The 115,343-nt window shown below is 60.5% G+C and carries 97 protein-coding genes and 11 pseudogenes (1 of these 108 only partly in view); 65 read left to right on the top strand and 43 right to left on the bottom strand.

Annotated features, from left to right (window positions below; translation table 11 throughout):
• Window positions 1-231 precede the first annotated feature (231 nt).
• Complete coding sequence (locus EEB13_RS32535) at window positions 232-462, top strand: hypothetical protein (protein WP_052683266.1); 231 nt, start codon at window positions 232-234, stop codon at window positions 460-462.
• Here EEB13_RS32535 and EEB13_RS32530 read toward each other — a convergent pair.
• The 4 genes and pseudogenes from EEB13_RS32530 to EEB13_RS30305 form a co-directional block, all read right to left on the bottom strand.
• A pseudogene (locus EEB13_RS32530) lies at window positions 355-654 on the bottom strand (2-oxo acid dehydrogenase subunit E2). The gene EEB13_RS32535 and the pseudogene EEB13_RS32530 overlap by 108 nt on opposite strands.
• A 58-nt stretch (window positions 655-712) precedes the next feature.
• Window positions 713-808, bottom strand: a pseudogene (locus EEB13_RS32525) (2-oxo acid dehydrogenase subunit E2); the annotation flags it as partial.
• A gap of 126 nt (window positions 809-934) precedes the next feature.
• On the bottom strand, window positions 935-1,513 hold the full coding sequence (locus EEB13_RS30310; protein WP_239654578.1) for a hypothetical protein: 579 nt from the start codon (window positions 1,511-1,513) through the stop codon (window positions 935-937).
• A gap of 164 nt (window positions 1,514-1,677) precedes the next feature.
• A complete protein-coding gene (locus EEB13_RS30305; protein WP_045063380.1) occupies window positions 1,678-2,070 on the bottom strand; it encodes a hypothetical protein in 393 nt (130 codons plus the stop codon).
• A gap of 708 nt (window positions 2,071-2,778) precedes the next feature.
• Between EEB13_RS30305 and EEB13_RS32350 the strand changes: the two are divergent.
• Together EEB13_RS32350 and EEB13_RS30295 are read left to right on the top strand one after the other, a co-directional pair.
• Window positions 2,779-4,115, top strand: a pseudogene (locus EEB13_RS32350) (TIGR03118 family protein).
• Between the two features lie 273 nt (window positions 4,116-4,388).
• Window positions 4,389-4,700, top strand: a complete 312-nt coding sequence (locus EEB13_RS30295; RefSeq protein WP_141486959.1) for a hypothetical protein — start codon at window positions 4,389-4,391, stop codon at window positions 4,698-4,700.
• 163 nt (window positions 4,701-4,863) lie between these two features.
• Here EEB13_RS30295 and EEB13_RS30290 read toward each other — a convergent pair whose 3' ends face one another.
• From EEB13_RS30290 to EEB13_RS30265, 6 genes are all read right to left on the bottom strand, one after another.
• Complete coding sequence (locus EEB13_RS30290) at window positions 4,864-5,391, bottom strand: hypothetical protein (RefSeq protein ID WP_141486958.1); 528 nt, start codon at window positions 5,389-5,391, stop codon at window positions 4,864-4,866.
• Window positions 5,392-5,788: 397 nt separating this feature from the next.
• On the bottom strand, window positions 5,789-6,289 hold the full coding sequence (locus tag EEB13_RS30285; RefSeq protein WP_052683270.1) for a hypothetical protein: 501 nt from the start codon (window positions 6,287-6,289) through the stop codon (window positions 5,789-5,791).
• Entirely contained in the window at window positions 6,289-8,235 is a 1,947-nt protein-coding gene (locus tag EEB13_RS30280; RefSeq protein WP_045063383.1) for a primary-amine oxidase, read from the bottom strand. The genes EEB13_RS30285 and EEB13_RS30280 overlap by 1 nt, the downstream gene beginning before the upstream one ends.
• A 67-nt stretch (window positions 8,236-8,302) precedes the next feature.
• The gene (locus tag EEB13_RS30275) at window positions 8,303-9,736 is read right to left on the bottom strand and encodes an amidase (protein ID WP_045063703.1); all 1,434 of its coding nucleotides are present in this window, start codon (window positions 9,734-9,736) and stop codon (window positions 8,303-8,305) included.
• A gap of 44 nt (window positions 9,737-9,780) precedes the next feature.
• Window positions 9,781-11,256, bottom strand: coding sequence for a sodium:solute symporter (locus tag EEB13_RS30270; RefSeq protein ID WP_239654581.1), 1,476 nt, complete (start codon window positions 11,254-11,256; stop codon window positions 9,781-9,783).
• Window positions 11,257-11,285: 29 nt separating this feature from the next.
• Complete coding sequence (locus EEB13_RS30265; protein WP_045063387.1) at window positions 11,286-11,543, bottom strand: hypothetical protein; 258 nt, start codon at window positions 11,541-11,543, stop codon at window positions 11,286-11,288.
• A gap of 435 nt (window positions 11,544-11,978) precedes the next feature.
• Between EEB13_RS30265 and EEB13_RS30260 the strand changes: the two genes are divergently transcribed.
• On the top strand, window positions 11,979-12,980 hold the full coding sequence (locus EEB13_RS30260) for a LacI family DNA-binding transcriptional regulator (protein WP_045063389.1): 1,002 nt from the start codon (window positions 11,979-11,981) through the stop codon (window positions 12,978-12,980).
• On the opposite strand, the gene EEB13_RS32520 is transcribed toward EEB13_RS30260, so the two are convergent.
• Entirely contained in the window at window positions 12,960-13,256 is a 297-nt protein-coding gene (locus EEB13_RS32520; RefSeq protein WP_410055790.1) for a hypothetical protein, read from the bottom strand. The two genes, EEB13_RS30260 and EEB13_RS32520, sit on opposite strands and share 21 nt — an antisense overlap.
• A gap of 5 nt (window positions 13,257-13,261) precedes the next feature.
• On the opposite strand from EEB13_RS32520, the gene EEB13_RS32515 reads away from it, so the two are divergent.
• Window positions 13,262-13,465, top strand: a complete 204-nt coding sequence (locus EEB13_RS32515) for a DDE-type integrase/transposase/recombinase (protein ID WP_410055789.1) — start codon at window positions 13,262-13,264, stop codon at window positions 13,463-13,465.
• Window positions 13,466-14,124: 659 nt separating this feature from the next.
• Here EEB13_RS32515 and EEB13_RS30250 read toward each other — a convergent pair.
• Window positions 14,125-14,706 carry a TetR-like C-terminal domain-containing protein gene (locus EEB13_RS30250; RefSeq protein ID WP_141486957.1) on the bottom strand — a complete coding sequence of 194 codons (582 nt, stop codon included), beginning with the start codon at window positions 14,704-14,706 and terminating at the stop codon, window positions 14,125-14,127.
• A gap of 229 nt (window positions 14,707-14,935) precedes the next feature.
• Between EEB13_RS30250 and EEB13_RS30245 the strand changes: the two genes are divergently transcribed.
• From EEB13_RS30245 to EEB13_RS31725, 7 genes are all read left to right on the top strand, one after another.
• Entirely contained in the window at window positions 14,936-16,399 is a 1,464-nt protein-coding gene (locus tag EEB13_RS30245; protein ID WP_052683271.1) for an MFS transporter, read from the top strand.
• Window positions 16,399-17,712, top strand: coding sequence for a metal-dependent hydrolase family protein (locus EEB13_RS30240; RefSeq protein WP_045063394.1), 1,314 nt, complete (start codon window positions 16,399-16,401; stop codon window positions 17,710-17,712). The genes EEB13_RS30245 and EEB13_RS30240 overlap by 1 nt, the downstream gene beginning before the upstream one ends.
• A 301-nt stretch (window positions 17,713-18,013) precedes the next feature.
• Complete coding sequence (locus EEB13_RS30235; protein WP_141486956.1) at window positions 18,014-19,114, top strand: CaiB/BaiF CoA transferase family protein; 1,101 nt, start codon at window positions 18,014-18,016, stop codon at window positions 19,112-19,114.
• Between the two features lie 1,067 nt (window positions 19,115-20,181).
• Window positions 20,182-24,897: a DUF5979 domain-containing protein gene (locus EEB13_RS30230; RefSeq protein WP_261984686.1), complete on the top strand. Its 4,716-nt coding sequence runs from the start codon at window positions 20,182-20,184 to the stop codon at window positions 24,895-24,897.
• A gap of 122 nt (window positions 24,898-25,019) precedes the next feature.
• Window positions 25,020-25,160 carry a hypothetical protein gene (locus EEB13_RS31730; protein ID WP_187328651.1) on the top strand — a complete coding sequence of 47 codons (141 nt, stop codon included), beginning with the start codon at window positions 25,020-25,022 and terminating at the stop codon, window positions 25,158-25,160.
• Between the two features lie 31 nt (window positions 25,161-25,191).
• On the top strand, window positions 25,192-26,010 hold the full coding sequence (locus EEB13_RS30225; RefSeq protein ID WP_045063400.1) for a class E sortase: 819 nt from the start codon (window positions 25,192-25,194) through the stop codon (window positions 26,008-26,010).
• Window positions 26,011-26,163 (top strand): hypothetical protein, encoded by a 153-nt coding sequence (locus tag EEB13_RS31725; protein WP_045063402.1) that lies wholly within the window; start codon window positions 26,011-26,013, stop codon window positions 26,161-26,163. It begins immediately after the preceding gene.
• A 395-nt stretch (window positions 26,164-26,558) separates the two neighbouring features.
• Here EEB13_RS31725 and EEB13_RS32215 read toward each other — a convergent pair.
• The 4 genes and pseudogenes from EEB13_RS32215 to EEB13_RS30205 all read right to left on the bottom strand — a co-directional run.
• Window positions 26,559-26,819: pseudogene (locus tag EEB13_RS32215) on the bottom strand (Fur family transcriptional regulator); the annotation flags it as partial.
• Between the two features lie 134 nt (window positions 26,820-26,953).
• Entirely contained in the window at window positions 26,954-27,715 is a 762-nt protein-coding gene (locus EEB13_RS30215; protein ID WP_187328650.1) for a helix-turn-helix domain-containing protein, read from the bottom strand.
• Window positions 27,684-29,279, bottom strand: coding sequence for an AMP-binding protein (locus EEB13_RS30210; RefSeq protein ID WP_052683272.1), 1,596 nt, complete (start codon window positions 29,277-29,279; stop codon window positions 27,684-27,686). Before EEB13_RS30210 ends, EEB13_RS30215 begins: the two co-directional genes overlap by 32 nt.
• A 20-nt stretch (window positions 29,280-29,299) precedes the next feature.
• Window positions 29,300-31,261 (bottom strand): thiamine pyrophosphate-dependent enzyme, encoded by a 1,962-nt coding sequence (locus tag EEB13_RS30205; RefSeq protein WP_222839831.1) that lies wholly within the window; start codon window positions 31,259-31,261, stop codon window positions 29,300-29,302.
• 278 nt (window positions 31,262-31,539) lie between these two features.
• Here EEB13_RS30205 and EEB13_RS30200 point away from each other — a divergent pair, with 278 nt between their 5' ends.
• From EEB13_RS30200 to EEB13_RS30130, 15 genes are all read left to right on the top strand, one after another.
• Complete coding sequence (locus EEB13_RS30200) at window positions 31,540-32,457, top strand: alpha/beta hydrolase (protein ID WP_045063411.1); 918 nt, start codon at window positions 31,540-31,542, stop codon at window positions 32,455-32,457.
• Between the two features lie 57 nt (window positions 32,458-32,514).
• On the top strand, window positions 32,515-33,813 hold the full coding sequence (locus EEB13_RS30195; RefSeq protein WP_141486955.1) for a sugar ABC transporter substrate-binding protein: 1,299 nt from the start codon (window positions 32,515-32,517) through the stop codon (window positions 33,811-33,813).
• Window positions 33,814-33,815: 2 nt separating this feature from the next.
• Complete coding sequence (locus tag EEB13_RS30190; protein WP_045063414.1) at window positions 33,816-35,345, top strand: sugar ABC transporter ATP-binding protein; 1,530 nt, start codon at window positions 33,816-33,818, stop codon at window positions 35,343-35,345.
• Between the two features lie 8 nt (window positions 35,346-35,353).
• The gene (locus tag EEB13_RS30185) at window positions 35,354-36,367 is read left to right on the top strand and encodes an ABC transporter permease (protein ID WP_052683274.1); all 1,014 of its coding nucleotides are present in this window, start codon (window positions 35,354-35,356) and stop codon (window positions 36,365-36,367) included.
• Window positions 36,368-36,389: 22 nt separating this feature from the next.
• Window positions 36,390-37,238, top strand: coding sequence for a mycofactocin-coupled SDR family oxidoreductase (locus EEB13_RS30180; protein ID WP_045063416.1), 849 nt, complete (start codon window positions 36,390-36,392; stop codon window positions 37,236-37,238).
• 52 nt (window positions 37,239-37,290) lie between these two features.
• Window positions 37,291-38,124 carry a mycofactocin-coupled SDR family oxidoreductase gene (locus EEB13_RS30175; protein WP_141486954.1) on the top strand — a complete coding sequence of 278 codons (834 nt, stop codon included), beginning with the start codon at window positions 37,291-37,293 and terminating at the stop codon, window positions 38,122-38,124.
• Between the two features lie 182 nt (window positions 38,125-38,306).
• Entirely contained in the window at window positions 38,307-38,594 is a 288-nt protein-coding gene (locus tag EEB13_RS30170) for a DUF3263 domain-containing protein (protein ID WP_162487704.1), read from the top strand.
• Between the two features lie 353 nt (window positions 38,595-38,947).
• The gene (locus EEB13_RS30165; protein WP_162487705.1) at window positions 38,948-39,991 is read left to right on the top strand and encodes an ABC transporter permease; all 1,044 of its coding nucleotides are present in this window, start codon (window positions 38,948-38,950) and stop codon (window positions 39,989-39,991) included.
• A 90-nt stretch (window positions 39,992-40,081) separates the two neighbouring features.
• Window positions 40,082-41,359, top strand: a complete 1,278-nt coding sequence (locus tag EEB13_RS30160) for a substrate-binding domain-containing protein (RefSeq protein WP_141486952.1) — start codon at window positions 40,082-40,084, stop codon at window positions 41,357-41,359.
• Between the two features lie 32 nt (window positions 41,360-41,391).
• Complete coding sequence (locus EEB13_RS30155; protein ID WP_141486951.1) at window positions 41,392-43,965, top strand: ATP-binding cassette domain-containing protein; 2,574 nt, start codon at window positions 41,392-41,394, stop codon at window positions 43,963-43,965.
• On the top strand, window positions 43,962-44,834 hold the full coding sequence (locus EEB13_RS30150) for a mycofactocin-coupled SDR family oxidoreductase (protein ID WP_045063428.1): 873 nt from the start codon (window positions 43,962-43,964) through the stop codon (window positions 44,832-44,834). The genes EEB13_RS30155 and EEB13_RS30150 overlap by 4 nt, the downstream gene beginning before the upstream one ends.
• A 58-nt stretch (window positions 44,835-44,892) precedes the next feature.
• A complete protein-coding gene (locus tag EEB13_RS30145; RefSeq protein ID WP_045063430.1) occupies window positions 44,893-45,849 on the top strand; it encodes an alpha/beta hydrolase in 957 nt (318 codons plus the stop codon).
• 125 nt (window positions 45,850-45,974) lie between these two features.
• A complete protein-coding gene (locus EEB13_RS30140) occupies window positions 45,975-47,555 on the top strand; it encodes an AMP-binding protein (protein WP_052683275.1) in 1,581 nt (526 codons plus the stop codon).
• 53 nt (window positions 47,556-47,608) lie between these two features.
• Window positions 47,609-48,367 carry an SDR family NAD(P)-dependent oxidoreductase gene (locus tag EEB13_RS30135; protein ID WP_045063433.1) on the top strand — a complete coding sequence of 253 codons (759 nt, stop codon included), beginning with the start codon at window positions 47,609-47,611 and terminating at the stop codon, window positions 48,365-48,367.
• A 41-nt stretch (window positions 48,368-48,408) separates the two neighbouring features.
• On the top strand, window positions 48,409-49,050 hold the full coding sequence (locus tag EEB13_RS30130) for a helix-turn-helix domain-containing protein (protein WP_222839830.1): 642 nt from the start codon (window positions 48,409-48,411) through the stop codon (window positions 49,048-49,050).
• Window positions 49,051-49,148: 98 nt separating this feature from the next.
• Here the strand turns inward: EEB13_RS30130 and EEB13_RS32210 are convergent.
• The 6 genes and pseudogenes from EEB13_RS32210 to EEB13_RS30105 all read right to left on the bottom strand — a co-directional run.
• Window positions 49,149-49,620, bottom strand: a pseudogene (locus EEB13_RS32210) (hypothetical protein); the annotation flags it as partial.
• A gap of 438 nt (window positions 49,621-50,058) precedes the next feature.
• Entirely contained in the window at window positions 50,059-50,223 is a 165-nt protein-coding gene (locus EEB13_RS31840) for a hypothetical protein (RefSeq protein WP_222839829.1), read from the bottom strand.
• Between the two features lie 86 nt (window positions 50,224-50,309).
• A pseudogene (locus EEB13_RS30125) lies at window positions 50,310-50,624 on the bottom strand (transposase); the annotation flags it as partial.
• Between the two features lie 317 nt (window positions 50,625-50,941).
• Complete coding sequence (locus tag EEB13_RS30120; protein WP_141486950.1) at window positions 50,942-52,375, bottom strand: MFS transporter; 1,434 nt, start codon at window positions 52,373-52,375, stop codon at window positions 50,942-50,944.
• 661 nt (window positions 52,376-53,036) lie between these two features.
• Window positions 53,037-54,521 (bottom strand): AMP-binding protein, encoded by a 1,485-nt coding sequence (locus EEB13_RS30110; RefSeq protein ID WP_045063443.1) that lies wholly within the window; start codon window positions 54,519-54,521, stop codon window positions 53,037-53,039.
• 117 nt (window positions 54,522-54,638) lie between these two features.
• On the bottom strand, window positions 54,639-56,567 hold the full coding sequence (locus EEB13_RS30105; RefSeq protein ID WP_045063445.1) for a fumarylacetoacetate hydrolase family protein: 1,929 nt from the start codon (window positions 56,565-56,567) through the stop codon (window positions 54,639-54,641).
• Between the two features lie 152 nt (window positions 56,568-56,719).
• Between EEB13_RS30105 and EEB13_RS30100 the strand changes: the two genes are divergently transcribed.
• Window positions 56,720-57,256, top strand: coding sequence for a TetR/AcrR family transcriptional regulator (locus tag EEB13_RS30100; protein ID WP_239654555.1), 537 nt, complete (start codon window positions 56,720-56,722; stop codon window positions 57,254-57,256).
• Window positions 57,257-57,318: 62 nt separating this feature from the next.
• On the opposite strand, the gene EEB13_RS30095 is transcribed toward EEB13_RS30100, so the two are convergent.
• The 4 genes from EEB13_RS30095 to EEB13_RS32510 all read right to left on the bottom strand — a co-directional run bounded on the left by EEB13_RS30095 (window position 57,319) and on the right by EEB13_RS32510 (window position 58,801).
• Window positions 57,319-57,510, bottom strand: coding sequence for a hypothetical protein (locus tag EEB13_RS30095; RefSeq protein WP_141486949.1), 192 nt, complete (start codon window positions 57,508-57,510; stop codon window positions 57,319-57,321).
• A 348-nt stretch (window positions 57,511-57,858) separates the two neighbouring features.
• Window positions 57,859-58,155 carry a Dabb family protein gene (locus tag EEB13_RS30090; RefSeq protein ID WP_141486948.1) on the bottom strand — a complete coding sequence of 99 codons (297 nt, stop codon included), beginning with the start codon at window positions 58,153-58,155 and terminating at the stop codon, window positions 57,859-57,861.
• Window positions 58,156-58,234: 79 nt separating this feature from the next.
• On the bottom strand, window positions 58,235-58,432 hold the full coding sequence (locus EEB13_RS32200; protein WP_045063454.1) for an IS6 family transposase: 198 nt from the start codon (window positions 58,430-58,432) through the stop codon (window positions 58,235-58,237).
• Window positions 58,433-58,510: 78 nt separating this feature from the next.
• Window positions 58,511-58,801, bottom strand: a complete 291-nt coding sequence (locus tag EEB13_RS32510) for an IS3 family transposase (RefSeq protein WP_353805968.1) — start codon at window positions 58,799-58,801, stop codon at window positions 58,511-58,513.
• A gap of 218 nt (window positions 58,802-59,019) precedes the next feature.
• Between EEB13_RS32510 and EEB13_RS32505 the strand changes: the two genes are divergently transcribed.
• The 15 genes and pseudogenes from EEB13_RS32505 (at window position 59,020) to EEB13_RS31715 (ending at window position 71,581) form a co-directional block, all read left to right on the top strand.
• Window positions 59,020-59,511: a transposase gene (locus tag EEB13_RS32505; protein WP_410055788.1), complete on the top strand. Its 492-nt coding sequence runs from the start codon at window positions 59,020-59,022 to the stop codon at window positions 59,509-59,511.
• A gap of 84 nt (window positions 59,512-59,595) precedes the next feature.
• Complete coding sequence (locus EEB13_RS32500; protein WP_410055787.1) at window positions 59,596-59,922, top strand: transposase; 327 nt, start codon at window positions 59,596-59,598, stop codon at window positions 59,920-59,922.
• The gene (locus EEB13_RS32495) at window positions 59,922-60,137 is read left to right on the top strand and encodes a hypothetical protein (RefSeq protein ID WP_410055786.1); all 216 of its coding nucleotides are present in this window, start codon (window positions 59,922-59,924) and stop codon (window positions 60,135-60,137) included. Before EEB13_RS32500 ends, EEB13_RS32495 begins: the two co-directional genes overlap by 1 nt.
• Before the next feature lie 181 nt (window positions 60,138-60,318).
• Window positions 60,319-60,510: pseudogene (locus tag EEB13_RS32195) on the top strand (hypothetical protein); the annotation flags it as partial.
• A 158-nt stretch (window positions 60,511-60,668) separates the two neighbouring features.
• A complete protein-coding gene (locus tag EEB13_RS30070) occupies window positions 60,669-61,421 on the top strand; it encodes a GntR family transcriptional regulator (RefSeq protein ID WP_045063456.1) in 753 nt (250 codons plus the stop codon).
• Window positions 61,418-62,341 carry a carbohydrate kinase family protein gene (locus EEB13_RS30065; protein ID WP_045063458.1) on the top strand — a complete coding sequence of 308 codons (924 nt, stop codon included), beginning with the start codon at window positions 61,418-61,420 and terminating at the stop codon, window positions 62,339-62,341. Before EEB13_RS30070 ends, EEB13_RS30065 begins: the two co-directional genes overlap by 4 nt.
• Window positions 62,338-63,192 (top strand): BtpA/SgcQ family protein, encoded by an 855-nt coding sequence (locus EEB13_RS30060; RefSeq protein ID WP_045063460.1) that lies wholly within the window; start codon window positions 62,338-62,340, stop codon window positions 63,190-63,192. Before EEB13_RS30065 ends, EEB13_RS30060 begins: the two co-directional genes overlap by 4 nt.
• Window positions 63,189-63,902, top strand: a complete 714-nt coding sequence (locus EEB13_RS30055) for a hypothetical protein (RefSeq protein ID WP_045063462.1) — start codon at window positions 63,189-63,191, stop codon at window positions 63,900-63,902. The genes EEB13_RS30060 and EEB13_RS30055 overlap by 4 nt, the downstream gene beginning before the upstream one ends.
• Window positions 63,899-64,213 (top strand): hypothetical protein, encoded by a 315-nt coding sequence (locus EEB13_RS30050; protein WP_045063464.1) that lies wholly within the window; start codon window positions 63,899-63,901, stop codon window positions 64,211-64,213. Before EEB13_RS30055 ends, EEB13_RS30050 begins: the two co-directional genes overlap by 4 nt.
• Window positions 64,210-64,977 carry an ATP-binding cassette domain-containing protein gene (locus tag EEB13_RS30045; protein WP_045063466.1) on the top strand — a complete coding sequence of 256 codons (768 nt, stop codon included), beginning with the start codon at window positions 64,210-64,212 and terminating at the stop codon, window positions 64,975-64,977. The genes EEB13_RS30050 and EEB13_RS30045 overlap by 4 nt, the downstream gene beginning before the upstream one ends.
• A complete protein-coding gene (locus tag EEB13_RS30040; RefSeq protein ID WP_045063468.1) occupies window positions 64,974-66,029 on the top strand; it encodes an ABC transporter permease in 1,056 nt (351 codons plus the stop codon). Before EEB13_RS30045 ends, EEB13_RS30040 begins: the two co-directional genes overlap by 4 nt.
• 26 nt (window positions 66,030-66,055) lie before the next feature.
• Window positions 66,056-67,030, top strand: coding sequence for an ABC transporter substrate-binding protein (locus tag EEB13_RS30035; protein WP_045063469.1), 975 nt, complete (start codon window positions 66,056-66,058; stop codon window positions 67,028-67,030).
• A 370-nt stretch (window positions 67,031-67,400) separates the two neighbouring features.
• Window positions 67,401-67,685 carry a hypothetical protein gene (locus tag EEB13_RS30030; RefSeq protein WP_052683279.1) on the top strand — a complete coding sequence of 95 codons (285 nt, stop codon included), beginning with the start codon at window positions 67,401-67,403 and terminating at the stop codon, window positions 67,683-67,685.
• Window positions 67,686-67,842: 157 nt separating this feature from the next.
• The gene (locus EEB13_RS30025; RefSeq protein WP_141486947.1) at window positions 67,843-71,166 is read left to right on the top strand and encodes a protein kinase domain-containing protein; all 3,324 of its coding nucleotides are present in this window, start codon (window positions 67,843-67,845) and stop codon (window positions 71,164-71,166) included.
• Window positions 71,167-71,443: 277 nt separating this feature from the next.
• Window positions 71,444-71,581 (top strand): hypothetical protein, encoded by a 138-nt coding sequence (locus EEB13_RS31715; protein WP_162487707.1) that lies wholly within the window; start codon window positions 71,444-71,446, stop codon window positions 71,579-71,581.
• Between the two features lie 295 nt (window positions 71,582-71,876).
• Here EEB13_RS31715 and EEB13_RS30020 read toward each other — a convergent pair.
• From EEB13_RS30020 to EEB13_RS30000, 5 genes and pseudogenes are all read right to left on the bottom strand, one after another.
• A pseudogene (locus EEB13_RS30020) lies at window positions 71,877-73,071 on the bottom strand (IS3 family transposase).
• A gap of 489 nt (window positions 73,072-73,560) precedes the next feature.
• Window positions 73,561-74,508, bottom strand: coding sequence for a 3-hydroxyacyl-CoA dehydrogenase family protein (locus EEB13_RS30015; RefSeq protein WP_045063478.1), 948 nt, complete (start codon window positions 74,506-74,508; stop codon window positions 73,561-73,563).
• Window positions 74,505-75,473, bottom strand: a complete 969-nt coding sequence (locus tag EEB13_RS30010) for an MBL fold metallo-hydrolase (protein WP_045063479.1) — start codon at window positions 75,471-75,473, stop codon at window positions 74,505-74,507. Before EEB13_RS30010 ends, EEB13_RS30015 begins: the two co-directional genes overlap by 4 nt.
• A 22-nt stretch (window positions 75,474-75,495) precedes the next feature.
• Complete coding sequence (locus EEB13_RS30005) at window positions 75,496-76,287, bottom strand: enoyl-CoA hydratase/isomerase family protein (RefSeq protein WP_045063480.1); 792 nt, start codon at window positions 76,285-76,287, stop codon at window positions 75,496-75,498.
• Entirely contained in the window at window positions 76,274-77,452 is a 1,179-nt protein-coding gene (locus tag EEB13_RS30000) for an extracellular solute-binding protein (protein WP_141486946.1), read from the bottom strand. Before EEB13_RS30000 ends, EEB13_RS30005 begins: the two co-directional genes overlap by 14 nt.
• 102 nt (window positions 77,453-77,554) lie before the next feature.
• On the opposite strand from EEB13_RS30000, the gene EEB13_RS29995 reads away from it, so the two are divergent.
• The 5 genes from EEB13_RS29995 to EEB13_RS29975 all read left to right on the top strand — a co-directional run bounded on the left by EEB13_RS29995 (window position 77,555) and on the right by EEB13_RS29975 (window position 83,876).
• Window positions 77,555-78,571, top strand: coding sequence for a LacI family DNA-binding transcriptional regulator (locus EEB13_RS29995; RefSeq protein WP_045063482.1), 1,017 nt, complete (start codon window positions 77,555-77,557; stop codon window positions 78,569-78,571).
• A gap of 148 nt (window positions 78,572-78,719) precedes the next feature.
• Complete coding sequence (locus EEB13_RS29990; protein WP_222839828.1) at window positions 78,720-79,688, top strand: fumarylacetoacetate hydrolase family protein; 969 nt, start codon at window positions 78,720-78,722, stop codon at window positions 79,686-79,688.
• Window positions 79,685-81,229: an aldehyde dehydrogenase (NADP(+)) gene (locus EEB13_RS29985; protein WP_222839827.1), complete on the top strand. Its 1,545-nt coding sequence runs from the start codon at window positions 79,685-79,687 to the stop codon at window positions 81,227-81,229. Before EEB13_RS29990 ends, EEB13_RS29985 begins: the two co-directional genes overlap by 4 nt.
• The gene (locus EEB13_RS29980) at window positions 81,226-82,425 is read left to right on the top strand and encodes a CaiB/BaiF CoA transferase family protein (RefSeq protein WP_045063484.1); all 1,200 of its coding nucleotides are present in this window, start codon (window positions 81,226-81,228) and stop codon (window positions 82,423-82,425) included. Before EEB13_RS29985 ends, EEB13_RS29980 begins: the two co-directional genes overlap by 4 nt.
• A gap of 74 nt (window positions 82,426-82,499) precedes the next feature.
• Window positions 82,500-83,876, top strand: coding sequence for an MFS transporter (locus EEB13_RS29975; RefSeq protein ID WP_052683280.1), 1,377 nt, complete (start codon window positions 82,500-82,502; stop codon window positions 83,874-83,876).
• Window positions 83,877-84,427: 551 nt separating this feature from the next.
• On the opposite strand, the pseudogene EEB13_RS32190 reads toward EEB13_RS29975, so the two are convergent.
• The 4 genes and pseudogenes from EEB13_RS32190 to EEB13_RS29950 all read right to left on the bottom strand — a co-directional run.
• Window positions 84,428-85,308, bottom strand: a pseudogene (locus EEB13_RS32190) (transposase); the annotation flags it as partial.
• Window positions 85,309-85,592: 284 nt separating this feature from the next.
• Complete coding sequence (locus EEB13_RS29960) at window positions 85,593-86,798, bottom strand: fumarylacetoacetate hydrolase family protein (RefSeq protein ID WP_045063486.1); 1,206 nt, start codon at window positions 86,796-86,798, stop codon at window positions 85,593-85,595.
• A complete protein-coding gene (locus tag EEB13_RS29955) occupies window positions 86,795-88,264 on the bottom strand; it encodes an aldehyde dehydrogenase (NADP(+)) (RefSeq protein WP_045063488.1) in 1,470 nt (489 codons plus the stop codon). The genes EEB13_RS29960 and EEB13_RS29955 overlap by 4 nt, the downstream gene beginning before the upstream one ends.
• On the bottom strand, window positions 88,261-89,598 hold the full coding sequence (locus EEB13_RS29950; RefSeq protein WP_045063490.1) for an enolase C-terminal domain-like protein: 1,338 nt from the start codon (window positions 89,596-89,598) through the stop codon (window positions 88,261-88,263). Before EEB13_RS29950 ends, EEB13_RS29955 begins: the two co-directional genes overlap by 4 nt.
• Window positions 89,599-89,817: 219 nt before the next feature.
• Between EEB13_RS29950 and EEB13_RS29945 the strand changes: the two genes are divergently transcribed.
• From EEB13_RS29945 to EEB13_RS29925, 5 genes and pseudogenes are all read left to right on the top strand, one after another.
• On the top strand, window positions 89,818-90,558 hold the full coding sequence (locus EEB13_RS29945; protein ID WP_045063493.1) for a GntR family transcriptional regulator: 741 nt from the start codon (window positions 89,818-89,820) through the stop codon (window positions 90,556-90,558).
• A gap of 298 nt (window positions 90,559-90,856) precedes the next feature.
• Window positions 90,857-92,179 (top strand): MFS transporter, encoded by a 1,323-nt coding sequence (locus EEB13_RS29940; protein ID WP_045063729.1) that lies wholly within the window; start codon window positions 90,857-90,859, stop codon window positions 92,177-92,179.
• Window positions 92,180-92,264: 85 nt separating this feature from the next.
• The gene (locus tag EEB13_RS29935; protein ID WP_045063496.1) at window positions 92,265-92,570 is read left to right on the top strand and encodes a transposase; all 306 of its coding nucleotides are present in this window, start codon (window positions 92,265-92,267) and stop codon (window positions 92,568-92,570) included.
• Between the two features lie 51 nt (window positions 92,571-92,621).
• Entirely contained in the window at window positions 92,622-93,461 is an 840-nt protein-coding gene (locus EEB13_RS29930) for an IS3 family transposase (RefSeq protein WP_141486944.1), read from the top strand.
• Window positions 93,462-93,467: 6 nt separating this feature from the next.
• Window positions 93,468-94,331: pseudogene (locus EEB13_RS29925) on the top strand (aldehyde dehydrogenase family protein); the annotation flags it as partial.
• Here the strand turns inward: EEB13_RS29925 and EEB13_RS29920 are convergent.
• Window positions 94,332-94,469 (bottom strand): annotated as a pseudogene (locus EEB13_RS29920) (type II toxin-antitoxin system PemK/MazF family toxin); the annotation flags it as partial.
• Complete coding sequence (locus EEB13_RS29915) at window positions 94,469-94,702, bottom strand: YlcI/YnfO family protein (RefSeq protein WP_141486943.1); 234 nt, start codon at window positions 94,700-94,702, stop codon at window positions 94,469-94,471. The pseudogene EEB13_RS29920 and the gene EEB13_RS29915, both read right to left, overlap by 1 nt.
• 181 nt (window positions 94,703-94,883) lie before the next feature.
• On the opposite strand from EEB13_RS29915, the gene EEB13_RS29910 reads away from it, so the two are divergent.
• From EEB13_RS29910 to EEB13_RS32180, 6 genes are all read left to right on the top strand, one after another.
• Complete coding sequence (locus EEB13_RS29910) at window positions 94,884-95,651, top strand: TnsA-like heteromeric transposase endonuclease subunit (protein WP_239654558.1); 768 nt, start codon at window positions 94,884-94,886, stop codon at window positions 95,649-95,651.
• A complete protein-coding gene (locus EEB13_RS29905; RefSeq protein ID WP_045063503.1) occupies window positions 95,648-97,681 on the top strand; it encodes a helix-turn-helix domain-containing protein in 2,034 nt (677 codons plus the stop codon). The genes EEB13_RS29910 and EEB13_RS29905 overlap by 4 nt, the downstream gene beginning before the upstream one ends.
• Window positions 97,678-97,980 carry a hypothetical protein gene (locus EEB13_RS32185; protein WP_261984685.1) on the top strand — a complete coding sequence of 101 codons (303 nt, stop codon included), beginning with the start codon at window positions 97,678-97,680 and terminating at the stop codon, window positions 97,978-97,980. The genes EEB13_RS29905 and EEB13_RS32185 overlap by 4 nt, the downstream gene beginning before the upstream one ends.
• A gap of 47 nt (window positions 97,981-98,027) precedes the next feature.
• A complete protein-coding gene (locus EEB13_RS29900) occupies window positions 98,028-98,720 on the top strand; it encodes a TniB family NTP-binding protein (RefSeq protein WP_261984684.1) in 693 nt (230 codons plus the stop codon).
• Window positions 98,717-100,558 (top strand): TniQ family protein, encoded by a 1,842-nt coding sequence (locus tag EEB13_RS29895; protein ID WP_261984683.1) that lies wholly within the window; start codon window positions 98,717-98,719, stop codon window positions 100,556-100,558. Before EEB13_RS29900 ends, EEB13_RS29895 begins: the two co-directional genes overlap by 4 nt.
• 97 nt (window positions 100,559-100,655) lie before the next feature.
• Window positions 100,656-101,087 (top strand): PadR family transcriptional regulator, encoded by a 432-nt coding sequence (locus tag EEB13_RS32180; protein ID WP_239654560.1) that lies wholly within the window; start codon window positions 100,656-100,658, stop codon window positions 101,085-101,087.
• Between the two features lie 543 nt (window positions 101,088-101,630).
• On the opposite strand, the gene EEB13_RS29890 is transcribed toward EEB13_RS32180, so the two are convergent.
• The 5 genes from EEB13_RS29890 to EEB13_RS29870 all read right to left on the bottom strand — a co-directional run bounded on the left by EEB13_RS29890 (window position 101,631) and on the right by EEB13_RS29870 (window position 109,011).
• Window positions 101,631-102,611, bottom strand: a complete 981-nt coding sequence (locus EEB13_RS29890) for a DUF2637 domain-containing protein (RefSeq protein ID WP_045063505.1) — start codon at window positions 102,609-102,611, stop codon at window positions 101,631-101,633.
• 621 nt (window positions 102,612-103,232) lie between these two features.
• Window positions 103,233-103,550 (bottom strand): hypothetical protein, encoded by a 318-nt coding sequence (locus tag EEB13_RS29885; protein ID WP_045063506.1) that lies wholly within the window; start codon window positions 103,548-103,550, stop codon window positions 103,233-103,235.
• On the bottom strand, window positions 103,547-104,329 hold the full coding sequence (locus EEB13_RS29880) for a ParA family protein (protein ID WP_045063507.1): 783 nt from the start codon (window positions 104,327-104,329) through the stop codon (window positions 103,547-103,549). Before EEB13_RS29880 ends, EEB13_RS29885 begins: the two co-directional genes overlap by 4 nt.
• A gap of 2,451 nt (window positions 104,330-106,780) precedes the next feature.
• Window positions 106,781-107,236, bottom strand: a complete 456-nt coding sequence (locus EEB13_RS29875) for a hypothetical protein (RefSeq protein WP_141486942.1) — start codon at window positions 107,234-107,236, stop codon at window positions 106,781-106,783.
• A 1,517-nt stretch (window positions 107,237-108,753) separates the two neighbouring features.
• Window positions 108,754-109,011 carry a hypothetical protein gene (locus EEB13_RS29870; protein ID WP_032399694.1) on the bottom strand — a complete coding sequence of 86 codons (258 nt, stop codon included), beginning with the start codon at window positions 109,009-109,011 and terminating at the stop codon, window positions 108,754-108,756.
• A gap of 1,187 nt (window positions 109,012-110,198) precedes the next feature.
• Between EEB13_RS29870 and EEB13_RS31710 the strand changes: the two genes are divergently transcribed.
• On the top strand, window positions 110,199-110,339 hold the full coding sequence (locus EEB13_RS31710) for a hypothetical protein (protein WP_162487708.1): 141 nt from the start codon (window positions 110,199-110,201) through the stop codon (window positions 110,337-110,339).
• Between the two features lie 242 nt (window positions 110,340-110,581).
• Here the strand turns inward: EEB13_RS31710 and EEB13_RS29865 are convergent, their stop codons facing one another.
• A complete protein-coding gene (locus tag EEB13_RS29865; protein WP_045063515.1) occupies window positions 110,582-111,529 on the bottom strand; it encodes a hypothetical protein in 948 nt (315 codons plus the stop codon).
• A gap of 1,496 nt (window positions 111,530-113,025) precedes the next feature.
• Here EEB13_RS29865 and EEB13_RS29855 point away from each other — a divergent pair.
• From EEB13_RS29855 to EEB13_RS29830, 5 genes are all read left to right on the top strand, one after another.
• Complete coding sequence (locus tag EEB13_RS29855; protein WP_052683282.1) at window positions 113,026-113,772, top strand: hypothetical protein; 747 nt, start codon at window positions 113,026-113,028, stop codon at window positions 113,770-113,772.
• 344 nt (window positions 113,773-114,116) lie between these two features.
• Window positions 114,117-114,326, top strand: coding sequence for a plasmid partition protein ParG (locus EEB13_RS29845; protein WP_045063520.1), 210 nt, complete (start codon window positions 114,117-114,119; stop codon window positions 114,324-114,326).
• Window positions 114,327-114,410: 84 nt separating this feature from the next.
• The gene (locus tag EEB13_RS29840; RefSeq protein ID WP_045063522.1) at window positions 114,411-114,674 is read left to right on the top strand and encodes a DUF2637 domain-containing protein; all 264 of its coding nucleotides are present in this window, start codon (window positions 114,411-114,413) and stop codon (window positions 114,672-114,674) included.
• A 390-nt stretch (window positions 114,675-115,064) separates the two neighbouring features.
• Entirely contained in the window at window positions 115,065-115,319 is a 255-nt protein-coding gene (locus tag EEB13_RS29835) for a hypothetical protein (protein WP_239654562.1), read from the top strand.
• A protein-coding gene (locus EEB13_RS29830; protein ID WP_045063526.1) for a type II toxin-antitoxin system HicB family antitoxin crosses the window boundary here: on the top strand, window positions 115,316-115,343 show its 5' portion. The gene runs 356 nt beyond the window's last position; 28 of the gene's 384 nt are visible here — the first part of the coding sequence; the start codon lies at window positions 115,316-115,318; its stop codon lies beyond the right edge, outside the window. Before EEB13_RS29835 ends, EEB13_RS29830 begins: the two co-directional genes overlap by 4 nt.

The following is a 115,343-nucleotide window of genomic DNA, read 5'->3' as shown; positions in this document are numbered from 1 at the left end:
CTGCTTGTACCAACCTTGCATTCCGAACAACATGCCGCGAAGACGCGATCCGTGTGAGCTTTCGGTGCAAACAAGCAGGGCGTTTTCCGATCTTCGGCCTCCGTGTGCAGGTCAAGTTCGAGGCCTGCCAGAGCGGCGCTCCGTTCGGCAGCAAGTCGGGGCCATACTTGAGGGTGGTGCGAGTAGTGCTACCGCTTCCGCTTTAGCTGGACGCCCCAGAATCTAACCACCATGAATCTGAACCCGCGCGCCAATACCGTCGATGGAGTGCTGCGGCGCTCGGCAGCCAAATACCCCGATCGTGTGGCCGTGATCTTCGAGGACCGCACTTTGTGCGCGTGCGTTCTCCTTCATTCAGAACAAGTCGGCTTGGGTGTAGCCCTGCCCCAATCGACGTTTGACGTCGCCGAGGTAGCGAGCAGCATCTGCGCCGTCGACTATTCGATGATCGTACGAGAGTGAGAGATACACCGTGGGGGACCACCGAGATCGTCAAGTTGCCTGATGAATCGTGTACCGGCGCGAGTCGTTCGACAACGGTGTCTGTCCCCAGAATCGCCGACTGCTGCGGGTGATGATGGGGGTGTCGAACAGGGCGCCACGGCTGCCCGTGTTGGTGACCGTGAAGGTGCCGCCGGAAAGGTTCGTCGGCACCGATCTTGCTGGTACGGACGCGGTCTGCGGCGTTTGCGATGCTTTGAGCAAGACCGGAGATTGTTTGATTCTGAGCGTTTCGGATTACGGGAACCATCAGACCTTTATCACTGTCGACAGCGATACCGAGGTGGCACGCCCGGTAGTACGTCACCGTTGTGACGTCGGCATCCAGCGCGGAGTTGACCACCGGATTGTCACTCAGGCAGTGTGTGCTGCCCGAGTAGTAGCCGAGCTCGATACCGGGGGCGATGAGGCCGCCGCGAAACCTACGGTTGCTTCATCGATCAACCCACACAAGATCGAGCAGACGCATCGCCTCGGCAAGACGAGGATCACGGGCGTCGACGGGTGCGTTGTCAAGCGGTGTGACGGACGGAGAAATCGCCGGGTCGCCCGGATGTTCGTAGAGCGCCCACAACCTCAACCCGTCACCGTGGCGGGAGTCGAACTCGATACCGGCAATCGGCTTGCCGTCTGGCCCGTTGAGAGTGTTGATCCATTGCGAAATCACCTGTGTCAATTCCCGCGGCTTGCCGTCGCGGATAGCCGCACCGTCGAGATCGGCGAGGCCGAGCCGAAACGCTGTGCCGCGAAACCCCTTCCACAAGGCCGCCAAACTCTCGACATCACCCGGCACGACAAACCACCCGGCCAGCGCCGCATCCGTCGTCATCCGCGGCGCACACCAGGAGAGTGGGAGTTCGCCAGGAGCAATCGTAGGAAACTCGAACTGGTCCTCATCGTCGACTTCGATGTCGTCGAGGTCCGCGACCATGTCCGGGCTCGGACGAGCATAGGTCAACACTTCGAGATAACAAGCAAGTCGCGTCGAACCGACATACAACGTCCGCCACACCCCTCCTGGGTCGTCCCAACGGCCGGTGAAACGACCGCCGGTGGCGTACTCCTAGGGAGTCCACTCCCACGGCGCAGGACGGAAACCGATGCCATGAGCTCTCACACAGTCGACATACGAGCACGACAGCGCACCGAACGACGTGAAAGTTTGACCAGCCGAGGTCATCCGACCGCAGCGAACTGACGTGCAGCAGCAAGTACCTGAGGCCCGACATCGGCCAGATCACCATCACGCAGAAGAAGCGCGGGTGCACGATCATCCAAGATCGGGTTCAAACCCTGAAACCATGCCTGCGCGACCGTAGCAGTGTCACGGGCAGCGATCAGCTTCGCGGCACGGTACGCGATACGGAGACGTTCGACATCGGTGTCGTTGCCGATCGTTCGCGTGCCCTCCGCCCACTGACGAACCGCCCGTGTTTCCTTCACCTTCCCGAGATACGCGACAAGGCGAGCGCCGAGCATCTCGCGCAGGGCGGTCACCAGTTCCGCCTGCGTCATGCGGGCAGCGAGATTGTAGGCAGCGAGATCAGGCCTCGGATGCGCTGTAGTCATGTAAATACACCTCCTAATCACATGGTAGATCACATCCGAAAAACCCGCCATCAAACACAACGCTCGTGTGGCACCGATCATCGCTGGAACGGGCCGACAAAACTATTGGCCGACCCACTGTTGGCCCTGCCGCAAACCACGTTCCCCCTGCTCAGAAGCCACCATCCCCCAAACGCCACTATCGCGCCCTTGAACGCAACAAGCTTGAGGATCGGTGGTACGACCACGGCAACGCCGTCGTACAAGGGACACCGCTACCCGATGTCGTATGGCGCTGTTGACTTCAATGACCCGGGATCTGAGTGTTAAATGTCGCATAAGCACAGCGCTACATGAGCTCGCAACGGTCAGCAGCGCCCCACAATGGCTGAAGCGGTAACGCCTCAACGACAAACTCTGAAACCACAATGCGCGCATCACAGCCCCTGCAACACCTACCGCGATCGCCCGGACTTCACGTGAACAGTCCTCACGACCACACCCGTGAGCATTCAGAAAGAGCGACGCTAGGTGTCGGTGACCGAATCGGAGCTGACGGTTCGAGTTCTACCCGCATGCCCGCCACAGCCAGCAACGGCGCATCACGGATACTCCCGCCACCGGCCGGGTGCTGCCTTTGCTACGCATCCAAGTCGAGTCGATCCATGTCTACTCCCCTGGTTTCGAATGAAAACGCTGCAACTCCGCCCACCCAGCAGGGCCACCTGTATCCGCCGCAATGGCAACGGGAATGTCCGTCTATCTCCCCCTCGAGGTGTCGCCACGGCCTGCGCGGCGCCGCTCGCTGCTCTACTACTCGGCGCGACCGGTTGCAGCCCCGCGACCCCTGCGGCCGACACGAGTCGCTGCCCGGCAACCGATATGCCAGTACGACGCTCGCGGCGAGTAACGACTCGTACGGCGCACCGACCACATCCCCCGAGATGGTGAACGCCTGGGGTATTGCGATCAGACCGCAAGGCGAGGGTGGGCATTTCTGGATCGGCGGCGGCGGGACGTCGTTCCAGTTCGTCGGCGACGTAAGCGCATCCCCAACCTGGCGCTGCGACCGTTGCACCAGGACGCACTGCGCGAGATCACCATCCCCGGCGCCGACTCCGACACCACCGACACCGGCGGCGGAAAGACCACCGGCGTAGCATTCAACCCCGCACCGCTGAACTCCGATAGCTTCGCCGTCGACGGACACCTCGAAATGCTCAGCGGCTCATCATGATTCCTCTTCACCACCGACACAGGGCACATCGCCGGCTGGACCGAACAGGGTGCCGACGGCCGGATCGTCCGCCACGACGGACCCGCGTTGCAGATGTTCGACGGAGGCTCGGCGGGGATGACTTCTTCGGTCTCGCCCTCACCCCCGGCCGTGACGACACCTTGTGGGTAGCAGACTTCGGCATTGACCCGCAGATCCGACAGTTCAACAAGGCTTGGCAACCGGTCCCGACACAGGATTCGTCAACCCGTTCGCGACCGGCGACCCGATCGACCCCGCCAACCCGGGGTCGGGCAAGCACGCGAGGCCGGGTGACCCCGCACCGTTCAACCTCGTCACCACCGGCGACCGCGTCTTCGTCACCTACGCCGTCACCAAGGCTGCCGAGGACTCCGCCGACGGCACCGACTTCGATGCGAGCGAAGAGGACTCGTTGGATGCAGAACGAGAGGTCGCGGTCGGCGACCGCCCGGACCGCGGCAAGGTCGCCGAGTTCGACTGGGGCGGCGTGCGGGTACTCGACGACGGCGGCCGTCTCAACGCTCCCTGGGGCCTAGCGATCGCGCCAGCGAACTTCGGAGCGCTCAGTGGCAGCATCCTGGTCGGCAACTTCGGCGGTGCCGGACACATCGCCGCATTCGACGACACCACCGGAACCTTCATCGACTACGTTCGGGATGAATCCGGTGCTGTCCTCGGCATCGAATGGCTGTGGGGACTGCTGTTCGGCAACGGGGAAAGCCTCGGCGACAGCAACTCGCTCTACTTCACCGCCGGCCCCGCCGACGAAAAAGACGGCGTCTTCGGCCGCCTCCGTGCCGCGAACTGAGCAGGGTGACAACATGACCCGAGGCCTCGGACTTCACGTCGGGACGGCGCATGCGGTCGCCGCCACCGCGGCCGACGAGCACACCGCTATCGGTGCTCACGCGCCGATCGACTCTGACGTTCGGACCGGGCCCAACGGTCCGCCTGGGCGACGCACCCGAGGACTCAGCGGTGATCTCAAAGTTCGCCGAGCGGATCGGGGACGTCTTCATTGCCGGGAACTGCCACCACTACACCGGGCAGGACCTTGTCTCCGCTGCCGTGCACTGCCTGGTTGCCGAGGCGAATCCCCCATCGACACCCCGTCGTACTGACGTACCCGGCGGTCTACGGCGACGGCGTCGTGAGGACCCTACGGGCCGCGCTCGATCGGGCCGGGCTGGCCCGAGTCGGACTGATCACCGCTCCACCCGCGGCCCTCGCCTGGCTCGAGTCCGAGCACGGGTCAGTTACCGACGGTTTCGTGCTAGTCTACGACGCCAGTGCCGACGGCCTGGACGCATCCGCCCTCGACGTCGTTCTCGTCACCGGCGCCCCACCGCTTCCGGGGTGGCGAAATACATCGAGCGCCTGGATATTTCGGTGATTGTTCCCCCGCACCCGGACACCGTCATGGCCGGGGGGTGCCGCGCTGATCGGCGCCGCCTCCCGACCGACAACGCTCGTACCAGTGCGGGAGGGCCTGCGACCGCCGACACAGACCCGCCACCTGCGAGCAGTAGCCACGACAGTGGTCGCCGCCGCGGTCCTCACCGTGCCGTGGTTCCTCCCACCACCCCGGCAGCAGACGAGAACCTGGCAGCGCCGTTTCGACCACCGCCCGCACACGGGGTTCGCCTGGCCAACCGCACGAGGCCACCACACTTTCCGTCGGCGAGCGTCACCGCAGCCCCCGAGAAACCTTCCCTCGCCCCCATCGATCTGTATCCGGCTGACCACATACCCCGTGTGCTGGCTGTCACCGCCCTATCCGATCCGATCATCAAGTTCCCCACCGAACTCGACACCACCGTCGCATCCACGACACGCAAAGCTGCGCCCGCCACGGTCATTCCCGTGACCTTCACAGTGCCGACAACCGAACCGGAACCGACACAGACGACTCCTCCCAACACATCGGTACCGCCCCCGAGCCGACGCCCATCGAAATCCCCACCGACAGCACACCGATCGCCCCACCACCCCATCCCCGTCGGACACACCGGTTCCGACCACACCGTGACCCACCCGTCGTCGGCGACACCGACACAGACAGCAGTTTCGAAGAAGCTGGCCAACGGCCAACGGCGAACTGCGAACTGCGAACTGCGAAAGCCTTCAACAGGCGATGGATTTCATGTTCGAGCACCAGATCGAACGCGCGCTCACACGAATAGCCCTGGGCAGTCGTCGCATCACTATTCTGGTCCGGAGAATGCGATGCAAGCAAAATTGATCACCCGCGCTGTAATTCAACGCCTTGAACAACGACTCCGAATTTCGGGTTGTCGTTCGATACGCGCGTGAGTGCGAGCGCGCCACCTCGATATTCACCAGGAGGACAGCGACGGTCATACTGGTCATCGATGCTCAACGGTCGACGTGGACCACTTTCGGAATACCGTGCATCGCGAAGATGCTTTCCATCAATTCTCTTGCTGTCAAACCAGATTCGTGAGTGCGAACAAGGATAGATCAGCGACTGTTCCGACGGTCCGAATGTGCCATCCGATTCAGATCCTCAGCGGTCAGCTGCTCGAAATCATGACGCGTCCGATATATGAGCACCGCGAACGCAAGGACTGCCTCCGTGGCTGCAATGACGACGGCTGAATTCATCAATGGTGACGAAGCCTGATGCGCAACTGCCAGCTGCATGGTGGTGTCGTCAGCAACCTTGTGGTGACCGCCTGCCCCAGCCGTGCGGGAACTCATGGCGGCTAGATGAACTGCGATCATTCCCAGACTCACGATCGAAACGAGGCCCCAATCCTGATGTCTGCCAGACATCCACAGGTGTCGGGCACAGTGTACGCAGCCGATGATCATGAGGACCATCATCCCGGCGAGCAATGGCGAACTGCGATGCTCGATGAGTGATCCGGTATGCAGACCTGCCGAACACAGGGCAAGGACGGCCGCCGCCCGCCGCCCCCACAATGAGGCACGACGGGCGGTGAAACGGGTCAAGATCACTACTGGGATTCTGTGCAGCAGTGGTTCGACGTTGTGGCTGGCACGTTCAGTGCCGGGTTCCGGTCGAAGAATCCATGAGGCTTGAGCGTGAACTTTGCGTAGTCTACGGGCATCACCGGCCAGTCCTCTGGGCGAGGGAAGTGGGTCAGGCCAAACGTGTGCCAAAGCACGACATCACTGTTGTCCAAGTTGCGATTCGCTGACATGTACGAGGGCAGGCCGTCGCCGCCGGGATTCTGGTTCACAAGATCGCCTGCGGGATAGCGCTCTTCCGGGTCGTACGCAGAGACCCAGAGATGTTTGGTTGTGAAGGTGGCCCGCTCTGTGATTCCAGCGGAAGGATCGGCGAGCAGCGTTGGCGTCTGAGTTGGATACAGTGCATAGCCGGTGGGCTTCCCCAAGCGATTCGTCTTGTTCGGATTGACAATCTGCCACGTCCGACCCGCCGACGCATCAGCCATCCGACCGCCCTCGTCTTCGGAGGTAATCGTTGTTGCAATGTTGGTGAATGCATTCCCGTGCACATTGTCTGGACCGATCGGGGTGCGGGCCGCATCCACCTCGAGGACTGTGTTTTCTATGCCATCGATCATCATATCGAGGCGCGCACTAAACAGGTGCTGATGATAGGGCGCTCCCACACCAGGTGCCACCTCCGATGCGTGCGCGTAGCCCTCACCCGGATATGCAGACGGGAAGAGAACTCCGGTTAGCTTCGATTCACATTCGATGGTTCCGTCCAGGTAGAGATACCAGTAGAAACCGTAGTCATAATTACCCACAGTGGTGAAGAAGCTGATGACCAATCGGCGCTGACGTCGTACGTCGGTTGACCCGGTGAACATATCCGTGTGCTTCCACAGTGTGCCGAAGTCTTCTTCGTGCATGCAGATCGCATTCTGGATCGTCCTCGGATTGCCGAGTTCGTCACTGAGCGTGGCATCGAAATAGTGGATCTCACCAAGACAGTCACAGCCGAGCTGAAGCGAGTTCGTGAATCGTCCGAAAAGGTATTCTCCTGTGTCGAAATAGTTTTGCCAGTACCGCGTGGGGGCCGGGTCTGCATAGGGCACGACCATCTCGGCTATCGATCCGCGGAACATGATCGGTCGGTCCACATCGTTGTCGCGGAAGGTCAACTGCCGCAGAATAAGTCCTTCTCGGGCATCGAAACTGATGCCGAACTTCCAATTGGCCCACTCAACTCGCGATCCGTCGACAACAAAGGACGGCCCTTCTGGTTGTGTGATCTCGATTGGTTTGAGGCCCTTCAGTTCCTCACCGCGATACTCGGCGAGGTGGAAGTTGGCGGTTTCCTCAGGTACTGGAAAGTGGCGGTACTCGACTATTTCCCTTACGACTTTTCCGATCGGATCGACATAGGCACATACGCCGTCGATAGGGCGTGCCCAAACACTGTCTTCCTCGGATTCACGATAGAATCCGAAGCAGCGCAGGATCCTCTCACTAGCGCCCCCTTCATTTCCGTAGAACCCGGCGGACAGTGGGCAGACGACGACCTTCGCTGGATCCAGGCCCCGGGCCTGCATCGACTCCTTCCACTTGTCGCTATCGCGCAGGACCTCCTCCACCACGGTAAACTCTTCTTCGAGGATCGGTAGATGGCCACGCGTCCCGTCGACGCGCTCGTCCTTCAAGATCGTCCCACTTGTCAAAGAGATTCGAATGTCATGCGCTAGGCCGGTAATTACCTGCAGCAGCATCATCCGGACGACGCGGTCGGGTTTTGGCCCCGTACCGTTCTCATAGGCGATCACCTCGCCCTTCGACGGTTCGATGAGGCCTACATAAACGTACCTAGTGTGTTCGTCAATTCCACCGTGCTGCACAACAATTGCACGTGCGGCCAGGATTTCCTCGGCGGTCAGACTTGCCATGACATCTACCTGTGTCGTGGTGACAGGTTCGGGGGCTTGAACAGTCATTGTCTTGCTTCTCTCGTGAGTGTAAAGCCGGGTAGGAAGGAACGCACGGTCAGGGAGTTCCTGATCTCTACGAAGATGAAATGGCAAGCTCAGGCTTCTTGTGCGCCCAAGGCCGGACGCTCTCGAACGTGGCGGCTGCCCGCAAGACCTGCGCGTCTGCGCGATGACGACCCGCAATTTGAAGTCCGACCGGGCGTCCGTCACTGGTGAATCCAGCCGGAACAGTGATAGCCGGACTGGTCAGCATGTTGTACGGATAAGTGAGCAACCAACCAAGAAGCCTGCGCTGCAAGGACTCTCCGTCCAGCCAGTCCGGCGCGAACTGGCCGACCGGAAGAGCTGCCGAGGCAAGCGTCGGCGAGACCAGGAGATCGTAGTTGGTCATAAACGAGGTGAACGTGTCGTACATATGCCCGCGGAACACAGCAGCGCGGCCAGCATCGACTACCGACAACCCTTCAGCCGCCCGCATGAGGTCGATGAACCCTTCATCGACCTGACCGTGCATCGACTTCCAGTCACATAGGTCGTATTCGCCGGAGAAACCTGGAACCCAAATACCCTCCCACATAGCCTTTTCTGGGTTTGGCCAGGATGGGGTTGCTTCCTCAACCGTAGCCCCAAGTTCGGCGAACGCCTCAACTGCGTCGCGGCAGATCCGCGCTACCTCAGGATCGACATAGCCGAGGCCGAGGTCCGGTGAATAGGCGACCCGCCAACCCTCGATATCGCCGGCGAGTTCCTGTGTAAAGTCAATTCTCTCGTTGGGCAGACTTAGCGGATCCTCGGCATCGAATCCGGATACCACGTTCATCATCAAAGCTGCGTCCCCAACGGTTCGAGTGATCGGACCGTGGAACGCCCAGGTTTCGTGGCGCGCTTCAAGCACAGACATAGGGATCCTACCCAGGGACGGCTTGAAACCGACCACGCCACAAATCGACGAGGGAATCCGGACCGAGCCGGCCCCATCGCCGCCTTCAGCCAACGGCCCGAGTCCAGCGGCTACCGCCCCCGCAGCACCGCCACTCGATCCACCCGTACCGCAGTCTGTCTTCCAAGGGTTGTGGGCCGGGCCGTAGAGGTGCCCGTCGGTCCCGCCGTAGTAGCCAGATTCCGGAGTGTTGGTCTTGCCCAGGAACAGTCCGCCTGCCGCCCTCATCCGGCGGACAACCGCCGCATCTCGCGTCCCTACAACATCCTTGAACGGCTTCATCCCCATCGTCAGGGGTAGGCCCTCCATCGAGGTCAGCATTTTGATCGAGAACGGAACACCGTGCAGCGGACCAACTCTTTCGCCGTCCGCTTGCTTGCGGTCTAGCTCCGCTGCATCTGCAAGGACCTGTTCACGGTCATAGGTCACATAGGCATTGAGCGTCGGGTTCAGTGATTCGATCCGGTCAGCCATCACTTCCGCGACCGCCGAACTCGAGAGTTCACCGCCGGCAATGGAGCGGGCGAGCGTGGTAGCCGGTGCCCAACTGATTTCCTCGGAGTTCATCATATTCCTTTCAAATGCTTTGACAGATAGGCATTGTTGAGCCGCTACTGCGCAGAAGAGAGCGGTTTAGCAGTGCCAAGTGATGCAGTTACTGCGTCAAACATGGTGTTGACGCGTTCAGATTCAGACTTCGACTGCGGTACCAGGTAGGCGCAGCCGATATAGACGAGCGCATTGACAATCAATCCAGCCATTCCCGAGGTCATGCCGGCCAGCCACGGAATCGAGGTTGGGTAGAGCACCTGGAGTAGCGCGGCAACGGCAAACCCGCTAATCATTGACGCCAATGCCGCAGCGCTGCTTCCTCGTCGCCAGAACAATCCGAAGTACAAGGTAGGCGCGAGCTGAACAATTCCCGCATAGGAGACGATGGCTAGGGTGTTCAACCCCGCCCCGTCACCCCACAGAAGTGCTCCGACGGCCGCGAGAGCCGTGATGATCACCGCACCCCATTTCGCCAAGGACGTCTCCCCCACACCGTCGGCAGTAGCGGTCTCCCGGCCGAAGTCGTTGGTGATCTGGGCACTCGACGCCTGAATGAGCGCATCGACATTGCCCATCGTCGCCGCAATGACACATACGCCGGCGAAACCAACTAGAACCGGTCCGCCAATAGCCGTGACGGTGAACCACACACTAATCGGATCTTCTTGAACCCCAGGCATAGTGCTGGCAAGCAAGGCCATTACCAGCAGGGCTGAACAAAATGCCATCAGCATGGGAGCGGCCAGTGCTGCCGACTTCTTGATGGCAGAGACGCTACGTGCGGTAAACAGCCGGACGAAGATATCCGGCCAGCACCAGCCGCCAATGGCACCCGTTCCGACAATAGACATCAGGTACAGCGGGCCAAGCTCACTTCCCGGCCCTGGCAGCGAAAACGCTTCCGCCGGCACCTGATCCAGAGTGTATCCGTTCGGGATCAGCCAGCTGATCATGCCGAGGATCACCACAAAACCTAGGCCATAGGCGACGATTCCCTGGATCATGTCGCTGACGACCACACCGCGCATACCCATTCGAACCGTCCAGATCTGGCGGAACGCAAGGACCACAATGCTGATGACGATGGCAGCCAGGGCAGAGACCGAACCATAGCCGAGCGTCTGGAAGACCAAGCTCAGCGACTGGAAACCGAGAATCGCCCAGGGGAACATGCACGCGAGGCCGATGACGGCCGCGGTTCGCCGAACAGCCCGCGATTGGTAGCGAAATCCGAGCAGATCTGCCTGGGTGCGGAGATCGAACTTGACGCCCCAGACATGGACCGGGCCCGCCATGAAGAACATAATCATTGCTGCGAGTAGCGAATAGAGCAGCACATAAAACCCAATCGCGCCGCCAGCGACGACACCTGCCGCGAATGCAACGAAGATCGATCCTGGCAGCCATGTGTTCATGAACGACATGGCCTGGAACCACGACCCAAACGAACGGCCGCCGGTCGCATAGTCGCTAAATCCTGACGCCGGACGCTTCGACGTTTTTTCTAGAACTACTACTACCAAGATGAGGAACACTGCGACAAGGCCGTAGCCAATAACTATGTTCATCGGGTTGCCCCGTCTACTGGGCGAGATTCGTGCGTCCGATCAACGAAGTACATGTAGATCACCGAAGCGGCGATGAAGGTCGCGGTACCCATGAAGTAGATCGAGGCAGTGACGAGTGAGTCGACCGCCCAATGGAATCCAGGGAACACCACGAGGATCACGCTGAGAGAGAGCAACACGCGGCACGTGGTCTGCTTGGCCCTGGATTCTGTTGTGCGTGTGGGTCTGAGATGGGGCGAGATGTTCGTAGCCATGAATGTCTCCTTACGTCGCGAAGTGAACGGCACCAGTCGACGATTGGATCCGATGCCGAATCGTTAAGGCATATTGCTACTAAGCCACGACACCCACCGAGAGGCAACATGGGCAACCGAAACGTAACGAAGGATGCGACGTGTTAATCAGACCGAAACTGATCGAAATGAGCCGGAAACGCACCGAGGTTCTTTTGCCATTTGCACAGGTAGTTAGGAATTGTTAATACTTGGGTTCAATGACGTCCCCGAGGCCGCCGATTGCGGCATGCCTTTCCGGCCGCAACTAGCGCACCTCAATCGGGCGTTGATCGTTGACGGATCGCCTCTCCTCCGAAGAATGAACGGGACTTCAGTTGCCAAAACGATTCGGCAGTCATTCAACACAGCGAAGGTGTGAGCAAGTCACTAGAGAAACTATGGTTAGCTATCTGCATGAAGGAGAAGCCCGCAACCTTGCGCGAAGTGGCCCGGCTTGCCCAGGTGTCGGTGACAACGGTGTCAGATGCACTGAGTGGATCCGGACGAGTTGCCGAAACAACACGCACCCGCATTGCCGCGATCGCGGCCGGCGTCGGCTACGTACCAAACATCACCGCACGCAATCTGAGAAGCGCGCAGACCGGCACGATCGGCTTCTACCTGCATCCACATCTCACAGAACTGACGTTCTGGAAGAACATCGTCATGTCGAGTTTCGTTGTAGCCCACGAACTGGGTTATTCGATAACTCTATTAGGCCCTTCAGACCTTGCCCCGAGCCGGCTGCGAAGCCGGGTGGACGGAATTGTCTTTAGCGACCCCTTCTACGATCATGAACCGAGCCGCGCCGTCCTAAGTAGTGGTCTCCCCGTAGTGGCCATCGGACGTACCGGTTCGAACATGCCCGAACCGGCCGGTCTGGTTCACGCCCGCCATGATCTCGCAATCAAACAGCTGCTGGACATGATGGTGCTCGGCGGAATGACTCAACCTGCGCTACTGATGACCGGTGACGACTACCCGTCCGACTGGGCGCGATTGGTCACCACCGCCTACCGAGACTGGTGCAAGCACCGTGATCTGATGGCGAACATTTGGCCGCTACCAGTAAACGCATCCAAGGACGAAATCGACGATACAGTCCGATCTCTCGTAGAAGTCCCAGGAATCGATGGGTTGATCTGTGCGCGTGACGGACTCGCTCTTCGTGCTATTCGCGCACTGCACTCCACAGGCCGGACAGTCGGCACAGACTTCGCCTTGGCCGTAGCCACCGACGACGACGTACTCGAATACCTTCATCCTTCAATTACTGCCATAGACCTGAATCCGGCTGGCTACGTGCGTCATGCGATCGAGATGCTGGCCTCGATCCTCAGCGGTGGAGACTACCCGCGAGAAATAGTACACCAGATTCAAGTCATTGAACGTGACTCAAGCACGTTGTCGCACTGACAGATCCGACAAGAACAAGTCCATCCTCGACATTGCGGCCAGCTCGAGGAGCACTGTCAGGTTGTTGAACGCGGCATCTACAGATTCACCTTGAGCTTGCGCGACATTTCGGAACTGATGCTCTCCCGTGGCATCGTCGTCTCGCACCAGACGATCCGCAGATGGTGCGCGAAGTTCGGGCCCGAATACGCACATGGCCTGCGCCGCCGCGCTCCCCAACCCGGCGACAAATGGTTTCTGGACGAGGCGTTCATCAAGATCCGCGACATCCGGCACTACCGATGGCGGCGGTCGATCAGGACGGCAACGTCCTCGACATCCTGATCCAGTCCCGCCACAACGCGAAGGCAGCGAAACGCTTCTTCGGCAAGCTGATGCGCAAGCAGGCCCGGGCGCCGAGGGTGCTAGTCGCCGACAAGTTCGCCAGTTACGTTGTGGCGCATAAAGACCTGATGCCATCGGTCGAACATCGCCGCTCGAAGTAGCTGAACAATCGAGCCGAAAACTCCCATCAGCCGACCGGCAACGCGAACGCGCCATGAGGTTCTTCCGTTCACCAGGTGCAGCGCAACGGTTCCTGGCGGTGTTCAGCGCGATTTCGCCGCACTTCCGGCCAGGCCGGCACAAGCTCACCGCGAGCGATTACCGCTCCGAAATACCCGACCGATTCGCCATCTGGAATGACGTCACAGGCGTACCCACCGCCTGAACTGGTTTCCCACCACCAGAACCCGTCCACAGCGTAGCCGAATGCTGCTGATCCCCCGCCACGTTCAGTTAGGTTGACAGAGCCAACGCCCCCTGGGCCGTCTCGCGAATGCCGATCCGACTGAGCGGTTCATCAAAACACAGAGTCTATCATTCCGCAACGGATCGTATCATTCATGGCTGAAGCGATGTTTCGTCACTACGTGAAAATCGACCCCGCGGGAGGTCTGCGCGCAGTTCGATCGTATTCGGGTTGACGCACGATCCCATATCGGTCATCGCCGAGGTGCTCACACTTGACACGACACCACCGGTACCCGGATCGACCTTCGCGAGTTTGCTGCCGCTAACCAATCCAAACCGACAGCGCCGCTGACAGCGCCCCTCAAATCCTGATCATTCTGGGGGCTGTCTACATCTCGAGATTGAATGAGTACTAGATTCGAGGCGGCGACGATACGAGGGCGGCCGCAGCCGCGCGGTAGTGCTGTGGGAGTAAAGGTTCATCGCGAACTAAATTGCGATACATGGTCATCCCCGCCATCAAGTCCAAAATCAGGTCAAGATCTGCGTCCGGCGCAAGTTGACCTCGTGAAACTCCTCGTTCAAGAAGCTCGAGCCCTCGTTGCCGGCGAACGTGTATATAGCCGTCTTTGAGTAGCGCTCGCACCTCCGGATCGACCAGCGATCCCCAGATTCCGTGGTTGCGTATGGTGCTGCTTCCGTAGTTTCCGCTGTTCTGGAGTGCATGCTGGGCCAGGTCTTCAGCCACTTCGCCACTGTCAGGCATCGCGCCAACCGCCATTTCGCGCTCAATGGCGGCGGCGGCCAATGCTGCCCTGGTCGGCCAGCGTCGATAAATCGCCGTCTTGCCGCACTCGACGGCGCTCGCGATCCTTTCAATCTTCAAGTTCACATAGCCGCCAGAGAGAAGGCTTTCGAGGGTCTCGCGCAGGATCCGCTCTGTGAGATCGTTGTCCAGGGGTCGACCGGTTTGCCGAAGTTGGTCGGTGGGCATATCGAAATCCTATCAATAGACGGGTTGGATACGAAACGAAACGTATCTTTTTCTCAAGGTACGCCTGCCTTCACGTAGCGACGCCACATCGACTCCGCCCGTAAACGATACGGTCCGTTGCGGAATGTACTATTCTGTGTTTTGATGAAACTACTTCAGTAGCGGATGTGGTCAAACCACCAAACGCGCTGGACCCCTTCATCTCTCATGCCAACTCCGAGGAGCAATCATGTCGGCAGCCAGTCCGCCCACTGGGTCCGTAACCCCGCTTGCGATGAGGGCAAGCGCGGTCGTCGGATTTCTTGTGTTCGTCGAGTTCGCCAGTGGTTTCGTTCAGGGCTTCTACATCCCCGTACTCAGCGCCATTGCGGAACATACCGGGGTCTCCGATGCCAAAATCACCTGGTTCGGGGTTGTGCAAACGCTGGGCGCTGCCGTGAGTGTGCCCATTTTGGCCAAGCTCGGTGACATATTCGGGCACCGCCGCATCTTGCGTATTGCAGTGCTGTCAGTGCTCACCGGGACAGTGCTAGTCGCCGTGACATCGAACTACGAACTGATGCTGATCGGCCGCCTGCTCATCGGCCCATTAGCGGTATGGCTGCCACTCGAAGTCGCACTCGTACATCACAGGATCAAAGGGGAAATCGCCCGGAAATCCATTGGACTCCTGGTCTCGGCCCTGACAATTGGCGCCGTGATCGGTGGAATCACCTCAGGTATCGCCGCGACCGTCCTGCCGTCTATCACTTGGGTTCTACTTATTCCTGTCGCTGTTGTGGCAGTAGCAGTCTTCGCCGTGTATTTCGGCGTACCCGAATCGGTCGCGCGGAGCGCTCGCGGAGTCGACTACATCGGCTTCGCCGGCCTCGCACTGGTCATGATCTTAACCCTGTGGGGACTACATCAAGCGCAATCCTCAGGTTTCGGTTCGGCGGCCTCAATTCTCCCGCTCTTAGCCGGAATGATCACGCTCCCTATCTGGGCGGCCTGGGAACTACGGGTGAAAAACCCAGCTGTAGACCTCCGATTGATGAGATCCCGGCAAATGTGGCCTATCTACCTGACTACCTTCCTGGTCGGAACCGTGGTCTTTGGATCCATGACCATTCTCCCGACCTTCCTCGCCTCCAATCCAGACAAGATTGGGTACGGATTTGCACTGGCGCCAAACGTCATCGCTCTGTTCACCGCCGGCGCCGCACTCGCCGGAACGGTCGGCGCAGCATCATTCGCACTGCTAGCCAAGTGGATCGGCATGCGCCGCACACTGATTCTCGCCACAACGGGTGGCGCAGTCGGCAACTTCGCAATGGCCTTCGCGCACAATCAAATTTGGCAAATCTGGGTCTTCGTCGGTATCACCGGATACACCATCGGCATATTGATGGCTGCGCTTCCAGCCTTGATCGCCGAAACGGCACCCTCAGATCAGACCGGCATCGCTACAGGGCTGTACAACTCACTGAAAACGCTAGGCGGATCTTCCGCGGGAGCTGTCTTCGGGCTCGTCCTCGCCGCGTACATCTCGGCAGGAAACAGATCACCTGACGAGCAAGGATACGTCCTCGTGTGGCTGCTGTGCGCTGCCGCCTTCGGACTATGCCCTCTCGTACTGTCTTTCCTTCGCGGCCAACCCGATTCGCCCAGCACTGTTTCCACCAGCAAGAACCAGCGAAAGGCTGTCATCTGATGCGTAACGCACGACTCCCCCAGACTCCCTTAAATTCCAACACTCTCCTCCGATTCGTCGGAGCCACGCTCATCGACGGAACCGGAAGTGCACCGGTAGTCGATTCCGAGGTTGTCATTGATGGTCAAGCCATCGCCTATGCCGGAAAGCGTAGAGACACAACGCTTAACGATCCTGCAGCAATAACGATCGATCTGTCGGGCAAGACAATACTCCCCGGCTTCATCGACACTCACGTGCATCTGGCGATGCCCTCCGTCGAAATGCCTCGGGCCGCAGCCGACACACTATTCAGTTCCGAGCGAGTGTTGAATGCCGTCGAAATCATCCAAAACACGCTCATGGCCGGTATCACCACCGCCCGTGACCTGGGCGGCTTGGAAGCCGGATACCGCCGAGCCATCGCGCAAGGCACCATCCTCGGCCCTCGCCTCCATCTCGCTGTGGGAATCATCTCCCCCACAGGTGGACACGCAGACATGCATCTCCCCAACGGCACCTGCATCATGCCGCTCGCCCAAGATTGGTGTCACATCGTCGATTCCGATGACGAGTTACGCCGCGCAGTCCGCACTCTCATCCGCGCCGAGGCCGATGTGATCAAAGTCTGTACCACCGGAGGAGTATCAAGCCCTTCCGACACCCCCCACGACTTAGGCGTATCAGAGCATCAGGTGCAGCTAGTGGTCGAAGAGACCGCTCGCCGCTCCGGCCAACCATCCGCGGCCCATGCCCAAGGAGCCGAGGGCATCCTCGAGGCGCTCCGCGGCGGAATTACCAGCATCGAGCACGGCTACGAGATTGATGACGTCGGGGTAGCCCTTATGCTCGAAAAAGGAACGTTTCTCGTACCGACACTCAGCAGCGCCTTGCGGGTGCCCGATCCCTCCAATGTTCCGGAGTGGTTGTACGACAAGAAGGTTCGATGGTCCGAAATCGCCCGACAACACCTCTCGGTGGCGATCAAGGCAGGGGTGAAAGTAGCTATGGGTACCGACGCAGGCGTTTGCCCACATGGCGAGAACCTCAAGGAACTTGGATACCTGGTGGAGTTAGGCATGTCTCCGATGGAGGCGATCGTCGCGGGCACCAAGAACGCCGCAGAGCTCATGCGCCTCGACGACTACCTCGGAACGGTAACCGCCGGCAAGCTGGCCGACCTTGTCATCACTGAGGTCGACCCCCTCGCGGACATCGGTTCGCTAGCCGACCCGGTAAATATCAGCGTCATTATCCAGGGCGGCCACACCGTCAAAGATCTGAAGGGCTGGGTCTGCGAGATCCCCGCACGCTCACTCGTCGGCAGCCACTAACGGCAGTCAGATAGTGCGTGCAGCTGACCTACAAATGTTGCTGCACGCACCACCTACTACTCCCGATAGCCTGCGGCTCGCAGTCTTTTGGCAGTCACCACAACCGGTCCGCACCACTCTTCAAAGTCTTCCGCGCCATTTTCTTCCCGCGTTTCGAACAGCGCTGAGGGCTCGCTGTCCGAAACCGCGAGATCTAGAGCCGCCGAGGACCCAGGAGTGCTGTTCGAGAGTAAGAGTCACTTCCTGCCCGACAGGTCACTGTCGGGTCAGAATCAATACCACCATCGGAAATGGAGTTCGTGTGTCTGCAGAAACTGTGGAGAAGAAGGGCCCGCTCGCGGGCATTCGGATCGTGGAATTCGCTGGATTGGGACCGGGACCGCACGCAGCGACTCTGCTCGCCGACATGGGCGCCGACATCGTCATCGTGCAACGCGCAGGCCAGATTCCTCAGGACGCCAACGCCTCCGACCAGATCAAGCGAGGCCGTCGTGTCGTCGAAGCCAACCTCAAGGATCCCGAGGATGTCGCGAAGGTCCTGAACCTGGTCGATCGCGCCGACGTTGTCATCGAAGGCTTCCGTCCCGGCGTCATGGAACGTATGGGGCTCGGACCCGACGTGCTGTTGGAGCGCAACCCTCGTCTCGTCTTCGGGCGTATGACGGGCTGGGGCCAGGAAGGCCCCCTCGCGAGCGCCGCCGGCCACGACATCAACTACATCTCCCTCACCGGCGTCCTCAACGCCATCGGTCGCAAGGGTGAGCGTCCCGTTCCGCCGCTCAACATGGTCGGCGACTTCGGTGGCGGTTCCATGTTCCTGATCTTCGGCATCCTGTCCGCCCTGGTCGAGCGTTCGATCTCCGGTAAAGGCCAGGTGGTCGACGCGGCCATGGTCGACGGCACCCTCGCCCTCTCACACATGATGTGGGCCTTCCGTGGCCGCGGCGTCTGGTCCGACGAGCGTGGTGTCAACCTCCTCGACACCGGTGCGCCGTTCTACGACACCTACGAGACCTCCGACGGCAAGTACATGGCCGTCGGTTCCATCGAGCCGCAGTTCTACGCCCTGCTGCTCGAAGGCCTCGAACTGGATCCGTCGACGCTTCCGCATCAGATGGATTCCAGCAAGTGGGACGACATGAAGGCACTCTTCACGGAGAAGTTCCTGTCCAAGACTCGCGACGAGTGGGCCAAGATCTTCCTCGGCACCGACGCGTGCGTCTCGCCGGTACTGACCTTCGCGGAAGCACCGTCGAACGAGCACATCGCAGCGCGCGGCTCGCTCATCGAACTCGACGGCGTCACCCAGCACGCTCCGGCGCCGCGTTTCTCCCGCACCCCGGCGGGCGTTCCGTCGCCGCCGGCGCGCGAGGCGACGGATATCGACACGGTCTGGACCTAGGGCCTTCAGCCCTATGCGTGGTTTAAGGAGCCCTGAGGCAGGAAACTCCACTACGCCATCCGTGGCAGCTGCAAGTGGAACCCGACAGTATCTCGACGGTATACGAGCCGATTCATCGTTATCGGAATGCTATGTCGGACTGTGATAATTATCGACGGATTATTCATGCCGGCAACGGATCCTCCTACAAAACTAGGTTAATGTGATCCATATCTCTGGAATTTCTTTGAGGAATTCCAGATTTCAGTTGGCCGGAATGATTCACCCGCGAATTCACCCTTTCCGCACATTTGTAACCAGTGTGCATATGTACAGAAAAGGCATGGACGGTTAATTCGTTCCACGCCTGTCGGTTTCGCCAGCAAATTGATGGCGATGAGCTGCATGAATGCGCAGCATTCCCGCAGTCTGAGTTGTCCGGACGCTCACAATCTGCCGCCAAGGACCGCAAAAGGTGTGTCCCGGGCGATTGGTGTCGAGGTGTGGCGAACACGTCAGTTAATCGGCGACTAGTCGAACATTTGCAGATAAGGCCAGTTTGATGGCATTTCTTGCATCATGGACGTCCGCCCAGGCCCGGTTCAGCTATGTGATCTAGTCGTGTTAGATTCCTGGTTGGGTACCGTCCGGTTTGCGTCTTATGCCTTGTTTTGATTGCGTTTTCCTGCGTCTTTTCGCGAGCCGTCCCGGGCAGATTTTTGATGTCCTGACAAAGGAAGGAATCATATGGCAACCCTCACGGTCGCGTCGCACGCGGCACGGAGACTACTCGCTGGAGTTATCGCACTGGCGCTATTTCTATCCGGGATGGTGCTTATGCCCGGATAGCAAGGAATCCCGCAGACGGAACCCGCGGCGGATTGCGAGGCTGACCACGACTGTCGTGGCGCCATCCGGGTGCAATTGCAGGCTTTCCCGGGTCCGCAAGTGGTCAACCGTGAATTATCGGTGCTCGTCTCGAGGCCGCCAGAGTAGGACAGGGCTGCTCGGCGGTTCCCGTGTGCCAGTTCAACAGCTTCTGGCGCGCAAGACAAATCATGTGTGTATTGAACGAAAGGTGTACTTCCATGCGTAACCATCTCTTCCTGCGGCGTGCCGGAGAGGGGGTGGTGTCTCGGTGGGCGGCGTTGGGGATGATTGTTGCGGTCCTGGCATTGGTCATGACTTCGTTCGCGTTCGTACCGGTTGCCTCAGCAGATGAAATCGGGACCTCGACCACCACTTCTCCGACCACGACGAAGCCGACGACGAAGCCGACGACGAAGCCTCCTGTGACGACGGCGGATGCGCCGCCTGCGATAACAACCGCGCCGCGCACGTCCACGTCGGAGGCTGAGGCCCCCGAGCCGGAGGCTCCCATAACGGAGAAGCCCACGCTCACAACAACGGCGCCCACGACGACGGCGCCTGCTGCGGCGCAGCGGCTGGCGGCGGGCGGGGTCAATCCCGGTATCGATGTGAAGATCACCGACATTCAGCTCGAGGGAAAGAACGGCCAGCAGATCACGGTCGGGGACTCCGTCGAGGTGAAGGGCACGTGGGACGCTAGCAACGCCGCTCCGCAGCCGGGCGACCAGTTCACGATCCAATTCCCTGACGAGTTGAAGCTCGACGCCAACCCCACTATCCCTCTAGAGGGCGACGACGGGACAGTGTGGGGCACCTGCGCTCTGGTGGCCGCCACCAATCTCATGACGTGTGTGCTCTCCGACGCCGTGACGGATCGTCCCGACGAGGTGAAGGGCGATTTCTTCGTGTACACGAAGGCAGTCGGCTATACCACCTCCGAGACGGTGGACTTCACGATCAACGACACGGTCACACCGGTCGATCTGCCCGGCAGTGGTGGCATCAGCGATGGCCGCGCGATCGGCGAGGCGACGAAATCCGGCAAGCTTGCGGACAACAAGCAGGCTGTGCGGTGGACCATCGACATCCCCGGAGCTGATCTGGCTGCCCTGGATGCAGCCGGTACCGGTTCGGCGACCTTGAGTGACGCACTCTCGGCCAACATGAAGTTGTGCGAGGACGGCCGGGTCAACGCGAAGCTACTGGCCGGTCGCCCGGGCGATCTCGCAGAGGTCCCCGGCGTCGTCGCCGTCACCCAGTCTGCCGCTGGTGAGCCGGTCAGCATCGTGATCAACAACGGTGCACCATTCGCGAACGACAAGCTTTACCGCGTCGAGTACACCTCCTGCACGACCAGCGGCGTCGTGGATCTGCCCACGGAGGGCGACGAGTCCGTCGTCTACGACAACTCCGTGACAATCGGCGGCAACACGGTGGATGCAGTAGGCGTCGGGCAGACCTGGCGCCCGAAGACCGGGCCGGAAAAGTCCGGCAATCTGGATCGGGACAAGCGCTACATGGAAGCTGCCTGGACCATCCTGATCCCGGGCAACATCATCGCTGACAGCCCCGACAGCACAGTCACCATCGCGGAGACTCTCGGCGGCTTGCACTCCGTCTGCGAGAGCGGTCTGCAGCTGAAGATCGAGCGCGCCCACCGTCTACCTGCACCGGACGGCTCAGGTTACGCAAGTACGGACGTCACCGGCGAGTTCGACATCGTTCACAGCGCTACCGCCGGCGCCACAGACTTCACCGTGACAATCACGCCGAAGGATGCCGACACGATCGACCCGAAGCAGTACTACTACGTCAAGTACCGAACCTGCCTCACCGGCGACAAGGTGCCGGACTCCACGGACACGTTCACCAACACAGCGACCGTCAACAGCACGCCAGTGAACGCGACGACCAAGGGTCCCGACTTCACCGGCAAGAAGACCGGCAAGATCAACACCGAGCCGAAGGACGTCGCCGGCGAAAAGCAGCCGGCAGGCACGACTCTTGACTGGAACGTGGAAATCCCCGGACACCATCTCGAGAACCTCACGGATCGGGCGGTCATCACGGACACGTTCTCCGACACCATGACGGTGTGTGAGGTCAGCAATGATCTCAAGAAAAACCTCAATCTCAAGGTCATCTCGAGGGACTTCCTCGGCAACAACGGTGTCCACGCAGAGCACGACCTCACCGCCACCACCACCGTCACGCGTACCGCCAACGGAATCGATGTCACCCTCCCCAAGGACGCGGGCGACTACAACCGTGAAACGCGGTACTACATCAACTACACCCTCTGCACCACCAGCGGTGGGCTCGATCAGCGCGGCACGGAGTACAGCAACACGCTCGCCTACGAAGGCGGCCCGAATCTCTCGAGCAACGTCAAACAGGAATGGGGCGGTGGCGGCACCGGCCAAGGCGTGTCGCGAGGCTCGTTCTCGCTGCTCAAGCAGATCGATTCCGCCTCCGAAAAGTTCCCGGAGGGCACCGAGTTCACGGTGAAGGTCGAGGAGTTCGCGCCGGGGCAGAATCCGGCGACCGACGCCCCGTACAGCACCTACAACATCAAGGTGAAGGCCGACGGAACACCGGTCAGCGGAGTCAACGCCCGCGGCACGGGCTGGCAGGTTCGGCTCTCCGAGATCGATCTGCCCACCGTGGACGGCGTCTACTTCGAGCAGGGGACGTTCCGCGAAGCACCGGGCGTGGTCCTCAACGGGGACCGCACCCAGGCCCTGGTGACCATCACACCGAAGAGCAACGTCGAAGTCAAGCTGGTCAACACGGCGAGCCTGGGGTCGGTGAAGATCACCAAGACCGTCATCGGTGACGGGATGGGTGGGCTCACGGGCAACGAAGCCTTCGTCATCAACGCCGGGATCACCTACGGTGACGACAACGCCGGCGCCGAGTCGCGCCAGTTCACCCTCAAGGCCGGTCAGTTCTTCGAGCTCAAGGCCTTGCCCATCGGAGCGAAGGTCACCTTCACCGAGGTCAAGCCGCTGAACACCGACCGCGTAACGTGGTCGGAGCCGGTGATTAATCCGAAGACGCTCACCATCGGCACCGATGCAGCAGCGAACACGGTCTCCGTCACCAACGAGGCCACGATCACGCAGGGCACCTTCGAGTTGAGTAAGAAGCTCACCGGTCCGCAGGCGTTCAACAAGGCCGTACCGAAGACCTTCGACGTGATCGCCACCTGGCTCGACGCGGACGACAACCCGCAGAGCAAAACTCTGACGCTTCCGGCGGACGGCACCGCGGTGCCGTACGGTCAGAACCTGCCCGGCGGCACCAAGGTCACGCTGACCGAGACGGTTCCGGAAGACGGCAACGGTCTCGCCTGGGGCGTACCCGCCTACTCCGGGAACGTCACGATCGGTGTGGACGGCGCGGCAGTGGTAACCGTCGGCAAGGATCTCGGCAAGGTCGAGCTGACGAACTTCGTCGACACTAACGACGGCACCCTGCGCATCGCCAAGCAGGTCAGCGGCGAGGCCGCCGGGGGCATCGGTGACGATGTGGAGTTCACCGTCGAGGCGCGTTGGCGCGACGGTGTGGACTATAGCACCGAATCACTGATCGTCAAGCAGGGACAGACCACGCCGCTCGGCGTCGACCTGCCCGTCGGCACCGAGGTGACCTTCACCGAAACCGGTCGCCCCGATGTCGCCGGCGTCGAGTGGGGCACGATCTCCTGGGGCACCGACCCGACCGGGGAATCGTGGCTGATCACAGGCGCCGACGGCACCGCGACCGGCATCGTCTCCGACGACCCGACCGACGGTCGACTCATCACCCTCTCGAACGAGGCGCTGTGGAAGTTCGGCTCGGTCGGCTTCACGAAGTTCATCCTCGACGGCGACGACCGCATCCCCGCCACCGAGGCTGACCTACCCGACGGCGCTGAATTCGAGATCCGGATCGACGGAATCGATCCGGCACTCCCCGCCGGAACCGATTTCCCGGCAGTGGGCGAGACCATCACCCTGGGCGCGGGAAACGACTTCAGCTGGACGTCGGGCGAGGTTGTGCCGCGGGGCACCGTGATCACTTTCTCCGAGGTCGACCCCAACCCCTTGCCCGGCATCGACTGGGCGCGGCCGTACTACTACGTAGCTGCGGACGGCGGTGAACCCGGCTACCGGAACACCGTCCAGGTCGTGGCCGGCGAGGAGGCTGTGGTAGAGATCCACAACCGCCCGATCCCGACCACCGACGTGGATATCGACAAGATCGTGACCGGACCCAAGGGTAGTCAGGTCACGAAGGACGGCTCCACGACCTTCCAGGTCACAGCCACATGGACGGACGTCGATGATTCGGCGCGTTCCTGCGTCCTCGATGTCAGGCCGGGCGCTTCGGTCACTCCGACCGCCCAGTGCGATGCCGCCGTCATCGACGGCCGGGTCCAGTTCCCGCTGGGCACCGAGATCACCTTCGTCGAAACCGGCGCCCACACCGACGTGAGCAACGTCAACTGGGAAGACGTCAAGTGGAGCGTCAAGGACGGCAGCGCGGACGTCGTCACGATCGACGGCGAACCGACCGGGGTTACCGTCGTCCTCACCGGAGACGCGAACAAGCCGGTGGTGTTGGGACTCGAGAACGTCACCAGCAGCAAGGGCCTGATCATCATTCCGCTCCCGATTCCGCTGCCGCCGTGGAACGGAGGATCGTTGATCCCGCCGTTCCCGGGACCGGGACCTGATGTGCCGGTCATCAACCCGGGTCCCAACGAGCCGGGCGACTACGGCCACAACGGCGCTCCGGGCGAGCCTGCTCCGGCCAAGCCAGACCAGTCGCCGTCCCTGCCAGTGACCGGTGCGAACGTCATCTGGCTCACCGGCGGCGCACTGGCGCTGATCGCCGGCGGCGCCTGGCTCACCCTGCGTAACCGCAGGCGGGCAACCAGCGAGGAGTAAACCTCCAGCCGACACACGGTAGTGCGGGGCGGGTTCGACCTCCCCTGGCCGCCCCGCCCCGCACTACCATCACCCCATTTCGCGGCCGACCGCTCGGCCGCCCATCGAAGGAGAATCCTCTCGTGCTCATCCTCCCGCTCTCAATTGAATTCGACGTCCAAACCACCGGTTCTGCCTCGATCGACGGGCTCGGTCGACTGTCCGTACTCCTCTACGATCTTCTCGATGGCACCGCAAGCGCCACGATCAACGTGGGCAGCTAGTTCGACACGTCTGTGGAGAAGAGGCCGGCCCATGAGCGATGCCAAAGTTCCGGAGCAGGCCCGGACACGGCCGGGCGCAGGCCAGGTCATCGGCGAGCTGCTCCTAACAGCAGGAATCGTCATCCTGTTATTCGTCATCTATGAGGCGTTCTGGACCAATATCGTCTCGGGACGACTGCAGGACGAGGTCAACAACAGCCTGGAGGAATCCTGGGGCGAAACCCCCGGGGCGACCGGTGATGAGCCGGTGCCCCCGCTGACCCCAGCGCTCGGCGAAGGGTTCGCGCGCGTGCACTTCCCGACCCTCGGCGCCGCGTACGCCGTCGTCGAGGGCACACGCAACGAAGACCTACGGGCCGGACCCGGCCACTACCCCGACACACAGATGCCCGGCGAAGCGGGAAACTTCGCGCTCGCCGGGCACCGCAACGGTTCCGGCGCAGTGTTCCAGCACCTGGATCAACTCGATGCATGCGACGCCGTCGTCGTGGAGACCCAGTCCCAATGGATAACCTACCGACTGCTCCCACTCGACCAGACCTCACCCGAACGGCGCGCAGCGGCGGCGGCGGAATCCTGCCTGAACCCCGAGCAGGCCGCCCGCGTCTCCGACGGCGACTACGCCCACCTCCTGGGACGGCACATCACCGCGCCCGACGACATCGACGTCGTCAACCCGCTGCCCGGCACCCCGTGGATCGAACCTGACCCCGCGCTGGAAAGCATGCTCACGCTCACCACATGCCATCCACTGTTCTCGAACACCGAACGCATGATCGTCCATGCCGTTCTCGTCGAAACAATCTCCAAATCCACCGGCAACCTTCCCACGGCATTGCAGGAGCAATAAATGTACGGCTACCTCTGGAACACACTCCCTGGCCCCCGACCAGTAAAAGCCCTGATCGCTCTCGTTCTCATTGTCGCGGTCGTGCTACTGCTCATGGAAATCGTATTTCCCTGGCTCTCCGAGCACATGCCCTACTCCGACGTCACCGTATAGACCGCCCTTGCAGGCCCGGCAGCGGTCGGTGACTCGAAGGACAAGGCACCATCCGCGCAGGAAAAAGGGGCGCGTCATCACTACGCCGATCCCCGTTACCGTGGGGCCACGAGCGAGTCGGCCAATCCGACAGCACATCAACGGTTCCGACTCGGAAACTTTCCGAGCAGACCGTCTTCGAACGCAGATTACTGCATTCCTGTCTCGGCAATCTGCGCGATCGCAGCGTCGTCACCGACGTCCGCTCAGTTGCTCGAAAACTTCCGATTTCGACTGCGTCTGCGTCTGCATCTGCGTCCAGGACGCCTGGATGCGGTGGATTTCGTCGCGTCTGGCGACAGGCTGTTGATTCGACGAGAAGTTTGCGCCACCGACCGGGTACGGACGGTCGATCAGCAGCTACGGCAAACGATATGGTAATGGTCTGTCACCGGTTCTCGTCTCGAACCGTGCAGGTGAACCTGTACGTTCGATACGTCGTAACTCCCCTGCGCTTACGGATGCCTTCAGCACGTCGCAACCGCCCCGGTGGATACGGATCCCAACTGTTGCCACACCTGCACTCGAACAGAATCTGCGTCCGAATGCGGTTGGGCTGTAACCGCATTCAGAACTGCAAGACGAGGAGCGGCGACTCGCAACCCGGCCGCACGCAGTTGCGCCCGGAGTCGAGATCCTGCCCGTCGTCATACATTGTTCCCAGCGCCTTTCCGAAATCTTTCAAGAAAAGGATTAGCAAACCGTAACGAGACTCGCTTCACAATGCGTCAGCTCGCCGGGCGCAACGACCTCAGCCCAATACGAACCAGATCGCCTTGACCGTCTGATCCGTCTCATTCCGCAACCGATGGGGAACATTCCCGACCAGATGAATGGCCTCACCGGAGTTCAGCAAGCGACGCATACCGTCGACATCGATGGTCAATGTGCCCTCCAGCACATAGCCGTAGTCATCACCCGAGTGTGTCTGCGGTGCGTCTCCCGGCGCGGAATCAGCCCCGGGTTCGTACTCGGTGAGGAGGAACTGCACTTGGTGATTCTCCGGAGTGTTTGCCAGACGCTGCCAGCGAACACCTGAACGAAAGGTCAGACAATCGGAGAGACGGGGCCCGTAATCCTTCGATACGGACTCAGGTTCAGGCTCGACATTGTTACCGAGCAATACGTCCAACGAGAGATTCAGTTCGGTCGCGATCGAGAACAGAGTGTTCACTGCCGCCTGACTCTGGCCGAGTTCGAACTGCGACAGGAATGACGGCGAAACACCCAGCCGTCGTGCCAGCTCCCGAACCGGAATCCCTTGCCTGGTGCGCTCGGCACGCACCGTTTTTCCTACAGACGTCCCCAAACCCTTCTCCTCCTCCTTCTGTTTCCGAACCTGTTTCTTCGGCGACGCATTCTGCTGCACAGATTTTTCGGGGGAAGCCTTCTTGGCCGCCGCCTTCTTCGTGGTCACCTTTCGTGGAGCAGACGTGCGCGGTAGCGATTTCTTCGGCGCAACCGCTGTCGACTCAGCCGCCTTACGAGGTGGCTTTGCGCCAGTTTCCGTCATGTCCGAACTCGCTTCCATCAGTCTCGGGGACCGTCTGTACCGAGCCCAAGCCTAATGCCCCACGCAGCAGAAACTTCTGAACTTTCCCACTCTCGGTGCGCGGCAGTGAGCAGACTATCTCCACCCTTTCGGGGGCCTTCTGAACAGCAAACCCCTCGGACAGCAGGAAGATACGAAGGTCCCGAACGCTCGGCGGGGCCCCCTCGGGAACCACAAACGCGCAGGCGCGTTCACCGAGTACCTCGTCGGGATAACCGACCACTGCTACCTCGGCGACGGCCGGGTGCGCTTCGAGCGCCCACTCGATCTCGGCCGCGCTGAACTTTTCTCCACCTCGGTTGATGATGTCCTTGATCCGCGAGGTAATCCGTACATGTCCCTGGTTGTCCACCGTCGCGACATCCCCGGTCCGAAAGAAGCCCTTTTCGGTAAACGAATCGTCGTTCAGTGCGCCGTCGACATATCCGACGAACAATTCCGGCCCACGCACCAACAATTCGCTGTCTTCACCGATCTCGAGTTCGTTTCCACCGATCACAGTTCCTTCGTCCTCGGCTTGCAGTTCGATGTCTCCGAAGGGATCGCCCATCACCAAGGTCGGCAGTTCCGTGGATCCGTACGTTCGAACAATCGACGTCCCCATCACGCGGTGAGCTCGGCGCACCAACTCCGGGGGGATACCGGCTCCACCGCACACGAATCTGGTCAGCTGCGATCGGCGAAAAGCGCTTCCCTCGTAGGCATCGGCCAAGCCACGGAGAAACGGAGTGGCACTCACGGTGAACGTGCATTGTTCACGCTCGATCAACGCAACGGCCGCTTCGGGTTCCCATCGTTGCATCAGAACCGTCGAGCAGGCCGCAGTCACGGGTAGGACTACAGCGTAGGAAATTCCCGTGATGTGTGCCAACGGCGAGGGCATGAAAATTCGGTCCTGCGAATCCACGCCGCAATGTGCGATCATGCTCGCACTTTCCGCGATCAACGTCCGATGACTGTGCAGCACACCTTTGGGCGCAGACGTTGTGCCCGACGTATAGAGAACCAGCGCGATGTCATCCGAATCCACTTGATGTTCAACAATATCCGAGCCATGACCGAATTCGATCAAGTCCGGGAAGGTCGTACGGCGCACCCCTCCGGCACCTCGAACCTCGACGAGCAGAATCTCTCGCCCGCTTGTGCGCATCAATTTCTCGAGATGGTCCGCATGCCGGTACCCCCGGTATTCCTGCGGCGCAACGATTACAGATGGCGACGTCTGTTCGATGATGAACGACAGTTCATGTGCGCGGTAGATCGGCACCACAGGAAGGAGAATTCCTCCGGCCAGCCACGTACCCCAGGAGGCGACGATCGACTCCCACCAGTTCGGCAGCTGAACCAGGACAACCTCTCCGGGCTCGAATCCAGATTTACGCAGAGCCCCTGCGAAACTCGTCGCCGCACTCATCAAGTCGTGATAGGTCTGCCGCGTATTCTCGTCGACCAGCGCGAGGGAGTTGGGCGATTGTCGCTCCGCCTGAAAGAACAGATCGGGCAGCGTCGGCCCCCTACCTGTCATCGCTCTGGGCCTCGTTGCGGTCAGCACGACATCACCCGGCGCACGGCCGCGACGATGTCTCCGGGTCCTGCTTCCCATTCACGTTCCAGCACAGGCGCATACGGGGCAGGCGAATATCGTGCACCGACTCGCACTATGGGCGCGTCCAACGACCAGAAGCCCGAATCCACTGCCATGGCTGCAACTTCGGCGCCGACGCCGAAGTCCACGACCGCCTCTTGAGCGATGACCATCCGGTTGGTCCGCCGGAAGGATTCGAGAATCGTCTCACGATCGAGCGGAGCGATGGTCCTCAGGTCGATCACCTCCGCATCGATACCCTCCGCCGCCAATTCCTCGGCCGCAGTCAATGCGTGCATTGCCATCCGCGACCACGAAACGATGGTGACGTCCTTACCCTGCCTGGTCACCGCAGCCTTACCGATCGGGACTCGAAAGCCCTCGCCCGGGATGGCGGATTTCTTCTCGTACAACAATCGATGCTCGATGAACATCACCGGGTTGTCGTCCTCGATTGCCGCCCGGAGCAGCCCGTACGCGTCAGCGCCGGAACTCGGCATGACAACGGTCAACCCGGGGATATGCGCCAAGAGTGCCTCGAGGCTCTGCGAATGCTGCCCTCCGGAAGACCGCCCGGAGCCGAACTGTGTCCGAACGACGAGTGGCAGACTTACTGCGCCGCCTGTCATGAACCGGAGTTTTGCGGCCTGATTCATCAACTGGTCGAGACACACACCGAGAAAGTCCAGGTACATCAGTTCGACCACCGGACGACGGCCGGCCATGGCCGCTCCGATGGCGAGTCCCATAATCGCCGATTCGGAAATCGGAGTATCGAGCACACGACCCGGGTATCGAGCAGCCAGCCCCCTGGTCAGGCCGAAGACATTGCCGCCGGCAACATCGATTCCGGCGAGGAAGACGTCGGGGTCGGCCGCGAGGGCGTCGTCGAGCGCTTGTTTGATGATCTTCGACTGGGAGATGACTGCGCCGTCCGGGTCTGCAACAACACGCGAGTCGACACTTCTGCGCGGCGAATAGATGTAGTCCATGACTGTCGATCGCTCAGGCTGCGGAGACGCTCTCGCGAATTGCTCGGCATTGTCGACGACCGCCTTGACCCGCTTCTCGACCGCTTCGATGGCATCGGAGGAGATTCCGCGCTCGACCAACCGCCCGCGTGTCAATGTCAGCGGATCCGCTGCGTGTACGTCACGCGCCATCTCCTCCTTTTCCCGGTACACCTGAGGATCACCCTCGTAGTGCCCGTGGACCCGAAGAGTCTCGACCTCGACGAACACCGGACCGTTTCCCGCTCGAACCTGCTCGAAGACCGGCGCAATTCCATCGGATACAGCTTCGATATCGTTGCCCGGCAAAGTAATCGACGCCATTCCGTATCCGGCGGCTCGGGCGGAGATCGGGACCGGATGCTGATCGGCGGTCGCCGAGAACTCGGAGAAGCCGTTGTTCTCACACAGGAAGATGATCGGCAGTTTCCACAGGGCGGCCAAGTTCATCGCCTCGTGGAAAGCGCCGGTGGCAATCGCACCGTCACCGAAGAACGCGACGACAAGATCTCCGTCGTCCCGTTCCTTCGCAGCGAATGCCGCGCCCACCGCGATCGGGAGGCCCGCACCGACTATGCCGTTAGCGCCGAAGATGCCGAGTCGGGGATCAGCGACGTGCATCGAGCCACCTCGACCGTTGTTGGCTCCAGTCGCCTTGCCCATCAGTTCGGCCATCATCCGGTCCGGCTCGAGGCCTTTCGCGAGGACGTGTCCGTGTCCGCGATGCGTCGAGGTGATCACGTCGCTGACCCGCGCATGAGTCAGCGCTCCGACGGCACATGCTTCCTGACCGATCGAGGTATGTACGAATCCGGGGATGGTGTCGCCCTTGTAGAGCACCGAGATGCGCTCTTCCATCAGACGGATCAACAACATCTTTTCGTAGGCATGCAGAACTTCTTCGCCGTTCACGATCGAGGACACCTCCAATAATGCTGCGCTCGTTACGAATACATGCGCAGTAAGTGAGCTGGACTATACCGACGAGAATTCCCCACTGTCCAGTGGCACTTGACAAAGGCTGTGAGGTGACTCACGATTAGCGAGTACTTCGAATCCGCGACGATCCACTCGGACAGTCAGCGCGAGTACACCCCGCCGATGCCGTAATAGACACGGCGACAAGACCGCTCGTCCTTCTTTGTACTTTCTTCCGTTCAGCTTTCGCTCGTTACATGAGGAGTCACGCAATGCGCCGTGAAGATGTCGAATTTTCCAGCGACGGAGTCACCGTCCGCGGTTGGCTGTACCGCCCCGATACGGACGAGGACGTTCCGGCTGTCGTACTGGCCGGTGGCTGGTGCTACGTCCGTGAGCTGGTCATGCCCTACTACGCCGAGGCTTTTGTCAACGCCGGCATGGCCGCCCTGGTCTTCGACTACCGCAACCTGGGAGTTTCCGACGGCACACCCCGTCAGCACCTGGACCCGAAGCAGCAGATCCGCGACTACCAGAACGCACTGAGCTTCCTCGAGCGCACCGACGGAATCGACAACGACCGTCTCGGCGCCTGGGGTATCTCCTACTCCGGTGGCCACGTCATGATCCTGGCCGCGACCGATCCCCGGGTGAAGGCGATCGTGTCCCAGATCCCGGTGATCGACGGCTACCGCAACATGCGCCGCATCCACGGCACGATGGGCTACCGCAAGCTCTGGGACGCGATCCTCGAAGACCGCAAGCTGCGCTACGACGATCCGGAGCAGCGTCTGCACATCCCCCACGCGAGCGAGAACCCCGAAGAGGAACTGTCGTCCTGGCCGTTCCCGGAGACCAAGACGACCTTCGCGGCGCTGCAGGCGACAGAGGCTCCGCTCTACCAGAACAGCTCCACCATGGAGTCGGTCGATCTCCTGCTCGACTACGACGTGAACTACTTCGTACCGCGCATCCTCGACACTCCGTCGATGATGATCGTCGCCGAAGGCGATGACCTTACGTTGTGGGACTTGGAAATTGAGAGTTTCAACGATATCCCCACCCCGAAAAAGGAACTGGTCGTGCTGCCACACACGTCGCACATGACTCTCTACAGCGATCAGTCCAAGCTCGCCGTTGCCGCCGAGCACGCTTCCCGTTGGTTCACTCAGCATCTGCTGACGAAGTAGCGGACCTCCCGTTTCACCCACACTCGAGAACCACCTCGTGAACACAAGGATGTGATCATGCCTTCGATCGAATCGAAGATCGTCGACGTTGCTCGTAACGCGACGTTCTCTCATCCATTGACCCGACGTTCCTTCTTCGCCGCTATGGGCGCAGCAGGCATCACGCTCGGCGCAGTGGCCTGCGGCAGCGGCGGCGGTTCCACCAGTTCTGCATCAAGTAGCGGCGCCGGCGCCGGCAAGATCCAGGAAAAGACCCTCTGCCAGGTGACCACACTGTCCAACGACTACTTCGTCGCGTTCTCGGACGGCGGAAAGCAAGCGATGGACGCGCTCGGCGTGGGCATCTCCTCGGTCGAGGACCAGGGCAACGTCAACACCGCCCTCGGCCAGGTGGGCAACGTCAAGGCCACCGGTGGAAAATCCATCTTCGGCACGCCGGCCACCGAAGCACAGGCTGCCGCCGTCACCAAGGCGTGCCAGGCAGCGGGCATTCTGTATGCCAGCTCGTACACCGCCCCCGCGTGGTACACCCCCGCCGACGCCGACAAGTGGGTCCGCTTCATCACTCCGCCGTCCACGAAGATCGCCATCGCCACCGCGAAGGCCCTCTTCGACAAGGTCGGCGGCACCGGAACCATTATTCACGTTCCGGGACAGAAGGGTTCGTCTGCGGACGATCAGCGCACGGCAGGTCTGAACAAGGCACTCGAGAACTACCCGGGCATCAAGGTCGTCACCTCGTCTCCGGGCAACTGGACGTCCGAGGACTCCCGTAAGGCGTTCACGAATATCCTTCCCTCGGTGCCGGACTTCGTGGGTGTGTTCGCCCAGAACGACAGTCAGGCTGCGGGCGTCATCGCCGCACTAGACGCGGCGAAGATCACCGGCAAGATCGTGGTGGGTTTCGACGGCAACAAGCAGAACGTCGAGTACATCGCGCAGGGCAAGCAGTACCTGACCAGCTCCACGGTCGGCGGACTGACGGCAGGCATTCTCGGCGTCACCATCTTCGATCAGCTCAACGGAGTCGACCTCTCACTGCCCGAACGATTCCTGTCCCAGGGCGCACTGCTGGTCACCCCGGACATCGCCGACGACGTCCTCGAGACGGTCTACGCGTCGACGCTGCCGTTCGACTGGGCGAAGATGAGCAAGGCGCTGCACCCGGACGACTGGGATCCGCAGACCGTGCTCAACCCGATCGACCCCAGTGAGTACTACGCCGGTGTCCCGCAGGACCAGTACAAGCTCAACAGCGCCTGGAACTCGGCCGACATCGCCGGCGTCCGCACCAAGTACGCGAGCGCGTTCGCCTCCGGTCCGTTGTTGCAGTACAAAGACCAACTCGTGGCCTGACGATGAGCGAAACAGCAACAATCAGCCTGCGCGGTGTCTCGAAGAGTTACGGACCCGTCCACGCTTTGCAGAACGTCTCACTCGACGTCAGTCGCGGTGAGGTGCTCGGTTTGATCGGCGAGAACGGTGCCGGAAAGTCGACGTTGATCGGCGTTCTGACCGGCACTGTTCGGCCCGACGCGGGAGAGCTGCACGTCAACGGCGAATCGGTCGAACTCGGCCATTCGCGAACACTGCGGGAACTCGGCATCTCGGTGGTCGTACAGGAACAGGCTCTCGTCGACGCGCTACGCGTGTACGAGAACATCTATCTCGGATGTGAGGGCGAGATCGGTGGAATCGGACCTGGTCGGCGACGCAAGCTGCGCGACGCGGCGCAGAAACTGCTCGACGAGCTCGGTATCGACGGCTTGCGGGCCGATGCGGTCGTAGCCGAATTGACCTATCCACAAAGGCAATTGGTCGAGATTGCGCGAGCATTCTCGAGGATCACCGAAGAGTCGGCGGCTCCGGTGATCCTGCTGGACGAGCCGACCAGCGCTCTGACCGAGACGGAGGTGGAGATCCTCTTCGCGCTCATCGAGGGATGGCGTGATCGAGTGTGCTTCATCTTCGTCTCCCACATCCTGCAGGACGTGCTCCGGATCAGTACCCGGCTGCTTGTTCTGCGCGACGGGCGCTCCATCGAAACCCTGTCCGCAGAGGGTGTCACCGCGGAACGCCTGCACGAGTTGATGGTCGGCAGCGAACGCAGTGCCGACTACTACCGTGAAGGCGACCAGACCGGGGCGACGTCGGAGGAGGCGTTGGTCGAACTGCGCGGCGCATCGTGCGCCGGCGAGTTCGAAGGCGTCGACCTGGTGATCCGTCCGGGCGAGGTCGTCGGCCTGGCCGGTGTCATCGGTTCGGGTAAGGCGTCGGTCGCGGCCGCAGTCGCCGGTGCGGAAACGCTGTCGACGGGTTCCATTCACGTTGCCGGACACGACCGTACGCACTGGTCGGTTCCTGCAGCCGTAACCAGCGGAGTGCTCTACATTCCGCCGGAGCGCGCCCAGGACTCCCTGTTCCGCAGTGCGTCCATCCGCAACAACATCTCCATTGGTTTCCTCGATCTGCTCAGGCACCGCTGGACGCGGTTGCTCGCGCTGCGCACCGAACGCGAGCGCACCACGACGCTCGCCCGGACCCTGCAGGTCAAGGCTCCGTCACTGTCGACACCGATCGGTGAGCTCAGTGGCGGAAACCAACAGAAGGCAATCTTCGCGCGCTGGCAGGGACGCGAATGCAAAGTACTGGTTCTCAGTGATCCCACCCGCGGTATCGACGTCGGTACCCGCGAGGAGATCTACACCCTGGTTCGCACGATGGCGGCTTCCGGCGTCGGGGTGCTGCTGTGTGCCGAATCCCTCGAAGAGGTGATCGGTATGTCCGACCGCATCGTGGTCATGAAGGACGGGGTGATCAGCGCAGAGCTGGCTGCTCCTGCAGACAACAAACCCGCCGAAGTCGACGTGATCAAGCACATGATGTGAGGAATGCAGTGACCCAGACACTCTCGAAGCAATCGCCGGCCAGCGATGCCGTACCGCCGTCAGGCGCGCGCGGTCTACTGAGTCGACTCGATCAGCACCGCAACATCGTTGTTCCGACGGTTGCCGTTCTGGTCCTGATCATCTATTTCCAGTGGCGTACCGAAAGTTTCATCACCGCCTCGTCAGCCCACAACATTCTCAACCAGATGGCGTTCCTCACCGTTCTGGCGCTGGCAGGTACTTTTGTCATCCTGATCGGCGGTATCGATCTCTCGGTCGCTGCCACAGCCACTCTCGCAGGCATTCTGATCGCAACCTGGATCGACAAGTTCGGTGGGCCGTTGGCCATAGTCCTGGTGATCGGCGCGGGTGCTCTGGTGGGCCTCGTCAACGGCTTGATCACGACGATGCTCAAAGTACCGTCGTTCCTGGTGACCTTGGGCATGATGTCGGTGCTCGACGGAATCTCCAATACCGTCTCCAAAGGTGGCCCGGTCTCGTACAATTCGAACCTGTTGCAAAGTTTGGTCAACGAGTCGATGATTCCCAACGTGCCCAACGGCGCGCTGATCGCGATCCTCCTGACCATCGGCGCTACCGTGCTGGCATTCGGCACCTCGTTCGGCCGCCACATGTACGCAGTGGGCGGCAACGAGCGAGCTGCCTCCCTCGTCGGCGTCCGGGTGCAGCGCACCAAGCTGGCCGTGTTCGCGGTCGCCGGAGCAGTCGCAGCCGTCGCCGGAATCATTTTCACCGGACAGGCAAGCACCGGTGTCCCGATGGGTGCCGGACCCAGCCTGCTCAACTCGATCGCCGCAGTCGTGGTCGGCGGTACCGCGCTCTCCGGTGGCGTGGGCGGACCGCACCGCACCATCCTCGGCGCACTGGTGATCGTATTGCTCAGCGCCGGTATGGATCTGACCTCGGTCGATCCGTACACACAACTTGTCATCAAGGGCATCGTCGTCATCGCCGCAGTGGCCCTGACCATCGACCGTCGCCGATACGGAGTCATCAAGTGAGTGCAGCAGACGGAGTCGAGATATGAACACAGCAGCACGCACCGGCAGGATCGCCGGCAAGGTCGCCTTCATCACGGGCGCCGCCCGTGGACAGGGCCGAGCGCACGCCATCCGTCTGGCCGAGGAAGGCGCGGACATCATCGCGCTCGACCTCTGCGCCGACATCGACGGTGTGCCGTATTCCCTGGCAGGCGAAGACGATCTGGCCGAGACCGTGAGTACGGTCGAGGCGATCGGTGGCCGCATCCACGCCGAGGTTGCCGACGTCCGCAATTTCGACTCCCTCGCCGGTGTCCTGGCTCGCGGTGTCGAGAAGTTCGGCCACCTCGACATCGTCTGTGCGAACGTCGGAATCAACATCCCGGCACCCACCCATGAGCTCACCGAATCACAGTGGGGCACTGTGATCGACGTCGATCTGAGCGGAGTCTGGCGCACTGCCAAGGCTGCTATCCCCTATCTGATCGAGCAGGGCACCGGCGGAGCGATCATCCTCACCAGTTCCGCTGCCGGGCTGAAGGGGTACGGCAACATCGCGCATTACACGGCGGCCAAGCACGGCGTGAACGGGCTGATGAAGACGCTCGCCCAGGAACTTGCCCCGCATCGCGTCCGGGTCAACACCGTCAACCCCACCCAGGTCGACACCCCGATGATCATGAACGACGCCATGTACCGGCTGTTCTGCCCCGGCCTCGACAACCCCACCCGCGAGGATTTCGCACCACTCTCGCAGGCGATGAACGCGCTGCCCATCCCGTGGGTGGAGTCCGTCGATGTCAGCAATGCAGTGCTGTTCCTGGCGTCCGAAGAGGCCAGATACATCACCGGGGTTGCGCTACCCGTCGATGCAGGCGTACTCGTCAAGTAAGGCCTTCCCGGCTTCACATACATACCGAATTCAGCACAACAGGAGGATGGTCATGACAGGAAGATTCGAAGGCAAAGTCGCCTTTATCACCGGTGCAGCACGTGGGCAGGGCCGCAATCACGCCCTGCGTCTCGCCCAGGAGGGCGCACACATCATCGCCCTCGATTCGGTCAAGGACAACGACACCGTCCCGTATGCACTGGCCACCGAAGACGACCTCCAGGAGACCGTTCGCCTCGTCGAGGAAGCCGGCGGACAGATCGTCTTCTCGCACGCCGACGTCCGCGACTTCGACTCGGTGAAGTTGGCTCTCGAAGCCGGCATCGACCGGTTCGGACACGTCGACATCGTGATCGCCAACGCCGGTATCCTCTCCTTCGGCGACACCCACGAACTCGACGAGGAGAAGTGGGGCGAGATGATCGACGTCAACCTCAGCGGCGTCTGGCGCACCGTCAAGGCAGCCATCCCCCACATGATCAAGCAGGGTACCGGAGGCGCGATCATCCTCACCGCCTCTGTTGCCGGACTTCGCGCATACACCGGTGTCGGACATTATGTTTCGGCCAAGCACGGCGTCGTGGGCCTGATGAAGACCCTCGCGCAGGAGCTCGCTCCGCACCGCATCCGGGTCAACACCGTCAACCCCACCCAGGTGGACACCCCGATGGTCCAGAACCAGGCGATGTACAACCAGTTCGTACCCGGCAAGGACAACCCAGGCAAGAGCGACTTCGCCGCAGCGTCGAACAGCATGATTCTCTACCCGATCGACTGGGTCGAGAACGACGATGTCACCAACGCCGTCAAGTTCCTGGCATCCGACGAGGCTCGCTACATCACCGGTGTCGCATTGCCCGTCGACGGCGGCACGCTGGTCATGTAAGCACCGATTGCTGATACCGAAAGTTACAGGCAGTAAGCTGAAGTCGCCGAGAAGGGCGGTTGGTTCCAGGGTTGCGAAAGCCCGTGACCAACCGCCCTTCTCGTCGTACCGAGCACCGTATCGAGAGCCGTGCCAACAGGTCGTGCCGGGAACCCGGGACACCATTCTCCGAGGAGTTCACCGTGAACGCTCCCCCGCTCACCCGACCTGCCAGTCAGTGCCTCGATGATCACGTGTGCCTACGCGTCCGTCGGCAACTGGCCAGTGGCCGACGCCGAACGTACTCCGACGAACTGCTAGACTTCGCGATCACCTGGCGTCACTGGCACGGCCCCAGCGCGGAGGACATCTTCGTCACGTTCGGCCTCACACGGCGCGCGTACTACAGCCGTCTGAGCCAGGTACTCGACGGGCCGGCCGCGAGTGATCTGTGCTCGACCATGAAAGCCAATCTGCTCCAGTACCGGTAGTCCATTGCCGCCCCTCCTGCCACCTCCTCCGATTGCCACTCCTCCCCATCTGACGACTCGATCTCACTGCGCTACTGCATGGTTGGAGATCGTCGCCGCACGCATCATGCCTTCCGTGAGCGTCTCACACCCACCATGTGAAGTAATACTGTACGTAAAGTAATACTAGACAAAGCTTGTGATGTGAGTTACTTTTATCTTGCACCGAGAGCAGCCTCACAAGTTCGGCCGCCCGGATGCGCAGCTTCCCCACCCGGCCGTCGGTATCTCCGACTCGCCGGCACGCAAAACGTTCAGCGAGAGGCATGGCCATGACGGCTCCATCGCAGCGTGAGGACACTCAGGAATCCTCCGTGACAACACTTTCGAACTCCAGCCCCGACAGCACCCGCACGGACACCCGGTACGCCGGAAGCAGAACCGATCTACGGTGGCGCTTTTCGCCTGTGGCACTGCCGTGGCTCGTCGCACTGCTGATGCTCCTCACTTCGATCATCCTGTTTCCCAGCAGCATCGAGTTCGGCGGCCTTGCGACACTCACCCCGCTCTTGGGCGTACTTGTCATCGCCTCCCTCGGCCAGTCATTGGTGATCGGTAGCGGCGGAATCGATTTGAGCGTCTCATCCGTAATCACCCTGGTCGGAATCGTCTTCGTCAAGGTAAGCGGCGCCGAGGGTGGTTCCATCTCCCGCGGAGTGATCGCAGCCGTCGCCGTAGCCCTGATCTGCGGCACGGTGAACGGGATTCTGGTCGAGAAGCTCCGACTCAGCCCGCTGGTCGTCACCCTGGCCACTGGCCAGATCATGCTCGGCATCGGCAGCATCTGGTACGAGGGCGGCGTCAACCGGATGAGCGTCCCGACAAGCTGGAAAGAACTCAGCACCAGCACCCTCGATCTGGGAATCAGCTACGTACTGCTGATCGGCCTTGCCATCGCAGCCGTGGTCGCCGTAGGCATCGCATTCACTGCGGCAGGCCGACGCCTGACCGCCGCCAGCACCAGTGTCCGGGCCAGCGCGTATCAGGGCATCCGCTCGCTGCGATACCGGATCAGCACGTACGTCGCAGCAAGCCTGCTCTACGCTCTGGCCGGACTGCTACTGGTCGGCAACATCGGGACACCGACGCTGACTCTCGGTGAGGTGTACCAACTTTCGACCGTGGTTGCAGTCGTCCTCGGCGGCGCGGCCTTGACCGGCGGACGCATCCACCCGGCAGCCACCATTGCCGGTGCTCTGTTCCTGGCCCTGATCAATCAGAACGTGGCAGCTTCGGGCATAGCGGCCGGCACGCAGAGCGTCATTCAGGGAGCCGTACTGATCCTGGCCATGACCGCAGCAGCCGTGATCGCTTGGGTCAACATCCGTAGTCGACGAATCATCAACCGCAAAAGCTGATTTCGTACTTTTCACTCCACCTTCGCGGCATCCACCGCCCATCACCATCAGTTCCCGTCTACGGGGCACCGCCCCCGAAAGAGGTACCCGATGAAGATCACCACCCTGCGACCACGAGCTCGCACCACCACCGCTTGTATCGCCGCCGCAACGGCTCTCGCATTGCTGACCGCCTGCGGATCGTCTTCCGGTGGCGCTGCCACCGGGTCCGGACCGAGCGAGGACTACCGGATCACCCCGGCTGCAGTCTCCGCCGATCAGACCGAAGCCGTACTCGAGAAAGCCTTCCTCACTCCGGACATCAAGGCGGCGGATCTCGATCCGATCATCGTCGAGTCGCTGAACGACATGAGCCGCGATTTCAGCTCCGACCAGATCTCCACCGCGTTGAGCTGTATGGATCAACCCACGTGCAAGATCGGCGAGGGCAACCAGACGCTGGCAATCCTGGACGGTGCGGGCGGTGACCTGTGGCGCCACATCACGCGGGCCGCGATCACCCTGCACGCCACCGCGTACCCGAACATCGGCACGGTCATGTACCTCCAGGCAGACGGCAATTTGCAGACCATGCAAGCCCAGCTTCGCACCCTGGTCACCCGCAAAGTCACCGGGATCGTCTCCTATGACGACTTCGGTCCGGCAATGACGGCCGCGTTCCAGCAGGCCACCTCCGCCGGAATCCCCGTGTCCGTGTACGGCGGAACCCCGGGACCAGATGCCGTGAATGCTGTTCTCACACAGGTGCAGTCAGACTTCTGCGACGACGGCTATCAGATGGCCGAGGCGACACAGAAGATCATCGGCGACAAGGGCAATGTCGCATTCTTCACCGGCACTCCAGGCAACCCGCAAGGCGCAGGTTGGCAGAAGTGCGCCGAGGAGTGGTTCGCCAAGAACACCCCCGAGATCAAAGTGGTCAACAAGAGCGACACCAGCTGGACCGAGGGCGGCGCGACCACCGCGACGTCGGCTCTGATCTCCACCGGCCAGAAAGTCGACGCCGTCCTCTACGACTACGCCAAGCAGAGCGTCAACATCGTGCAGGCATACAAGCAGGCACGCGTCGACGTCCCCGCCCAGATCACCTGGACCTCCGACAATTCGCTGCTGAAGATGTGGGAAGAGGACCAGAAGTCCGACAAGCCGTGGGGCCTGGCGTACTCGAGCAGCATCAACTACGAAGGCAACATCGCACTGACCGCACTGATGAATCACCTTGCCGGTGAAAAGGTTCCGGCACAGCTGACCTTCCCGATGCCGTTCGTCTCGGCGAAGGTGGGCGACTACAACCCGCAGGAGCCCCCGAACGGTCCCGGCCCCACCATCATGCCTGCCGAGATGCTCTCGAAGGTTCTCGCCGGCTGATACGCTGACTCGCCACTTAAGGGGCTTTGACAATGCAGCAACACTCCGCCGCCGCTCTGGCACCCCGTACGGGGGCCGAGCGCGCCGCACAAGCCACCAGCGGTCTGGTCGTCGAGTCGATCACCAAGACATTCGGCTCGACCACCGCACTCGACGACGTCACCACCAGGTTCTCCCGCGGCACCGTCCACGGGCTGATCGGCGAGAACGGCTCGGGCAAGTCGACTCTCGTCAAAATCATCGCCGGGATTCATCACGCGGACACCGGCCAGGTCAGCCTCGACGGCGACTTGATCGCAGCACCGGGCGGCGGCGGGAACCGGAGTCGAGTTGCCTGTGTCTATCAGGACGGCTCGCTGATCGAAGAGCTGACCGTAGGCCAGAACATCGATCTGATGATCGAACCGGAGCACCGGGAAGCACTCGGACCATCTGCCACCTGGTCGCGAAACCTGTTGGACGACATCGGATTGACGACGGTCTCTCTCGACTCCCTGGTGCAGACGGTGCCGGCCAACGAACAGCGCCTCATCGAGATCGGCTGCGTCCTGGCCAAGAAACCGGACGTCATCCTGTTCGACGAGTCCACATCCACTCTCGACCAGCACGGCGTGGACCGCGTGCTGCAGAGCATGCGGGACGGCGCCGCAGCGGGGGCTTGCGTCCTGTTCGTCACGCACCGACTTCGCGAAATGCTGGCTGTGGCAGAAGACATCACCGTTCTTCGCGACGGTGCCATGGTTGCGGAGTTCGACGCCGCGAGCGCTACCGAGGAGAAACTGGTGCAGGAGATGGCCGGGCGTGAGGTGGCCGGATTCTCGCGCCGCCTCACCGCGTCGACCGACACCCTCATCGCTTTGACCGCCGCCGATCTGACCGCACCGCATTGCGGTCCGGTGGATTTGAAGGTCACTCGCGGCGAGATCATCGGCATCGGCGGAGCTTCCGGCAACGGACAAGCCGAGTTGATCCGGGCTCTCGCGGGCGAAGGGATACACGGCGGAACCGTCCACATCGGCGACAAGCAGTTGCGCCGCCCTGAGGACGGTCCGGATACCGGCGTCGTCTTCGTCAGCTCGGATCGCCGCTTCGAATCGCTCTTCAGTCTCCTCTCTATCCGCGAGAACTACACCCTCGCACTCGATGCCACGTCCGGGCGCTGGTGGTCATGGCTCTCCCGTCGCCGCGAAGTCGAGGCCGCACGTACCCTGGCCGACAAGTTCGGGCTGGTACGACGTTCCCTCGAGCAGCCGGTTTCCTCGCTTTCCGGAGGTAACCAGCAGAAAGTCGCGATCGGCCGGGCAATCGCCGGAGCGCCCTCAGTTCTGCTGATCGAGGAACCCACCGAGGGCGTCGACGTGCGCTCTCGGTACGACATCTATCGCTCGATCATCGAAGTCGCCGAAACCGGTACGGCAGTAGTGTTCACGTCCAGTGATGCCGGCGAACTGCGCACGCTCGCGGATCGCGTGATAGTCATGGCCCGCGGACGTGAGGTTGCGGAACTGCGCGGTGAGGAAGTCACCGAGGAGGCGATCGTTCACGCCTTCTCCACCGCAACGGCCGATCACGAACAGTCGAGCGAAAGCACTGATGCGCCTGCTTCGGGGTATCGTGCCGAGCGTGTGCCTCGTAGTAACGGCCGAGCCTGGAATCCGTCCACGTTCGTCCTCCTGGCACTGATCATCGTCGGCCTGGGCGCGTACGCCACCACCCGTGACGTTCGTTTCGCCTCGATCGACAACATCGGCGGCATCCTGCTTCTGAGCTTGCCTCTGATCCTGGTGGCGATCGCCCAACTTCCGGTGATGATGGTCGGCGAGATCGATGCGTCTCTCGGCTCGATGATGGGACTCATCGTGGTCGGATTATCTTTTGCCCCAGACCTTCCCGTACCGTTACTGATAGGCGGGGCCATCGTCGGTGGCGCGATACTCGGCGCCTTCAACGCTTTGCTCGTCGTCGTCTGGAAGGTTCCGGCGGTCATCGCCACCATCGCCACGCTCGGAATCTTCATCGGTGTCGCCCGCATTCTGCGCCCCACCCCCGGCGGGTTGATCAGCTTCGACCTCTCCGCGGCAACATCGACCATGCTCGGCAGCATTCCACTGTTCTTCGTCGTGGCCGTCGTATTCGCAATTACCGTCGACTACTACATCGGCCGAACCCGTCGTGGACTGCGAACCCGAGCCGTCGGGTACTCCACTCCCCGGGCACTGCAACTCGGCGTCAAAAACACCGCGTACAAGGCCGCCATGTACGTGACAGCCGGTGCAACAGCCGGTTTGGCGGGCATCACCCTTGCCGGTCAAACCGGTGTCGGCGACGCCGGAGTCGGCGCCGGATACACCCTGCTCTCCCTGGCCGTACCGGTAATCGGCGGCGCCGCACTGGCCGGCGGACGCGGTACCGCGATCGGTTGCGTACTCGCGGCGCTGTTCATCGCCCAGGTTCAGACCTTCATTCCCTTCATCGACCTGCCGAGCGGCGGTTACCTCATCACGGTCGGCGTTCTGACCGTGATGGCACTGATCGTCGCCTCCGGCTCCACATCTCCGTTGCGCGCACTCTTCACCCGCCCCTCCCGAAAGGAAGTAAAACCATGACCGATCTTCGAGGAAAGGTCGCCTTCGTCACCGGGGCGGCCAGAGGACAGGGCCGATCACACGCACTCGCCCTCGCCGGTGCCGGCGCCGATATCGTGGCAGTGGACATCTGCCAGGACATCGACACAGCCCCGTACCCGTTGGGCACCAAGGAAGACTTGGAAGAGACCGCGAATCAGGTTCGGGCACTGGGCCGCCGCATCATCACGTCGGCAACCGACACCCGATCGAGTGAACAGCTCGATTCCGTTGTCGCCCAAGCAGTCTCCGAATTCGGTACAATCGACATCACCGTCGCCAACGCCGGAATCTGGGCCCTCGGCAATCTGTGGGAACTGACCGACGATCAGTGGAACACGGTCCTCGACACCAACCTCAGCGGCGTGTGGCGTACCGTCAAATCCGTTGTGCCCACGATGATCAAAGGCGCCGGCGGTGCCATCGTCCTCACTTCCTCGGTCAACGGGTACGAAGCGGGCGGCGGAATGACCCACTACGTTGCCGCCAAGCACGGTGTCCTCGGTCTGATGCGCAACGCCGCACTCGAGCTGGGGCGCTACAACATTCGCTGCAACGCCGTCTGCCCGGGAATCGTCGACACGGCGATGAACGACTGGCAGGGCTCGTACGACATGATGGCCGGCCGCCCCGGCGGCACACCGGAAGACCGCCGCAACGGCGCATACAACTGGTCGGCCCTGTCCGATCGTGGACTGCTCCCCAGCGCATCGATCAGCAAAGCGGTGCTGTGGCTGGCATCGGACGACTCGTCCGACGTCACCGGCGTCGCCCTCCCGGTGGACGGCGGCCACTCCGTACTCCCGGGAACCAATCCCGACCCCGTGATCACCGGGCGCGTTTCTTCCTGACCTCGAGCACATTTCGTAGCTCGCAAATTCCCCACCCTGAAATCAATGGAGGCATCCCATGTCTGTTCGTGAAATCGAGTTCAACAGCGGCGGCGAGATCGTCCGCGGAGACCTGATCCTCCCCGAAGGCGAAGGCCCCTTCCCCATCGTCGTCATGGCAGGCGGCTGGTGCTACGTCAAGGAACTTCGTCAGCCGCAGTACGCCCAGGAGTTCGTCGACCGCGGCTTCGCCGCTCTGATCTTTGACTACCGGCGCATGGGCGCCAGCGACGGCACCCCCCGCCAGCACCTCGAGCCGTGGGACCAGATCGAGGACTACAAGAACGCGATCACCTTCGCTTCCGAACTCCCCGAAGTGGATTCGAGCCGTATCGGCATCTGGGGCATCTCGTACAGCGGTGGTCACGTACTCGTCCTGGGCGCCATCGATCCACGCGTGAAGTCGGTAGTATCGAACGTGCCGGTCATCAACGGCTACGAAACCATGTGGCGGATGCACGGTACCGAACGGTTCCGCATGCTCAAGGAACTCGTGGCAGAAGATCGCGCCAAGCGTTTCCACACCGGCGAGCACTCCTACATGCCGATGTCCGGAGTCCCGCAAAGTCCGGACGCCGAGCTCGTCGTGTGGCCGGACGGTGACGTCAAGACGGTCTTCCTCGAACTGCAGGCCACGCAGGCACCCCGTCACGAGCACCGCAACACAGTCGCCTCGCTCGAGCGTCTGATGGAGTACGACGCATCCACCTACGCCCGCCGCATGCTCGACGTTCCCACCATGATGATCATCGCCGACCAGGACGATATCACCATGTGGGATCAGGAGATCGCTGCCTACGATTCCATTCCCAGCTCCAAGAAGGAACTGGTAGTCCTGCCCGCCACGGATCACATGACGCTCTACAGCGACGTCAGCGCACTGGATTACGCTGCGCGAGCGGCTGGTTCATGGTTCTCTCGCACTCTCATGGCACCGCCGACCATGGAGAACCAGATCGGCCGTTACTCCAGGTAACACACTTCGGCCTGCCGGCGTGTACCTCCGCCGTCCGCCGGCGGGCCGATTCCAACCCTGATTTCTTTCCGCCAGTGCGGATTTCCCAGCCCCGCCGCAGTGCGGAATTACCAGGAGGTCACCACATGCCCATCGCTCCCACCTGGATTTCCCCGGTCGTGTATCCCGAAGCGGCCGCGCTGAGAACATCCACTCCCGAACTGCTTCGCGACGCCGTAGCAGCGGATCCCGGCCGTATTTTCGTCGTCGACGAGGACCACCGAATTTCGGGTGCGGAGCTACTCGACACCGTTACCGGAATTCAGCAGTGGTTGCAGCGCAACGGAGTACGGTCCGGTGACTGCGTGGGCATGCAACTCCCGAACTGGTGGGAGGCTGTGGCCGTGGCCCACGCGGTCTGGGGCCTGGGCGCAGTACTGTGTCCGATCCCGGTGAACTACCGGACAACCGAGATTCGCGCCGTGCTCGACGCGGTCATCCTCGCCGCCGTCGCCATCCCGGATACGTACCGGGGTGTCGACCACGTCCAATTGTTGGACGAGGTTCAGGCCACCCGCACGCTCGCCGCGCCGGTTCTGGTGATCAGACCCGAGATGGCTCCGGTCGCGTACTCCCGCACAGACGATTCCGCACCGATCCTGCGTGCCGACCTCGACGCGATCTCCCTGCTGATGTTCACGTCCGGCACCACCGGACGCGCCAAAGGTGTTCTGCACAGCCACCGCTCACTGCTGGCCGATGCCGACTCCATCGCGAAACTGTTCAACATGTCGGACATTTCCGTGTTCATGCCCTCACCGGTCGCTCACGTCACCGGTTTGGTCTACGGAGTTCTCATGCCACTGCTGATGCGCGGCAACTGCGTGCTGCAACATCGCTGGGATCCGGCAGTGGCCGTGGCGATGATCGAGACCAATCAGTGCCGGACCAGCGTCGGCGCCACTCCGTTCCTGCGCGGCCTGACCGACGAATACCGCAGCCGCGCAATGCGCTCCAGCCTGACGTCGTTCATCTGTGGCGGAGCCGACGTACCGCAAGCCTTGGTCCGCGAGGCGGAACAAGCCATGGGTACCACGGTGGTTCGCGCGTACGGCCTCACCGAGATGCCGACTGTCACCTGCGGCGGACCCACCGATTCCGATGACATCCGATCCACCACCGACGGCCGACTCACCGGGTCGTCCCGCGCCCGCATCATCGAGCCGGCCGCCGACGGCAGTGGCGAACTGGAAGTACGCGGACCGGAACTGTGTGCAGGTTATCTCGACCCGCGTGACACTACTGACGCGTTCACCGTCGACGGGTGGTTCCGCACCGGTGATCTGGCCCAGATCGCCGGGGACACCATCACCATCGTCGGCCGCTCGAAGGACCTCATCGTCCGCGGTGGCGAGAACATCAGCGCAAAGGAAGTCGAGGATCTACTTCTCGACCTGGAAGATGTCAAAGACGTAGCGCTCGTGGGCCTTCCGGACCCACTACTAGGCGAGATGGCCTGCGCGGTAATGGTTGTCGACGGCACCCAGCCGAGCTTGAGCGAGATCACCGCGTATCTGCTCACGCGAGGCGTGGCGAAGTACAAGATTCCCGAGTACCTGCTGTCCGTCGCCGAACTGCCACGAACTCCGAGCGGCAAGATCCAGAAATTCCGGGTCCGGGACGAAGCAGCACGCATTCTCGCATCGGGTAACGGCGAACGTCGCTGACCGAAGTTCGGCGAACCCAAGACACATTCAACGAAAAATCGAAGGAGACAGACATGAAACTCGACGGACGTGTGGCAGTGGTGACCGGTGCCGGTTCCGGCATGGGCCGGGCGATGATCGAAGAATTTCACGCCGAAGGGGCGACCGTCGTCGCCGTCGATATCCGCCAGGACGCTGCGCAAGCAACCATCGACGGCCTCGGTGAGAATTCGCGTGGACTCGCGCTCGCGGCCGACGTATCCAAGGAAGCGGACGCCGAACGGGTCGTCGGCGAAGTCGTCTCGCAGTTCGGCCGGCTCGACGTACTCTGCAACAACGCCGGTGTCCTCGACGACTACACCACGGCACTCGACACCACCACCGAGTTGTGGAACCGCGTGATCGGCGTCAATCTCGGCGGCGCCTTCTTCTTCTCGAGGGCGGCTCTGCCTCAGATGATCTCCCAGGGCCAGGGCGCGATTGTCAACACCGCGTCCATCTCCGCATTCGTCGCCGGCGGCGGCGGAGCCGCGTACACCGCATCCAAGCACGGCGTGCTCGGGCTGACCAAGCAACTCGCCTTCGAATACGGCAAACATGGCATCCGCGCCAACGCCATCTGCCCGGGCGCAATCCACACCGGCATGACCGGGCACCTCCTGACGCCGGAGGGTGCCAACCCGCACGTGGACGCCGCCGTCGCCGCGACCCCCGCCGGGCGTTGGGGCACTCCTCAGGAAATCGCGAATATGGCGCTGTTCCTCGCCAGCGACGACGCCGCGTTCATTCACGGAGCCGCCTTCACCGTGGACGGAGGCTGGGTCTTACCTTGAGTTTGTCAGCAGACGCCGAATTTCATGGAAGGGTTGTCGAGGTGACTACGCCACTGCACGGCATCGGCCAGCACCTACGTCAGGCTCGCCTGGAATTGGGGATATCTCTACGTGAGATGGCCCGACGCGTCGATGTGTCGCCCAGTTTCATCTCCCAGGTGGAACTGGGGCGGACACGGCCGTCCGTCGGAACCCTCTATTCGATCGCGTCCGAGCTGGGGATGTCCTTGGACGATTTAATGCCCCAAGGCTCCGAGCCGCAACCGACCTCGGACGCGGACCGTACCCTCGCGGGCATTCCCCAGAGCTGGCCCGAAAGACCGGATCCTCAAGGTTCACCGGTTCAACGTGCAGCCACCCGGCCCGAACTCCAGATCGGCGGCGCGACCTGGGGCCGACTGACCCGTGGGCACGATTTTGCCAACGACTTCCTCCACGTCACCTACGCCCCTGGCGGTCAATCCTGCCCTGAGAACAACCTCATTCATCATCCCGGGCACGAGTACGGCTACGTCCTGAGCGGCCGACTGGTGGTGCAAATCGGATTCAACAGCTACGAGCTCGGTCCGGGTGATTCCATCAACTTCGAATCCGTCGCACCACACCGACTGTCCAACCCATTCGACACCAATTCCGAATCGGTCTGGATGGTCGTCGGGCGCGGAGGCACACCCGTCCTGTGACAAATGGGGGCAAGCTCGGGAAGAAACGCGCCCGATCCGCCGTTGATCGCACCGTCGGCCCCCCGAACAAGCCCCACCCCATCGTCGCTGCGAGCGACCTACCGCCGAACGACGCTTGTGGGGCGTCGACGCCGAAGGCCGCGCAGCGTTTTGCTGTACGGCCTTATCCTTCCGTCCGTGATGACAATTCCGTGGCGCGAGCCTGCTACCAGCCAGTTCGGCAACGTCGATCACCTTGGCAAAATCAAGCTCCACGGTGGTTGTTTGACCCGGACCCACCTCGGATTCGACGTCGACGCGCGCGTAACGAAATCTGCCCGTGAGCCGCACTGAGGCAAGAGCCAAGCGACCGCCCTCGGTGGGTTGCGCAAAAGCCCAGAGCTCCCACGATGGGCAAGCGCGGCCCCTCAGCCCGCGCAGTGGTATTCACCTGCCAACCATCCCCCTTCGCAGCCACACGGCCCAGGACATCCTGTCGAACTGCGCAAGAACCTTCGGCAGTTCCCAACGGGTGCGGCCGCCGTGCACCGAAGACTCCGAATCCACCGCGATCCCACCGGTCCCGACACGCCGCACGCAATCGCGGCATCCTCTCTGGCGAGACCCTACGATCTGCGCCCAGAACGCCCGCTTGAGTTCCCTGTGGACCGCATCACCGCTCGACCAGTCAGTGCTGCCGCTCATCCTGGTGGTCGTCCCATCCTGCAACTCCTCGTCGAGGTATTACGTCCACCGGTTGAGCCTGGTAGGTGCGCAGCGGTACATGTTTGGGATCAGTCCTCCAGATACAGCATCGCCCGTCGGCAACGCTAGATCCAGCGTGACACCGAAGCCGTGCTCGCCGGACATCGAGCCCGATTTCTTCGATCCCAACGTCTGCACGTTGCACGCCGGGATGACCCGTAGTGTCGACCTCCTTGCCCCGAAGATCAAAGAAACATCAGTCGGCCAGTCCAGGGTCGCTGCTCCACGTCTCGATTAGCGAACAGACCGCAGTGACCCGAATTCTCAGGTACCGGCATGCCAGTTCGCGACAGTCTCGGCGCCTACCTCGAGTCTCACACAGTCGCCGTGCCCGCCGGGGATTCCGGTTTTCGACGACACCAAGCCGACACGGAAATCTGCCGCCCAGTCAGACACAGGACCGTTGCCCAGGGGCAGACGGGTCTGCATGAGGACCCCGAAGGTGACGCGTCTGCACAGGTCCTGCCCGTGGCGGCGCAGGTGAACACCGGGACTATCCCGGACTACCTATTGCAAATAGATGACGTCTGGACCGTGGTGGCCGGCCGCACGTTCTCGACCACCTCCGGCAATCCCTTGAGGCCATCGCAGACCAGGAAGAACACGTCCCGTGTACCCCGATTTAGAATGTCCGTCAGCAGGGACATCGAAAACTTGGTGCCCTCGCCCCCGGTGCCGGCCCACAACCCGAGCACATCCCGGCGGCCGTCGAGACTGACCTCGATCGCGGCATAGATCGGCCGGTTCGCGACCTGCCCGTCCCGAACCTTGACGACGATCGCATCGATGAAAATCGCCGCGTATACTTCGCCGAGCGGTCGGGCAGCCCAGTCCCATCAATATCGACAGTGGAGGCCTTTGGCTTGCCGTCACCGTTGCTCGCTGAGTTGACCGCCGTGAGTCGGGACCGGAAAAACAAATGGATCAGCCCGCCTGCCGGTGGTGGAGTCCGCCTCAAATCCTTCCCACACAGAACGAGTGAAGCCCCCTGACAGCCTGGAAAGGCCAACAGGAGCTTCATCATTCAAAAGTGCTTCGAGTGAGTTTCGGCTGGGGATCACCAGATTCAACCGCGCAACCAAAGCTGCTCGCGCGTCCGTCTCACACTGCCGACGAAAAGTGCGGCTGTGGAAGTGACAGACTGACTTCATAGAGAACCCTTTATCGTCGTCGATACCCCGAGGCCGGCTCTTGAACCTTCTACCTGGGCTGTCCCTGATCCTAGGTACGGCAGACGTCCAAGTGCAAGAAGCACAATTCCGCTGCAGGCAAGCAAAACGGCCGTGCCGATCAATGCGGGCGTGTAGTTTCCGACTCGGTCTCTGATTGCTCCGTATATAAGCGGCGATATCGTAGTGGAGATCAAGATTGTGCTGTAGAGCAGGCCATACACCCGGCCGTAAGACTTGAATCCGAAGTACTTAGACGCGAAGTAGCCGACCATGTCAATCTCTGCACCCACTGTCAAGCCGATCGCGATCGCCCCGAATATCGATCCCCAGGTTCCAGCGAAGGCGAAGATGAGGGTTGCGACCGCACCTATCGCCATTATCGTCGCTGACACCCGCTGGGCATTGAACGTGTCGAGCAGATATCCTGTGAGAACACGAGACACGGTTAGCGCAATTCCGATAGCACTTGCATACCAAGCCACCCACTGGGCGGATAGACCGTTGTCTCCGAGTATCGATATGAAGTGCAATTGCATTCCGGCACCGGCAATCGCGATGAGTGGGAAGGCTATTGCCAAGACCTTGAACGGTCGCGAGACGATTGCTTCTCGGACTGTCATTCCTATTGCTGTGGTCGAAGTTGACGATTTTTCTTCGCGCTTAACATCGGCCGGGCGACGCTCATTAATCCGAAGCAGCACCAAAACAGTTGGTGCAGCCACTATTGCGACTCCTGCTAGAGCTACGAAGCCTACGCGCCAACCCCGTTCCGCTACTAGAGGCACCAGAATTAGCGGCAAAAAGAAGCCGGAGAGTCCATTGCCAAGCATCGCCAGACCCAGCGCTTTGCCTCGATTGTCAACGAAATTGATAGTGACAACGCGGGCGAAGGGCACGGTCGTTACACCTGCCGAAAGCAAAGCGGTGGCCGCAAACAGGCCAAGGTACAGGGCCAGGTGATCACCCACCCTGCTGAGCAGCAGAAAACAGCCACCCATCGCGAACATCGAGAATGCGGTGATGTTCGAGGTGCGATAACGATCGGCGAACCATCCAACAACGGGGGAGGAGAGAGCCAGCACTACAACGACGATCATAGAGGCGATCGATAGGTCCGTGCGCGACCATCCTAGGTCGACCTGCTGATCACGCATGAAAATCGAGATGGCAGCGACCGGTAATGCGATCGCACCGCAGCCAATGCCAATTATCGAACCGAGAAGGACATTCCAGTGCTGAACGAGTTCATCGCGAAACAATCGCGCCATATCGGGTTTCCTTTCGACGGCGCCGGACAAGGGCGCACTAAACAGGGCACAGGTAGCACCCCCGAGTAATTCCAGCCCGTCACTTTCGACCAGAACCGAAAATTCTTCATTGCAATCTATCCGAAGGTCATCGGTCGCCACCAGAGGGATTTACGCCTGGTGGTACGACTTGACCAGGTCATTAGTCCTGCGGATATCGGCCAAAAGCGAATTCCCATGCATCACGTGGGCGCTATCGAGGCGACAATCCCCTTCCCCTGAAATCGAGTACGCGCACCGATCTAGTGCCCCAAGTTTTTGAAGTCGTTTTACAGCGGGCTTTCGCCAGGATCTGCTCGGCAGTTTTCGACCACACGAAATGCTGCGCCCGCCGATTCCAACCGTTGATGAAGTCCCGGAATTTGCTCTGCAGCTCACGGACACCGCGGTGAATCGATTGGCGTTCGATGATCCCGAACCACAGCTCGATCAGATTCATCCACGACGCAAACGTTGGGGTGAAATGAACATGGATCCGCAGATTCGCCGCCAACCAGTCACAGGTCTCAAGCTTTCTTGTGGGTCGTTTAATTGTTCATCACCAGATGCAGTTCCCGATCCGGATACGCGCGCACCACATGCTTGAGGAAAACAAAAAACTCCTGGTGACGGTGCCGCGGCCGACAGATCCCGGTCACCTTTCCGGTTGCGATCTCCAACGCCACAAACAAAGTGAGCGGTGGCACCACGGCGAATATAGTCGTAAGTTTGCTTCACCGGGATCCTGATCTGCATCGGCAATGCCGGCGCAGTTCGATCTCCCTTACTCCTGTCCCCCATCTTTTCCGTAGAGCTGGAGCCGCAATTCACGTTTGAGGATTTTTCCATAGTTATTCTTGGGGAGATTGTCGACGAATATGTAACGTTTCGGTCGCTTGAATCGGGCAAGATACTGCGTCAGATGAGCATTAAGCACCTCCTCGGAGACATCACCAACTACAAATGCCACCAGGCTTTCCCCCCACTCACGATCGGGTTCGCCGAGCACCGAAACCTCCTGCACTCCAGGATGTTGGATTAGCACTTCTTCAATTTCCCGTGGATAGATGTTCGTTCCCCCACTGATAACAACGTCCTTGGATCGATCGTGGAGTGTCAGAAAGCCACGGGCGTTGAACGACCCCATATCGCCAGTGCGAAGCCAGCCGTCGCGTATTGTCTCGGAAGTCGCCTGCGGATCGTCCCAATAACCCGCCATCACAATATCGCCACGACAGACGATCTCCCCGACCTGTCCGAACTCAGTGGGCAGCCCACTCTCGTCTACAACTGCAACCTCGACGCTCGTTCGCGGATGCCCCACCGATCCGATCACTTCGCTATCGAAGTGGTCAGACCGGCGCAGGGCAGTGATCGTCATTGGCGCTTCGCCCTGCCCGTAAATTTGGACAAACACTGATCCGAAAGCCGTCATCGCAGATCGAAGAGTTTCTACGTGCATCGGGCCTCCGCCGTATATCAGAGTACGCAGGTTCGCTGGCCTACCACGGCCAGTTTCAGTTAGGCGGTGAATCATGGTCGGCGCCAAGAAAGCGGTGGCTCCAGGATGGTATTCGCACATGTCGAGAAACTCATGTGGCTGAAAAGCGGCCGACTCGGGAATCACTTGCCTAGCACCTCTCGCCACATATGGCGCGATGTACATTCCCGAACCATGGGACATGGGGGCGGCGTGTACGAGGCTACAGTTCTCGTCTGGGTTATCGATGTCAGCGAGGTGAGCCAAGGTCATTGTCGTGAGATTACGATGGGTGAGCATCGCTCCCTTGGAACGGCCGGTGGTACCGCTGGTGTAGAACAGCCACGCCAACGTCGCCGGATCCGTAACCGGCGACTCCGCGGGTAGCGCATCAAATAGCACTTGATATTGGTCTCCACCGAGAACCTGGATGGGTGCGGATGTAGCCGGGCTAAGCCGCTCGGCGATGCGGGGTGAGGCAAAGATCGAACAGGCACCAGAGTCGACAGCAATCTGATCAACCTCGCCCTCATGTAATTTGAAGTTGATCGGGACGAGCACACATTCGGCCGCCCAGACACCGAAAAACAGTTCAACTAATTCAGGTCGGTTTTCACTGACAACAGCGATGCGCGCGCCAGGCCCGTGTTTTTGACGAATAGTCGATGCCAATCGCAGCGCACGGTCCCGCAATTCGCTCCACGTATACAGCTGGTCAATACCGTGAAATACCGCGCCCCGCTCATTAAAACGTTGAGCCGTTTGATCGAGAAAGCTGAATATATTCAAGACAATTCATCCACTCATGTGAGGAGAACAACGTAACGAAGAACTGGTGTGCGAGTCTGTCGTCAGCTCGGTTCCCCTCATGCCGGAACCGAGCTGACGGAGACTCATCACCATCGGTCAATGACGCATGGCGTACCAATCAGTCTGTTGCAGAGTCAATGCCATTGTCGGCATCTCTGGAGTCTCCGGATCAATTTCACGATATCTTTGGTACACGTTGACTACGATTCTCTCCGAGTCCAGCCAATGTGCATACTCGCCAAGGTCGAAGCTCTCTGCGGTTTCCTGATATGTGAGCCCCTTGGCAAACCCGGCGTCCGTTTCTGCGACGACATACTCAAAGTAGCTCTTAACCTCGCGAATGCCATCGCCATCGGTGACTGGGCCGTGACCTGGCACTACAGTGGAAGCGTCGAGCTCAAGCATCTTGTCGCACGCTGCGATCCAGTTGCTGATCGGCCCTTCCCAGACGATCGGGGTGCATCCGATGAATAGAAGGTCGCCGGCGAAGAGTACATCCGCGTCCGGTACGTGGACTACTGAATCCGCGGCCGTGTGAGCTGGCCCGAGATTGAGAATGTGGACTGTTCGCCCGCCGAGTTCTACGGTCAGGCGGTCGTCAAATGTTCGGTCGGCGTTGCGGAGCTCGATTCCCCCAAAGTTGAATGATTCGAAACGATCTCGAAAGTAGGGTGTCGCGGTCGGGCTGAGGTCAGCGGTCTGCAGCATGGCATACATAGCTGGTGGCATTTCTTTCGAAATCTCAACGGCTGTGGCACTTGCAGCGATGATCTCCACGTCCGCGCTCAGGAGTTGGTTTCCGTGAGTGTGGTCGCCGTTGGAGTGAGTCAACATCAAACGGCGGATCGGCGCTTTGTCAGTTATGGGCCGCATTCCATCAAGCATTTCGCGCGTTAGTGTCAAGTCGTACAGGGTATCGATCAGCATGGATTCGCCCTCGCCGACCACTAGGCCCGAGTTGCTCAATCCGTAACCGCCGTTCGGTTGAAGCCAGGCCCACAAACCCTTACCAACCTCATGAAGCCCCTTGGTGAAAGGCATAGAAGTCGGAGCGGTATTAATATGTTGTACGGGTTTGGCTCCAGGTTTGACGCGCGTTGGCAGCGGATGCGGCGCGGGTGCACTTCGGGTTGTCTGGCGCGTTTCGCCCAATGCCTCCACCTGCAGTGTCACGACATCACCATCGCGCAGCCATCCGCGGAAAGAGCTCGGGTTCGCGAGGCTCAATTGTTCGACCAGTGTGCACGTTGGAACTGTTCCAGAGCCGAACACATCGCCTGCCTGTAGCGGCACTCCGCGTGAGGCGTAAGAAATGACCTCCGCGAATGTCCAATCCATACCTTGAGTGGTGCCCCGCCCAATCACTTCATCATTCACCAGCGCGGTCACTTTGAGGTCAAGGCGCCCATCTGCACTGCGGGTCTCCAATTCATCGGGCGTCACAAGGAATGGACCGAGCGTGACACCACTGTCTTTCCCCTTCGACTGTCCGATGCCGAGCTGACTGTCGAACTGTTGTAGGTCCCTCGCCGACCAGTCGTTCAAGATGGTGTAACCAATGATCGCCTCCTGAGCCTCTTCAATCGTCAGGTCCGCGCCGGCTGCACCGACAACGGCAGCGATCTCAAGTTCGAAGTCCTGCCAAGCAGATCCAGGAGCCATGGGCACATCATCGTGAGGACCGAAGACTGTGGCTGTACATGCAAAATAGAATGCCGGAACTCTGTACCAAGTGTCACTCAGCTCCCGCGAGCCGAGCACCTGTTGAACGTTGCGCATGTGGTCGAGAAAGCACAAACAGTCGCGGATCGACGCGGGTTGAAGTGGGGACAATAATTTGACCGCACTGATCTCGTCCACTCGGCTCGGATCGGCCAGCGCGGCTTCACCTGTTCCGCGAAGGGCATCGGCACCCAACGCAATCAGATCATTCAGTGAATCACCGTCCGGGGCTGCATGAATCACGTTCCCCGACACAACTCCGACTCGCACAGCTCCGTCAACCTCGTACGTTGCCCACTTCATCGTGACACCTTCCAATCGCCCAAATCGCTGTGACATCCCTCTGTGTTGATCACCATAGAGTATGCTGGTCGGCATGTAAATGGTTGGTGAGCTAGGATTTTGATATGGGTGGACGCCGCACAGAGACCAGTCGGGAAAGCAAAGAGATCCTGGTGAGGTCAGCAACAAAACTCTTTGCCGAACAAGGATTCCGCAGAACGAGCTTCGAAGACATCGCGGCAGACTCGGGGATCAGCCGCGGTTCAATCCCCTGGCATTTCGGCAACAAAACAGGCCTCTTGCGAGCCGTGATCGATGCAATGACGACCAAGGTGGACGACCAGCTTCGGCGGGCGTCCGGATTCGACGAGGGAATCCGGTGCATGATTGAGGTCGCTCGACAGCCAGATGCGCGACTGCTAATCACCCTCATGGCTGAGGCAGTTGAGCCTGGTTCTCCCGTGCACGATTTCTACGCGACACTGCAAGCGAACCTGAGAAAGTGGATGGGAACGTGGACTGCCAGCATTGCTATTCCCGACGGGGTCAGTCGCGAGGACATAAATGCGATACTCGTCGGTACCTTCATCGGCCTACATCAGCAGTGGCGAATCAGTCCTGATGTCGTCGATCTTGAACGCGGGCTTCTCGCACTAGGGAGCATCGCGTCAGCCATCGCATCATCGGTGGATCTGAAGAGCTCTGGGTAACTCCTTCAGAACAAGTTCCGCATGCCTCATTCACCAGTACCACCAGGGGAACTTGCGCCCTGTCAGAGAGTATTGACGGTGCCGTAAATCTGCTCGGCGTCGGCGATCTGCTGTCGGAAAGCGTCATCCGACGTCGTGTCAGTCAAGGCAATGACGGCCCACCCCTGGCCGTCGACGCGAAGTACCACCGCGAGCGTCAACTTCCCGCGGATCGCGATGTCGTCGAAGACCTGGTTGTACGTCTCGGTGATCACGGCTTGGTGTCCGTCGACCGTAGCGGGTCTAGATGTGATGTTATCGTCGAAGGTGGCGGCGTCGAACGAAGTCGGCCTGCGTCTCAAGCGCTTCCGCGGCATCGAGATCAGGACTGGCGTTCTTCGACGTGAATCCCTCAGAATATAGGTGCGAGTTGGTTTGCCGTCCCGGACGTGGCGATCGTGAGTTGTGATGTCGACACCAGGAAGATCCAAGTCGCTCACGATGCAACCGATTCACCGCTCGGTCTCCGGTGTGAGCGAAAAACAGGCAGTCACCCAAGGAACCGCATGCGGCGCGCAATCGCCAATACTGACCTGCATCAGCTGACTGGGAAGGTACGGGGATCAATCGACCTTAAACTGAGTCGAGGACTTGCTCGCGACGAAAGGCGCGAAGTCCGAACCAATTTGTAAGTGCCGCCCATCGGTCAAATAAGTACACAGCGCTTCCTGATCAGCGAATACGGCGGCAATACCGTAGTCAGCAGTTCCCGGGCGCAAATCCAGGTCAATTCCGTGCCGGTAGGACTCGATGCCGGGGAACGTAGCCGAGAAGGATTCAAGCGCGTCGTACATCGCATCGACCGTCTCCGAGGTGACGTTCGAACTGAACTTGAAGGTGACTACATGACAGATGGGCATTGCGTTCCGTTCTGCGGGTGATTGTTCAGGTGTTGGTGGAGTGGGATCCGGCCATGAGGGCTGCGAGGTCCTCGGATTCTCACACCGGTCCGCCCCCGTAATTCGTCAAGAGCACGACGGCGCAGGCCACGCGCATTCGCCGCCCGAACTTCGCGTGCCATGTGCGGATCGTCTCGTGCGAGACGACGATGCTGCGGGCGAGCATCAGTTCTGCGACGTCGCGCAAGCTCAAGGCGAACCGATAGTACAGCCACACGCATTGCGCGATGACCGCCACGGATAGCGGTGCCGCTTGTACAGCGACCGCGACGTCCGCAAAGCCGCCGTTGTCTCGTCTCCACGACTCATCCGATCATCATCCCCGACTCACGGCCCAACTGAGAGTTGAATCGCACCGGAATTTCCAGAGACCTTGATGTGCAACATATTTCGTTGAGCCGGGATATATTGCTGCGGGCTGACGTGTGAAGTGTACGTTCTCGAACTCGATCGGTGTCAGCATCCCGAGAGCACTGTGCCGACCTTGGCGATTGTGGAAGATCTCGAGGTACTCGAACATGGCATTGGCCAGTTCGATCCTCGTTATCCATCTCCTTCGATTCAAGCGAGGTTTGCATTCTGCCCCAGAATTATTCGATGACGGCATTGTCATAGAAATCGCCGATCGCTCCCATCGACGGGACCAGGCCCGAGTCGTGCGCCCGGCGGGTGAACGCCCACGGCACAAACAGTCTCACTGTCAGAGTGAATCAAACTGCCGGGTGTCGGAGCGCGATTCGAAATGGCTATTCCCACGTGAAGGTGTGCGTTCGTGTTCCAGGGCCGCGGCGACAGTGACACAGTGAAGTGCGAACGTTCTCGTCGATGACCGCAGATCTGCTGGCCATGCGGGATCGGCTGATATCGGAACACGTGAGCGTGGTCGGCATGGAAGCGACCGGTGCGTACTGGAAGCCGATCTTCTACCTGCTCGAATCCGACGTCGAGTGTTGGCTGCTCAACGCCCGACACATGAAGACCGTCCCCGGGCGCAAGACCGACGTCAAAGACTCCGAGTGGATCGCGAAACTCGTCGAGCACGGGCTGGTACGACCGAGCTTCGTTCCCCCTCAACCCATCCGGCAGCTACGGGACCTGACTCGGTACTGCACCGAAGTCGTGCGTGAACGCACCCGCGAGATACAGCGTCTGCACAATCTGCTCGAAGATGCCGGTATCAAGTTGACCACCGTCGTCTCCGACGTGATGGGAAAATCCGGCCGTGCGATGCTCGAGGCTTTGATCGCGGGTGAACACGACCCGGTGTCCTGGCGGAGTTGGCGTTGGGGCATCTACGGGTCAAACGAGTTTCGCTGATCGAAGCCCCGACGGGACGGTTCACCGACCATCACGGTTTCCTCGCTCGCGCCATGCTCGACCGCATCGACTCCGTCACCGAAATTGCAGTCACGTGTCGACGCCCGCATCGACGAACTCGTGGAACCGTATCGCCGCAAGATCGAACTGTTGGCCACGGTCCCCGGCGTCAGCGAACACGCCGCCGAGTCGATCCTCGCCGAGATCGGGGCCGACATCACACAGTTCCCCACCGCCGGGCATCTCGCATCCTGGGCGGGTGTGTGTCCGGGCAACAACGAGTCTGCGGGCAAAACTCCTCCGGGACGACGAGGCCGGGTGATCCTTGGCTCAAAGGTGTTCTGGGACAGGCATCAATCGCCGCATATCGAGGTAAAGACAGCTACCTCGGTGCGCGCTACCGACGGGTGATGGCGCGGCGTGGGCGCAAACGTGCACTCGTCGCACTGCAGCATTCGATCCTTGTCGCCGTCTGGCACATGTTTACCCATGACACCCTCTACCGAGATCTCGGCGGGAACTACTTCCTTGAACGAACCGGGAAAACCCGGGCCACCCGGCGTCTGATCGGCCAACTCAACCACCTCGGCTACCAGGTCACACTTGATCCGATCACCACCATGTGACCCGAGTTACCAGCGCGCCTCACCCCGATTTTCGTATCAGTGGTCAAGCCGTTGCGAGACGCCGGGCGGCCAATCTCGTTGAGCCGTCCTAACGGCGGCAAACACTAACGAGCCATACCCGACGTCTCCGGGCCGGTCGAGAACCTACGACGTCTCCGATCCGCGCCCTTCCACCGTAAGGAACTCCAACGGGCTGTTGCGGGACTACTTCCCCAAGGGCACCGACCTGAGCGTGCATTCGCCGCAGCATCTCCTGGCGGTCGAGAACGAACTCAATCTCCGACCCCGCCGAGTTATCCAAGACTGCACTCCCACAGAACTATTCGAGCCACTGCTAACCTCAAGCCACGTCAACTGTTGCAACGATGACTAGAACCCGCCCCGTCGTTAACACGCGCACGAGCGATCCACACTGTCGGAGTGTCGTTGGCAATTCGGGGCAGTCAGCGCACAGATGTTACAAATCGATTTCGGGTGTAAATTTTTGGAATTCCGTACGTACGAACGTCATGACGTTGCTACATTCTCTGTATGGCTTGGGATGACGAAGACCTCGTGGTGGGAGCGATTCCACTGTGGTTTCAGATCAGTGAACGGCTGGTGACCGCGCTCGACAAGGGCGAGTTCACCGTCGGCGATGCTCTGCCGTCGGAGGCGGAACTCAATCGTCGATTCGAGGTGAGCCGCACGACTGCACGCGCAGCGCTCGATCACCTCGAGACTCAGGGTTTGATCGAACGCCGGTCCGGTCGCGGCTCGATCGTATTGCCGCCCAGAGTCGATCAATCCCTGCAACGCATGTCCAGCTTCGCCGAGGACATGCACGCACGAGGGTGGATACCGGGTTACGCAGAGCCGAACGCAAGCATCGTCCGCGCCTCAGGAGATGTCGCCACAGTACTGAACATCGACAGGTCGACACGCGTGGTGTTCTTCTCTCGTCTCCTGCTCGCCAACAGCGAACCCATCGGAGTCAGTGAGTCCTGGCTGTCGCCCGCTGCAGTTCCAGCGCGCAAGTCCGAAATGACGCGTGTCACCGAAGCGACATCGTTGTACACCTGGCTCGAGACCGAACGAGGATTCCGCGTATCGAGTGGTACCGAGGTCATCGAAGCAGGCATCGCAGGCGAAATGCTGTCCGAGCGGCTCAGAATCGACATCGGCGCCCCTGTGCTGATTGCCAGGCGTATCGCATTCGATGCGGATGGTGTCCCGATCGAGTATGTCTGCCGTCACTACCGCGCCGACCGGTATCGATACCGCACCGAACTGCAACGACGATGAACCCTCAACGAGCACTCTTCGTCGGAGACATCAGCTGGGACACAACAGTAGTCGTTCCTCACCTTCCTGGTCCCGACGAGAAGGTGGTTGCCTCGAGTCTGGTCGAGAACGTCGGTGGCGTCACGACGAACGCTGCGATCGCCTGTTCACGAGCAGGCACTTTGGTCACCCTCACGACCACGGTCGGAGCGGACATGGCCGGAAGCTCGGCACTGTCCGCAGTCGAATCGACCGGCGTGATTCTGACGGCGACGACCGTACCGAACCGTGCCACGTGCCGCGCCATTATCACCCTTGATTCCGCAGGCGAGAAGCGGTTGGTGCTGGCCCCGAACGCTGCCATGTACCCAGCTCTGTCTCAGCTCAACCGCATGAACGTGGCGGGTTCGGCCTGGATGCACACCGCTCTGTACGACCTGGATGCAGCGGCCGTTGCCATCGATCGTGCCCGCATCGCGTCGGTGCCGTGGTCGATCGACCTCGAACCTGCCACCATTCCCGCATACCTCGACGAACTCGAACCTCATCTTCGGGGATGCACCACGGTGTTCGCGAACAGTCGCACGGGGAGGCGGCTCGGTGACTCGATGGTCGGCGATCTACTTCGGCTCGGCGTGCACGAAGTCGTCGAGACGCTGGGGCCGCACGGTGCCGTCCTCACCACCTCGGACCGTGTGACGCCAGTTACTCCACCGAAATCAATTGGCCCGGTGCTGGATACGACAGGTGCAGGAGATGCTCTCGCGGGCTGGTTCGTTTCCGACCGCGTCGAGGGGAAGTCAGCTGTCGATGCCCTTCGCACTGCGGTGGATGCAGCTTCGTACACCGTGCAATTCCACGGCGCTTCCTCCTCCTACCCGACCCGCTGCACTCTCACGGCACACCATGTTCGACTGCAACGAGAAAGGTTTTCCACATGACCCCTCCCAAGGTTCATCCCGTTCGCCCGAGCGCACTGCGTGAGATTTTTGCCCGGCCCAAGCCGATCATCGGCGTTGTCCATCTCGGGCCCCTTCCTGGTTCACCTCGATACAACGGTGAACGAGTCAGGGACATCTATGCCGATGCGGTCCGGGACGCGAAAGCTCTCGCAGCAGGTGGAATCGACGGCATCATGGTCGAGAACGCGAGCGATATGCCGTTCTCGCGGCCGGAGGACATCGGCCATGAGACCGTCGCAGCACTGACCGCGGCCTGCATCGAGATCACTGACGCGGTCGATACTCCCATCGGGATCACCTGTGTCGCCAACGGCGTCATCCCTGGCCTTGCTGTCGCCAAAGCAACTGGTGCTCAATGGGTGCGAGCGAATCAGTGGGTCAATGCCTACATCGCGAACGAAGGGTTCATGAACGGGCCTGCCGCGCCCGCCCTCCGCTACCGCAAAGCCATCGGCGCCGCCGACGTCGCCATTCTCGCCGATGTCCACGTGAAGTTCGGAGCCCATGCCATCACCGCCGATCGCAGCATCTCCGAACAAGCAACCGATGCCGAATGGTTCGACGCCGACGTACTCATCGCGACCGGAACTCGCACCGGTTCCCCGACCAGCCCCGCCGAAGTAGAAGACGTACGAGCAGGAACGAACCTCCCGGTCATCGTCGGATCCGGCATGGATCCGGAGCAACTGGGGGCGCTCTTCGAGGTGGCCGACGGGGCGATCGTCGGACAATGGCTCAAAGAGGATGGCCTCTGGTGGAACCGTGTCGATCAGGGGCGGGTGGAGAAACTGATGGCGGCAGCGGACGCCTTCAGGCAGGTATCGGCATGAGCGTTGAGGTCAGTGCCGAGACCGAGGTATTCGGTCTCGACACCGACGGCTGGGCGATCACATTCTTCACCGCCCGCATCCGCCCGACACCCATCGACGATGACACCCGTCAACGACTGTGGGCCGCGATCGTTGCACTGCGAGATGCAGGGTGGAGGACTTCGATCGCCGAAATGTTCACAACCACCGACGATGTCTCTGTCTATCGAGCCGGTTTCGCACACGACATCGATTTCGTCGGAGCGTTCGAGGCACCAACTCTGGCGGAGGCACACGCAGGAATCGAGCGCCTCGAAAAAGCAGGCTGGGACGCCATGTTCGAGACGAGCTGGATTGTCGGGCGGCGCGAATTCCTACCGGTGCACAGCACGATCGGAAGAAACCCGGATTCTCCGTGGGCATACTTCGCCCTGTGGGAATGGAACGACGCGTGGCAAGCCGCGACACCGCATGAACGCGCCGAGTACGACATCGAGTGCGACGAGGCCTTCTCCTCGGACGTCGGCTCCGGAATCAGTATCGCCGGTCGGCACCGTTTCGACCCTGCCAGTTCGTGGCACCACCTGGGAATCTGGGAGGTTCCGGACCTTGCCCTACTCGACCACGCGATGGGCATGCACGAGAAAGTCGCTGACTTCAAGTTCACCACCTCGCGCCACTACATCGGACGAAAGCACAGTCTGTCCGACATTCTGGGAGTACACCGATGAACACACCGAACGCTAACAGCACCATATGGATTCACCACGCGCGAGCGCGCAGCAGCTGGTACGAACTCGACGCCGAAGCCAAAACCACCTACGCGGAACGATGGCGCGCAATCGACGCAGCAGCGATCGCTAACGGCGCCACGAGCACCGGCTCGCACACCGTGCGAGGACAATCCGACTACTCCACGGTCGAGGTGTGGACCTTCGACAGCTACGACGCGGCATACGACTTCTGGGAACAGAAGGTCACCGCCGAATACGGCCGCTGGTTCGTCTTCGCCAACAGCGTCGGAGCCAAGGCGGACACATGAGCGCCCCGCTGCTCACAGCCCGAGGCATAACCAAGAAATACGGTTCGGTCACTGCCCTGGCAGGTGCTGACCTCACGGTGTATCCCGGGGAAGTGTGCTCCTTGGTCGGCGACAACGGGGCCGGCAAGTCGACCCTGGTGAAGATTCTGTCCGGAGCAGAAACACCGACTTCGGGAACGATCAGTGTCGGCGGAACCGACGTTCATCTACCCAACCCTGCCGCTGCTCAGGAAAAGGGCATCGCCACCGTCTTTCAGGATCTGGCGCTGGCACCGGAACTCGATGCCACCGAGAACATGTACCTCGGACGCGAACTCCTCCGGCCGGGAATCCTTGGGAGAGTCGGCGTACTGGACCGAGCCACGATGAAACGCGATGCTGCCGAACAGTTCTCGAAACTGGGTATCACCCTGCGATCACCGACCGTGTCCGTCGGATCCCTGTCCGGTGGACAGCGCCAATCGGTCGCCATCGCACGAGCAGCGAAATGGGCCGACAACGTCATCTTCCTCGACGAGCCCACTGCAGCACTGGGTGTGGTGCAGACCGATCGCGTACTACGCCTCGTCCGTCAAGTTGCCGATCAAGGTCTGGGCGTGGTCCTGATCACGCACAACATGACCCACGTCGTAGACGTATCCGACCGTGTCGAAGTCCTGCGCCTGGGCGGCACCGTCGCACGTTTCACCCGCGGCGAGGCAACAGTTCAGAAACTCGTCGAAGCAATGACCAGCGGAACCACCTCCCCACAGGAGAACCCATGACCACCGTCGATCCACGGCCCGAGGCCGTCGTACCGGAGAAGCAGCACCAGACACTCCAGCAGAAGCTGGCAAGCAAACTCGGCAGCAGTTGGGTGCTGCTGTTCCTGATCGTTCTCGTGGCCGTGTTCACGGTCCTTCGCCCCAGCCAGTTCGCAAGCTCGTACAACCTCTCCACCCTTGCCATCGACGCCGCCGTCCTGCTCGTTCTCGCAGTTGGACAGACCTACGTGATCATCACAGCTGGAATCGACCTCTCGGTCGGCTCCGTGCTCGTGTTCTCCTCGGTCGTCGGAGCCAAGGTCATGCTTGCGCTGTCGGGCTCGGACGGGTCCACCTACGGCACCACCGACGGCAGTTGGGGCGTCATCGCAATCGGACTGCTGGCATCGGTTGCCGCCGGCACGATATTCGGACTGATCAACGGATTCCTCATTGCCCGCGCCCGCATTCCAGCGTTGATCGTGACGCTGGGAACGATGGGCATCGCACTCGGAGCAGCACAGATCATCACCAACGGACAAGACGTGCGCGCCGTACCCGAACTGCTCATCACCCACATCGGTACAGGCGCTGTCGCGGGAATACCCGTTCTCGTCGTCATCGCGGTCCTCGTCGCGGCCATCGCGGGCGCCGTTCTCGCATTCACCCGATTCGGGACCTGGACGTACGCAGTAGGTTCCAGCTCCGAAGCAGCCCGCCGATCCGGGGTCCCGCTCCGCGCACAGATCATCAAGGTCTACGCCATCTCGGGAGCGCTCGCAGGCCTGGCCGGGATGATGTCCGTCGCACGATTTTCCACGACCACGATCGGCGGACACACCGCAGACAACCTCGCGACGATCTCCGCCGTCGTACTAGGAGGAACGAGCCTGTTCGGCGGCATCGGCTCCATCGTCGGCACCATCATCGGTGTCTTCATTCCCATCGTGCTGCTCAACGGGTTCGTCATCCTCGGAATTCCACCGTTCTGGCAGACCGTCGCCATGGGCGCAGTACTCATCCTCGCCGTCTACGTCGACCAGATCAAACGCCGAAACCGCAACCTCAGCTGAACACCTCTACCGGACAAGGAAACAACATGAAGAAGTCAGCCACCATCACGGTGCTCGGAATCGGGATAGTAGCCCTCACCGGTGCCTGTTCGACAGGGTCGACCAGTAGCACCGGCCAGGACACACCCGACAACAAGAACGTCTCCCTCGTCCTCGGCGTCTCGGGCAGCCCCTTCTACGAAGCCCTTGCCTGCGGCGCACAGGCCAAAGCCGACGAGCTCGGCCTCAACCTCGACGTCTCGGCAGGCAACGCATTCGCCGCCGACGCCCAGGTACCCGTCATCAATGCCGTGACCGCCAAGAATCCGGCAGGTGCAGCCGTCGTACCGACCGACGCACAGGCGCTGCTACCCCAGTTGCGTCAATTGACCAGCACTGGAACCAAACTCATCACCGTCGACCAGACACTCGCCGACACCACCATCGCAGCCAGCCAGGTCGTCACCGACAACCTCGCCGGTGGCGCCATGGCCGCGGACGAGATCAACGAACTCATCGGCGGTCAGGGCAAAGTGCTCGTCATCACCCAGCCTCCGGGCTCCACGGCGCAGGATCAGCGCACCCAGGGCTTCGAAGAGCAGTTGGCGACCTATCCCGGCATCGAATATCTCGGTGCGCAATACCAATCCGATGACCCGCAAAAGGCCGCCCAGATCGTGACAGCCACATTGGCTGCTCACCCCGATCTTGCAGCAGTGTTCTCCACCAACGACCAAGGTGCCATCGGTGCCGTCACCGGATTGCAGCAAGCAGGAGCCGTCGGACGCGTCAAGATGGTCGCCTACGACGCCGCAACCGCCGAAGTCAACGCCCTCAAGAACGGCTCCATTCAAGCTCTCATCGCCCAGAATCCCAAGCAGGAAGGTGAGGTCGCAATGTCCACACTCGCGACCCTCATCGACGGTGGCACAGTCGAACCCACTCAGAACACCGACCTGGTCATCATCACCTCCGACGACCTTGAGAAGGCAGACCAGTACGAATACAAAGCAGACTGCTGACCCAACTGCGAACCCGCCGCGACCGTCCCCCTCGAATTCACCCCGGAGACGGGTGGGCGGCACTGTCACGTTGTTGGATGCGGCAAGCTGGGAGGATGAGACGTGACCAGCTGCCCCGAGAGCGGAAGGTTGAGGTGATAGCCGTCAATCAGTGGGCAATAGAGGTCGCTGTCGCGGTTGTAGCGGACTATGCAGGTCACCATCGAGACTGTCGATATCGCACGAAGGTCAGCCTCAAATCCAGATGCCGATCTAATCCTCGTCAGATGACGCGGATGGAGTATCTTTCCCACCGCATCGGTCACCTCGTCGATATCGCAGCTGTGCAGCATCACCGGCTGAGCGGGAGCATCGCCGCGCCGAGCAGAGAATGAGAACCGACAACGATCTATCTCGCCAGATCCTCGACGGCCCCAGCGCTACCGCTAGGTTCACCAGCGAAATATGCATCCTCGGCGGCGACGTAACTGCCTGCAACGTAGCCTATTTCGAGAACAGTGCGGGAGGAATTGCTGCCATCGCGACGTCCGAGACGGATCGAAGGAACCGCTGTGTCCGTGCACACGCGGAGCAGCACGAGTGGACATTCTTCGCCGGTCCCGACGAAAAGTCTGCCGCCCGAACCTTTCATCTCGCCCCGCTCCGGAAGGAGTGAGGACCGCAAAACCGTGCAGGCCTCGACCCTCAACCATCAGGGAGCAGGGATGCCCGAGCACGAGCAACCCGATCGCGACAAAAGTCTGCCACGGTAGACTGGTCTCACCGGTACTCCCGACGGAACTCGCTGGAAGTCCTTCTAAGGACCCAAGACTGTGAACGATTACGAGCCCAACCCGCGTGACGACCTCGACACGATCGCCACACAACTGGCGGCGGCCGGGTTCGACGACGCGCACGAGATTGGCCGCGGCGGATTCGGCGTCGTGTACCACTGCAGACAAACATCCCTCGATCGGGATGTGGCGATCAAAGTCCTACTCAACAGCCTCAACCCCGAAAACCTCACACGATTCCTACGCGAACAACGAGTAATGGGCCGGCTCTCAGGCCACCCGAATATCGCAAGCATCCTCTCGGCCGGCACCACCAACAGCGGACTGCCGTACATAGCAATGCCCTACCTGGCGACAGATTCTCTGGAACGCTCCATCCACACAAACGGAACCCTCGGTTGGGACAAAGCTCTCGGCCTGGGCGTGCGCATCGCAGGAGCTCTGGAATCAGCTCACCGACGCGGCGTCCTTCATCAGGACCTCAAACCCGCCAACATCCTCCTCACCAACTACGGCGAGCCGCAACTGGCCGATTTCGGGATCGCACTCCTCGCCGGCGCCTTCGACACAGTTACCGGCACCATCGAAGGCTCGCCGGCATTCATCGCTCCCGAACTACTTACCGGCGGACATCCCAGCGCAGCCTCAGACATCTACGGCCTCGGCGCGACCCTGTTCTGCGCGCTGACCGGGCACGCTCCCTTCGAGCTCCTCGACGGCGAGCAGGTCATTGCCCAACTGCTACGCATCACCACACAACCCACACCGAGCCTCCTGGGACGAACCGACATCCCCGACGACGTCGCGGCCGCAATCGACCATGCCATCGCACGTGTCCCGACCGATCGCCCCACCACCGCTGCATCATTCGGTGACCAGCTCCGCACCCTCGAACAACGACACAACCTCCGTATCGACGACATGGTCCTTCTGCCGAGTCCAACACCCTCGTTCAGCACCGACAAACCAACTCAGGGGCCTACTCAGCACTCACCAAACCGAGCCGACCTGGCCGGGGACGAACACCATTCCGGAAAACACCATTCCAAGATCGAGAACCTCGTCAAGACCAGACCCCGAAACGCGAGCGGCAATCTACCGCTGGAATTGACCAGCTTCGTCGGACGACGCCAAGAAATCGTCGCAACGAAAAACAGCCTGTCGGCATCAAGACTGGTCACCCTGACAGGAATGGGTGGCGTCGGAAAAACACGTCTCGCACTCCACCTCGCCAATGACAAACAACGCACATTCACCAACGGTGTCTGGCTGGTCGAACTCGGCGAAATCCACGACGCGATGCTCGTCGCCGGCGCCGTAACCACCAGCCTCGGGATACTCAATCAAACAGCCAACCCACCACTGTCCCTCATCGCCGACTACCTCCACGACAAAGACCTGCTCCTCGTGCTCGACAACTGTGAACATCTCCTCGACGTAGTAGCCGCACTCGCCGAAGCACTGCTCCGCACCTGCCCGAAACTGAAAATCCTCGCCACCAGCCGCGAACAACTCGGCATCGCAGGAGAATCGATCGTACGAGTGCCCCCCATGGACATCCCCGATACGAACGAATCCGATTCCTCTCGCCGGCTGACGCGATGCGAATCCGTCACACTCTTCACCGAACGCGCCGCTGCCGCAGTCCCCGGCTTCGAACTCGACGACGACAACCAGAAAGCCGTCGCGCAGATCTGCCGACTCCTCGACGGCCTCCCCATCGCGATCGAACTAGCGGTAGGCCGACTCCGGTCGATGTCCGCCCAACAAATCCTCGACCGACTCGACAACCGATACCTTCTCCTGACCCGCGGCAGTCGCATCGCACCGACACGACAACAGACACTGCAACTGAGCGTCGACTGGAGCTACGATCTGTGCACCACCGAAGAACAGCAGACCTGGACCCGCACAACAGTATTCGCCGGCAGCTTCGAACTCGACGCAGCAGAAGCGATCTGCCAGACAACCAACTCATCCGCCGACTTCATCGACACGCTAGCGCAACTGGTCGACAAGTCCATCCTGATCCGCGAGCAATCCGGTCCCGTGGTCAGATACCGGATGCTCGACACCCTCCGCGACTACGGCCGAGCGAAACTACACGCCCGCGGCGAAGACACCGCACCGCGCCGCCACCACCGGAACTGGTACCAGCACCTCGCCGAACAAGCCGCCGCACAATGGATCAGCCCACAACAACAGACCTGGATCACCCGACTCGTGCGCGAACGACCAAACCTGGACGAAGCACTACGCTTCTGCCTGACCGAACCAGGAGAAGCCGCCACAGGCCTCCGCATCGCCGCCGCACTGTTCCCGCTCTGGTCCTGCCGAGGACTACTCAGCGAAGGCCGACTGTGGTTCGACCGACTGCTCGCCAGCGATCAACCTCCACTGACCGTGGACCGAGCGAAGGCGCTGTGTTTCAACAGCATACTGGCCGCTCTACAAGGAGACGTTACGGTTGCCAACACTCTCATAACCGACGGCCTGGAAGCCGCCGCACTCCTCGAAAACGACTCGTTGTCCACACTGTCAGCACATGCAGCAGGCTCCATCGCGCTCTACAGCGGCGATTATAAGACCGCGATCGACAAATCAAACAGCGCTCTCCGCACCGCCGCTGAACTGGGATACCGATTCTGCCAAGTAGGCGCCTTGGCGGTGCTGGGCGTGGCCAATGTGATGCTCGGCAACGTGACACAGGCAGCCATCTGTCACGAGGAAATGCTCGACGTCACCGTCGATCATTGCGAACTAGTCTACCGAGGTAGATCTTCGATGTACGGCGGCTGGGCGAGATGGAAGCAAGGCAAGTCCGAAGAGGCGAAAGCGATGCTCGGGCAAGGCCTTCGAGTGTCCAGCCAAATCGAGGATCCTGTAGGTATTTCCCGTTGCCTGACGACCTTGGCCTGGATCGAAGCCGATCACGACAATACTAAACGAGCCGCCGTGCTACTGGGCGCCACGTCCAGCCTGTCCACGCAGATCGGGGGCCCGTCCGTTGCATTCCTCGAGAAACTCACCGACCACCAAGAATGCGTCCGCAAAACTCGCAAAACCCTCGGCGAAAACGGATTCCGCACGCAGTTCCAATTCGGCAACAACCTGAGTCTTCGCGAGGCCGTTGCCTACGCACTCGGAAAACCACACGAAGCGCCACAGGGCCAACCACCTCACACCACATTGACCCGCCGCGAGCGACAGATCGCCGAACTGGTGGCAGAAGGACTGACCAACCGGGCCATCGCCGAACGACTCGTCATCTCACAACGGACAGTACAAGGACACGTCGAACACATACTGACCAAACTCGACTTCACGTCCCGAACACAAATCGCGGTGTGGGTAAAGAAATAGCCTCAACCTTCGGTGTTTCGGCTCGCCCTCCTTACCCATTCTCGATCACCCCTTGCGGACAATCCCGTCTCCGAGCGGAACGTCGAGCAAGATCGAGAGTTGCCTCCACAACCTCCATGGTGCAGGCCATGCCAACTGCAGCGGCAAGCGTGCCGACACTCACCGTCACGTCGGACGTTGTCTCGTCAATACTGGCGCGTGCGCCGAACATGCAGGGGTGCGTGACTCGAAGTGCACGGCGATGCGATCTCCCACACCGTCCGCGAGGCTGTAGGAGGTGACGGAGACGGGGTGTGTATCTGCCAGATCTGCACTGTCCGTCAACTTGATGTTCGATTCCGGAGTTGGCACCAATCTCAGTGACGGATACGCTGCTGCCGTCTCCCGAATCAAGGTTGTCGGCGTGATGTGCTGAGACCCCGCGGGGTGGTTCCCGCTTGAATCATTGGCCGAACATCCGGTCGCGGTCAGTAAAAGTAGAAGTCCCATTGCTGTAGTACGCATTACCGCATTTAGGGAAATAGCTGACTATTGTTTGGACCATGAGTTCTTGAATATGCAAGTACGAGTATAGATTCGCCAAAGCAGCCCGGCGCACTGATGGTTCGGTGGCGCGGGTGGTCGTCATGTTCGAGCCGACGCCGTTCTAAGACGATCTCTCTCCTGGGAGCCCGTGAATTCGATTGTCAGAGGTGAGCGGGATCTCGGGTTCACAAACTGCAGCACTCGAACGCGACCCACGGGTTCATGGTAGGACCCCGTTTGGTGAGCCACTCGGTATCAGAGAATAAACTCGTGTGAATACAGCTGGCAGCGTACTCATTTGGAGTTTGGTACTCCAGCGATGAATGACGGTGCCGGTTGTTGTAGTCCTCCTTCCAATCCTCGATGACCACGCGAGCCTCGAGGAGGCTGTGGAATTCGTTCATGTTCAAGCATTCGTCACGGACACGGTTGTTGAACGATTCGATGTACCCATTCTTCTACGGCTGCCCGGGTGGAACGTAGCCGATACCGACTTGATCCTCGCAGAACGTCCTCAGTGCCTCGGAGATGAACTCGGGCCCATTGTCGCACCGGAGCACCTGCGGTGGTCCGCCCCAGAGTGCGAACGCGTTCTCCAACGCTGCGACGAGGTCCTCCGCCAGGATGGACCGCTCGACCATGTTGAGCACCGACTGGCGGGTGTGTTCGTCGACCATCGACGCAATCTTGAACTTCCTCCCGTCCGTGGTCGAATCGAACTGAAAATCGATCGCCCACGCCACCTTCGGTGCGTCCGCCTCGGTGATCGGAGTAGTCGAAGCGCCAGCCCGTTTCCGGACTTTGCGGACCTTCACCCGCAGCCCTTCCTCACGCCAAAGCCGTTGCACTTTCTTCTTGTTGATTACCCAACCGGCGGCACGCAGATCGGCCCAAGCCCGCCGGAACCCCTTACGTGCATTGGCTTTGGCCCAGTCTCGCAACCACTTCCGCAGATCCGCGTCCGGATCGTCCCGGGTGTTCTTCGTAAGCTGGTTGCGTTGGGTCGATCGCGGTTGCCCGACGACCTTGCAGGCGAAACGCTGTGAGAGCCCCATCGTTTCTTGGAGCATCGTCACGGCGTTTCGTTTGGCGGTCGGGCTCAGAATTTCCCTTCGCGATCTCCTTGAGTGCAGCCTTTTCGAGCTCGGCCTCAGCGAGGAGCTTCTTGAGCTGGGCGTTTTCGTTCTTGAGTTCCTTGAACTCTTTCGCGTCGTCGGCTTTCATTCCGCCGTACTGTTTGCGCCAGTTGTAGAGCGTCGGGACCGAGACGTCGGGTTGTCGGGCGATTTCCTCGACGTCGGCGCCTGTGGCGGCGAGTTCGTCGCCTTGGCGCAGTTTTCGGATGATCTGTTCGGGCGTATGCCTTTTACGTCCAGCCATGAGTTGTAGCCTTTCATGCCCTTGATCAGGGCGGAAGGATTCTCATAACCTACGGGTCACTTAATGGGGGTCATGCCATTTAGATTGGCGTTCTCTGTGTTTCGCAGGCCACGTGTCACGTGTCCCACTTGTACTTCAACGCCCACGCCAGTCCGCCACTCTGTGAGCGGCATGAAGCACGATGCTCTAAATACAGATCTGTCTCACATGCACTCTGACGCGATTGTTCACTTCAGACGGTTGCACCCTTTTAGAACTTGCTCAAACAACAACGGGCGCCCCACCTTACGGTGGGGCGCCGTGTCACACATCTGAGCCCTGCGTTGTATGACACGCGAGTTTATAACTACCGGATAATACTGAAAAGTGCCGCGTCGATAGTCGGACTCGCCAGGAACCATGATCGAAGAGGCTGTATCAGCCTACAAACCTTCATCACAATTGTCGTTCGACAGATCTCAATCATAGCCTCCCAAATCATGCTGTCGTTCAGAAGTTTCGATCCTTACGGCGGCGTACTGCGAGGGTATGAGCGACGATCTGCTTGTCCCTGGCCATTCTGAACTGTTCCGCTCCGGAGTCGGTCCAACTGTAGAAACCGCCTCCCGTCTTCATTCCCAGGCGACCTTTGGCGAGAAGCTCGCCTAAAAGGGTGTCACGGGGTGAGCTAACGGTGCTGAGATCCGCCCAGACTTCACTTGCCGCGGTTCCGGTCATGAGATCAATTCCCGCCAAGTCGGCGTGCTCGAAAGAACCCATCGCGGGCAGACGCACGGCATATCCCTCCTTAAGTACACGATCACATGCCTCGGGTGTCGCGAGCCCGGCGCCGACGAGGGCAGCGAATTCACGCAGAATCGCATGTTGGATGCGAGCCCACAGGAACCCTGGAATATCTGGTGCGATGACGGGTGCAGCGTTGATCCCGTCGAGAATACCTACGATCTTTTCGGTACTCGCGTCCATAGTTTTTGCCCCGGGCACAACTTCGACCAACCGCATCAGGTGAGCAGGTTGGGCGAAGTGCGCGACGACGAACCGGCCAGGTAGTCGGAGACACTCTTGGATCGAGGTCGGACTGATCGCCGACGTGGTACTCGCGAGGAGGACATCATCGGAGACATTCGCTTCTGCGGCGGACAGGACCTGCTGCTTGCTCTCCAGATCTTCGGTGATCGCTTCGACTACGAGGTCAGCACCTGCTACTGCATCCGCGAGATCGCTTGTGAACCCGACGCGTTCAGTCGTGGACTGTGCATCTGCTGTCGACAACCCGACCTCGGCCAGGAACAGACATATTTTGTCGATGCGTTCGCGAGCGTCGTCAAGTTGCTCCGCTCGTCGGCCCCACAGCCGTACAGGGCAACCCGCCTGTGCGAAGGCCACGGCGATCTGAGCTCCCATGGTGCCAGCGCCCAGGACTGTTACCCGAATCATGCAGCGACCCAATACCAGCGGCCATCTCGCTTCTCGATCGATGAGGCGCGCTCAAGTTCCGCGAGGTGGCCGTCGATGGTGATCAGCGCCCGCCACTCACGGACCTTGCCGAATGCGTCGCATACTTCGTCACGGACATCAGCCAACGTCACCCCGGATGAGGCCTTCTTGATGGATCCAACTACCGAATCGTGGATCTGGTCAACGCGCTCGCGGCACTCGTTTGCCCACTCAATAGCCTCCTGTTTTCCACAAGGAGCGCCGTGCCCGGAGTACACCAGTTTCACATCGCGCTCGCTGAGGAAGTGCGCAAGCTTCTCGCACGTGGTCCGCATGATTGTCGGGTCTTCATACAGGTACAACACTGGATTATCTTGTGGCAAAAGAACATCGCCGAACATGAACACACCGCTTTCGGCTTCCCAGAATCCGATCTCACCGAGTGAGTGTCCGTGTAACTCGACGATTTCGAGCGTGATGTTCCCAACGTCGACCTTTGCGCCCTCCGTCAGGAAGAAATCCACCGGTGCGGCTTCATCTCCCATCCAAGAAAGGTATTCCTCGGTCAGGTCGAAAAGCGGTGCGGCGTCGGGGAATCGCTGGACCATCATTCGAGCGTTGAGATCATTGTCGGCAATCCAGTCGGCACGACCCGGGTGTGCTCCCACTCGACATCCGGTCTCCTTCACCAGGCGTGCGTTGTTACCGACATGGTCCATGTGCTCATGGGTGTTGAGAAGGTACTTCACATCCGACGGCTGCAAACCCAATCGATCGATCGCTTCGGTCAGTCGGTCATAGCCCCACACCACTCCACTGTCGAGAAAAGCCGCTGTGTTGCCGTCTCGGACAATGTAAGCATTGACGACGGCTTTTCCTTCATGGTCGCCACTTAGGCCAACGCTGACCTGGGTGAACGGTCCAAATGTATCTGTTGCGACAGTAGTCGCACTGTTCTCCGTCATGGTTCTCCTTGTGTTGTGGGGGTCACGCGCCCGAAAAGTGGGCGTCACGTTTTTCGATGAATGCTTGGATGCCTTCGGTGGCGTCGTCGGTGGCGAAAAGCCCGCTGAGCGCTCTTTGCTCCAAGGTCAATCCGGCAGCCAGTGAACAATCTGTTCCGTCAGCTACGACACGCTTGATCTCGGCTACCGCAATAGGGGCATTCCGCGCCAGGAGCGCTGCTAGTTGGCCGCTGCGCTCGATCAGGATTTCAGCCGGGACGCTGTCAAGCGCCGCGCCGTACCCGACCGCCTCAGCGGCGGTCATCGATCGCCCTGTCATGATCAACTCTTTCGCCCGCGCCTGTCCGACGAGACGAGCTAGCCGCTGCGTTCCGCCGCCGCCTGGCAACAGTCCAAGTTTGACTTCGGGTAGACCAAGTTTCGCGGTCTCAGAGACGATCATGAAGTCACAGCTCAGCGCTAGTTCCAAGCCGCCCCCAAGCGCGTATCCGTTTACCGCGGCGATGGTCGGATGTGATATTTCAGCTATGGAATCGAACATTCGGCGAGATTTCCGTTGATAAGCGTCGAATCCTGATTGGGAAACCCCATCGTATTCGCTGATATCTGCGCCGGCGACGAATGCTCGACCTGTGCCGGTGATTATGCACGCCCGAAGGGTCCGATCGAAAGAAACGGCTCTCGCCCAGTCGATCAGCGAGTCCACCATCGACGAACTCAGCGCGTTGAGACGTTCAGGTCGGTCGATGCGCAGGGTCTGGACGGAATCCGAACTCTGTACGACGAGATTTGGATGAATTCTATCTTCGTGCACTGTGAACTCCGTTTGTCGCAGTGGATTCCGCGGTGGCGTGCGCTTCGTGACAACGCTCGAGTCGATCGAAAATTACGTACGGGCTGGTACCTGTCCGAAGGGCAAAGGCCAACAAGTTTCCCGCGTCTTCCTGGAAGCCTGGCCACCACAGCGAATGGGGTCTGACGACGGCCGCTTCGTGTGCTTGCTTTGTCGCTGTGAGCATTCCGCCGACGCGTTCGTCGCACTGTGCGTCTTCCCATGCACTTCGCATGGCCGGCTGTCCACCGTTCAGGCCGACGATCGCGCTTTGGACACCGGGCGAGCAAAACCAGCTCGCGAAGTTCGCCGCGGCCTCGGGGGCAACTGCTTGTGAGGAAACCGCTAGTCCAGCGCCGCCAAGCAAGCTTCCTACGGGACTTACAGGGACATGGAATTGCAGCGGATTGAGCGCAGCGGGACTGGCGTACTGCGAGTAGCTGTAGGTCAGTGGGATGTATCCGATTTCGTCTCCGCCTGCCATGCGATCGAGAAGGGCTGGAGGATTGGAGTCCCAGCTTCCTTGCCACACAATGTCTGTCAGATGTCCGAGCATCGAGAGTGCAACCAACATTGCCTCCCTGTTCGCATCGGAGGTCAGGGCGTCGCCGTCGTCGCTGAAATTGGCACCGAGTCCAGCGGCGATGCTCAGTAGCGACGAAATTGCGTCGGTAGGGTAAAGCGGAAGGGCGACAAATCCAGGTCGCCTCTCTGCGAGATTGAGTACCTGCCCCCATGACCTGGGCAGCTGCTCGTCCAAAGCTTCGAACTGATCCGGTCGGCTTGCTGCCACCTGGCATGCCGTGTCTGCTGGAAGCGCCCATATATGGCTGTCCAGGGAGTAGCAGTCCCAGGACGCGCCGAGCGCGTCGTTCCGAATCTGGTCGATCACCGTCGTGTCGACGAGATCTTCCAATGGCGCGATCGCCCCAGCATGTGCTGCGGTGGCCAGATGCGGATGGTCGATGACCATCAGGTCACAGTTAGACGAGAGTTCTTCCAGCGGTTGGTCATTGAATTCCGACAGCGGCCTGGCGGATACGGTGACGACAGAGTGCGGATCTGCTTCGTTCCATACCCGAGCGGCTTCCCTCAGAGGATCCACGCAACGGGGGTGATCCCACCCCAGAATTCTAATACTTGTCACACCAACTCCTTCTATGTGATGTAAACCACGGTAGAGAATCGATTCTCTAAATGCAAGTGTCGGAATGCAAATGCCAACGGAGTTTTGCGGGATGATGGTGCAATGCAGCGCACACCGACACTCCGGGACGTCGCGACCCTTGCCGGCGTCGCACCATCTGTCGTCTCCCGTCTCCTCAACGGCGACCCCACCCTCAAGATCCGAGACGAAACGCGATCCAGGATCCTTTCCGCTCGTGAAGATTTGGGGTACACCCCGAATGCCGCGGCGCAATCCTTGAGGTCCCCCAGGGGGCACGCCGTCGCCGTGATCGCCCATGGCATCGTCAGTCCCGTATACGCCGGGATCATTCGCGGTTGCCAGATCGCAGCTTCACGCCGTGGACATGGACTCTTCGTGGGCGAGGCCGAGGAGATCAACGCTGCTCCGGAACGATTGTTAGGACTCCTTCGTGGCGATCTCATCGACGGACTGATTCTGCAAGGACTGGGCACGAAGGCCGATCAATCACTCCGGGAATCGGTTGTGGGCAAAACCCCCCTCGTCGTACTACAAGACGAACCGGCAGAGGGTTATGCCACCGTCTGCCTTCCCGACCGCCAAGCGGGTCGCCTGGCGACATCGCACCTTGCCGACCTGGGGCATCGAAATATTGCCTGCATCACGACCGCCCGCGGCACTCGACATGCGCGCGACCGCAGCGCCGGATGGCGACAGGAGATGCACACGCGCGGGCTCGAGGCACCCAATGGGCGCCTGGGATGGGCCGGATCGTCCCCCGCGGATGGATACGCAGCCTTCTCACGACTACTGAAGAAAGGCGAACGCCCCACTGCCGTTGTCGTGTCGAATGCCATGGCCGCCGTCGGCGTGATGGCCGCCGCCCAGGATGCCGGCATCGTTATTCCTCGCGATCTGTCCATAGTCGCGATTCACGATCTCGAACTGGCAGACTTCCTTCGACCTGCGCTGACGACAGTGAGAATGCCCTTGGAGGCGCTGGGGCAGCGCGCTGTCGAGCTGGTTCTCGGCGGGGATGTCGGTGGTGAGGTGATCATCAACTCACCGGCCCCGGAGCTCGTAATTCGGGGATCCACAGGCCCTGCCCTCGACCTGTAAACACAGGCCCTGCCCTCGACCAGTCAATCCGCGCTGTCCAGGCAGCGTCCGCGGCTTGAACTATTTCCACATCCTAACGTCTTGTAGGAGAATCGTTTCTCTGATAGTTTCCCTGTCGTGGTGATGCACCCCACACAATCTGATGACTATGTCAGCGGTCATGCTTCACGTCTGGACAGAGGACTACATGCAGATCATTCGTTTTCTACCTCCGGAAGGCGGAAACCCGTCGGTCGGCATCGTATGCGACGAGGGCATACGAACACTCCTGCACGTCTCGTCGGTCGCCAAACTGCTGCGCATGCGCAGCGATGACATACGCCGAGCATGCGAACACTCCACCGAGTCAAGCCTGAAGTTGAAGGAGGTGCAGCTACTGCCCCCCGTCGACGAAATGACCGAAGTATGGGCGGCCGGCGTCACGTACCGCCGGTCTCAAGAGGCTCGAATGACCGAAAGCGTTTCAGCGGCTTCTGTTTACGACCGGATTTACGGCGCTCCGAGACCTGAACTCTTCTTCAAATCAGCGGCCTGGCGAGTTGTCGGCCACCTCGAACCGATCTCGGTGCGGGCTGATTCCGAGATCAATGTCCCAGAACCTGAACTCGCTGTGGTCATCAACCGATATCAAGAAATCGTCGGCTTCACGATCTGCAACGACGTCAGTTCTCGCACGATCGAAGGAGAAAACCCACTCTACCTTCCTCAAGCGAAGATGTATCTGGGCGGATGCGCCGTCGGTCCTGGAATCACCCCAGCCTGGACGATCGAGGACCCACACAGGCTGTCCATCGAAGCTACGGTCATCCGCAACGGCGAAACTGTGTGGAGTGGGACCGCATCGACCGAGGAATTACACCGTACCGTAACGGATTTGGTCGACTGGCTACATCGAGCAGAAGCCTTTCCACACGGCGTCGTCCTGTCGACCGGAACATGTTTGGTGCCTGATTTGCCGTTCTCGATCGGCTCGGGCGATCAAGTCGAGATCAGTATCGAAGGCCTGGGAACTCTCGCCAATCCTGTCGTGAGCGGAATCGGTCCCATGCGATGGCTCACCGAGTCCTTCACAGACCCCACGCAGCGACTATCCCGCACGAACGGAGTGCTTCGTTGACAATCAACTCGATCGATCCGCGCACGGGCCTGACCTTGACACACGACATCGAACCGACCGACCAGGGGCAGCTCGATCGAGTTGTCGAGCAGGCCCGGTCAGCGGGGTCTTCTCTGGCCGATCTCAAACCTTCGGAACGTGCACAACTCATGCGATCCATCGCAGATGAGCTCGACGCAGATCCTGAGGTCGTCGCCGCCGCCGACCTGGAAACAGCACTAGGGGTTCCCCGGCTCACGGGCGAGCTGGCTCGCACCAGCTTCCAGTTCCGCTTCTTTGCGGACGTACTCGACGATGGCGCATACCTGGGGGCTGTCATCGACCGTCAAGTTCCAGGCCCTCCTCCCGTCGGGCATCCGGACCTACGCCGCATGCTCTCCCCGTTAGGGCCTGTTGCAGTCTTCGGGCCCAGCAACTTCCCGCTCGCCTTCGGTGTGGTGGGCGGGGACACCGCGTCAGCGCTTGCCGCGGGGTGCCCTGTCATCACAAAGGCGCATTCCTCGCATCCACGCACCTCGCAAATTGCTACAAATGCGATCGCGCGTGCAGTGAAAGCACTAGGTGCACCGGACGGTACGCATGCCACCGTGTACGGCCGCGACGCAGGAACCGCACTTGTTACCGATCCTAGGATTAAGGCCGTAGGATTCACCGGATCTCTATCGGGCGGACGCAGGCTGTTCGATCTCGCATCGAACCGACCGGAACCGATCCCATTCTTCGGTGAACTCGGAAGCCTCAATCCCGTTGTCGTCACTCGCGCAGCCGCCAGCCAGCGTGCGGACGACATCGCGGCCGGTTACGCGGCCTCGATCACGGGAAGTGGTGGTCAGTTCTGCACGAAGCCAGGACTTCTCTTGCTTCCGTCCGGGCCTGCCGGTGATCAGCTTCTGAAAGCTGTAAAACACGCCGTCGAACGCATCTCAGGTAGTTGGTTGCTGAACTCGGCCACTTTGCGGGACTTCCAGGAATACGTCGCTGAGCTGAGTACGTCCGACGAAGTCGATGTCCTGACGATGCAGAGTTCAGTGCAAGAACCTGGGCTGTGGGCAAACCCCACGGTCTTCGTCGCACCTCTGAATGCAGCTGACAACAATCCTAGCCTGTTGGCCGAGTGCTTCGGCCCTTCTTCCGTCATCTTGAGGTACGACAACGACATTGCCCTGCTCTCCTTCCTGGGCTCACAGGCAGGATCTCTGACTGCCACCCTTCACATGGACGAAGCCGTCGACGAAGTCGTCGGCACCAGGATCCTCGCGGCGATGCGTCGCTTCGCTGGTCGCGTGTTGGTCGGCGGATATCCCACAGGCGTCGCGGTGACATATTCGATGACACACGGCGGTCCTTACCCTGCATCCACCGCTGCAGCTCACACCTCAGTTGGTGCGACCGCGATACGTAGATTCTTGCGCCCCATAACCTTTCAGTCGGTCCCCGATGCGCTGCTGCCTGCCGAACTACGCGACGGCAACCCGCTACGAATCCCTCGCCGTGACTCTGCCGGCGACCAAAAAATGACATCAGCAAAGGAAACACTATGAACCAGAACGAAACAGCCCAGCAGCAACGGGGGGCACTCTCGAATATTCGGGTACTGGACTTCACACAGATGATGCTGGGCCCGTACGCAACTCAAACACTTGCTGATTTTGGCGCCGACGTGATCAAAGTGGAACGGCCAGGCGAAGGTGAATGGGAGCGAGGGCTCGAGTTCATGGGAGAACTCGTCGGTCAGGACTCAGCGGCTTTTCTCGCGATGAACCGCAACAAACGATCGTTGACCGTAGATCTCAAGGACCCGGCAGTGATCGATGCGCTGCTCGAGATCGGTGAATCATGTGATGTCGTGGTGGAGAATTTCCGACCCGGCGTGATGGAGCGACTAGGCCTCGGATACGAGCGCTTCCGCGCACGCAATCCGAAGATTGTCTACGCCTCAGGTAGTGGTTGGGGTCAAGATACCGAGTGGGCGCGGCAGAATCGTCCCGGTCAGGATCTGTTGATTCAGGCAGCATCCGGGCTCGCGTACAACACCGGCAAAGCTGACGATGCACCAACACCGCTAGGCAGCTCCCTCTGCGACGCGACGACTGCGCAATCGCTGACAATCGGAATTCTGACAGCTCTCATCGCCCGCGAGCACCTCGGTATCGGGCAACGCGTCGAGGTTGATCTCTTCTCAACGGCGATGGCAATGCAGTGCCAAGAGATCTCCGCGATGGTCAACCTTTCCAACGGAAAGCAAACTTCCAGATCGTCTGCGGGTGTCGGTGGCCCCTGGCTCGACGCCCCGTTCGGGATTTACGAAACCACCGACGGGTACGTGGCGATCGCGATGGCATCGCTCGAGACCATCGGAGAGCTCCTTTCCTTGCCAGAACTCGCGGGGTTGGATCCGTGGGAAGAACGCGACCAAGCCAAGAAGATCATGGACGTAGCGATGTTGACCCGAACCAGTGCAGCATGGCTCGAACTGTTGCTACCAGCCGGAATTTGGGCTGCACCCGTGCGCACCAATATGGAGGCCGTGCAGGAAATGCGCGACGCTGATTCGAACATGATCGTCACCGTTGAGCACCCCACGGCAGGTCCCGTCGAACTGATCGGTTGCCCCATCACTCTGTCGGAAACCGGATGGAGCCAACGCCTTCGTCCCCCACTCGTCGGCGAGCACAGCTACGAGGTTCTCACCGAGTTCCTCGGCTCCGAACGAGCTGCCCTTCTGCTCGAAAGCTAGTAGGTCGACCCTCATCCACCCCTAACCGGAAGATCGTCTCCCGCTTAGACTCAAACACACACCCGGAGTCAACAATGGCCGTCCCAACGATGGACCTCACAAAAGAAGATGGCAGCATGCTCACCAGCAGGCAAAAGGGGCTGATCGCCCTCGCCGTCGGTGGCAACATGCTGGAGTTCCTCGACTACTACCTGATCGGTTTCATTCTCAACCTCATCATCGGCCCCTGGCACCTCAGCTTCGGGGCCAGCGCGCTGATCCTTCTGTCGTCCGGGCTGGGCGCCATCGTGGGAGCATTCGCGTGGGGCGCACTTGCCGACAAGATTGGCCGACGACCCTGCTTCATCGGCACAATCGTCACGTTCTCCGTAGCTACAGGCCTGATGATCTTCATCCCCTTCGGCGCATGGCACGTTCTTGCCTTACTACGTTTCGTCGTCGGATTCGGAGTCGGCGGACTAGCAATCGTCGACGTCCCCTACATCCAGGAATTCGTTCCCTCCCGCGTTCGCGGACGTATCGGAGGGCTCGTCGTGGCCTTCATCCCGATCGGGCTACTGCTGGGCAGCTTGACCGCATCGCTGCTCGGAGACAGCGTGGGATGGCACGGGCTGGTTCTTGTAGGTCTTCTCCCCGCACTGTTGCTACTGCCGTTCCGATCCAAAGTTCCAGAGTCTCCCCGCTGGCTGCAGTCCAAGGGACGCATCGCGGACGCGAAGAAATCCATTGCATGGGCAGTAAATTGCGACCCTGCAGATGTCGTTCTGCCCGAGGTGGATTCCAATGCGGTCAAGCCTCGCTGGCGAGACATGTTCAAGAATCGCCGTAGCGTCGTCGTGAGCTGGTTCATGAGCCTTGGTACACAGACCGCAGAATACGGTGTAATCCTCTGGGGTCCTGCGCTTCTGACCATGATTCTCGGTGTGACCGCCGAAAAGGCCGCATTCATGTTCATCTTCGTCAGCCTGACCGGGTTTGCGGCCCGACTGATCGGATCCTGGCTGGCAGACAAAGTCGGCCGTAGGCTCCCGGGAATGGTCGCCTGTTCCGCTGGCGCCGCCGGACTCGTCGTCACAGCATTGCTCAAGGACCATTATCTCGGACCTGTCCCAGTGTTCTATCTCGGAATCATCGTCACGTTCTTCTTCCTCGACGGCGTCTTCGCGCTGACGACGAACTACTTCGGCGAAATGTTCCCGACATCGATGCGAACAAGCGGAACGGGGGCAGCATACGGATTCGGCAGCATCGGAAAGATACTCGGCCCGGGATGTCTGGTACTGATCTCCGGAGCGGGAACAGTCGTGACACCCAAAGCAACGGCAGAGGCAACACTGCCTGCCTTCGTGTTCATGGCCGCGTTCTCTCTTCTTGCCGCAGTGATGTTCTACTTCGGCCGCGAGACACGAGACAAGACAATCGAACAGATCGACGCCGAATTCGCCAACTGACACAGATGCCCTACGCGCTGCAGTGGCCATCTTGAAGGTAAGCAGGTTCTTTGGCCAGACAAGGCTCTCGCCTAGAAGACAATGAGATGCCGGTTTGCCCTCTGAGGTCAATGACCGACTATACACCAGTGCGGCTACATCGAAATCTCACCCAACGGAGCCAAAAAACGGGTTTTCGACATGTGGCTTTTGGGTAACTTCCGACGCGGCAACGAGTGTGCCTAATCGTCCATAGCTCCCATATGGGAAGCGCGGCCAGGATGGTTTTAGTCGCCTAACCCTCAGTTGCAAAGCGTCGAGGTAGTTACGGCGCAAAGCTGGAGGTGGCTGGCCGGCCGATTTACAGGCGAAAACCCCTCTGATCGAGTGCGATTCGTTCGAGGAGGTTAAAGGGGAAGGCCGCACGGGATCGGTGCGGCCTTTCTTAGGTTCTCGCATGCGGCAAATGTTCTCGCCGGATCACTGGCAGTCTTCGGCTTCTTCGCGAGGATCGGCTCGTAACTGCCTTGTAGCAATACGGAATCTGTCAAGGTGATTGAGTCCAACGGGAGTTACGCGGCGGCCTGATCGGTATCGGGTTCGACCGAGGGCTTGTTGATCCAGACGTCGACGGGCAGGTCCAGGATCTTTGGGATGCCGGCCGTCCCGAAGCGCTCTGGATGCTGCGCACGTGCCTGAGCGAGCACGACGGCGCGTTCGGTGGCCTTCTGTCCGGCAAGACCGAAGTGCACATCCGCCGGTGTGTGCAGCCCGATCCCGGTATGGCGATGTTCGTGGTTGTACCACGAGGTGAACGCGTCCAAGACATTTCGTGCATGGTGAATCGAGGCGAAGCGCTCCGGCCACATCGGCCCGTACTTGAGGGTCTTGAACAGTGATTGAAGAATACGGATTGTCGTTCGATACCCGCGGCCGTGAATGTGAGCGGGTAACCTCGAGATCAGCGTCGCGACGGTCTTACTCGTCATCGACGTACCCCGATCCGCGTGCACCACGTTCGGAATACCGTGCACAGCAAGATTTCGGTCATCATTTCCGCAGCGAGCAATCCCGATTCCTGCGTCTGCACGTGCGCGCCCACGATGTAGCGGGAGAAGATGTCGATCATCACGTACGCGTCAAAATAGGTGCCTTTGACCGGGCCGGGCAGCTTCGTGATGTCCCACGAATACACCTGACACGGCGCGGTCGCCACCAGTTCCGGACAAGCACGGGTGGGATGACGGGCTTGGCGTCGCCGCTCTTTGACCTGCGCATTCTCCCGAAGGATCCGATACATCGTCGACATCGAACAGAGATACACGCCCTCGTCGAGGAGTTGGGCGTAAACCTCGAGCGGCGCCTGGTCCACGAACCGGTCACTGCACAGAACATCGAGGACGCCGCGACGTTCCGCCTCCGTGAGTTTGTTCTCCGGGACCCGCTCGGCAGTGGTGACGGCCGGCTGACTGATCCGACTCCTGCCCGACGACAAAATGAAAGCCCCAGTGGAACACCCCGACAGCCGAGGTCGGCTAATCAGCCATGCCCGTCCACCATCCACTGCCGCGCAAAAGAATTCAGAATGACTGAATCAGCGCATCGGTGCATTCAGGCTTAAGCATCACAGGTGTTTGTCGAGGAGGACGTTTCCTCACCGTCCGCCGACCTGCGAAGACAACCTATAGACGGCAACCGAAGTGCGATGAGTTTCGCGCTCCATGAGGAGTTCCCACGTCACCGAATCTGGTTGCCAGGAAACAAGATCGACTGTTCAGTACGAGGAGCTGCAACTGCATGCGTGTGGAGATAACCAAACAGTTGACGAAGTCCGAACGTCCAATCGGGCAGCGTCTCTGTGGGGCCTACCTCGTTGATCAGGGAACCAAGACGGCTACTGCTGATAGTGACGATGTCACCTGGCTTGTGTGTGAAGCCCTGTCCAGGCGTGTCTCGGTCGATAGTGGGAGCGAACAGCGTTCCGGTGTAAAGGGCTATGCCGTCAGGGTATTGATGATGCTCGCCCATCGTCGCTGCAACAAGTTCCTCGAAAGACCGACTGATCTTTCCGACGTTATTGGTACCGTCCAACGTGAAACCATCGTCGCCAACCACACGGAGCCGGATCTCCGTCGTCCGAACAGAATCGAGAGTGAAGTATTCGTCGACAAGCCTGATGAAGGGACCGAGCGCACTTGAGGCATTGTTGTCTTTCGCCTTCCCGAGCAACAATGCACTGCGACCCTCAACGTCTCGCAGGTTGACATCGTTGCCCAGAGTGGCACCCACAACACTGCCGACGGAGTTCACGATCAACACCAATTCAGGCTCCGGATTGTTCCACGACGAGAACGACGGAATGCCTATCTTCGAACCAAATCCCACAGATGAGAGCACTGGCGCTTTCGTGAAGACCTCGGGGTCTGGCCCGATTCCCACCTCCAGGTACTGCGACCACAGGCTCTCCGCTAGGAGAATGTCCTTGGTCACCGCCGCCTCGGGCGACCCCGGACGCAGTGCCGCGATGCTACCGCCAATCGCCTGTCCGATCAGTGCCCTCACCTCCGCCGCACGATCCGGATCACCAGAGGCACGTTCCTCGATCACCCGCTCAATCATGCTTTCGACAAAGGTGACGCCGCAGGCCTTGATTACTTGTAAGTCGACCGGAGCCAAGAGATGCGACCTCGTACCATCGCGTTTCAGCGAGGCGTCGACCAACTCCGCCACGTTCCAGCGCGGCCGCGTCGAAGCGTCGTCGATGTCGGCAAGTACGGTAGACGACTCGAGCAGTTCGGACACAGTTGCCGCAATCTCGGTGAGGTCGAAGACGTCTCCCCCACTAACAGTGACAACGCGAGGCCCGCCGGTTTCGACGTCCCACACCCGCCCGATCAACCGTGCCCGCTCCATATCGTCGGGCAATACGTGGCGGAAGCTCATAATTGGATCCTCGCCCGCTGAGGACGAATCCACTGTCCATCGACTCGCTGCGCGATTCCCCACGGGTTCGCATCCTGTACTGGTTCGGGCAGGCGGGTCTCGGGGAATGACTGATAGGCTACTGGTCGGAGGAATCGCCGGATCGCGGCGGTACCCACCGAGGTCGTCGTCGAAGTGGTCGCTGGGTAGGGACCGCCGTGATGCTGGCCGTAGCTGACAGTCACACCGGTCGGCCAGCCATTCCATAGCACTCGACCGCTGACCTCGATCAGCCGGGCGGTCAGTTCACTCACGTCGTCGGCAGGCTCGGCTTGCAGGGTCGTGGTGAGCTGGCCTTCCAGAAGCTCTGCGAGACTGACCAAATCGTCTTCAGCACCGTACTCGACAACCAGACTGGCGGGTCCGAACATCTCCTGCCGCAGCAATTCCGGATTTTCCCGGACACGCTCCGCGGTAGTTCGAAACACAATCGGTGTCGGCGTCGAAGTGAAATCACCGTCGACTACAGTTTCGACTCCGGGATCGCTCCGAATGCTGTCGACTGCCGTACGGTACCCGTCATGGAGTCGATCATTCAAGAGAGGCGTCGGTGTGAACCCGTCGAGTGAATGTACCAGCGTCGTTGTGAGGTGCTCGGTCGTTCCGGCCGGGACGAATAGCAATCCAGGCTTGGTACAGAACTGCCCCATCCCCAGGGTGAAGGACTGGGCAAAACCGGCAAGGATATCCTCGCATCGGCTGGTCCAAGCGTTTTCCGTGACGAATACCGCGTTGACACCGCCCAATTCGCCGTAGAAGGGAATGGGTTCGGGGCGTGCCGACGCACGATCGAACAGTGCGCGACCACCAGCCGTCGAACCGGTGAATCCGATCGCCTTGACCAGCGGGTGATCGACCAGAGCTTCAGCTGCGGGTCGTCCAACCACTAGCGAGAACAAACCCGCGGGCGCACCAACCGCATCGAGGGACGAGAACACAACATCTGCTGTGCGCGAGGCTAATTCGAGATGACCATCGTGGGCCTTGTGGACGACGGCACATCCGGCGGCAAGAGCTGAAGCACTGTCCCCGCCCATCACACTGAATGCAAAGGGGAAGTTCGACGCCCCGAAAACCCCCACGACACCAAGTGGAATGTTGAAGCGCCGGATATCGGGACGCGGCCCCATACCCCATGCATCATCCGCGTGGTCGATGGTTGCGTCGAGATGTTCGCCGCGCCGGAGCTCATCGGCGAACAACCGAAGCTGAAACGTCGTGCGCCGCAGTTCGCCCTGCAGCCGTACGATCCCCAGATTCGTTTCACGGGAGGCGATCTCAACCAAAACACTGGAGTCGTCGTCTAGGCCTGCGGCGACCGTTTCGAGCCACAGAGCGCGGGTTTCCGGCGCGACTACCTTAGCCTTGCCGTATGCCGCGTGCGCTGCTTCGACCTTCCCATCGAGGTCGTTCACGGTCGTATTCACGAGATCACCGTTGCATCGGTTTCCGTGGCGGTTGCACTTTCTTTCACTTCATTCCAGCCAGCACCGGCCGGAAAGACCCAGCGTTCCCGTGAAGCGGTGAGCATCTCCGCACCAATTCCGGGCAGCTTCGGCGCAGCGTAGCGGCCGCCCGTGACCTGGACAGGTTCAGCGAAGTGCTCATGCAGATGGTCAACATACTCGATCATTCGCCCCTCCTGTGAGGCACTCACGGCCGCATAGTCGAAGAAGGAGAAATGCTGCACGAGTTCGCACAGACCGACGCCTCCGGCGTGGGGGCACACCGGTACACCGAATCGTGCGGCGAGCAGCATTGTGGCGATATTCTCGTTAACGCCTGCGACGCGCGTGGAGTCGAGTTGGAGCACATCAATCGCCTCCGCTTGCAGCAACTGCTTGAAGACAATCCGGTTCGCAACGGCCTCACCAGTGGCGACGCGGGTAGGCGAAACACCCTTGCGGATATCTGCATGGCCGAGAATGTCGTCGGTGCTGGTCGGTTCCTCGATCCAGAACGGGTCGAACTTCGCGAGGCGGTTGACCCAGTCGATGGCCTCGGGTACCTCCCAACGCTGATTGGCATCTATCGCGATCGGCAGGTCACCGACCGCTTCGCGGGCGAGCGCCAGTCGACGAAGATCGTCCTCGATGCTTCCCCCAACCTTGAGCTTGATCATGGCGAAGCCGTCGGCGGCAGCGTCCTTGCTGAGTCGGACCAACTTCTCGTCGCTGTAGCCCAGCCAGCCCGGCGAAGTTGTGTATGCAGGGTAGCCGTAAGCCTGGAGGGCGTCGATGCGATCCGCCTTGCCTTCGTTCCCACGCTCGAGGATATCGAGAGCTTGAGAGGGATCGAGCGCGTTGCGAATATGGGTGAAGTCGACGACGTCGACGAGTTCCTCCGGGGCCATCGTGCTGAGCAAAAGCCACAGCGGCTTGTTCTCACGACGCGCGCGGATATCCCACAGCGCGTTGACCAATGCACCACAAGCCATTTGACTGACACCCTTTTCCGGGCCTAACCACCGCAACTGCGAGTCGTGCACCAATCGACGCGAGGCGCCGCCGAGATCGAAGATCAGTTCCTCGACGTCACATCCACGCAGCAACTGTGCGTATGTATCGATCGCGTGGGTGATGACGTCGTTGCCACGGCCACACGTGAAGACGAACCCGTGGCCTTCGTCGCCGGCGTCTGTACGGATCACTACATAAGCCGCGGAGTAGTCAGGGTCGACGTTGACCGCGTCAGAACCGTCGAGTTCGAGCGAGGTCGGAAACCGAATATCGGAAGTCGTGATGGAAACGATGCGGGACATGGTCACTCACCTTCATGGATCATATAGGAATTAAACTAATCATATACCTTGGGGGAACGGCGTCAACCCCCAGAACGGAATCCGGCAACCAACCGTCACAAAAAGGCAGATTGGCCCGCGCTGAGGTCGGCGCGAGGCGTATAAAGTCGGCACATCCAGCCTGCGTTTGACCTGCTCCGTCGCTACTGCAACACCAAGGAGCGAGAGAGGTAGCCATCCATGCCACATAAAGATGAGTCCAACTCCCCGAAGACCGCATCGAAAGCGGCTGCGGGTGAGGTCTATTCGATCCTCCGCGATTCAATCGTAGCCAGCGAGATACCGCCAGGCACCCGAATGAATATCGACGCCATAGCACGCGAGCTCGGAGTCTCGCAGACACCAATCCGAGAGGCTCTGCAGCGACTCGAGGGCGACAACCTGGTCATCTACAGCCCCGGCCGCGGGTACAGTACAACACCCCTTCTCAACCTCCCGGAACTACGCGCACTGTTCGAATTTCGCCTACTCGTCGAGCCATGGGCGGCTCGATCAGCCGCGGTAGACCGACTCGCAAACCCTGGACACGAACTCGACCAGGAATTGAACGCCTTCAAGCTCCAGATCGACAAGGGCGGCGACCTGAGACAGGACCTAGTCGCACACGACACCCACTTCCACGGCACTATCCTGCGCGCATCGGGAAATCGCGTGGTCCAACAGGCGTTCAACCAGACCCACTGCCATCTGCATACTTTCCGGCTCTATCCAGCAGATGTCGACGGATCGATCACCGTCGCCGAGCATCGCCGCGTATGGGATGCGATCCGCAATTGCGATCCAGTCGCAGCCGAACAGTCCATGGCCGACCACATACGGAACTCTTTCACAAGATTCGCCCAAGCCTTCGAAGAGACGCTACCTCCACTCGATTCGAGTGGCGCGACCACACGATCGCCAAAACTTCGCATAGCCAGATAGAGCTGGCACCACTCGCCGAATAATTCACAGGTCGGACTGAATGGTCCCTGTCGCGCGAGAACACCGGCCAGCACATGCACGTCGGGACAGCGAAAGATCACGGACAATTGCGCAACAACCCCGCGCTCACCGCTTGCCCGTTGACTCAACCCTGCCCAGCCTTGACAGTGATGGGCATCACCTGCTTCGATGTTGCCTATATGATCGAGTCGATTCATACATGATTCGAATGACCCTTCTCGGTCGATTCCAACCCTCGGTTTCCGAGTACAATTGTCTTCTCAGAGAGAACCCCAAAATGAGAACTGCAACTGGAAGCGCTTCCACTGTCAAAGCAACTCGGACCAAGACACGAATGCGCTGGGCCATCATCTGGCTCGCTTTCGTCGGCCTGAGCATTAACTACCTCGACCGGTCAAGTCTGAGCGTCGCTCTACCGTTCATGGGCGAGGACTTCCACCTCACCGCCACTCAACAAGGCCTCATCTTTGCTGCCTTCTTCTGGGCCTACGACGTATGCCAACTCGCCGCCGGCTGGTATGTCGACAAAGTCGGGCCTCGGCGTTCGTTCACCATTGCCGCGCTGTGGTGGTCGGTCTGCACCATGGCTACCTCACTAGCACGCGGATTCGGCTCACTATTCGCGGTCCGCTTCCTGCTGGGCGTAGGCGAGAGCCCAGCCCCGAGCACCTCCGCAAAAGTCGTCGCCACCTGGTTCCCGAAGAGCGAACGCGCATTCGCCACCAGCATCTGGGATTCCGGATCCCGCGTCGGCGCAGTAATCGCGCTGCCAATCGTGGCACTTATCATCTCGATCACAACGTGGCACGGAGTATTTATCATCATCGGCGCTCTCGGTGTCGTTTGGGCCTTCGCCTGGTGGAAGATATACCGCAGCCCACAGGAACACCCGCGGGTCAACGCCGCAGAACTCGCACACATCGAAGACGGCGGCGCGCGCTCCGCTAACAACGACAATGCGGCCGCCGCGAAGCTTCCCTGGCGTTCACTCTTCCGATACCGAACGATCCTGAGCATGATGTTCGGCTTCTTCTGCCTGAACAGCGCGATCTACTTCTTCATCACGTTCTTTCCCAGCTACCTTGTCAGCGAACGCGGATTCGACCTCCTCAAACTCGGCATGTTCGGCGCCCTCCCCGGCGTATGCGCCGTTGCGTGCGGCTGGCTGGGCGGGCTGGCTGCCGATAGAGCAGTTCGCCGGGGCCACTCCATCACCCGGGTCCGCAAGACCCAGATCTCCGGAGGCCTAGCCGGCGGCTCCGTCATCATGTTTGCAGCCGTCGTCCCCGAAGCATGGATGGCATTGGCGCTCTTGTCACTTGCCTACTCAAGCTTGACCATCGCCGCAACCGGAATCTGGTCCCTACCTGCGGACGTCGCACCCAGTTCGAACCACGTCGGGTCGATCGGGGGTATCCAAAACTTCGCGTCAAATCTGGCAGGCATCTTCACTCCCATAGTCATCGGGGTTCTCGTCGACCGCACCGGGTCCTACATCGCCCCACTTGCTGTCATCGGGGCTGTCGCGCTCCTCGGCGCTGCAAACTACCTGTTCCTCATGGGAAAAGTTGAACCGCTAAAGGTTCCTCAAACCGCATGAACCCACATCAGACCTCCCTGAGGTTCACCCCGGATGGTGGACACCGAGATAGCGGGACCGAAGGTTCCGCTGGGAGGATGTCCTCATGTCCCGCAAGCGCAGGTCGTTCACGACCGAGTACAAGGTCGAAGCCGCCCGCCGGGTGATCGATTTCGGCCGCACCATCGCCGAGGTCGCCCGCGACCTCGGATTGAGCGAGAACCTGCTCGGGCGGTGGGTCGCCGACGAACGACGACGCATCGATGCTGCTGCAACGTCCGGAGATCAACCGTTGACCGCCGCGGAACGTACCGAACTGGCACGACTGCGCAAGCAGGTCTCCGAGCAGGAGAAAGACATAGCGTTCCTGAAAAAAGCGTCGGCGTACTTCGCGGCGCATCAACAAAAGTAGAGCTCTACACGTTGATCGCTGCGGAGTGCGCGAACTTCGCGATCCACTTCGATGGCGCGACTCCTCAATGTCTCGACCTCCGGCTTCTACAAACACCAAGAACGCAGTGTCCGAACACGATTGGGTGAACGGCAACAGAGGCGCGCGGACCTGGAAGTGAAGATCCTCGACATCCACAGAGAATTGAAAGGTGTGTACGGGTCCCCGCGGATCACTGCCGAACTTCACGACGGCGGGGAGATTATCACCGAGAAGACCGTCGCGAAGATCATGCGGTCACTCGGCATCGTCGGAATCAGCCCGCGCACGTTCAAAATCCGTACCACCGTCGTCGACCCGTTTGCTTCCTTTCCGGACGACCTGGTGCAACGACGGTTCGATCAGGGCCGCGTCGACGCCGTGTGGACTTCCGGCATCACGTACCTGACCTGCGGTGAAGGCGACATGTACCTGTGCGCGATCAAGGACGAGCACTCGAAGAAGGTGCTGGGATGGTCGGTGGCCGATCACATGCGGACCGAACTGGTCATCGAAGCCCTGGACATGGCGGTAGCAGCTCGCGGCGGAAATGTCGCCGGCACAATCATGCACTCGGACAGAGGAAGTCAATATACGGCCGACATCATGAAGCAGGTGTGCGAACGGTACGGGCTGCGCCGTTCGATGGGAGCTACCGGAATATGCTGGGACAACGCCGGCGCGGAGAGTCTGTGGTCGACGTTCAAGCACGAGTACTACTACCGACACACTTTCGCATACGCCTCTGAATTGATTGCTGCAGTTGACAACTGGATGCACATCTACAACACCCGCCGCAGGCACTCCACGATCGGGATGCTCAGCCCCACGAACTACGAAGAGTCAGTGACCGCGACCTTGATGGTCGCGTGACCACGGCGGGCACTGTCTTTCGAGGACCGGGCCGCGGTGTTTCTGCGCGCGGCTGACCTACTACCCGGACCGTGGCGCGAAACTCTTTCCGCGGCAACCATGCTCGGACAGTCCAAGACCGCATATCAGGCCGAGATCGACACTCCGTGCGAACTGATCGACTTCTGGCGCTTCAACGTCCACTTCGCTCGCCAGATCCTCGCTGACCAACCGATCTCCTCACCCGGCGTGTGGAACAAGCTCGAATACCGATCCCTCGAAGGTTTCGTCTACCCGATCACCCCCTTCAACTTCACCGCGATCGCGGGCAATCTGCCCACCGCGCCGGCGCTGATGGGCAACACCGTGGATTGGAAACCATCGCCGACCCAGGCCGTCGCCGCGTACTGGACGATGAAACTTCTCGAGGCCGCGGGACTGCCACCCGGTGTGATCAACCTCGTCAACGGCGCCGGCGCCGAGGTCTCCGATGTCGTCCTCGCCGACCCGCGCGTGGCCGGAATCCACTTCACCGGGTCCACCGCCACCTTCCAACACCTGTGGCGTCAGGTCGGAAACAACATCGCGAACTACAACAGCTACCCACGACTGGTCGGCGAAACCGGCGGCAAGGACTTCGTCCTCGCCCACAGCTCCGCCAACCCCGACACCCTCACCACCGCGCTGCTGCGCGGCGCGTTCGACTACCAGGGACAGAAATGCTCGGCTGCCTCCCGCGCTTTCATCCCGAAGTCGGTATGGACGAAGATGGGCGACGACTTCATCGACCAGGCATCCACACTCGAATACGGTGATGTTACGGACTTCTCGAAGTTCGGTGGCGCCGTCATCGACCAGCGTGCTTTCGACCGCAACGCCGACGCTATCGCCCACCTCAGTCGAGAGGCCCCGGATGGTGGTGGTGATCGGCGCAACCGTCACCCGAGACATATGGGGACGCACTAACTCCCGGGTAAGCAGGAGTACAGGGCGAACTGTGTCCAGCTTCGCTTCGTGAATCGGTCGCATCAGATCAAATCCGCTGATACATCAGCTATATGTGTTGCGAGAGCATCCAAATCATCCTCACCCGAGTCCTGGGTGAGGATTTCCGCGTCCCGGGCAGCGATCTGCCTGCGGCGTTCACGCTCGAGCGCCCGCAACACCAACGCGGCGCGCGATGACGCGCGATGACTGCTCACCTCATCATCGAGAAAAGCAACCATCTCGTCGGGTAACCGCACCGCGATCTGAGTACTCATACCAGAACGGTACCGTATTGGGATTCAGATGGATCCCATCAACATGCCAGGTGTAGGTTCTCATTCTTCTTTGCGCTTTATCACGGACTCTGCGTCGATTCTGCGTTTACGCAAAATCGGTGCGAATGTTGGGCGGCGTGTCTGCGGTCTGCTTCTGTCTGGAGACGAGAGGGTCGTCGGCATGACACAGATGAGTGACGTGCGGTCGGATTCCGTTGCTGGACCAAGTGAGGTCGATGTCGCAGTGCGTTACCGGCGTAGTGACGGCCGGTTCGCCGATACTTCGATGCAGAGGCTTCCGGTTGACGACGTTCTGGCCGGGCTGCCGGTACGGGAGTTCCGTTCGTATCGTGGCCGTAGGCACTATTCGGGCTGGTATTGGTCGGCGACCACGGGTGGGCACGTGGTCTACGAGAGCCGCTTGGAGCTTGCGAGACTGATTCTGGCAGATCAGGACTCGGATGTGGTGGCGATTGCCGCCCAGCCGTTTCTGATGGAGGGTTTTGATGGTGTGCGAACGCGGCGGCATGTGCCGGATGTGTTGCTGTCACATGCCGACGGCGCGGTGACGGTTGTCGACGTGCAGGCTGCGTCGCGGTTGGCCGATCCGGCGGTGGCCACTCAGTTGGCATGGACGAAGCATGTGTGCGAACGGCGAGGCTTCCGGTTCGAGGTGTGGTCGGGGGCGAACCCGGTGCGGTTGGAGAACCTGCGGTTCTTGGCTGGGTATCGCCGGACATTGGTGACGGCTGATCTTGTGCCGCTGGTGCTCGAGGCGGCGTCCGCACCGATCTGCATCGCGGACTTGGAGCGGCGACTGTCGGACGCACGACCACGAAGCCTTATCAGGCCGGTGGTGCTGCATTTTTTGTGGCAGTCGCGTTTGGCTGCGGATCTGTCGCGTCCGTTGGACGGCGGGACGGTTGTGCGGGCGGGGGTGTCGGGATGAGCGCGCGGACGGTGACGGTCGCGGCCGGGATCTCGGTGCTGTTGGACGGCGAGGTGGCGCGGATCGTCGAGTTCGACGGCAGGAAGGTGGCCGTTCGCCACTCCGACGGACGCTACAGCAGCGTAGATCTGGCCGAGTTCGTTTCGCGGGCACGCGGTTTGGATCATGCCGACGACGACAGCGATCCGGGGCTCGTGCTGGGTGGCTTGTCGACGGCCGAGCGTGAGCGGGTCGCACAGCGTGCCGCCCATGTCCGGGAGGTTCTGACCGGCTACACCGCGGGTCATGCCGCGGCGGCGAGGGTCGGCGAGCCGCGTGCGGCATACGCCGACGGGGTGCCGCTGGGGGCCCGGTACGCCGCCAAAGCGGCAGAGTTGTCGATGGGGGTGCGCACGGTGGAGTACTGGGTGGCGGCCTATCGGGATGCCGGTGAGGCCGGGCTGGTCGATGACCGCCGCCGTGGCCGCGGCTCGACGGTGGATCCGCGCTGGGAGGCGGCGGTGGTCGCGGAGCTGGCGGCGGGGGTGTCGGTCTCGACACCGACTCGCTCGGCGGTGCTGATGCGGGCGGCCGAGCGACTCGAACGCGAGCACGGGGTGGCAGTGGTGGCTCTGCCGTCGCAGGCGACTGCTTATCGGCGGTTGGCTGAGCTGGTCAAGGGCACGAACGCGGTGAGCGGGTCGGCGAAGGCACGGCGGTCGATCGCCCAACGCCCGAAAGGGGTTTACGGCCGCCTGCGCGCCACGCGTCCGGGTGAGTATCTGATTCTGGACACTCAGGATCTGGACGTGTTCGCGATGGAACCGGTGACGTGTCGGTGGGTGCGGGCGCAGCTCACGGTCGCGCAGGATCTGTTCGACCGGCAGATCCTGGGGTTGAAGGTGACCCCGGTGTCCACGAAATCGGTTGATGTCGCGAGTGTGTTGTTCGAATCGGTCACCGGCCGCAGCGCGGGGAGCCCGGCGCTGGGGCCGGTGCACGGGTTGCCGGAGCATCTGGTGTTCACCGAGGAGAACACCGGTGCCGATGCCGAGATCTGGTGCCCACCCGAGACCCTGGTGATCGATCACGGCAGGGCGTTCCTGTCGGCGCATGTGATCGGGGTCTGCGCTCGATTGGGGATCTCGATTCAGCCGGCCCAGCCACGAAAGCCAACCGACAAGCCCACGGTCGAGAGGTTCTTTCGGTCGTTGAGGGAGGGTCTGATACAACATCTTCCGTCCTACAAGGGACCGGATCTGCACAGCCGCGGAGAAGGTCTCGAGGAGCAGGCGTTCTTGTTCCTGCATGAGCTCGAGGATGTGATCCGTGATTGGATCGTGACGGTATATCACCCGAGTGAGCATGACGGGATCGCGCTCGCCGAGTGGCCGAATCTGGCGATGTCGCCGAATGACATGTTCGCCCTGGGCATTGTCAAGGCAGGATTGCTACGTATTCCGGCCACACCGGAATTGGTGTTCGAGTTTCTGCGGGTGCTCTGGCGGACGGTCCAGCATTACGGCGTCGACATCGACGGGCGCCGCTACAACGGGCCGGCGCTGGACAGCCACCGCAACGCAACCAGCCCCTACGGTGGTGTCGCGGCGGGCAAATGGCCGATCCGCGTCAACGACGACGATGTTCGGCACGTCTACTTTCAAGAGCCCGAAGACGGGAGCTGGCATCAGCTGGTCTGGGAGCATGCGCCGATGCTAGGCACCCCGTTCTCGTCCGAGGCGGCCAAGTACGCGCGGATGCTGGCCACTCGCACCGATCGGTTCGCCGACCCGGCCGCCGCGCTTACGCAGGTGTTGGGCAGGTGGGCCGCCGGTGAGGTCACCGATCGGCGAGAACGCCGCATGGCTGCGCGGTTGTCGGCCGAACGCACGGGACTACATACGCTGGCCGACGTCCAGTTCGCCGCGCCGGAAGCACCCGAGCTTCTCTCGCTCTCAGCCGCAGACATCAGTGGTGATGACGACGTGGAAGCCGAACTGCTCGATGACCTCGACGGCTTCTACGACGACGCGCTGGAGGTACTCGAGTGAGCAGCTCCTACAGTCTCTCCCGCAAGGACGGCTGGCGGCGGTTCGTCGACAGCGCGCCCCGCACCCGGCCCGACACCCTGACCTCCACAGCGTTGTCTGCCTTGGGGGTCGACGCCCGCCACGACTGGCACGCCAACTTCGGCACCATCGCCACCCCGCAGCTGAAGGCGGTGCGCGACGAGCTGGAGCTGATCGTGGCCTCGAATCGTCAAGCCCCCGACCGTGTTCGCGGCGCGGCGGTCATCGACGGATTCCCCGGGCTGGGCAAAGACGACCATCGTCAACCTGTTCGGCCGTGACTACCACCGCCGGGCGCTGCGCCGCCGCGGCTCGGTCACCGAGTCCGGTGACCGAGCACATTCCGGTGTTCCGGGTCGGTCTGACCTCGAACACCACACTGCGGACGTTGAACAAGATGATCTGCCAGTTCTACGGGCACCCCGGCGCCGATCGAGGCAGCGCCGCCCAGTTGGCCACCTACGCCCTGGACTGCGTCCTCTCGTGTGATTCGCGCGTCGGGATCATCGACGACATTCACTTCATCGACCAGAACAGCCGCGACGGGCTCGCCGTCAGCAACCACCTGAAATGGCTGGCCAACGAGCTACCGGTGACGTTCATCTACGCCGGAGTCGGTCTCGGGGAACGGAGATTCTTCGAGGAGGGCCTGTCCGGGCCCTCGGCCGCGCTGGCGCAGAGCGCCCGGCGCTGGACCCGCCTCGAAGTCGGTACCTTCGCCCACGACCGGCACTGGACATCCCTGATCAAGGCGGTCGACAAACGGTTGGTACTCACCCGCGGGCAGCCCGGACAGCTCGCCGGCCTGGCCGACTACCTGTTCGTCCGCACCGGCGGACACATCGGGTCGCTGATGACCCTGATCAACCGCGGCGCCTTCAAAGCGATCCGCACCGGAGCCGAGGCGATGTCACAGGAGCTGCTCGACACCGTCCGCATCGACGAAGCCTCCGAGAAGGCCCGCCATCGGCTCGAAGCCGCGACCCGCACGAGCGGCGAACGCAGGCGGGTAAGGCGATGACCGCGGTCACCACACTGCCGTTACGGACGCCCATCGCCACCGGGGAGAGCCTCGATTCCTGGATCGACGCACTCGCCCGCCGCAACGACACCTCTCCGCGGGAAGTGCTGCGCGCCTTGGGTATCGATCACCCCGGTCAGTCGATCCGCCAGCTGGTCGATGAAACTGATTCCGCGCAACTGCGCCGCATCGAAGCCGCTACCGGGCTGCCGCCCCATCGTCTCGACACCGCGACCGGACCCGCCGACCCCGTCGTCGAACGGCTATCGATGAATTCTTCACGGTTCTGCCCGCGCTGTTTGACCGAGACCGACGGGCGCTGGCAACTGTCGTGGCGGTCGAGTTGGGCGATGGTCTGTGGGCGGCACCGACTGCTGCTCCACGACACCTGCCCCGGACCGGGCTGCCGCGCGGCACCGCGAGTGCAGATCGGCGGCGGCGCCACCGCACCGCCGGCGGGGATCTGCACCCACATCAACGACCGGACCCGGCTACGTTGCGGCGCCGAGCTGTTCACCGCGGCGGGCCTGCCCTCCCCCGACGATGTCCTCGATGTCCAGTCCTGGATCGATCAGCTGGTGGCCACGGCCCGCGAACCGGGCTCCGATCCGGCCCACGCGACGCTGACCGATCTGCACCTGGTCGTGACCTGGCTGCTGCGCCTGGACGACGCCGCCGCAATCACCGCAGCACACGCCGTGAACCCGCGTCGCCGACCGACCCCACCACAACCGCGCAACGGCAGCCCACCGCGTCTCGATGCGGCACTGACCGCGGCGCTCCTGACCCGCGCCAGGACCGTCCTCGGCGACGACGAGACCACCGCAATCGACGAGCTGCGCACCCTGATGACGAAACACACTAGTCCGCAACGGGTCTCGCCACCATATTTCACCAAGCGACGCTTTGTGGTCATGCCCAGCCAGTTTCCCAACCGCTACCTGCGCGCCGTCGACGCCGAACTACCCGGAGCCGTCCGGCTGCGCATGCGAACCGTCACGCCCTCAGCCGCACCACCGCGCGCCGACGGGGCGACGCGCGTCCGGATGCTGCCGCAACTGTTCTGGCCCGACTGGACCGGCCTTCTGCTGCCCGTCGCAGGCGGCTCCCACACCGACCTGTTCCGAGCAACTCTCAGCGTCCTGATGACGATTCCCGGTGATCCCTCCGCGCGGATGGACACCCACGCCGGGTTGTTGAACCCACGCGTCACAGCCCTCAACCTGACCACCATCCTGCAAGGGTTCGACAACCTTCCCACCGGATCGGCGCTCACCGATGTCCTCGTGCTGCTCTGCCGCATCACCGAACACCTCGACCAACACGGCACGCCGATCGACTACCAGCGGCGACGCGAGCAGATCCCCGCTGAAAGCCTTACCTGGGCCCAGTGGCGTGACCTCGCCTGTTCGGTCGGAGCGCACCCCGGCAAGCACCATCAAGGTCGGCTGCGGCACGCCCAACGTCACCTGCACCAGCTGCTGTCCGGTGCCGACCTCGCCGACCGCCGCCACCGACTGGCGTTCCGCAGCCCCACTGACCGCGGCACCTACGTCGAGTTCACCACTTCCATGGCAGCGCCGCTGCGCCGAGCCCTACACGAACACGCCGAATCCCTGCTGGTCGACCTCGGCATCGACGAACCATTGACCTGGTCGCCACCACCTGACCTCGCCGACGGCCTCGCCCTACCGGGCATCGATACCGGCGACCTCGATACCGACAAGGTCAGTCGCCTCGTCGTCGACGAACACCGTTCCTTGCGGGAGGCTCCCGAGGTTCTCGGCGTCCGCCCCGGGCACGTCCGCATCGCGATAGAACGTATCGACCAGCCTTGACCGCACCCCACACGGACACACACTGCTCCGCGAACTCGGCACCGTGCACGTTCACCCACTTATGAGCGCCGCCCTACATGGCTGCAACGCCCCAGCCATGCCCGACGCGAAGACCCTCGCACACGCGGTGCGCGAAACAATGACACCACCACGAAAACCCCTCCCCCTCAAACCCTTCGGCGACACCCCAGTCGAGCGGCTGCAGATGACCCACACCACGCTCACCCTGCTACGCCTCCTCACCACAACCGATGCCGAGGAGTTCGATGGCAACGGCTTGCACGAATGCACCGGCATTCACCACAGCACCCTCTACCCGCTCCTGAGAAGCCGCGAACAAGCCCGATGGCTCACCAGCCGCGGCGAAGACGAGGTCGACTGGCTCGCGGGCGCTCCACCCGGATACGGACCAGGACGACGCCGCACCTACTACCGACTCACCCCGAACGGGCGCCGCGCGGCTCTCCGCGAACTCAACACGTCAGGAAAGCGCAAAAACGATGAGAAACCAAGAGCGACAAACCTATGAGAAACCGCACCATCCGCCCAGGCCAGCCGCGACCAGACCGCAAAGAAGGACGAGAACCTACAAGGGCTCCTGACTTACGACAACTCGAGCGACTACACATGGGGCAAGCACTTTTGAGCGCTGCACACAATCACGTGGCGGACACCAGGAACCCGCAAGAACGGTCCCATGCGACGAGAGCTTCGCCCGCACTGCAGGGGCGGCCACAGAGAATGAAGCGGCTTTGCCAACTCCAAACGCTCCAATTCGTCTGCGATTGCAGGCATTCAACGCAACGCGGCCGACCAGCGAGTGATGAGATCTCGATGTGAAGGTTGCGACGTGGGGGTCATAGCCGAATGTTTGGGATCCTCGCTTTGGTGATCGCTGCCGTTACTGACGTGGTCGACGCGAACACTTCCGCAAGGTCACGGCGTTCGGAGGATTGGTGCACCGGCCATTTCGCAATTCCTCAGTGTTGCGACTCAACTGGGTCGATGTTGCAATCCTGCCGCGACGTTCCTCGTAATCGGCTGGTGCACCAACTTTGGAGTGGTATCTGGCTCAGTTCACGGCCACAAGGTCATCGGCGTCTGCGGAATCGACATCTGACTCTCGCATATCTATTAGGGGCGGGTTTTCGAAGCCTGCCGCACGGGCAGCGGCGTCGAACTTTTCGTAACGGCGCCACGATGTCGATGCGGCAACGGGTGGGGTGGAAGTCTGGGCGATGGCTTCCCATGTGAGTGACGGATCTGCGAGTTTGCAGCGTGCGGTCGCTTTGACTGCTTCGGGTAGGTCAGATTGTGCGATGAACCAGTCGAGGTCCGCAGATAGGTCCCGCTTCTTTGCGCGCGGGTTCATTGTGCGGGGGTGAGCGTCGTCGGCCGAGTCGTGCCCTTCAAGGTCCTGGGACGTGAGGTCTTGCGTTGATTCCTTCGGGGACATTCGTGCAACGCCATTAGGTGCTCTGCTGGTGTCGCCACGCTCGATGAAGGAATGCGGGGCTTGGAACGCATCATTTTCGTCGATCTGCTTCTTGTAGTCGGCGTATGCAAGACCGGTTGCCTTAATCAGGATCCCGAGTCCATGGGTGAATGCAAGGACGAGTGCTGGCGGAATGATCGCGATGAGAGCAGCGATGGTCGGGTCAAGTGGCACGTAACCGATATTCGTTCCTGCTGCTACTTGGTTTTGCGCTGCGGACGCTGCATGAAATGCGTGGTATGCGTTACCCAGGATGCTGATCGCGACGACTGTGACTGCTAGTGCAATGTAGAAGCCTTTGTCCCAGTTGCTCATTTTGAGCTTGCTCAGGATGACGATCGCAATTGTGGATCCAAGTATTGCGCTGTCAACGATGACGGGGAATATCCATGCAAGGTTTTCGGGCAGAGTTCCTTGTCGGGCGAGGTCGCGTTGCACGGCAAACGAAAGGACGAATGCGCCGGTTGTGATGCCGATTGCGATCACGATTGCGATGAGAAGTGCGGCGATCAGTGCGCCAAGCTGGATCCGCGCAGCGCGCAGACTAAAATCACCCATGATCGGGTTTTCCTTCCTAAGGGGTGTTCTCGGTCCGGAGCCTCGCTGGTTGCAGCCGGCGGGGCTCCTCTTTGCATTTTGCGGTCTTTCCATCGGTAGTTATGGTTCCGGCTTCCGGACCATTTCGCCGTGTGTTGATCGTGGGTGTCGAGTAGAGGGTGCTGACGTAGTCTCCGATGCGCCGAAGCCGTTCACGTTTTCGCCGCCCCTGGAGGCCAGGTTTTGCGCACAGTCCGGAGCGAAGACACGACGCCCGTTCTGCATTGCGCCATGCATGAAATGGCGCTCTCAGACGAAACGTACCGTCTACGTCACGTGCAACAGACGTTCCTATCCCAGCAAAGATCCGCGTGCCGCCGCTGATTGCTGGATGCGTCCGGTCACCGTCTGCGTGAGATTCGGATCGTTACATTGCGGGTATACGCAGTGGCTTGCGCGACATGATTTCTGGAACCACGCAACACAAATTGAGATGTTCTGGTACATCGCGCAGCAAGTGTTGATCGGTCTTGCGTGAGTTGAACGGATCGTTGACTCACCTGTTCATGCGGGCCAATTGCGACTCGTTGCATGCTGTGCATGCTGCGCATGCACGCAATGCATGCACTGGACGCTCCTCTGCTACAGCCCCCGCGCTTTCAGGTACTCATCCAGCGCAGCCTCAGTCATGGACGCCTCACTGATCTCACGATCGCCTGTTTCGTAGCGCAACTTGTCAACACCACGACGAAGGCGGTCCTTGGTGGAGGGCTTGATGCGGGTGTTGTGCGTCATCGACAGCTTCTCCTCCTCGTCCTTTCGTCCACTGGCGTCTGCCGGCGGTACCGGGGCCGGTGCAGCAGGAGCCGCAACGGGCGCCGACTCCCCCCTTGGCGGCCGTTCCGGAATGAGTTCTGCGGGATGAGTTTTACGGATCGCAGGTTCGCGTTTGACGCTCATGCCGTGGCTCCGATTACGACAGGCAGTTCAGTGAGGAGATCTGAGTAGGCGACCTTGAGTGTCAGAGCCTTCCCGCCCTTGAACTGGTGAATTGGGGTGTGGTTCGAGTGCGCATCCTGACGGGCTGCGAGTTCCGGGATAACGGTCTTGGCGACGAGGTCGCCGTACGTTTCGCGAAGTTCGTTCTCGCGGAACTCATGCTCACCTGTCGTACGCCTACGGCTGATCACGATCTTGTCGAAGGCAAGTTTCGGGTTCGCGCGTTTGCGGACGGTGTCAATGGTTTGCTCGAGCTTCTGAACGCCACGCACGCTGTCAATTGTCGGCTCGGTGATAGCGACCACGCCATCTGCTGCGATGAGGACGGCAAACAGCACCTTGCCCATATTGGGCGGGCAATCGAAGAGCACAGCGTCGTAGGGCGAAAGATCCAGACCCTCGAAGGCCACGTCGAGGCGGAAAACGAGATCGTTCGATCCGTCCGATTCAATTTTTCCGAGTTCCTCATCCGCGGGAATGAGGTCAACGCCATCCCAGGGTGTCGCGATGATCGCCTCCGCGGCGATACCTTCCCTGGTTTGGTTCATCAGGTGATAGGCGGTCATCATTCCGTCTTCGAGTTCGACGCCCAGTCCACTGGTGGTGTTCCCCTGCTGGTCCATGTCGACAACAAGAGCTTTTCCGCCGACCGCGGTGATGGCGCTGGCGAGTCCGAGTGTGGACGCCGTTTTGCCGACGCCACCCTTCTGGTTGCCCAGTGCGATTTTGCGTGGCTGCATTGCGGACCTTTCGTCGAGTGCGTTCAATCTTGCAAGGCGTGCATTGCGTGCGAAACACGCACGGCATGCGGTACGTGCACTGTTTGCAGTACTCGCGCTGCATGCCTTGGGTGCGCTACATGCGAAACATGCATTGCATGCTTGACTTGCGTTACATGCACCGCCCGCAAGGCACGTCGTGCGTGCGTTAATTGCGCGCCGCGCACCGCGAGCGATGCACGCACACTGTGCATTACGTGCGCGCGTAGCATAACACGCATGTAATGCGTGCAGTTCGTGCGGTGCATTCATCGCGTGTCATGCACGCGGAGTATGCAGTGCGTTGTTCGCATGCGGAGCGCTCCTTGCATGGCATGCGCAGCTCGCATTGCTCGCGGTCCATGCATTCAACGCATGTCGCGCGTGGCATGCAAACCTAGCTATCAGTGCACAATGCGCACTCCATGCGGACAACGCATGACACGCAATGCATGCATGGAACGCATGGAACGCATGGAACGCATGGCGTACGCGACATGCTTTGCGTGCAGTGCATGCAGACTGCACGTTGCATGCACGCATAGCATGCTGTGCGTGCAGATCCCTTGTGTCATGCATAGCATGCTGTGCGTGAATAGCATGCGTTGCATGCACAGCATGCCGTTCCGAAGGAGCGCCCGCATGCATAGCATGCTATGCATGCAAAGTACGCTCAGCATGCACCAGTTTCCCTACATTACTGCAGGTACAGAAGGTTTCCCAGCGCGACGGACAGTACACCGACTCTAACCCCGAGCAAAACCACCTTGAAATGATCCGATACGGTCGACTTGATTCCTCACGGATAGTCGGCATCTGGGTATCCAAATGGCGCGACCAAGAGAGTCTAGCTACCGCTAATCGATCGCGATTTACAAAAGAGGCACGTTGAGGTCGACCGATATCGACTATGAAAACTGGGCATGCCTGCTGTGTTTCCTACTCTCGATCTACCACTCCAAGTCATCAGTGTGATGCAAGAACCTGGCCATCACGCAGGATTTTGCCGACAGTACGCGAGCACAGGCACCGCTTCAACCTTCTACGCGCCGCCAGATTAGCTTAAACATCGGGGCAATCTCGCAGTGCGCTCTGTTGAGACCGAGTTTCCCGGCGGAGAATTCGACGACTGCGGGTTCACTCATCGCAAAAAGTGAACACTTGCCCCTGCTTTCGAAGTTGCGTCGAAGACCGATACAGCCAAGAAGCGTGAAGGATTTTGTACGTCGATTGCAGTGCATAGGCAAATCGTCACCGAAATGACACCCTCATCGACGACAGGAAATGCCCTTCAAATCATGAATGCAGCCGAGTTGGGGGATAGCTTTTGGTTGAAACGAGTCAATGCGGATACGTGTGTGGTGCGGTGAGTGGGAGATCAGGAAGCAGATGTCTACCAAATTTCTTCGGGCTGAGATTCGCCGGTGCTGCCATCCTGGCAATGGAGACCATCAGCAGTCGGCGATCGTGCCCATCTTGGAGGCAAACGAATCGTCACTGTGACGTATTGCGTCCTTATGGATGGATACGTCAAAGCCTCATTTGCCAACAGAATATGAACGAGTTCGGGGAGTTTCTGTGCACTGCAGAGCACTTTGGGACGTCGATTTGACCAATTTCATCGCTAAAGTAGTCCTTGATGAACCCAGGAGGAGCGGGCGGATCCGATACGTCGCCCGAATCCGGGCCTTCAGCCTCAGAAAGCGAACGGAACGGTAGCGAGGATTGGTCGATCTCGAGGCGCTCTCGGCCTGACATCGGAGCCCTTGTTACGGAGGTTCGAGTCCGAAGGATCGCGTGCAGTACACGCGATGCATGCCGTGCATTGCATGCATCGCGTGTACTGCACGCGATGCACGTTCGCTATGCAATGCACACACCCCGTGCAGGTACTGCAAGCATGGTGAGCAGGCGGAAAATTCCATGCAAAAGCTCGTCTTCGTTCATGAGCTCAACGGCGAAGGATGTTCAAACAACGCTCTGACCAGTCCTGGAGTGCCGATACACGTCGTCTACTGATCAAGATCAGAGAGTATTTGTAGTTGGAGGCTGTAGCGCTTCGAGTATCGTGGCCACTTGTCTAGTGCCGCAGATGCTCTTCAGTAACCTTGCGTGTCCCTCTAAGGTTGATTTCTCCTCTCTACCTGTAAAAATAGGTGGGTGCAGATGGCTAGGTCGCACGCTCTGCACGAACGGGAAGCTCACTGCGCAACTCTGTCCACGTCGTGCCAGCATCGCGCAGCGAAGGATATTTCAGCAGCTCAGCGACGAATTTCCCTGAACTACAGTGAATGCGACTGCTCGATCTCCTAGCACGGATGCCTCGGCTACCGCAGGTAGCTCTCCGACTACGTGGTTGTGCGCGCAGTTCCCAACTCTGAGCGGGCGACGCGAATGCGCTTGATGGTGAAGCCTCATCGGACGTTCCCTGCGCTATCGCAGTCGCAGATTCGCTGTCAGATGTGCTCGGATGCCAGCCAGGACTTTCGCGCGATGTTCTGGGTTCGCCGCGGTTTTGGCTCGTTGTGCGTATGTCGTTTCGAGTTGTTCCTGTTCCTTTCGTCGAGCCAAATCTGCGGCTTTGCGCTGCTCGCTGGGCGATTTTCCGGTCCAGTCGATCGCGTCGAGCCTGCGTCTGAGATAGGCCAATGGAGATGTCAGACTGGCAGTCGTCGGCCAGATCCAACCTCGTTGAGCGGTATCTCGTGAGAGAGTGCGGGCAATGTCCCGGCCAGTCCAGCGTGTCGGGTCGACACCCGCGTTTCGAAGGATGTCGCAAACTGCGCCGATGTGACCTGGCGGCGTGAGTGCCGGCGCATGGGTGATGAGTTCTGCGGCTGCTCGTTGGAGTTCGAGGGGCCGCGGTTCCCCTGCGGCTTTGATTTTCATTTTGTTCGTTGGCGCCGGTATTCCCGCGTGTGCGCGTTGGTGAGTTCTTCCTAACGGAAGAACTTCACAAGATAAAAAACCAACACTAGATAGGGTGTCAGTGACCATCGTTGCTGGTGGCACCTGGTTTGTCAGTTCCTGAGAGGCTGAGCCAGTAACTGCGGCCCTGCTGGCTCGGTATCGGAGAGTTCGTTCGACGCTGCGAGAAAGCCGCTTTTTCGGCGCCTTGATCGGCGGTGTCGCTACCACGACGCCACGCGGTGAGGATAGGGACCACGTTGATGCTGCGCGGTGCTGCTGACCCCCGTGGTGAGCCTCTGCGGCGAGGTATTCGAGCGTTTTGAGGTTCCGACCCCGGACGTGTTCAATTCCCATCTCCAGATCAATGAGGACGCGTCGGGCTCGATTGACCGTGGATTCGCTGACTTTGGCGCGTGCGGCGATTGTCGATTTTGCCGCCGTGACTCCGCGGCCGGTCCGGGATTCAGCGAAGTATGCATGCGCTTCCGCGACGGAATATGCCTTGTCAGGCTTGATGAGGCGGCGTGCGCACAGGGCTTTGCCGGCTGGTGTGTTGATGTGATGTCGGAACTGGCGGAGCCATTCGCAGCGCGATGTCCACACAGGTACTCGCGCTTGTTCGGTTGGTTCCACGGGTAGAGCCCAGGAACGCCCGCGCTGGTCAGAGCTCTTGTTGAGTTGTTGTGTCGCAGTATCGATGCGCGCGACCGCCGCGAGGGCAGCATCGACGGCAGTTTGCCATTCGTCGACTTCGGCCGAGCAGGGAACGGTGGGGTGGGTGCTGCTGTGCGACACGCCGAAGGTGGGTGATATGGAATGTGTTGATCTGTATTCAGGGTATGCGTTACCCTGAGACATACCTGCCATAGGTAAGTCCCTTCCAGGGGATGCAGTACGAGCCGAGAAAGCATCTAACTTTCGGAGCTCACCTCTCGAGAATGTTTCGAGAACAGATGACGGAGAACCTGCCAGTTCTCAGTCGAAGTCAAGGACCTGCCAGTCCTTATTCGCCGCGATGCGGTCCGCTCCCTATCACCCCCTTTGGGGGCTTCCGTGCTTTTCAAGAGGTCTGCGCTGTGTAGTTAGGTATCGAGGTCGTTCGTCGACTACGTGGCTACGGGCAGCCTCCGTTCCTGCGAGTCCACTGAAACGTGTGGACTCGCTGTGAGTCGGGAAGTATGTCGAGTCCGTCGATCGCTGGAGGGTGCCTTAGTGGGCACAGGGCTGACCTGGTCGGACTCAAAGATTTCGGGAACGTAAAAGTGTGACCTGAGCGTCGCGCAGGCCGAATTGTGATGTGGATGTGCCGAAAATGACATCGGCAACGCGCCTGTGGGTATGGCGGAATTGCGTTTCTGCGATATCATCGAGTAAGCACCGCCTCTTCCTTAACCGGGTTAGTGGGGGTCGGGGAACTGGGAAGTTCCCGCAATTGCATAAACGGACAGCCCCCGATGCCGCCAAGCCCTGGGGGTTGTTCGCTGTCTAGGGGTAGTTCATGCGCCGACCGCGAGCTGCTCGATGCGGCGCAACGAGCCCGCAGCTTCGACTTCGAGCAGTCGAAGCTGGTCCGGATGCAGCTTGTCGCTGATGTAATCCGGTATGTCGAGTCCGTGAGTGATGGCCAAGATGAGCACGGAGTAGTCCCCAGCAGGGATTCCGAGTTCGGCGGCCCGATCCTCGTACACCTTGTGTTGCTTGAGGGGAGCACGAGTCGCGATGTGTCCGCGAGGTCCCTTGTTGTGCTGTGCCATGAGGAAAGACTAGAACCAATCTGTAACTGATACGGGTAGGCGCGCCCATTCGGTGTGTCGCGTGTTGTTGATGTTGCCATGAGGTTCGCCAATTTTTGGAGTCAATCCGAACTGTTGTGGACCGAAGTCGGTGTGTTCTGGGCAGGGGAGGATGGATGCGGCCGCCGCTGAAAGGTTGGTAACTGTGTGAGTAGAGCTTGACCGTGGCCGGTCCTCGCGGGATTGGATGAGCCAGGTCAACGGCTATGCAGCGCACATAAAGTGTGGCCAGTCATCGGTTTGGGTGACGGCCACCGAAGGTGGAGTGCGAGCCGAACCGCTGGAAGGGTTTGTAATTTCCGTCACATTGAGAATGTGTGTCGCGTTTCGTTCCGGTGATGGCGCTGGTCTCCGCGAACTTTTGGAGTTCTCGAAGACCGCTGAGGTGATCTTCGGCAATGTCAATCCAATCTGGTCTGTCAATGGATTCGATGGCGATTCGATCACCGCAGGACCGCAGTGTGCGACTTCGGCGCGCCAAGTGGGGTACTTGGCACGCATGGTCGTGGACAGTGAACGTTCTGTGTAACGGGCAGTGCTGCAGCGTCTTTCGCAACTGCATGCATTGCATGAGTTGCATGCAGTGCGTGAGTTGCATGCAACTCACGGCATGTAATGCATGCGTCGTTTTTGTTTGACTCAGCAGACGTTGCGTCGTAAGGCGCAAGCTTTGCCTTTTGTATCGCCCACATCGCCCGGAAGTCAAGACAGGCCGCCTTTATCGAATGTCTTGTACTACTACAGTTTTCGACCGATGGTTTGCGACTAAGAATCGCATCGGGTAAATCGTTGTAGCACAGAGATTTTGGGTGCAGGACGATCGGTTCGTCCGCGTGTCGTGGTTGATCGACAGGCAGAAAGCCTCTACGCGGAGTGTGACCTCCGGAGGGCCGGAGAAATTCGAAAATCCAAACCGATCGACGACCATTCCCGACGTCGCTCGCCCTCTCTGGAATCCATCCCATGTTCGATCGTTGAGCTATGGAGGTAGGCCTAGCGGCGCCATCTCTGCTCCGGACTTGCCGGTGCCATATATCATCAATACCGTTGTAAATCAATGATATTCGTGCGTCCCTAAGGGAAACGCCGCAAACTCGGCGGCAGGAGGGCGCGCCCGTGCACAGCACGGACAGACATGGCAGTGTGCGGTGACGAGTCAACAGCCGGTCTCATGCCGCGTGTTCGATCTGCAGGTTGAGCCAATCGGTGATCCACTCGATGGCGTTGTGCCCGGTGCTGTCGACGACGAGTGGGCTGATCCGCTCGAGACCATTCTCAACACGGTTTGATTCTCTGGGGTCTCGTTCAGGCCCAAGTCCGTCGGCACGGCTTGCCTTCAAAGATCCGAGGGTCTACGTGTCTCGCACGCCTATTTCGGGGTCTTCAGGCTTGCTTGGTCTTGGGCATTTCAGAGCGGCGGATCATGATTGGGTCGTGCTGCCAGGATCGGGGATATTCGATTCAATGTCAAGTAAAAGTGGTGGCGTGATAGGTCGATACTCATTGTAAGACAGTGGCATTGGCTGGTAGATCAAAGGTCCCAGAAGTCGAGTAGTGCTGTTCGCAGGCTAGGGGAGCGGACGTAGTGGTCGGTTCGCAGTCTCGACCCTGGGTGTCCGAGTTCGGTGAGTCGACTCTCGGAATCTGTGAGGGGGAGCGGAGACAGATCGGTTCGGATACGGAGGAAGTGTAAGACTGCTCCGCCTGCGCGCGGGATTCGGATTGATTCGGAGACTACAACGGCCGGCGGGTAAATCCACTCGTTGTCGGCGGAGACAAAGACGATCACGTCGCCGCGCTTGATACTGCTGGGATTTTCTAGGCGCAGCGATTCAAGTTGGTACTTTGCCGCTGGTCCGGCCGTGGTCCGCTTCCCCGGTTGCTGCTTGTGCATCACCTTTTGTTCGGTGGGGCTGGGTTCGTAGTCGACTACGTGTTTGATGAACATCCGGGTGAGCGGCGAGGGTAGAAAATCGGCTTCGAGGTCGTGGACGCGACCGCTGATACCGGGGATTGGTACGGCGCGGCCGATTTCCCATTCCCGGGTGGCGTTGTCGATGAATACTTGATCGACCTTGGTGATCTCGTCGATGTTGTCGATGAACGTGCGGACCTGGGAGAGGATCTTGGGATCGTCGGTGATGATGACGGCATCCTGGGCGAATATGGAGTTCACGGAGGCATTCGCCGAGCCGATCACCGCTAGTCGGTTCGTGGCGATCACGTTGGCGTGAAGAGTTGGCGATGACAGGACCCGTACATCCCTGCCGAGGTAGTACGCGAGAATGGCAGGGGAGGTGGCATGCGCGCGAAGTGCCGCTTTGGAAGCGTTGACGATCAGGACGTCCCCGGCGCGCAGCGGAAGTAGTTCAGGTGCTTCCAGGTCGAGGTAGGCGATCGCGGCCAGGCGTGCACCTCGTGGGCGGATTGCGCGGGTGATGTGCGGCCACGGGTCCGGGCCGTGGAAGGTTGTCCCCATACTGGAACGGTAACGCGAGAGTCAGGGGAACTAGGTCGTTGGCTGTGTCCGTTGGGTCGGTTCGGGTGTGTTCTGCATTGCGCTTCCGTGCAGATTCCAGTTCACGTTCTGCGACATGTTCGGTGATATCAAAGGAAATCGAAGACATACGGGTCGCGCACCAACTGCGTGCTGAGAGCGATCGCAGTTTCCGGCCGAAAGATGATCCTGGAAATTTGAGGGCGCCGCACCGTTTCGGCGACAGACCGTTGTTGATCTGATTCTGCAGCACGTTGCAGGACTGGCAGTGCTTGGCTGTTGTTCCGGCATGCCAATCCCGGCCGGACTGATCGCCCAGTTTGTCGAGTGAGACCGTCACATGGCCCACGGCAATTGGCCAACGGGTTGTTGGCCAATTGCGTCCCTGTTCCAGGTACTCGGGATCTGCCGCGAGGATTTCAAGTTGGTTTTAGATGAATCGAATGCGTTGCGCCGCATAAGGGTACGCAGCGCAGGTAGGAACGATGTAGTATCGCCACTAGTGCATCGCAGTGGAAAGTCGTTCACGGACCGAGATTTCGCCAATTTCAGCGCTAGCAGGGCCCAGAGGAAGTGCGATATGAGGGCCCAGCCGGTGGGGTTGTCCACCAGTGAACATCGGTAGGGGACGTCCGCCTATGCGCCCCTCCGGGATTCGCCGGCAACGAACTGGCAGCTTGCTTGCGATCCGCGCGCCCCCTCTCTTTGACCTTTTCTGCGTACAGCTGCAGCAACCTTGGGATTGTGTTCGTCGGATTTGGAATTTTATATTGTTGTGGTGCTGTCTGTTTCGCTGTTTTTAGAGGTCTCCTGAGCGTGGGCGGATTGCGTTTCCGGTTCCGGGGATGGTCGGTTTCATTCGGCGCCAGCAGTTGGATTGACAGAAGAGCTGCGCTGCAGGTGAGCGCAGGTCGGGTAGTTCGTGTCGGCCGGAGTCCGATTAGATTGATTGTCGCGACGCCCAACTGTGCGGGTCGTTCTCCACTTCGCTTCTGTTGCAGTCTGTTAACTCGGTGACTCGACGATCCACACCGAGTTAGTCGGGCGGTACGGTACGTGCGCCCGGACATGTCAGAGCACTTCGCACGGCGGGTGAGGGAACGGATCCCCTGCCCGTGCCGTTGTGCGACGGCGACGTATTGTTCAGGGTTGTTTCGTGTCGGGGAGTCCGCCAGGCGTGCGCGTGAGTCGTCATGTGTTGCCTTCCTTTTGCTGACTGGTGGGTTCGGTGTGGTGATGCCATATCGGATTGGTCGGATCATCTTGGTTTCGGCCACATGCTGGGCGGAGGGCATCCCTCGATTCAATGTTGTTGTCGTTGGGGTCTTGGCGTGCCCGTTGCGTAGCGGGTAGTGATTTGACCTAGGTGTTTTGGGGCTTGCTGTTGGCGGAGATAGCCATGCGAGGTGTTGGTCCGTTTGCGCGGACTCCAGGAGCTTCGTGTGTCAAATTGTTAGCTTTGATCTGCAACTTCTTCTATGATGGTGGAATTGCTGGAGACGGGACGAGTGATGGTTGCAGCAGCGGTGGCGTCTCGGGTTCCGCAGCGTCAGGTGAGACCGGGTTCTGCGCGCGCTCGAGTGTTGGGTTCGTCGGAGCGGTTTTGGCATCATGACGAACTCCCCGGAGCGTCGAAGACAATCAGCAACGTGCTCTCCGAGCTTGTCCGCGAGGGTGAATTGTTTCCGGTGCGGCGCGGCGTGTACTGGCGTGGGGTGAAGACGTCGTTGGGTATGAGTCCGCCGCCGGACTCCGCGGTGGTGGCAGAGTTGGTGGGCGATATGAAGGGTGTTGGTCCTGCGGGGTTGTCCGCGGCGAGCGCGTTGCGGTTGTCGACGCAGGTTCCCCGGTTCCGGCAGATCGCTGTGCCCGGTAGGGCGCCGGTAGGGACATCGACGGTGAAATTTGTGACTCGTTCGGCGCGGCAGGGTCGTGTCAAGGCTGATCTGACCGGTCTCGAGGTGGCTTTTCTGGAAGTGCTCGGTGATTTGTCGGTCAGTGAACTCAGTGCGCAGTTGTCGTGGGACCGATTGCTCGAGGTACTCGGATCCGAATCGGTACGCCCGGAGAAGTTGGCGGTCGCTGCGGTGACGGAGCCAGGCGTCACCCGTGCTCGGTTGCGGGCGATGTTGACGAGTTGTGGGCGGGATCGGTTGTCGGCGCGGATCCCGCCGGCGGACAAGAGGACCGCGGCGCGGGCCCTCGATTTCGAGCACGAGAAGTGAGTTCGCGCCCGGTCATGTTGCGGCGGAACGATAATGAGTCGATCTTCTCTCAGGCAGTAGCTGCGGCAGCATCGAAATTGAACATTTCGGAGTTGGCAGTCGCCAAGGATTACTGGTTCTGTAAGACGCAAAAGCTGCATTCGACGGCAACGAAGCGGCGCGCTTCGACACAGTCATAGCAATGAAGGAACGAATCCGCTCGACATTCGGAACCACCCCTAGTCACGATGAAGGTTATTCCGACGTCGTGGACGAGATCGCAGAGGCGTTGATTGCATGAGCATCCCCAAAGCAAAAGCAGTCCCAAAGCAAAAGCAGTTCCACAACTTGGCCCGAAAGGGCAAATGCCAACGGCCACAACTGCACCCACCGCGCCCTCGGTGTCGTCCAGCTTCAAAGAGCCGGATGCCGACCGCTCCAAACTGACAGTCAACATCGACGCTGAACTGCACAGACGCTTCAAAGCCGCAGTCGCTGGAAGCGACAAGAAGATGCGGGATGTCGTCGAAGAAATGATCGAGCAATGGACTGACGCAAATACAAAGCGCACCTGAAAACTACGCACAAGGAGCCTCACCGGCTTGCACCCGGCGATGCTCCGCACCGGGAAACACCCTTAGGAAGGAACCCCCCCTATCATGACCAACTTTAGTCTGCGGGCCATGCGGACCCAGCCGCGAGCAGTGCCATTCGCGCTGGCCCTGACGATTCTCGCTGTACTCGTATTCTCATTCGCTGCGGTACGTGACTTTGCCGTGCAGGCAGGCATACCGGAGCACCTTGCATGGCTATTTCCTGTCCTCATAGACGGCATGATCGCCGGCTCGATCATTGTAATGCTCTTCCTCCGCCACCTCGAGACGAGAGAGCAACGGGCCGGCTCAGAAGCCAAGCGCAACTGAGCAGTTCGATACATCAGAAAAGAGGAACCCCACCTGCGCATTGCAGTTCCGGTTCACCGAGAGAGTATGTGGGACCCGTGATCTTTGGACTCCGTGATTGCAACTCCGATTCGGTTCGGATCGTGTCACGGTTAACTCCTTGACGATAAGTCGGAGCTGTACGTCATCCGTGCAGCAGACCTTCTTCTGAAATGCGTAGATGGTCGAGCTCTGGGTGTGAATCCCATCCTTGGCGGCTCTGGCAGTGTTTTCGAAGCCTTGGATTGTGCCGGAGTTGACCGCTGGAGTCAGCATCGCCCGAATGCTGTTCGGTATGAGATTTTGTCGGTGTGGGCGGGTGCACCTTGCGGAGTCCGGGGCCGCAAGGTGATACTAGATGCAGTATCAGTCGTGCATGGGGAGAGAGACAAGCTGCTGGCGCGAATGCGGAGCGCACCGCAGAACGTCACTTACGACGAACTGTTCGCACTCTGTATCGACGTCTTCGGCCAGGCCCGACAAAACGCTGGTTCACACGCCAAGCTCCAGACGCCCTGGCCCGGGCCGCGCATCAACATCCAAAAGGGTGCGGGTGGCAAGGCCGAGCAGTACCAGGTCGGTCAGGTTTTGGCGGCAATCGAACGTATGGAAGGAGAAGCGCAGTGATCCCTTCAGTGGAGCACTACACAT

The organism is Rhodococcus sp. WS3, assembly GCF_003797085.1.
GTDB classification, from domain to species: Bacteria; Actinomycetota; Actinomycetes; order Mycobacteriales; family Mycobacteriaceae; genus Rhodococcus_F; species Rhodococcus_F globerula.
This window is presented reverse-complemented; position numbering and strand designations above follow the sequence as displayed.

Bases quoted from the DNA above. Each gene is read 5' to 3' on its own strand.
- EEB13_RS32535 (WP_052683266.1), top strand. From the start codon at position 232: ATGAATCTGAACCCGCGCGCCAATACCGTCGATGGAGTGCTGCGGCGC.
- EEB13_RS30305 (WP_045063380.1), bottom strand. From the start codon at position 2,070: ATGACTACAGCGCATCCGAGGCCTGATCTCGCTGCCTACAATCTCGCT.
- EEB13_RS30280 (WP_045063383.1), bottom strand. From the start codon at position 8,235: ATGACTGTTCAAGCCCCCGAACCTGTCACCACGACACAGGTAGATGTC.
- EEB13_RS30275 (WP_045063703.1), bottom strand. From the start codon at position 9,736: ATGAACTCCGAGGAAATCAGTTGGGCACCGGCTACCACGCTCGCCCGC.
- EEB13_RS30265 (WP_045063387.1), bottom strand. From the start codon at position 11,543: ATGGCTACGAACATCTCGCCCCATCTCAGACCCACACGCACAACAGAA.
- EEB13_RS30260 (WP_045063389.1), top strand. From the start codon at position 11,979: ATGAAGGAGAAGCCCGCAACCTTGCGCGAAGTGGCCCGGCTTGCCCAG.
- EEB13_RS32515 (WP_410055789.1), top strand. From the start codon at position 13,262: ATGGCGGCGGTCGATCAGGACGGCAACGTCCTCGACATCCTGATCCAG.
- EEB13_RS30250 (WP_141486957.1), bottom strand. From the start codon at position 14,706: ATGCCCACCGACCAACTTCGGCAAACCGGTCGACCCCTGGACAACGAT.
- EEB13_RS30245 (WP_052683271.1), top strand. From the start codon at position 14,936: ATGTCGGCAGCCAGTCCGCCCACTGGGTCCGTAACCCCGCTTGCGATG.
- EEB13_RS30240 (WP_045063394.1), top strand. From the start codon at position 16,399: ATGCGTAACGCACGACTCCCCCAGACTCCCTTAAATTCCAACACTCTC.
- EEB13_RS30230 (WP_261984686.1), top strand. From the start codon at position 20,182: ATGCGTAACCATCTCTTCCTGCGGCGTGCCGGAGAGGGGGTGGTGTCT.
- EEB13_RS30225 (WP_045063400.1), top strand. From the start codon at position 25,192: ATGAGCGATGCCAAAGTTCCGGAGCAGGCCCGGACACGGCCGGGCGCA.
- EEB13_RS31725 (WP_045063402.1), top strand. From the start codon at position 26,011: ATGTACGGCTACCTCTGGAACACACTCCCTGGCCCCCGACCAGTAAAA.
- EEB13_RS30215 (WP_187328650.1), bottom strand. From the start codon at position 27,715: ATGACGGAAACTGGCGCAAAGCCACCTCGTAAGGCGGCTGAGTCGACA.
- EEB13_RS30210 (WP_052683272.1), bottom strand. From the start codon at position 29,279: ATGACAGGTAGGGGGCCGACGCTGCCCGATCTGTTCTTTCAGGCGGAG.
- EEB13_RS30200 (WP_045063411.1), top strand. From the start codon at position 31,540: ATGCGCCGTGAAGATGTCGAATTTTCCAGCGACGGAGTCACCGTCCGC.
- EEB13_RS30195 (WP_141486955.1), top strand. From the start codon at position 32,515: ATGCCTTCGATCGAATCGAAGATCGTCGACGTTGCTCGTAACGCGACG.
- EEB13_RS30190 (WP_045063414.1), top strand. From the start codon at position 33,816: ATGAGCGAAACAGCAACAATCAGCCTGCGCGGTGTCTCGAAGAGTTAC.
- EEB13_RS30180 (WP_045063416.1), top strand. From the start codon at position 36,390: ATGAACACAGCAGCACGCACCGGCAGGATCGCCGGCAAGGTCGCCTTC.
- EEB13_RS30175 (WP_141486954.1), top strand. From the start codon at position 37,291: ATGACAGGAAGATTCGAAGGCAAAGTCGCCTTTATCACCGGTGCAGCA.
- EEB13_RS30160 (WP_141486952.1), top strand. From the start codon at position 40,082: ATGAAGATCACCACCCTGCGACCACGAGCTCGCACCACCACCGCTTGT.
- EEB13_RS30155 (WP_141486951.1), top strand. From the start codon at position 41,392: ATGCAGCAACACTCCGCCGCCGCTCTGGCACCCCGTACGGGGGCCGAG.
- EEB13_RS30150 (WP_045063428.1), top strand. From the start codon at position 43,962: ATGACCGATCTTCGAGGAAAGGTCGCCTTCGTCACCGGGGCGGCCAGA.
- EEB13_RS30145 (WP_045063430.1), top strand. From the start codon at position 44,893: ATGTCTGTTCGTGAAATCGAGTTCAACAGCGGCGGCGAGATCGTCCGC.
- EEB13_RS30140 (WP_052683275.1), top strand. From the start codon at position 45,975: ATGCCCATCGCTCCCACCTGGATTTCCCCGGTCGTGTATCCCGAAGCG.
- EEB13_RS30135 (WP_045063433.1), top strand. From the start codon at position 47,609: ATGAAACTCGACGGACGTGTGGCAGTGGTGACCGGTGCCGGTTCCGGC.
- EEB13_RS31840 (WP_222839829.1), bottom strand. From the start codon at position 50,223: ATGCAGACCCGTCTGCCCCTGGGCAACGGTCCTGTGTCTGACTGGGCG.
- EEB13_RS30105 (WP_045063445.1), bottom strand. From the start codon at position 56,567: ATGAAGTGGGCAACGTACGAGGTTGACGGAGCTGTGCGAGTCGGAGTT.
- EEB13_RS30090 (WP_141486948.1), bottom strand. From the start codon at position 58,155: ATGCCCATCTGTCATGTAGTCACCTTCAAGTTCAGTTCGAACGTCACC.
- EEB13_RS32510 (WP_353805968.1), bottom strand. From the start codon at position 58,801: ATGCCGTCATCGAATAATTCTGGGGCAGAATGCAAACCTCGCTTGAAT.
- EEB13_RS32505 (WP_410055788.1), top strand. From the start codon at position 59,020: ATGACCGCAGATCTGCTGGCCATGCGGGATCGGCTGATATCGGAACAC.
- EEB13_RS32495 (WP_410055786.1), top strand. From the start codon at position 59,922: ATGGCGCGGCGTGGGCGCAAACGTGCACTCGTCGCACTGCAGCATTCG.
- EEB13_RS30070 (WP_045063456.1), top strand. From the start codon at position 60,669: ATGGCTTGGGATGACGAAGACCTCGTGGTGGGAGCGATTCCACTGTGG.
- EEB13_RS30065 (WP_045063458.1), top strand. From the start codon at position 61,418: ATGAACCCTCAACGAGCACTCTTCGTCGGAGACATCAGCTGGGACACA.
- EEB13_RS30060 (WP_045063460.1), top strand. From the start codon at position 62,338: ATGACCCCTCCCAAGGTTCATCCCGTTCGCCCGAGCGCACTGCGTGAG.
- EEB13_RS30055 (WP_045063462.1), top strand. From the start codon at position 63,189: ATGAGCGTTGAGGTCAGTGCCGAGACCGAGGTATTCGGTCTCGACACC.
- EEB13_RS30050 (WP_045063464.1), top strand. From the start codon at position 63,899: ATGAACACACCGAACGCTAACAGCACCATATGGATTCACCACGCGCGA.
- EEB13_RS30045 (WP_045063466.1), top strand. From the start codon at position 64,210: ATGAGCGCCCCGCTGCTCACAGCCCGAGGCATAACCAAGAAATACGGT.
- EEB13_RS30040 (WP_045063468.1), top strand. From the start codon at position 64,974: ATGACCACCGTCGATCCACGGCCCGAGGCCGTCGTACCGGAGAAGCAG.
- EEB13_RS30035 (WP_045063469.1), top strand. From the start codon at position 66,056: ATGAAGAAGTCAGCCACCATCACGGTGCTCGGAATCGGGATAGTAGCC.
- EEB13_RS30030 (WP_052683279.1), top strand. From the start codon at position 67,401: ATGAGAACCGACAACGATCTATCTCGCCAGATCCTCGACGGCCCCAGC.
- EEB13_RS30015 (WP_045063478.1), bottom strand. From the start codon at position 74,508: ATGATTCGGGTAACAGTCCTGGGCGCTGGCACCATGGGAGCTCAGATC.
- EEB13_RS30010 (WP_045063479.1), bottom strand. From the start codon at position 75,473: ATGACGGAGAACAGTGCGACTACTGTCGCAACAGATACATTTGGACCG.
- EEB13_RS29995 (WP_045063482.1), top strand. From the start codon at position 77,555: ATGCAGCGCACACCGACACTCCGGGACGTCGCGACCCTTGCCGGCGTC.
- EEB13_RS29990 (WP_222839828.1), top strand. From the start codon at position 78,720: ATGTCAGCGGTCATGCTTCACGTCTGGACAGAGGACTACATGCAGATC.
- EEB13_RS29980 (WP_045063484.1), top strand. From the start codon at position 81,226: ATGAACCAGAACGAAACAGCCCAGCAGCAACGGGGGGCACTCTCGAAT.
- EEB13_RS29975 (WP_052683280.1), top strand. From the start codon at position 82,500: ATGGCCGTCCCAACGATGGACCTCACAAAAGAAGATGGCAGCATGCTC.
- EEB13_RS29960 (WP_045063486.1), bottom strand. From the start codon at position 86,798: ATGAGCTTCCGCCACGTATTGCCCGACGATATGGAGCGGGCACGGTTG.
- EEB13_RS29950 (WP_045063490.1), bottom strand. From the start codon at position 89,598: ATGTCCCGCATCGTTTCCATCACGACTTCCGATATTCGGTTTCCGACC.
- EEB13_RS29945 (WP_045063493.1), top strand. From the start codon at position 89,818: ATGCCACATAAAGATGAGTCCAACTCCCCGAAGACCGCATCGAAAGCG.
- EEB13_RS29940 (WP_045063729.1), top strand. From the start codon at position 90,857: ATGAGAACTGCAACTGGAAGCGCTTCCACTGTCAAAGCAACTCGGACC.
- EEB13_RS29935 (WP_045063496.1), top strand. From the start codon at position 92,265: ATGTCCCGCAAGCGCAGGTCGTTCACGACCGAGTACAAGGTCGAAGCC.
- EEB13_RS29930 (WP_141486944.1), top strand. From the start codon at position 92,622: ATGGCGCGACTCCTCAATGTCTCGACCTCCGGCTTCTACAAACACCAA.
- EEB13_RS29915 (WP_141486943.1), bottom strand. From the start codon at position 94,702: ATGAGTACTCAGATCGCGGTGCGGTTACCCGACGAGATGGTTGCTTTT.
- EEB13_RS29910 (WP_239654558.1), top strand. From the start codon at position 94,884: ATGACACAGATGAGTGACGTGCGGTCGGATTCCGTTGCTGGACCAAGT.
- EEB13_RS29905 (WP_045063503.1), top strand. From the start codon at position 95,648: ATGAGCGCGCGGACGGTGACGGTCGCGGCCGGGATCTCGGTGCTGTTG.
- EEB13_RS29895 (WP_261984683.1), top strand. From the start codon at position 98,717: ATGACCGCGGTCACCACACTGCCGTTACGGACGCCCATCGCCACCGGG.
- EEB13_RS32180 (WP_239654560.1), top strand. From the start codon at position 100,656: ATGCCCGACGCGAAGACCCTCGCACACGCGGTGCGCGAAACAATGACA.
- EEB13_RS29890 (WP_045063505.1), bottom strand. From the start codon at position 102,611: ATGGGTGATTTTAGTCTGCGCGCTGCGCGGATCCAGCTTGGCGCACTG.
- EEB13_RS29885 (WP_045063506.1), bottom strand. From the start codon at position 103,550: ATGAGCGTCAAACGCGAACCTGCGATCCGTAAAACTCATCCCGCAGAA.
- EEB13_RS29880 (WP_045063507.1), bottom strand. From the start codon at position 104,329: ATGCAGCCACGCAAAATCGCACTGGGCAACCAGAAGGGTGGCGTCGGC.
- EEB13_RS29875 (WP_141486942.1), bottom strand. From the start codon at position 107,236: ATGAAAATCAAAGCCGCAGGGGAACCGCGGCCCCTCGAACTCCAACGA.
- EEB13_RS29870 (WP_032399694.1), bottom strand. From the start codon at position 109,011: ATGGCACAGCACAACAAGGGACCTCGCGGACACATCGCGACTCGTGCT.
- EEB13_RS29865 (WP_045063515.1), bottom strand. From the start codon at position 111,529: ATGGGGACAACCTTCCACGGCCCGGACCCGTGGCCGCACATCACCCGC.
- EEB13_RS29855 (WP_052683282.1), top strand. From the start codon at position 113,026: ATGATGGTGGAATTGCTGGAGACGGGACGAGTGATGGTTGCAGCAGCG.
- EEB13_RS29845 (WP_045063520.1), top strand. From the start codon at position 114,117: ATGCCAACGGCCACAACTGCACCCACCGCGCCCTCGGTGTCGTCCAGC.
- EEB13_RS29840 (WP_045063522.1), top strand. From the start codon at position 114,411: ATGACCAACTTTAGTCTGCGGGCCATGCGGACCCAGCCGCGAGCAGTG.